This window comes from Streptomyces sp. NPDC097107 (assembly GCF_044762405.1).
Lineage (GTDB): Bacteria > Actinomycetota > Actinomycetes > Streptomycetales > Streptomycetaceae > Streptomyces > Streptomyces thinghirensis.
Genome location: NZ_JBIWEF010000012.1, coordinates 55455 through 170797 on the forward strand (window position 1 = coordinate 55455; position 115343 = coordinate 170797).

Genomic DNA, 115343 nt, shown 5'->3' on the forward strand with positions numbered 1-115343 from the left:
TGATCCCGAAGATCCAGAAGTCGTTCCTGTCCAAGGACAAGGAGGCGATGCAGCCGCACATCCGGGCGTTCGTGGAGCGGGCCGTCACCTTCACCACCTGCCCGGAGTGCGACGGAACCCGGCTCAGCGAGGGCGCCCGGTCGTCGAGGATCGGGAAGATCGGCATCGCCGACGCCTGCGCGATGGAGATCCGCGACCTGGCCGAGTGGGTCCGCACTCTCGACGACCCGTCGGTGGCGCCGCTGCTCACCGCGTTGCGGGACACCCTCGACTCGTTCGTGGAGATCGGCCTCGGCTACCTCTCGCTCGACCGTCCGGCGGGCACCCTGTCGGGCGGCGAGGCGCAGCGCGTGAAGATGATCCGCCACCTCGGCTCGTCCCTCACCGACACCACGTACGTCTTCGACGAGCCCACCATCGGCCTGCACCCGCACGACATCCAGCGCATGAACGACCTGCTGCTGCGGCTGCGGGACAAGGGCAACACGGTGCTCGTCGTCGAGCACAAGCCGGAGACGATCGCGATCGCCGACCACGTCGTCGACCTCGGCCCCGGCGCCGGCACGGCGGGCGGCACCGTCTGCTTCGAGGGCACCGTGGAGGGGCTGCGGGCCGGCGACACCGTCACCGGCCGCCACCTCGACGACCGGGCCGTGCTCAAGGAGACGGTCCGCGAGCCCACCGGGACGCTGGAGATCCGCGACGCCACGACGCACAACCTCCAGGGCGTCGACGTCGACGTCCCGCTCGGCGTGCTCTGCGTGGTCACCGGCGTGGCGGGCTCCGGCAAGAGCTCCCTGATCCACGGCTCGGTCCCGGCCGGCGCGGACGTCGTATCGGTCGACCAGAGCCCCATCAAGGGCTCCCGGCGGAGCAACCCGGCCACGTACACCGGACTGCTCGACCCGATCCGCAAGGCCTTCGCCAAAGCCAACGGCGTCAAGCCCGCCCTGTTCAGCGCCAACTCCGAGGGCGCCTGCCCCACCTGCAACGGCGCCGGTGTCATCTACACCGACCTGGCGATGATGGCCGGCGTCGCCACGCCGTGCGAGGACTGCGAGGGCAAGCGGTTCCAAGCTTCGGTGCTGGAGTACCGCCTCGGTGGCCGCGACATCAGCGAGGTCCTCGCCATGTCGGTGGCCCAGGCGGAGGAGTTCTTCGGCACCGGCGAGGCCCGCACCCCGGCCGCGCACAAGATCCTCGACCGGCTCGCCGACGTCGGGCTCGGCTACCTCACCCTCGGCCAGCCGCTCACCACCCTGTCCGGCGGGGAGCGCCAGCGGCTCAAGCTGGCCACCCACATGGGCGACAAGGGCGGCGTCTACGTACTCGACGAGCCGACCACCGGCCTGCACCTCGCCGACGTCGAGCAACTGCTAGGCCTGCTCGACCGCCTCGTCGGCGCCGGCAAGTCGGTCATCGTCATCGAGCACCACCAGGCGGTCATGGCGCACGCCGACTGGATCATCGACCTCGGCCCGGGCGCCGGCCACGACGGCGGCCGGATCGTCTTCGAGGGCACCCCGGCCGACCTCGTCGCCGACCGCTCCACCCTCACCGGCGAGCACCTCGCGGCGTACGTCGGCGCCTGACCGCGAACGCTCCCACGGCGCCGGTACCGGGAGCCCTCGGCGTCGTGGGATCGTGATGGCGTGACGACCCTGGAGGACCTGGTCCGGCTGCGCCGGGCCCGCGACCTGATGGACCGCGAGTACGCCGAGCCGCTCGACGTGCCGGCGCTGGCGCGCGTCGCCCTCATGTCGGCGGGCCACTTCTCCCGCAGCTTCCGCGCCGCCTACGGGGAGACGCCGTACAACTACCTGATGACACGCCGGATCGAGCGGGCCAAGGCACTGTTGCGGCGCGGCGACCTGTCCGTCACGGAGGTCTGCTTCGAGGTCGGCTGTACCTCGCTGGGGTCGTTCAGCTCGCGGTTCACCGAACTGGTCGGTGAGAGCCCGAGCGCGTACCGGGCCCGCGACCACGCCGCCGGTGCCGACATCCCGGCCTGCGTCGCCAAGATCTACACGCGACCGGTCAGGAACGGAGAAGCGAAGCCCACGCCCCCGCCCGTAGCGTGAGACGCATGGACATCAGCCTCTCGCAGTGCTTCATCGCCGTCGACGACCACGACAAGGCGCTCGCCTTCTACCGCGACGTACTCGGACTGGAGGTCCGCAACGACGTCGGGTTCGAGGGCATGCGCTGGGTGACCGTCGGCTCCCCGGCCCAGCCCGGCGTGGACATCGTCCTCGAACCCCCGCTCGCGGACCCGAACGCCTCGGCCGCCGACAAGGAGGCCATGGCCGAACTGCTGGCGAAGGGACTGCTGCGCGGCGTCATCTTCACCACCGAGGATGTCGACGCCACCTTCGAACGCGTCCGGGCCGCGGGCGCCGAGGTCCTCCAGGAGCCGGTCGACCAGCCCTACGGCGTCCGCGACTGCGCCTTCCGCGACCCCTCCGGCAACATGCTGCGCTTCAACCAGCCGCGCAAGGGGTGACCGCCGCTACCGCGGTCACTCCTTCTCCCGCCCCGGCAGAAACTCCCGCACCTTCGCCTTGAACCCCTGCCTGACCATGGCCCCCCGGTTCGCGTCGCCCTTGAGGATGGAGGCGGCCGTCGCCTCCATCTGCTCCCAGGCGGTGTGCGGCGGGGTCGGGGGCGCGGCGGGGTCGGGGGCGCGGCGGGATCGAGGGCGCGGCGGGGTCGGTACGAACTCCAGCACCGCCGGGCCGTCCGCCGCCAGGTCCTGTCGTCAGGCACACCCTGGTGCTCGTCTGACGGACCTCCCGGACCGGCGGGGGAGGGCGGCGACAAGCAGTACGGGTGACCCCGCCTCCGCGCGGCGAACAACCGCGTGTTTGCCCTGGGAGTCAGGGGGCAGGCAAAAATCAGTGCTTCGGACAGGAGGCACGTCCGTGGGAGCGGCGCGACGCCGTTCCGGACGCGTCCGTCCGGGCCGGACGCCTCCCACGGTGACCGCCCGACCCCAAGGGCCGTGTTGTCGTACCGGTGCCCGTCGGCCGCTCCGCGCGCCGGTTCTGTGAACCCCGGCCGCCGTCCGCGCCGACCGGGCCATCGCCCGGCGCGACGACAGGACCCCGCGCTCCGAGGGAGTTGCGACGCACCATGCCGATCCACGCCAGTGTGAAGCACCCGCACGACGACGCCCCCGACACCGCCGACGCCTTCCGCCGACTCAGCACCCTTCCCGACGGCCCGGAGCGCGACGCGGTCCGCGACCGGATCGTCGAGGCCTGGCTCCCCATGGCCGAACGGCTCGCGGGACGGTTCCGCAGCCGCGGCGAGAGCTACGAGGACCTGCGCCAGGTCGCGGCCCTCGGCCTGCTCAAGGCCGTCGACCGGTACGACCCCGAGCGCGGCAACGCCTTCGAGAGCTACGCCGTGCCGACGATCACCGGCGAGATCAAGCGCCACTTCCGCGACCACATGTGGACCCTGCACGTGCCGCGCCGGGTCCAGGACCTGCGCAACCGCGTGCGCTTCGCCGGCCAGGACCTGTCCCAGACCATCTCGGGGCGCAGGCCCACCGTCACCGAGATCGCCGAGCACGCCGATCTGAGCGAGGAGGACGTCCGGATCGGACTGGAAGCCCTGGAGAGCTTCACGGCTTTGTCCCTGGACGCCGGACTCCCCGGCAGCGAGGACGGCTACTCACTCGGCGACGCCCTCGGGGCCTGCGACCCGGCCCTCGACACCGTCGTCGACCGCGAGGCCGTCAAGGAGCGCCTCGCCGCCCTGCCGGAGCGGGAACGCGCCATCCTTTACATGCGCTTCTTCGACGACATGACCCAGAGCCGCATCGCCGAACAGCTCGGCATCTCCCAGATGCACGTCTCCCGCCTGATCAGCCGGTGCTGCGACCGAGTGCGGGAACAGGTGCTCCGGGACCCGGTGGCCTGAGCGCGGGGGCCGGCCCCCGCGCTCAGGCCACCGGCGCCGCTGCCGCATCCCGAGGCGGGGGGCCGTGACGGCGGCGGGTGGGCCGAAACCTCGGTCTCACCCGCTCGGGGGTCCCGTTCCCGCGAACGGCGCACGGTGGCGCGCGGACCCGTCAAGGGCGGGCTGTGATGGCCGAGGGGGCGCGAGTGCCGTGCCCCCGCAGCCGTCGCTCGAAGGAGCCCACGCCATGCGCCGCACCGCCTGTGCCCTGTCCGCCGCCGTCCTGGCCAGTGCCGCCCTCGGCGTCCCGGCGTGGCCCGTCTCGGCCGATCCCGGCGTTCCCCAGCCCCCCGCCGGCACCGGTGCGCCCGCCGCGCAGGTCAGCCCGGCCGGAGTCGCCCCGGGCGGCACCGTCACCGTCTCGGTCTCCTGCGCCCCGACCGGCGCATCCGCGCCGGCCACCCTCGACGCCACCTCACCGGCCTTCGACGAGGGCACCGTCGCGCTGCGCAAGGTGGAGGGCGCCGGCGGAGCGACGTCCGGAACCGCCTACCGGGGCACCGCGCGCATAGCCGCCGCCGAGATTCTCGAGACCGACCCGGAGGCGGAAGGCTCCGAGGACGCGTGGACCGTCGACGGCGCCTGCCCCAAGGAGTCCGGGGGCGAGGGCGATCCCTGGAGCGCGACGATGACCGTGCCGGAGGAGGAGGGCGGGGCCGTCGAACCGCCGTGCACCGAGCCCACACATTCCGGCCGGCACGGCGAGCAGTGCGGAACCAGGCCGGTGTGCCCGGAAACGACCGCCCCGCACGGCGGAACCGCCGAGCGGGGCACGTCCTGCACGACGAAGCCGCCCTGCCCCGAGCCCGCCGTACAGGGCAAATCCTGCGGCGGCGCGACCGCGGAGCACGGGGTGCGGGCCGGCGCGGGCGGGTCCTTCACCGACTCGATGCCCGCCCTGATCGCCGGCGGCGTCCTGATCGCGGGCGCGTTCGGCGCGGCGGCGCATCGGCTGCGGCTTCGTCTGCGCGGGGACGCCGAGCACCGCTGACCCGCACCGCCGCCGGTCCGCGTGTGATCCGCGACCGGGGTCACAGCCATGGCAGGGCGGCACGATGGGTACTTGGTGCAACGACCGGGGAAAGAGCACCCGGCCGGACGGCGACGGGACACGGCACCACGGACTGCGCGGAGGCACGCATGCGGCGGACGGACCCCGAAGGCCATGACTCCGCGAGGCATGGCTCCGAAGGGCGTGGCGCCGTAGGGTACGGCTCGGAAAGGCATGAGTCCGCAGGGCAGGAGTCCGTAGGGCACGGCCCCGTCCGGTACGGCCCGCACCTCCCCGGCGACGGCGGTCTGCCCGTGCTGCCCGAACTGTCCGCCGTACTCGCCGCCGCCGCGGGCCGCGGCCACGACGAACCGGCGGGCGGCGCCCCGCCCCTCCTGGACGCCGCCTGCGGCTACTGGGACCGGCGCGGCCTGCCCACCGAGCCCGGCCACGTGGCCGCCGCCCCCGGCGCCAACGCCCTGCTGCTCGCGCTGACCGCCGCGCTCGGCGGCGACGTCCTGGTGCCCCGCCCCTGCGCAGCCTGGTGGGCGCCGTACGCGCGGCTGCTGGGCAGACCCGTCTTCCACGTGCCGACCCCGGCCGAGTCCGGCGGCGTCCCCGACCCGTACGCCCTCCTGGAAACCGTCCGCCGGGTCCGCGCCGAGGGCGGCGACCCCCGCCTGCTCGTGCTGTCCGTCGCCGACGACCCCACCGGAACCGTCGCGCCGCCCGAACTGCTGCACGAGACCGTCGAGGCCGCCGCCGACGAGGGACTGCACCTGGTCAGCGACGAAACCTGGCGGGACACCCTGCACGACCCGCACGCCACCGTGCTGCTCAGCCCCGCCGAGATGCTGCCCGAACGGGTCACCGTCGTCACCGACCTGGCCGGCGCGCTGCTGCCGCCGGGCTGGCCGGCCGCCGTCGCCCGCTTCCCCGCGTCCGCCGCCGGGGACGGCCTGCACGCGCGTGTGCTCGACGTGCTCACCGCGCTCGGCGCCAACGTCGCCGCGCCCGTCGCCGCCGCGGCCGGGTACGCGCTCGCCGAACCCGAGCCGGTCACCGCCCGCCGCTCCGCCGCCGTACGCCTGCACGCGCGCGTGGCCGCCGCCGTGCACGCCGCCGTCGTGGCCGCGGGCGCCACCGCCCGGCCCCCGCAGGCCGGCCGCCACCTCTACGCCGACCTCGGTCCGCTGCGCGACGCGCTCGGCGCCCAGGGCGTCGGCGACACCCAGGAACTGGAGGACTTCCTCACCGCCCGGCTCGGCATGCCCGCCCCCGGCGGCCACCGCTTCGGCGACGACCTCGCCGCTCTGCGCGTGCGGCTCGCCACCGGCCCGCTGCTCGACGGCGGCACCGCTGAGCAGCGCGCGGAATGTCTCACGTCCCCCGACCCGTTGGAACTGCCACACGTGCAACGTGCGTTGATCGGTCTGAAGTCGGTCTTCGGCGATCTCCGCGACGCTCAGCGATGGGAGCCTCCTCGATGACGCAGCAGCCCCGGTCGACCACGCGCCCGTCCTCGGCTACGCCCACGGCTAGGCCCACTGAGGACACCGGGAACAGCAGGAACACCAGACATACCGGGGACACCGGGGACCTCGACGCGCCGCCCTCCGCGTCTTCCTCGGCCCCCTCGTACCCGCCGCTCGCCGAACCCCGGCCGATGGCCGAACACCGGGTGTGGCCGCGGACCTTCCACGACCGGCTGACCGCGCCGCTCCCCGGCCTGAAGGCCTTCGCCAGATTCGCCCGCGAGGGCGCGGTGAGACCCGGCCCCGAGGGGCTCGCCGACATCCCCCGGCTGCCCTACGCACCCGGCCCGCTGCCCCGCGTCGACGCGCGCACCGTCGCCGTCACCTGGGCCGGACACGCCAGTTGGGTGGTGCGCATCGGCGGGCTCACCGTCCTCACCGACCCGGTCTGGTCGCGCCGCATCCTCGGTACCCCGGCCCGCGTCACCCCCGTCGGCGTCCCCTGGAGTGCCCTGCCCAGGGTGGACGCGGTCGTCATCAGCCACAACCACTACGACCACCTGGACGCCCCCACCCTGCGCAGGCTGCCGCGCGACACCCCCGTCTTCGCCCCGGCCGGGCTCGGCCGCTGGTTCCACCGCCGCCGCTTCACCCGCGTCACCGAGCTGGACTGGTGGGAGGCCGCGGAACTGGGCGGCGTCCGCTTCGACTTCGTACCGGCCCACCACTGGTCCAAGCGCAGCCTCACCGACACCTGTCGCACCCTGTGGGGCGGCTGGGTCCTCACCGACCCCGACGGCCGGCGCGTGTACTTCGCCGGTGACACCGGGTACGGCCACTGGTTCACGCGCATCGGCCGTCGCTACCCCGGCATCGACCTCGCCCTGCTTCCCATCGGCGCCTACGACCCCCGCTGGTGGCTGAGCGACGTGCACTGCGACCCGGAGGAGGCGGTGCGGGCCGCCCAGGACGTGGGCGCCCGCCGGATGGCGCCGATGCACTGGGGCACGTTCGTCCTGTCCGCGGAACCGGTGCTGGAACCGCTCACCCGCGTACGCGCCGCCTGGCAGCGGGCGGGTCTGCCCCGGGAGCACCTGTGGGACCTCCCGGTCGGCGGCTCCCGCGTGCTGGAGTGACCGGGGCCGGCCGCCCGGCGCCCGGATGCCTCGCGGGCAGGGCCTATGCCTTCGCCGGCCCCCGCAACCGCCGCCACACGCTCGGCGCCCCGCTGACCAGTACCGTCAGCGCGATCGCCGCGGCCACTCCCTCCCACGGCTTGCTGAACAGGGCACCGCTCAGGACGCCGATCAGCTGGTACGTCACCGCCCAGGCCAGGCAGGCCGGAAGGTTGCCCCGGGCGAACCGGCGCAGTGGCCACTCGGCCAGCAGGCAGGCCAGCATCACCGGTATCCGCCCCGCCGGCACCATCCGGGACAGCACGAGCACCGCGACATCGTGCTCGGCGAGCTTCTCCTGGGCCTGCTCCAGCCGGTCCTCGGGCGCCCGGGACCGGATCGCCTCCAGCCAGCGCGAGCCGTTCTTCGAGCCGACGCCCCTTCGCCCCAGCCAGTACAGCGCCATGTCCCCGCAGAACGCGGCCAGCGACGCCGTCGCGAACACCATCAGCATCGGAAACGGCAGGGCCTGGTGCATCGCGACCACGGCCGCCGAACTCACCAGCGCGCCCGTCGGCACCACCGGTACCAGCGCCCCGATCAGTACCAGCAGGAACAGCGAGGGATAACCGAACGCCTGCTGGGTCGGCTCGGTCGGGATGCTCGTCACGGCGGCGCCCAGCCAGTTCACCGCGCGACCTCCACCCGTACGCTCCCGCCGTGTTCCAGCCGGTGCACCGACACACCCGGCGCGCGCAGCGCCGACAGGCGCACGAACTCGTCTCCCGGCGTGTGGAACTCGTGGGGGCGCACGGCGTCCAACCCGATCGGCCAGTACGTGCCGTAGTGCACCGGCACCGCCGTGCGCGGCGCCAGCCGGGCCAGCGCCTCGGCGGCCCGCCCCGCGTCCAGGTGCTCAGCGCCCAGGTACGGCCCCCAGCCGCCCACCGGCAGCAGTGCCGCGTCGACCGGCCCGACCTCCTTCTCCATGCCGTCGAACAGGCCGGTGTCACCGGCGAAGTACGTTCGTGCCTCACCCTCGACGACATAGCCGAGCGCGGGGGAGCGGTGCCGTCCGACCGGCAGCCGCCGCCCGTCGTGCCGTGCCGGTACCGCCCGTATCCGCAGGTCCCCGACGGTCGCCTCGTCACCGGGCGCCACCTCGGTCAGCTCCAGGTGCCCGAGCCGGCGCAGTCCGGGCACCGCCCGTCGTGCGTCCCGGGGCACGAGCAGGCGCGTGCCCGGCGCGAGCCGCGCGAGCGACGGCACGTGCAGGTGGTCGGCGTGCAGGTGGGAGACGAGCGCCACGTCCGCGCGCCAGGCGTCCGACGGTGGCAGCGCGCCTCGTCTGCGGCGCAGATGGGCGAGTCTGCGGACGAACAGAGGATCGGTGAGTACACGGATGTCCGAGTCCTCGACCGTGCAGGTGGCGTGACCCCACCACGTGAGCTCCACCGGCACCTCTTTGCCTCCTTCGCGCGACTGCCCGAAGCCTACGTCCAGGAGTAGGGTCGGCGGCGAAAACGGGAGGTGAGGGGGACCCCATGGGGCTGGTGCGGGTGACGGCGATCGCGAGTCTGACGCCGCTGGAGCAGTTGGACGACGATCCCTTCCTGGTCGACTCCCGCAGCCAGCACGCCATGTGCGCCCGCTGGGCCGCGGAGAACGGATACGTCGTCGCCAGAGAACTGCTGGTACGCGGCCTGCGACCCGACCACGGCGCCCTGTGGGACGGCGTCCGCCCCGGGCACGACCTGTTCGTGGCGCCCAGCCGCCGGGTGCTGGAGAGCGCGCTGTCGTCGGTGGAGGAGTTCACCGCGGAGTGCGCGCGGCGCGGCGTCCGGATCGAGACGGCCGGCCACGCCGAACCGTCCTACGACGCCGGGATGAAGGCGTGCGTCCACCGCAGACTGTCGATGCCGACGGCGGGGTACGACGGCCGCTGACCCGGCCGCGGGGTGTGAACCGGACCCGGGGGGACAAACGGGTGCTCCGGACCGTTGTGACAGGGTGGGGCAGGCCCGTGCCGACGACGGGCCGGGACGTGAGGTGTGCGGAGCGTGGGTGGAGGGCGTTGGCGCCGGGTCGCCAGTCAGATGGGGCGGAGTGTCGCGGTGTGGGCCGTGTCCACCCTCACTATGCTCGTGCTCGCCGGGATCCTGCCGGACTTCCGGCTCCAGTCGCCCGACGGCGACAGCGCGACCGACATCGCCATGACCGCCGCGGTCGGCGCCGGCGCCTTCGGTCTGCTGTCCGCCCTGGTGTGGCCGCTGATGGTCCGGCTGCTGCTCCTGGTGCCGGCGCTGGTTCTGGGGCTGCTGGTCTTCTTCCTCAACGGCGGGCTGCTGCTCCTCGCCATCGACGTGAACCCGGCGGGGCGCGGCGGCGTCGCCCCGGAGACGGCGGTCGTGGTGGCCGCCGTCATGTCCGCCGTCGCCTCGGCCACCGGCGGTGCCCTGGCCGTGCGCGACGACGACGCCTACCGGCGCCGGCTCTACCGGCTCGCCGACCGCCGCCGCAGATCCGGCCCGCCCTGTCCGTCCGGCCCCGGCACCCTCTTCCTGCAACTGGACGGCGTCGGCCACGACGTCCTGCTGGCCGCCGCCGACAGCGGCGCCATGCCCACCGTCGCCCGCTGGCTCGGCCGCGACGGCGCTTCCGCGACCCACCGGCTCGCCCTGTGGCGCACCGACTGGTCCAGCCAGACCGGCGCCAGCCAGCTCGGCATCCTGCATGGCTCCAACCACGACGTCCCGGCCTTCCGCTGGTTCGAGAAGGACAGCGGCGAGGTCGTGGTCTGCAACCGCCCGACCAGCGCCGCCCAACTCCAGCACCGTGCCGTCAAGCACACCGGCGACGGCGGACTGCTCACCTTCGACGGCGCCAGCCGCGGCAACCTCTTCGGCGGCGGCGCCGACGAGCAGGCCCTCGTGCTCTCCATAGCCACCCGCCGCCGCAGCCCGGAGACACGGTCCAGGTCCGGCTACTTCGCCTACTTCTCCGACCCGGCCAACGCCGTCCGCACCGCGATGTCCTTCGTCGCCGAGGTGGGCCGCGAGATCGGCCAGTCCACCCGCGCGCGCGTGCACAAGGTCCGCCCGCACGTCTCCCGCGGCGGCCTCTACCCCTTCGTCCGCGCCTTCGCGACCGTCGTCGAACGGGACGTCGTGGTCGCCGCCGTGATGGGCGACATGCTCGCCGGACGCACCGCCGTCTACGCCGATCTGGTGGCGTACGACGAGGTGGCGCACCACTCCGGGCCGGGCAGCCGGGACGCCGCGAAGGTCCTCCAGCGGCTCGACCGGTCCCTCGCGCTGATCGAGAAGGTCGCCGAGCACGCGCCCCGCAAGTACCGGATCGTCGTCCTGTCCGACCACGGCCAGAGCCCCGGCGAGACCTTCCGCGCCCGCTACGGCCTCACCCTCGGCGACCTGGTGCGGGCCGGCTGCGGACTGCCCGTGCCGCGCCGGGCCCAGCGCACCCGCAGCGGCGCCGAGGCGCGCAACACCGTACGGGCCGCCCTGCACCGGCCGGTCGAGGAGGGCGCCGAGCAGCAGCGCCCCGCCGACACCCCCACCGGCCGCCGCTCGGAGCCGATCGTGCTGGCCTCCGGGAACCTGGGCCTGGTCTCCTTCCCGGACGTGCGTCACCGGATGACGCGGGAGGAGATCGACGCGCGCCACCCCGCCCTGCTGCCGACCCTCGCCAACCATCCCGGCGTCGGCTTCCTGCTGGTCGACAGCGAGCACGGCGGCCTCGTGCTCGGCGCGCGCGGCGCGGAGATCCCCCTGGACCGGCTCGACGAGGAGCCCGGCCCGCTCGCGCCCTTCGGACCCGGCGCGGCCGACGCCGTCCGCCGCACGCATTCGTTCCCGCACACCGCCGACATCATGGTCAACTCCTTCTACGACCCGGTCGACGGCGAGGTCCTCGCCTTCGAGGAGCAGATCGGCTCCCACGGCGGACTCGGCGGTGCCCAGTCGCGGGCCTTCCTGCTGTCGCCGGTCGTCCTGTCCGCGCCGGTCGCCGAGGGGGCGGAGATAGTCGGCGCGGAGCACGTGCACCGGGTCCTGCGGCGCTGGCTGCGCGAATCGAACGGCCCGCAGGTGCCCGTGGAGGATTCCCGGTCCAGGGTCGTCGACAGCGCACCTTTTCCGGCCCCGGACGGGGTCGTGCAGGACAAAAGCGCCTGATTTGGAGCTGCGCCGGACCGTGCCCGACCATGGGCGCCGCCCTGGCGATCCCGGGCACCAGTTCCAAGGAAGGCGCACCACCCCATGCACGTCACCGGGACCGTCCCCCCACCGGCTCCGGCGTCGCAGGAGACCCCCGCGGCCCCCGCACCGGACGGCGGCAGGCACGCCCGCCGCTTCGGGCTCCCCGTCGCCACCGCCCTCGTCATGGGCAACATCATCGGCGGCGGCATCTTCCTGCTCCCGGCCTCCGTCGCCCCCTTCGGCACCGTCAGCCTGCTGGCCTTCGGCGTCCTGACCGGCGGCGCCATCGCGCTCGCCCTGGTCTTCGGCCGCCTCGCCGCCCGCGACCCGCGCACCGGCGGCCCCTACGTCTACGCCCGCGAGGCCTTCGGCGACTTCGCCGGCTTCCTCGCCGCCTGGGCCTACTGGATCACCACCTGGGTGTCCAACGCCGCGCTCGCCGTCGCCGCCGTCGGCTACCTCGACGTCCTGATCCCGGTGAACGACCACCGCTGGACCGCGTGCCTGGCCGCGCTCGTCATCCAGTGGCTGCCGGCGCTCGCCAACCTCGCCGGCACCCGCTACGTGGGCGCCGTCCAGCTGGTGTCCACGGTGCTGAAGTTCGCGCCGCTGCTGCTCGTCGCGGTCGGCGGGCTGTTCTTCTTCGACCCGGACAACCTCGGCCCGTTCAACGCGAGCGGCGGCAGCGGCATCGGCGCGGTCTCCGCCGCCGCCGCGATCCTGCTCTTCTCCTACCTCGGCGTGGAGTCCGCCGCGGTCAGCGCGGGCGAGGTGAAGGACCCGCGGCGCACGGTCGGCCGGGCCACGGTCATCGGCACCGCGGGCGCCGCCCTCGTCTACCTGCTGGGCACGCTCTCCGTCTTCGGCACCGTCTCCCACGACCGCCTGGTGACCTCCACGGCGCCCTTCTCCGACGCCGTGAACGCCATGTTCGGCGGCGCCTGGGGCGGCTGGGCCGTCGCGCTGGCCGCGCTGGTGTCGATGACCGGCTGCCTCAACGGCTGGACCCTGCTCAGCGCCCAGACCCCGTACGCCGCCGCGAAGGACGGCCTCTTCCCTGCCGTGTTCGCGCGCAGGCGGCGCGGCGTGCCCACGGTCGGCGTCGGCGTCACCGTCGTCCTCGCCTCCCTCCTCACCGTCTACAACTACACATCCGGCTCGGCGAAGGTCTTCGAGGTGCTCGTGCTCGTCACCACCTTCACCGCGACCGTGCCGTACCTGCTGGCGACCGCGGCGCAGATCTTCCACCTGGTCTCCGGACAGGGCGAGAAGGTCGACCGGGCACGGCTGGTGCGGGACGGGGCGATCGCGGCGGTCGCGGCCGCCTTCTCCCTCTGGCTGGTCGCCGGTGCCGGCTACGCGGCGGTGTACCAGGGCGTGCTGTTCCTGTTCGCGGGCGTGCTGGTCTACGCCGTGATGGCGGCCCGCAGGCGGCGCGCTGAGGAGTCCGCCGCCCCTCGCACGGAGGGGCCCACAGCCCCTTGAACCGGCTGCGCACGGGCCCGTCCCGCCCACACCGGCGACATGCTCGGCGGCCCGCCCGGCCCACCCAGCGACTACGTCGACCTCGACGGCTTCTGCCGCCGGGGCCCCGCCCAGGGCACGCCTACCTGATTCCGCAGGGGTCGCGGCTGCCGTTCACCGCCCGGTGACCGGTGTTCCGCGTGAGCTGAGCCGGAGTGTGATCGGATGGGGGTGGGAACCCGGCCGCCGGGCTCCCACCGCCCAGGTACAGCAAGAGAATTCGAGAGGACCCGCCGTGGCAACCACGCGCTCCGCACACACCGTCTGGGAAGGCAACCTGCTCGAGGGCAGCGGTGTCGTCACCTTCGACTCGTCCGGCATCGGCGAGCAGCCGGTGTCGTGGCCGTCGCGCGCCGAGCAGGCGAACGGCAAGACCAGCCCGGAAGAGCTGATCGCCGCCGCCCACTCCAGCTGCTTCTCCATGGCGCTGTCGCACGGCCTGGCCGGCGCCGGCACCCCGCCCACCAAGCTCACCACCTCCGCCGACGTCACCTTCCAGCCCGGTGAGGGCATCAAGGGCATCCACCTCACCGTGGAGGGCACCGTCCCCGGCCTCGACGAGGAGGCGTTCACCGCCGCCGCCGAGGACGCCAAGAAGAACTGCCCGGTCAGCCAGGCCCTGACCGGTACGACCATCACCCTCACGGCGAAGCTGGCCTAGGAGCCCGCGCGCTCCCAGCCCCGCCGGTCCGGGCGCGGCCCCAGCTGCCTGGGGTCGCGCGACCGGTAGACCACGTAGGGCCGGACCAGGTACTGCACCGGCGCGCTGAACATGCGCACCAGCCGGGTGTAGGGCACCAGCGCGATCAGCACCATCCCGATCACCGCGTGCACCTGGTACAGCACCGGCACGCCCGCCATCAGCTCCGTCTTCGGCTGGAGGGTGAACAGGCTGCGCGACCACGGCGCGATGGTGTGCCGGTAGTCGTAGCCGGTGCCGGAGGAGTGCGCGAGCTTGGCCACCATGCCGAGGACGATCGCGCCGAGCAGGAAGACGTACATGACCTTGTCGTCGGCGGTCGTCACCCGGAACACGGGCGCGTTGGTGCGCCGCCGGTGGATCAGGATCAGGATGCCGGCGACCGCCAGCACCCCGGCCGCCGTGCCGCCGCCAGATCAGACCGGCGACCAGCAGGGCGAACGCGGCGTAGGGCAGCGCGCCCCAGAGGAGGACGGTCACGGGCGGGCTCGGGTGGGTGCGGGCGGCAGGGTGGCGCACACGGCGTCCAGGACGCGCGCGTAGGGCGTGCCGAAGGCGGTGAGCCGGGAGCGGAGCTGGTGCAGGGCTTCGCGGTGCTCGGTGAGCATGCCGATGTCCCCGGTACGGGAGGCGAACTCCAGCACGGCCGGCAGGAAGTCGGGCAGCTCCTCGCCGGTGAACTCCAGGCCGTGAGCGCGGTACAGCTCCTTGAAGCGGACCAGCGACATCCCCCGGTTGCGGGTGTCGCCGTCGGTCCACCTGCTCAGGTACAGGCTGTGCCGGTTCTTGAAGTCGAAGACCTCCACGTAGTGGGCCTGGAGTTCGCCCTGCTCGGTCACCGCCGCGTGGTCGGTGAAGCCGCGCAGTTGCGGTGCCGCCTCGCGCAGCAGGGGCAGCCGGTCGCGGAAGTCGTCGTCGGGATACGTCAGACAGAGCGCCGCCGCCTGGTAGAGCACCTCGAAGCCGGGCATCGGATCAGACCTCCCTCTCGTCGTCCGCGGTCTGCCGCCTGCGCAGGATGTGGAAGTTCTCCACCGGCACCAGCGGCAGCCTCTTGCGTCCCGAGTCCTGGCCGAACGGTCCGTCGCAGCCCATGCCGGGGCCGCCGTTCGTGTCCAGGCTGCACGTGTCCGGGAGGGCCGACGCCTCCAGCCGGTGCGCGTCCCCGACGGCCGCCGTCGGGATCACGTACCGCTCCTCGTACTTGGCGATCGCCAGCAGCCGGTACATGTCCTCGATCTCCTGGGCACGCATCCCGACGCCCGCGCGGACGGCCGGGTCGGGCTCCTCGCCGAGGTTGACCGCCCGCATGCGGGAGCGCATCGCCGCCAGCTTCTCCAACGACGCCCGCACGGGGCCGACGTCGCCGGCCGTGAACAGTTCCGCCAGGTACTCCAGCGGGATGCGCAGCGTGTCGATCGCGCCGAAGAGGTTGCCCGCGTCCTCGCCGTCGTGCCCGGTCTCCGTCAGCGCGTCCACCACCGGCGACAGCGGCGGGATGTACCAGACCATCGGCATGGTGCGGTACTCCGGATGCAGCGGCAGCGCCACCCGGTACCTGCTGACGAGCGCGTGCACGGGGGAGCGCCGGGCCGCCTCGATCCAGTCGAGGGGGATCCCCGCCTCCTCCGCGGCCCGCCGCACCGCGGGGTCCTCCGGGTCCAGGAAGACACCCAGCTGTGCCTCGTACAGCTCCTGCTCGTCCGGCGTGGAGGCCGCTTCGGTCACCTTGTCGGCGTCGTACAGCACGACCCCCAGATACCCGAGCCGTCCCACGGAGGTCTCCGCGCAGACCGTCGGCCGGCCCACCTCGATGCGCGGGGTTCCACTTGCCCCGGTCCGCCTCGTTCCAGCGGAAGCCCAGCGAGCCGTTGGGGACGACCGCGCGGCCCGACGCCTCGTCCAGCACGACCGTCTTCCAACGGGCGTCCTCGCCCTCCTGCCCCAGGTCGGCCGCGCGCAGGAACTTCGCCGGGACGTACGCCCCGTCCCGCTCGGTCAGCGTCACCAGGAACGGCAGGTCGGCGTAGCGCCGCACGTAGTCGTCCGGGCCGACCGACGGGTAGTCCGTCGCCTGGGTCTCCCAGGTGATGACGCCGTCCTTGACGAACACGTTCCAGCGGCACGAGCCGGTGCAGTTCACGCCGTGCGTGGAGGTCACGACCTTGTCGTGGCTCCAGCGGTCCCGGTAGAAGGCGTCCGCCTCCCGGCCGCCGACCAGCCCGATGCTGTGCAGGTCGGGCGCCGCGGTGCCGGGCCGGAAGAACCGTCCCGCACGCAGCAGCGCCGCGCCCGGCTCGGTGGGCGGTGTCCGCGTGTCGGTCACGTGCGCTCCCTTGATCGACCGGGCCCTGGTTCCCGAACCTAGGGGCGGGCGCGGGAGCGCACCCGTTCGCGGCGCCCGTACGGGTCAGCAGGCGACGGCTCCAAGGCCCGTCAGACCTTGCGCGCCACCCCCGCGTACACCGGCACGATGCCCTCGGCCTGGGCCGCCACGTCCTCCGGGTCCGGCCGCCACCCGGTGACCGGGATGACGCCCGGGCCCAGCAGCTCCAGGCCGTCGAAGAAGCGCGCGAACTCGGTCAGCGACCGCGGGTGGAACGGCGTGCCGCCGCGCGTGAACAGACCGGCGGCCTTGCCCACCGCCTCGGGGTTCAGATCGGGCGTGACCTGCGACAGGACCAGGTAGCTGCCCGGCGCGAGGGCATCGACGTACCGCCCCAGCAGGCCGTGCACGTCGTCGCCGTCGCCCGCGTCGCCGAGGTAGTGCGTCAGCGCCACCAGGGACAGGGAGACCGGCCGGCCGAAGTCCAGGGACTCGCCCGCCAGCCGCAGGGTCCGGTCCGGATCGCGGACGTCGGCGTGGACGTACTCGGTGGATCCCTCCGCCGAGCCGTGCAGCAGCGCCTCGGCGTGCCTGAGCACGATCGGGTCGTTGTCGGCGTAGACGACCCGGGCCTCGGGGGCCACCGCCTGTGCCACCTGGTGCAGGTTCGGCTCGGTGGGGATGCCGGTGCCGATGTCCAGGAACTGGCGGATCCCGGCCTCGGCGAGCGTGCGGACGGCCCGGTGCATGAACCGGCGGTTGGCGCGCGCCCCGCGCACCGCCGTGCCGTCCGCCGCGAGGATCCTGCGGGCCAGCTCCTCGTCCACCGGGTAGTTGTCCTTGCCGCCCAGCCACCAGTCGTAGACGCGGGCCGGATGCGGCCGGCCGGTGTCGACGGGAGCGGGGGTGGCGCCGGATCCGGTCATACGGTGTCGTCTCCTCTGGGCCTGGTGGGCTGGTGCCTGCCGTGCTCGGGCCCGGTGTGCTTGGGCCCGGTGTGCTCGGGCCCGGTGTGCTTGGGCCTGATGTGCTCGGGCCCGGTGTGCTTGGGCCTGATGTGCTCGGACCTGATGTGTCCGGGGCGCCGGGTCAGAAGTTCTCGCGGTACTCGCGCAGTATCTTCTCGGTGCGCTGGGTCGAGGCGGCACGTGCCGTCATGTGGTCCAGGACCTCCAGGTGCGCAGAGACCTCCGCCCGGGAGTCCAGGTACAGGGCGCCGGTCAGGTACTCGGTGAAGACCATGTCGGGCAGTTCCGGCTCCGCGAACCGGAAGAGCGTGAACGGCGCGTACGTCCCGGGGTGCGGCCCGTCCTCGAACTCGGCGACCTGCAACGTCACCCGGTCTCGCGTCGAGAGCTCCAGCAGCTTGTCCAACTGGTCGCGCATCACCCGGCCGTCGATGCTCACCGGGCGCCGCAGCACCGTCTCGTCCATGACCACCCACAGGTGGGGCGGGTCCGCGCCCTCCAGCAGCCGCTGCCGCTCCATGCGCAGCGACACGTGCCGCTCGACGGCGTCCCGGCCCGCGTTGCCGATCGTCCCGGCCTCCAGGACCGAGCGGGCGTAGTCCTCGGTCTGCAGCAGCCCCGGTATGAAGTGCGGCTCGTAGGAGCGGACGATCCGTGCCGCGCCCTCCAGGCTCACGTACATGCTGAACCAGTCGGGCAGCACGTCGTGGTACCGCTGCCACCAGCCCGGCCGGTTCGCCTCCTCGGCCAGCGCCACGAACGCCGAGACCTCGTCCGTGGGCACCCCGTACGCCGTCAGCAGGATCTGGACATACGGAATTTTCAGGGCGACCTCGGCCGTTTCCATGCGCCGCACGGTCGCCGGGGCCACCCGGAGCACCTTGGCGGCCTCCTCGCGTTTGAGGCCCGCCGTCTCCCGGAGTTCCTGCAGCCGTCTGCCCAGGACCACCTGGCCCACGGTGGCTGCGGCCCGCCGCTCACTCACGCCACGCCTCCCCAACGCGCCCAAGTCCCACCGCAGTCTGCCATGTCCCGCCGCCGGTCTCACAGGGGTGGTCGTGGATCAACGTCATTACCTGCCGGGTAATCGACCGGCCCCGGCAGGGACGGCATCGTGAAGTCACCGGGTACCGGTCCGGCGCACTCCGGTCCGGCACCCGGCTCCACGCAGCGCTGTCCCGACCCGACGGAGGGTGACTCGTCATGACCACGAACCAGCCGGCCGCACGCGCCCGCACCGCCGAACCGCAGCTGACGCTACGCCGCTTCCTCGCCCTCGACGCGGTGGTGACCGGCGCCAACGCGCTCGCCTACCTCGCCTTCTCCGGGCCGCTGGGCCGCTTCCTCGGCGCCGGTTCGGGGCTGCTGCTCGGCCTCGGCGCGTTCCTCGCGGTGTACGCCGGGTGCGTGGCCCTGCTGGCGGCGCGTCCCCGGCCGCCGGCCCTCGGGGTGCGGGCCGTCGTGGACGCCAACCTCGCCTGGGCGGCGGTCAGCTTCGCCGCCCTCGCCGTGTGGCTGACGCCCAGCCCGGCGGGCGCGGTGTGGACGGTGCTCCAGGCCCTCACCGTCGCCGGGTTCGCGCTGCTGCAGTACGCGGCGCTCAACGGGCGTTCGCGCGGGGTCATCGCGGAGAATCGATGAGGCGGCGGAACCCGTCAAGGGCGGCGTCACGGCCGATGAAGGGGTCGACGCGGCCGTAGGACATCACCGTGTTCTCCCCGCGTGGCGGGCCCGCACGGTGGAGGCGATCGCCGGCACCCTGATGGACGGCGCCGCTGTCCACCTCTCCGCACGCCGGCGCGGCTTCGGCTGCGCAAGGCGCGGCGAACCGGGTCCGGCACGGGTGACCGTCGGCGCCTGGAACCCGGGGCGGCGTCAGGACAGCAGCGTGTGGAGGTACTTGACCGTCGCCGGGTCGGCCGGGAGCAGCGTCTCGATGGCCAGTTCGGCGACGGTCACGTCCATCGGCGTGTTGAAGGTGGAGACGGACGAGATGAAGGACAGCGTCCGGCCCTCGTGCACGATCTGCATCGGCAGCGCGAAGTACGGCACCGGTTCCGTCGGCTCCTCACCCGGCGCGACGTCCGGCACCGGATACGCCGCCACCTCCTCGTGCAGCGCCCGCAGCGGCTCCGAGCGGTGCAGGGCGATCTGCCGCTCCATCTGCTCCAGCAGGTGCCCGCGCCACTCGCGCAGATTGCGGATGCGCGGCGCCAGGCCCTCCGGGTGCAGGGTCAGCCGCATCGCGTTCAGCGGCGGCTCGAGCAGATGCTCCGGCACGCCGTCCAGCAGCATCAGGATGCCCCGGTTGGCGGCAAGGACCTGGTACGTCGCGTCCACGACCAGCGCCGGATACGGCTCGTAACCCCGGATCAGCCGCTCCATGCCCTCGCGCAGGGCGTCCAGCGCCGGGTCGTCCAACGGCGTCTCCGGATAGTGCGGGGCGTAACCGGCCGCGAGCAGCAGCGCGTTGCGTTCCCGCACGGGGACGTCCAGGTGCTCGGCGAGCCGCAGCACCATCTCCTCGCTCGGCCGGGAACGGCCCGTCTCGATGAAGCTGACGTGCCGGGCGGAGGAGTCGGCGCGCAGCGCCAGCTCCAGCTGGCTGACCCGCCGCCGCTCCCGCCAGGCCCGCAGCAGCGGACCCACGCCCTGGGCGGTGGGGGCGGTGCCGGACACGAGTGCGGTCATACGCCGAACGGTAACCGACGGCCTCCCGCGCCGGGACCGGACGGCGCTCCTGACCAGGGCCCCGACGGCCGCGTTGTGGCAGGCTGAAGAGGCAACCGCCGCCGAGGACTGGAGCGCAGCCCATGCCCGTCGAACCGCTGTCGCAGGAGGAGATCGAGGAGCGGCTGGCCCAGCTGCCGGGCTGGTCCCTCGACGACGGCCGCCTCACCCGTTCCTACCGGCTCGCCTCGCACTTCGCGGCGACCGCCATGGTCGTCCACATCGCCCAGGTGCAGGAGGACCTCGACCACCACTCCGACCTGGCCCTCGGCTACAACTCGGTCTCCCTGGCCGTGCACACACACAGCGCGGGCGGCGCCGTCACCGAGAAGGACGTCGAGCTCGCCCGCAGGGTGGAGGACCTGGCCGCCGGCCATGGGGCACACTGACGGACGTGCTCGACTACGACAAGGAAGCGGAACGGTACGACGCCTCCCGCGGTGGCGAGCCCCGCGCCGCGGCCGCCGCACAGGCCGTACTGAGCCTCGTACCGCGGCAGGCACGCAGCCTGCTCGACGTCGCCTGCGGCACCGGCATCGTCACCCGGCGCCTCGCCGTCGGCCGGGAGGGCATGCGGGTGACCGGCGCCGACCTCGCCCCCGCCATGGCCCGCTACGCCGCCGCCCGGCTGCCCGGCGCGATCGTGCTGGCCGACAGTCGCCGACTGCCCTTCCGGGACGGGGAGTTCGACGCGGTCTGCAGCGTGTGGCTGCTGCACCTCGCCGGCGGTGACGAGAACGTGCGGTCGATCGTCGGCGAGTGCGCACGCGTCCTGCGACCCGGCGGGGTGTACGTGACCACGGTCGACAAGGGCGCCTCGCACAACGTGGGCAGCGACATCGACGCCGTGCTCGCCTCCCGTCCGCCGAGTACCGCCCACGACGCCGCCGGCCTCGTCGAGTCGTACGCCGGCGCGCACGGCCTGACCCCGGCGGGGCAGGCCCGCTTCACCGGCCACGGCCAGGGCCGCAGCCCCCGCCGCACGGTCGCCGACCTGCGGCGCGGCTGGTTCGTCACGCTGCCGCCGGGCGATCCGCGCGCCGAGCCCTTCGCCACCCGCCTGGCGTGTCTCCCCGACCAGGACCGGCCGCGCCCCGACCCGGTGTTCACGCTGAGGGCGTTCAGCAAGCCGTGAACAGGCGGCCACGGGGCGGCAACCTCCGCGCCACCGGGGGCGACTGAGAGACGGAGATTCCCCCCGCCCTCTCAGGAGGCACCCCACATGAAGCGCCCGCACACCCACCGCAGACACCGCGTCGTCCTGCCCGTCCTCGCCGCCGCGGCGGTTCTGACCGGCACCGGCCTGACGGCCCTCACCCCCGACACCGCCGAAGCCGCCATCGTCCGGCAGGTGGAGGCCCTCGACCGGGGCGTCGTCAGCGTCCACACCGGCGACGGCAACCTGGTCAGCTGGCGCTGGCTGGGCACCGACCCGGACAACGTCTCGTTCAACGTGTACCGGGCCGGTACGAAGGTCAACTCCGCGCCGGTCACCGGCTCCACCACCTTCTTCCACTCCGGCGCCCCCTCCCACGCCGACTACACCGTCCGCGCGGTCGTGGGCGGCACCGAGCAGGGCGACTCGGTCCACGCCATCCAGTTCCGGGCCGGTTACAAGGACGTGCCGATCACCCCGCCCGCCGGCGGCACCACCCCCGACGGCGTCTCCTACACCTACGAGGCCAACGACGCCTCGGTCGGCGACCTCGACGGCGACGGCGCGCTGGACATCGTCCTCAAGTGGCAGCCGACCAACGCCAAGGACAACTCCCAGTCCGGCTACACGGGCAACACGATCGTCGACGGCGTCAAGCTCGACGGCACCCGGCTGTGGCGCGTCGACCTGGGCCGCAACATCCGCTCCGGCGCCCACTACACGCAGTTCCAGGTGTACGACTACGACGGCGACGGCAGGGCCGAGGTCGCGGTGAAGACCGCCGACGGCACGCGGGACGGCACCGGCGCGGTCATCGGCAGCTCCTCGGCGGACCACCGCAACTCGTCCGGCTACATCCTGTCCGGCCCCGAGTACCTCACCATGTTCGACGGGCGGACCGGCAGGGCCATGGGCACCGTCGACTACGTCCCCGCCCGGGGCAACGTATCCTCCTGGGGCGACTCCTACGGCAACCGCGTCGACCGCTTCCTGGCGGGCACGGCGTACCTGGACGGCTCCCGCCCCTCCCTGATCATGGCGCGCGGCTACTACACGCGCTCGGTGATCGCCGCCTGGGACTGGCGGGACGGACGGTTCACCCGCCGCTGGACCTTCGACACCAACTCCTCCACCAACGCCGGCAAGGGCTACGACGGCCAGGGCAATCACCACCTGTCCGTCGCCGACGTCGACGGCGACGGCAGGGACGAGATCGTCTACGGCGCGATGGCCGTCGACGACAACGGCCACGGCCTGTGGACCACTGGGAACGGCCACGGAGACGCCATGCACGTCGGCGATCTCGACCCGTCCCGCGCGGGCCTGGAGGAGTTCAAGGTCGACGAGGACAGCTCCAAGCCGTCGTCGTGGATGGCGGACGCGCGCACGGGCCAGATCATCTGGTCCACCGGCGCGAGCGGCGACAACGGACGTGGCGTCTCCGCCGACATCTGGTCCGGCAGCGCGGGCGCCGAGTCCTGGTCGTCCGCCGAGAGCGGCATCCGCAACCCGAAGGGCACGGTCGTGAACGGCCGCAAGCCCTCCAGCGCCAACTTCCTGTCCTGGTGGGACGGCGACCCCGTCCGCGAACTCCTCGACGGCACCCGCGTCGACAAGTACGGCACCTCCGGCGACACCCGCCTCCTCACCGGCTCGGGCGTCGCCTCCAACAACGGCACCAAGGCCACCCCGGTCCTCGCCGGCGACATCCTCGGCGACTGGCGCGAGGAGGTCGTCTGGCGCACGAGCGACAACAGAGCCCTGCGCGTCTACTCCACCCCGCACGGCACGGACCGCCGGATCACGACCCTTCTCCATGACACCCAGTACCGCACGGCCCTGGCCTGGCAGAACACCGCCTACAACCAGCCCCCGCACCCGAGCTTCTTCATCGGCGCCGGGATGCCGACGGCGCCCCGGCCGACCGTGTACACGCCGTGAGGCTCTGACCTGCTGAAACGCCGCTGCCTGCGGCAGGGTGCGGCGACTGCGAGCAGTACGTTTGCGGTCGCCGCATCATCGCGCCGCCTTCATCGCGTGCTGTCGCGGCACAGCGGCAGGGCCGGCCGGTCAGACTTCGTGGACGTGGCCGCCGCTGTCGGTGAGGGTGCCGTCCTGCTGCTCGTAGTGGGAGAGGGCGAGGCCGAGCCCGAAGAAGGTCGGTGCCCATTCGCCGACGAAGAGCCCCCATCGGTCGGCGCGGTCGACGTTGACGCCGGGCTCGACTTTCAGGCTGGTGGCCCAGGCGGCGACAGTGAGGCCGATGGAGGCGAAGGCGGCCAGGTAGGCGTGCTCGCTCTTGACGCCCATGTCGTGCATCTTCTTGACGATCATTGGGTGGCTCCGTTCCTGTGGGGATCGGGGACGGAGTGCCACGTCTGATTCACATCATTCACACCCTTTGCGGAAACTTGCTCTGAATATCCCTGTTTCGGAATTGACACGGCGACCGGGACGCATCCGGCGCGCGCATCCTGCTGAACCGGCGTACACCTGGAAAGCGGCCCTGTCTCGTCCGATCCAGCCGATGCCCACCGAGGCACGCTCCGAGCTGCGGCACGCGACGGCCCTGCGGCACGCGACGACCCTGCGGCACGCGACGGCGCTGCCGGGCGGGACGGCCTTCGAGCGGAAGCCGGACGGCTACCGGGCGATCCTCCTCGCCGCCCGGGGCTCTCGGCGTCCTGCGTCTCGTGCAGCACTTTCCGCCCGGATCGAAGCGTCGGGTCGATCAGCGACTCGTGGAGCCCCGGAGTGATGTCCCGGCGGTCGTCCTGACCGGCCGGCGCGTACAACCGGCCCTCGCACCCGGGCCTCCTCATCGGCGCGGCGGTATGCCGACGACGTCCCGGCCGACGGTGTACACGCCCTGAACCCCTGCGGCCCTTCAGGCGGCCTCGTCCACCGGCGGGGGCTTCCCGCCGGCGACCACCGTCCTGACCCGTCTCCGCGTCAGCCGCGTCCGGGAGGCGATCACCTCCACCGGAACGCCGCGCCGGTACGCGGCGCGCAGAGCGGCGTCCCGCCAGTGCTGGAGCCTCCGCTTCGCGGCCTGGCCCGTGACCGTCCGGTGCAGCAGCACCGCCAGTACGAGCGACAGCCGCCCTGTCACGCCCTCCCACGTTCGCGCCACGCGCCGCCCCCTGTCCTCGCGACCACTCCCACTGACACAACGGTCGAAGAAGTGCAGCGGGGCCACAAGGGCGTGAAACGGGCGCACTGTTCACTGAGACGGGAGGACGCGCCGCCGGCCCGCGCCCTCCCGGAGGGTCATGCCTCGCAGACCTCGTCGCCCAGCTCGAAGGTCGTCGGTGCCGCGTTCGTCCCCGACCAGCTGCCCGTGAAGCCGAAGCTCACCGACGCGCCCGGCGCCACGTCGGCGTTCCAGCCGATGTTCCTCGCCGTCACCGTCGTGCCCGACTGGGTGTGCTCGGCGTTCCAGAGCTGGTTCACGCGCTGGCCGTTGGTGAAGGGCCACGTGAGGGCCCAGCCGTTCCAGGGCGAGGCGCCGGTGTTGGTGAGCCGGACGTCCGCCTGGAAGCCCCCCGACCACTGGTTCGTGATCGTGTACGTCACCGCGCAGGCGCCCGTGGGCGTCGGGTCGGGCCCCGGCCCCGGGTCGGTGCCGCCGTCGCCGCCGGCCGTGTCGCCGTAGACGACCCCGCGACCGTTCGTCGCCACGTACACCCGCCCGTACACCCGCGGGTCGCCGGTGATGGCCGCACCCGTCCAGCCCCACTGGTGGGCGTCGTCGTTGACGCGGGTCCAGGTGGCGCCCTGGTCGGTGGAGCGGAAGATGCCGCGCACGCCGCCGATCTCGGCGCTGGTGTAAAGGGTCTGGTAGGAGGCGTCCGGTGCCGCTTTGCCGAAGCCGATCGTGTCGGCCTCGTCGACGTTGGGGAGCTTGGTGAAGCTCGCGCCGCCGTCCGTCGAGTGCCACAGGCCGTACGGGCCGCCCGCCGCCCCGCCGGCCAGCCAGATGTCGCCCTCCCCGCCCGGCAGTGCCTTGAAGCGGACGCTGTCACCGGCGGGCAGGCCGGTCGCCGCCGACGCGGTGAAGGAGGTGCCGCCGTCCGTGCTGACGTAGAAGGTGCCGGACTTGAAGCCGTAGAAGGTCTCCGGGTCGACCCGGTCGGACTCGACGACCGCCCCGGCCGGGATGCCGGTCGACGCCTGCCAGGACGTGCCGAAGCCCGTCGCGTGGTGCACGCCGGTGCCCTCGGGGCTCCATACGAAGCCGCTGCCGTCCGCGCCCGCCGCGACCGTGCCGCCGCCGCTCACCCCGGCCGGGTCCGTGCCGCCGAACCAGTTGGCACCGTTGTCCGTGGAGAACGCGATGTGCGGGCCCGAGTCGAGGTTGCCGGCCCGCACGGCCGTGTCCGGGTTCGCCTCCGCGAAGTCCAGGCTCGTGGTGGAGGTGAAGTTCGGGGAGGTGTACATCATCGACGGCACCTCGGCCAGGCTCGTGTGCCGGAAGCCGCCGATGTCGCCCAGCGCGCTGAGCAGCGGGGCGCCGGCAGGGGGAGAGACCAGGTCGTTCACCGCGGTCTCCTCCAGGCCGCGCACCATGGGTTCGACGGCGAACTTCGCACCCTCGTCCCAGGCCGTGAGGTTCTCCGTGCCGTAGATCGTCGCGCCCGTCCCGTACATCATCCGGTCCGAGTCGAACGGGTCGATCTCCAGCGCCTCCGTCATCCAGCCCAGCTTCGGCGTCTGCTCGGGCGGGGACGGGTTCGCGCCCCAGGTCAGCCACGGGGACGAGGAGACGTCCATCGTGTAGCGGTTCTCGCGGGTGGGGTACGACGTGTAGCTCCACGCCTGGGTCCAGGTGCCGCCGCTGTCCGTCGAGCGGAAGATCTGCGTGTCCGGCCACCAGGAGCTGTACGCGGTCGCCATCACCGTGCCGGGGTTCTGCCGGTCGACGGACAGGCCGCTGAAACCGAAGTGGGTGTCCGCCTCCGCGACCGGGCTGATGTCCGTCCAGGTGCCGGTCGCCGTCGCGTACCGGTACAACCGGCCCTTGCCGCCGTCGTACGGGCCGCCCGTGTCGCTGTACGCGAGATAGAGGTAGCCGTTCTCCGCGTCCAGCACGCCCTTGTGCGCCAGGTGGCCGGTGGGCTGTCCGGCGATCCGCTGCCAGGTCGCACCCGCGTCGGTCGAGCGGTAGACGGCGTTCTCCTTGTCGGCGACCCCGACGTAGACTGTCTTCGTGGCCGCACCCGCGGTGCCCGTCGACTCGTCGAAGGTCACCCAGACGATGCCCTGGTTGTCGGAGGCGTAGCCGCTGGAGTCGCTCGGATCCTGGGCGTAGTTCCCGGGGTTCGGGAAGGCCGTCGCCTCGGACCAGGTCGCGCCCGCGTCGGCCGACCGCCACAGGCCGTTGCCGCTGGGCGCGCCCAGGTACAGCACGTCGTTGTCGTGCGGGTCGACCGCCAGACGCTCACCCATGCCGCGGCCCGGCATGTTGCCGCCCAGCTTGAACGGCAGGTCGGCCCTCTCCCAGCTGGCGCCCCGGTCGGCGGAGCGCAGCACCGCGCCGTTGCCCGGGTCCCAGTCGTTGGTGTACGTGCCGACCGCCGCGTACACCCGGTCGGGGTCGACGGAGTCGGACGCCACGCTGACCACGCCCGTGTGGCCCCAGTCGTCCCAGCCGACGTGGTCGAGCAGGGGCGTCCAGGACTTCGTCCCCTCCTCCCAGCGGTAGGTGCCGCCGATGTCCGTGCGGGCGTAGGCCAGGTCCTTCTCGGTGCGGTTGAAGACGATGCCGGGGACGAAGCCGCCGCCGTCGATGCGCGCGTTCTTCCAGGCGTAGGTGTCGGTGGTCACGGCCGACGCATCAGGTGGCCCGGCGGCCAGGGCGGCGGGCGGGCCGCCCGTCAGGAGGCCGGCCGCCAGGACCAGCAGGGTGGTCAGGATCCTGGTTCTTCGCACGGTGGGGAACCGTCCTTCCGTCAGGAACAGAACACATGCGAGCACCGGGCGGCCCTCGGCGTGGACGAGGGCCGCCCGGCAGGTTTGGTCCCGTCGTCCGGTGACAGGACCGGGTACACGGAGCCGTCAAGCGCTCCGCAGGGGCGCGGGGAACTGCGCGACCGGCCACGCATGGCCCGCAGCCGAAAGACCCGCCCACCCCGCGGAGCGCTTCGCGGGGGCTATTCGAGAAGCTCCGCGTACGAGCCCATGGCGAGGGCGATGTCCGCCTGCGCCCAGAACCGGTGATAGGTGAACGTGGGCGCGGCACCGCCCGCGAGATAGCTCTCGATCTTCGACCAGGCCGGGTCGTCCTGGTAGAAGGAGCGGATCGAGGAGAAGGTCGACGACGCGTCGATCGTGTCGCCGTTCGGCATGGTGCCGCTCCAGCCGCTCGGGACGTGGACCGGGTCGTCGAAGCGGTTGTAGTCGGCGCGGGTCTCCGGGACGGCGATGCCGAGCGCGTCCTGGTTGTTCTCCCACATGCCGTCGAGCAGCGCCTTGGCGGTCGCGGCCGCCTCCGAGTCGCCCGAGCGGTCGGCGTAGTACGTCAGGGTCTTGGCGTACGCCGCCGCCACGCCGACGTCGTTGGTGTAGTCCGAGACGGTGACGTGCAGTTCGCTGTTGTCACCCGGCGAGGAGGCGTTCCAGGTGTCGGGCTTTCCCGACCACTGCATCGTCGAGGGGATGCGGAAGGTGCCGTCCGGGTTGACCGTCGTCTCCGACAGCGCCCAGTCGACCCACTTGTCCAGGACCTCCTTCGCGTCGGCGTCACCACTCTGCTGGTAGTACTCGGCGACCCGCTCCATGGACCACGCCTGGAAGCCGAACCACTGGTTGGACGGCGGGTCGTGGTACACCGGCTTCTCGTCGTAGTACATGCCGTAGAAGGTCGGCGTACCGGCGGGCGGTGTCGCGTACCGGCCCGCCCAGCTGTTGGTCGCGCCGCCCGCGATGGCGCCCTCGTCGGACTGCAGCCAGCGGTAGAACTCCACCTGGCGGTCGAGGGACTTGGCCCAGTCCGAGACGCCGGTGGCCGACTTGGGCTTCAGGTCGTCGTAGGTGCTCAGCGCGTACGCCGCCAGTGGGTTCTGGTAGCCGCCGTGGGTGTGGCTGGAGCCGATGCGCCAGGCCCAGCCCGCCGAGGTGTCGACGGCGCCGCCCCAGGCGTAGTACCAGGACAGGAGGTAGTGCGAGGAGTCCTTGCCGGTGCCGGCCGGGCAGCTCGCCGGACCCACGCAGCCGCCGACCTTCTTGAAGTACTTGTCGAACATGGCGTAGCGCAGGTAGTCGCCCATCTTGGCGGCCTTGTCCAGGGTCCCGGCGATCTCGTCGCCCTTGCCCTGCTCCTCGGCCCAGATGTCCGCCCAGTACGCGGCCTGCACGGCCCGTGCGTCGGCGTCCGGGGCGTTGGTGAACTTCCACTGCTTGGCGTAGGACGCGTCACCGGTGAACAGGTCCAGGTAGCCGTTGGGGCCGCCGTACTTGAAAGCGTCGCAGGTCGGCTGCGGCACCGTCTCCCACACCGACTCCTGCGCGCCGCGCTGGAAGGTGTTGATGTAGGAGGGGCCGGTGTCCGTGGGGCCGGCCTCGCACTTGCCGGGCGAGTTGCCGTATCCGTAGGTGTTGTCGACGTCCTGGAGCCAGTGCATGCCGTAGACGTCGTCCGTGCCGTACGCCGACTTCAGCTCGGCGGCGATCGGGTCGGGGCCGACGGAGACCGCGCCGTCCAGGGGTGCCGGGTACTCTTCCGGCGTGTCCAGCTCGGGCGCGTACGTCGCCGGCTTCGAGGCGTTGTAGGCCGAGTTGGTCGGCTGGTCGGCGTGCGTGGGGATCATGTACGTCTCCATGATCTCCCAGGCGTTGTTGAACCGGGTCCAGTCGCCGGTCACCTTGCCGTACATGGCCTGGAGCCACAGCAGGTAGCTGTACGCCTCGGAGGTGGTCTCGTGCCCGTGGTCCGGCGCCTCGACGATCAGTGTCTCGACCGAGTGGTACGGGATGCCCTCGGGCGAGAAGTAGCCGTTCGCCGGGTCGGTGATCTTCCCGTACAGCTCCAGGAAGCGGGCGTCGTAGTCCTTCGCCGCGGCCAGCTGGGTCACGTTGACCGTGGCCTTGCCGTGGCCGGGGGCCGTCGACTCGAAGACCGCCGAGCCGGTGCCGGAGGCGTCGGCCGCGATGGTCACCTGCTGGGCGGTGTTCCAGTTCGACGGAGTGAAGGTGAGGTTCGCACCGCCGGAGACGGTGAGGCCGGTGTTGCCGCTCGCCCGGGCCGTCGTCACCGCGACGTTCGCGGTCGGCTGCTTGGAGAGCTTGACCTCGTACGTCCCCGACTCACCCTGCTGGACGCCCAGTTGCGCGGGTGTGGCCACCACGGTCGGTCCCGAGGCGACCGTGATGCCGACCGGCGTGGAGTCCGCGGAGGCGCCCATGCTGTCGTACGCCTTGGCCACCAGTGAATGACTGCCCACGGTCAAGCCGGCGGCGGAGTACGCGTAGGGCGAGCTGGTGTCGGTGGCCAGCAGCCTGGTGTCGTCGTAGAACTCCACCTTGCTGATGGTGGCGCCGTCGGCCGCGGCCGCCGTGGCCGCCAGCGGGACCGCCTCGCCCTGCGAGTACACCGCGCCGGCTTCCGGGCTGGTCAGCACGGTGATCGGCGGCTGGTGCGCGCCGGCGCAGGCGGTGCCGTTGACCGCGAAGCGCGTCGGCGCGGTGTTGGTGCCGCTGTAGGTGAACTGTCCGCCGGTGGAGACGGCGGCCCCGGCGGCGATCCGTGCGTTGTACGAGGCGTTCTTCACGGTGACGGTACGGCCCGACTGGGACCAGGTGCCGTTCCAGCCGTTGGCCAGCTTCTGGTTGCCCGCGTAGTCGTACGTCAGCGTCCAGCCGTCGATGGCGTCGCTGCCGCGGTTGGTGAGCGCCAGCTCCGCGGTGAAGCCGGAGCCCCAGTCGTTGGTCCGGTAGTCCACACTGCACTGAAGTGCCGCTGCCTGAGCGGGTGCCGAGCCCGTACTCAGCATCGTGAGGGGTAGCGCGAGGGCCGCCAGTGCGGCCGTCCACAGCCGCCGCGCGGTGCGGGGTCTGCGTCTGTGTCCGGGGAGCATGGTGCTGGTTCCTCCTTGCGGCTCGGGGAGGGTGGGGGAGGAGCAACAAGCCTTGAACCAGTGGGAGCGCTCCCATAGTGATGAGAGGGCCGGGGGCGGTCAAGATGTGTGGCGAGTCGAAAAGATTCGACAGGTGCTGTTGAGAGAAAGTCAGTTACTCCTCTGTTCTTTGCCGTCACTTGGCGCTACCTTCGCTGGCACCAGTGGGAGCGGTTCCATCAGTCGACGCGTCCGTCACGGCGCGCCCGAACTGCAAGGAGTCGCTCATGCGACACCCCCCGCTCCACCTTCCGCGTTCAGGACTTTTAGCCGCAGTCGCGGCCTGTTCCACGCGTCATCGGCCGGCGTGCCGGCTCGCACATCCCCCGGGCGGTTCCACCGTGCCCGCGGGCCGATCCTGACCTGCGAACGCGACGGCACCCCCATGCCGTCCGGCAGCGGGCCGCGCCCGGCACGCGCGCGGCCCCGGACGACAGCACCCGCACCCCACGAAAGAAGGAATGCGCACTCATGACCCGTAGCAGAACCGCGATGCTCGCCGCCCTGGCGCTGGTCGCCGGGGCCTCCGGCACGGCCTTCGCCGCCCAGTCCGCGAACGCCGGCGCGGCGGCCGTCCCCTGCACCGTCGACTACGAGGTGCAGAACGACTGGGGCAGCGGCTTCACCGCCGCCGTGACCGTCACCAACAACGGCGCCGCCACCTCCGGCTGGTCGCTGGGGTGGACGTACGCCGGCAGCCAGAAGGTCACCAACAGCTGGAACGCGAAGGTCAGTCAGAGCGGTGCCGCCGTCACCGCGGCCAACGAGTCCTACAACGGGACCCTGTCCACGGGCGGTTCGGCGAGCTTCGGCTTCCAGGGCACCTACAGCGGCAGCAACGCGATCCCGGCCACCTTCACCCTCAACGGCGTGACCTGCAACGTCGACGACGGCGGTTCGACCGACCCGGACCCGGACCCGACCGACCCGGACCCGACCGACCCCGGTGACCCCTCCGACCGGGTGGACAACCCTTACGAGGGTGCCAAGGTCTACGTGAACCCCGAGTGGTCCGACAAGGCCGCCGCCGAGCCGGGCGGCGACCGTATCGCCGACCAGCCCACCGGCGTCTGGCTCGACCGGACCGCCGCCATCGAGGGCGTGAACGGCGGCATGGGGCTGCGCGACCACCTCGACGAGGCCCTGACGCAGAAGGGCTCCGGCGAACTCGCCGTCCAGCTCGTCATCTACAACCTGCCCGGCCGTGACTGCGCGGCCCTCGCCTCCAACGGCGAGCTGGGCCCGACGGAGATCGGCAGGTACAAGACCGAGTACATCGACCCGATCGCCGCGATCCTCGCCGACCCGAAGTACGCGGATCTCCGGATCGTCACCACGGTGGAGATCGACTCCCTGCCCAACCTGGTCACCAACGTCAGCGGGCGGCCGACCGCCACGCCGAACTGCGACGTGATGAAGGCCAACGGCAACTACCAGAAGGGCGTCGGCTACGCCCTGAACAAGCTCGGCGACATCGGCAACGTCTACAACTACGTCGACGCCGGCCACCACGGCTGGCTCGGCTGGGACAGCAACTTCGGTCCCTCCGCCGACATGTTCAAGACCGCCGCCACCACCGAGGGCGCGACCGTCGGCGACGTGCACGGCTTCATCGTCAACACCGCCAACTACAGCGCCCTGAAGGAGGAGAACTTCAAGATCACGGATTCGGTGAACGGAACCCCCGTGCGCCAGTCCGACTGGGTGGACTGGAACCAGTACACCGACGAGCTCTCCTACGCCCAGGCCATGCGCGACAAGCTGGTCTCGCTCGGGTTCGACCAGGACCTCGGCATGCTGATCGACACCTCCCGCAACGGCTGGGGCGGCGCCGACCGGCCCACCGGACCGGGCGCGAGGACCGACGTGAACACCTACGTGGACGGTGGGCGCTACGACCGCCGCATCCACCTCGGCAACTGGTGCAACCAGTCCGGCGCCGGCCTCGGCGAGCGCCCGCAGGTCTCTCCCGCCGCCGGGATCGACGCGTACGTCTGGATAAAGCCCCCGGGCGAGTCCGACGGCGCGAGCGAGGAGATCCCGAACGACGAGGGCAAGGGCTTCGACCGGATGTGCGACCCCACGTACGAGGGCAACGCGCGCAACGGCAACAGCCCGTCGGGCGCCCTGGGCGACGCCCCGGTGTCCGGGCACTGGTTCTCCGCGCAGTTCCAGGAGCTGATGAAGAACGCCTACCCGCCGCTGTCCTGAGCGGTCTCCGGCTTAGGTGACGCCGTCGGGGCCCGGCCTTCGGGCCGGGCCCCGGTGGTGCTCCGGGCTTTTGCGGTTATGGCAACAGAACTTGCCCCGACGCGGTGAGTCGTCGCACGCTGGCGGCATCGCGAACGGGAGGCTGACCATCATGGCGCACGACCACCACCACCAGCACAAGCACCAGCACGACCACCCCGGACCCGGACCCGGGCACGACCACGCCGACGTCGACTGGGCCGGCATGGCCCCGCTGCTGGAGGCGCAGGCGGAGCTGTACACGCCGCTGTACCGGCAGGCCATGACCTGGCTGGCGGGTGAGGTGCCCGAGCCCGGCCTGGTCGTCGACGTCGGCAGCGGCCCCGGCGTCGTCTCCTGCCTGTTCGCCGACGTCTTCCCCGACGCACGCGTCGTCGCCGCCGACGGCGCCGGACCGCTGCTGGACCGGGCCCGCGACCGTGCCGGCCGGCTCGGTGCCGGCGACCGCTTCGGCACCCTCACCGGCGACCTGCCCGGCGTACTGGGCGAGCTGGACTACCCGGCCGACCTGATGTGGGCCAGCCAGAGCCTGCACCACCTCGGCGACCAGCGCGCGGCCCTCGCCGCGCTCGCCGGGCACCTCGCGCCCGGCGGCACGCTGGCGATCCTGGAGGGCGGACTGCCCGCCCGGTTCCTGCCCCGCGACATCGGCATCGGGCGCCCCGGGCTGCAGGCCAGGATGCACGCCGCGGAGGAGGACTCGTTCGCCGAGATGCGCGCGAGCCTGTCCGGCACCGTGGCCGAGACCGAGGACTGGCCCGCGATGCTGACCTCGGCGGGCCTCAAGCACACCGGCACCCGCAGCTTCCTGCTGGACCTGCCCGCGCCGCTCACGGACGAGGCCCGCGCGTACGTCACCACCTCCCTGTCCCGGTTGCGCGACCGGTTCGGGGACGGCCTCGACGCCGGCGACCGGGCCACGCTCGACCGGCTGCTCGACCCCGGGGACGAGGCGAGCGTGCACCGGCGCCAGGACGTGTTCGTGCTGGTGGCGCACACGGTCTACATGGCCCAGCGGCCTTCCTGAGCCGTCCTGTCCCGGGTACTTGACCTCGAGAGCGCTCCATGTGATGGGCTCCCCGCCGTTCGGAAGCCGCGAAGGGGCCCGGTCGCGGCGACCGGGCCCCTTCGCGCGGGACGGTGTCTCATTCCCCGTTGAACTCCGCGGGGTCTGGGCCGAGGCGCCGGTCCTCGTTCAGCGCGCTGATCGCCGCGAGGTCCTCGGTGTCCAGGGTGAACCCGAACACGTCGACGTTCTCCTTGATCCGGGACGGCGTCACGGACTTCGGGATCACCACGTTGCCGGTCTGGAGGTGCCAGCGCAGCACGACCTGGGCCGGGGTGCGGCCGTGCTTCCGGGCGATCGCCACGATCGCCGGGACCTCCAGCAGTCCCTTGCCCTGGCCGAGCGGGGACCAGGCCTCGGTGGCGATGCCCTGCTCCGCGTGGTACTCGCGGACGGCGTGCTGCTGGAGGTGCGGGTGCAGCTCGATCTGGTTGACGGCCGGGACGACCGACGTCTCGCCGATCAGCCGCTCCAGGTGCTCCGGGTGGAAGTTGGAGACGCCGATGGCGCGGATCCGGCCGTCGGCGTGCAGCTTCTCGAACGCCTTGTACGTGTCTACGTACCGCTCCTTGGCCGGCATGGGCCAGTGGATCAGGTACAGGTCGACGTACTCCAGGCCCAGCTTCGCCAGCGACGTGTCGAAGGCGCGCAGGGTGGAGTCGTACCCCTGGTCCTTGTTCCAGAGCTTGGTGGTGACGAAGAGGTCCTCGCGGGCGATGCCGGAGGCGGCGATCGCCTTGCCGGTGCCCTCTTCATTGCCGTAGATCGCCGCTGTGTCGATGCTGCGGTACCCGGCCTCCAGCGCCTGGGCGACGGCCGTCTCGGCCTCGTCGTCCGGCACCTGCCAGACGCCGAACCCCAGCTGGGGCATCTCGACGCCGTTGTTCAGGATGATCGGGGGGACCTTGCTGCTCACGAGCTCTTGATCCTTCGGTTGTGGTCAGGTGGTACTCATATCGTCAACGATCACGGCCGCCGACGCATTCCTGACCGGCGAAGTCACGCCGTGTACAGCGCCTCGACCTCGCTGACGTAGGCCTTCTCGATGGCCTTGCGCTTCAGTTTCAGCGAGGGTGTCAGCAGCCCGTGCTCCTCGGTGAACGGCTGGGCGAGGATGCGGAACGTGCGGATCGACTCGGCCTGCGACACCAGCGTGTTGGCGGCGACGACCGCGCGCCGCACCTCCGTCTCCAGGTCCGCGTCGTGCACCAGCTCGGCCGGGGGCATCTGCGGCTTGTTGCGCATCGCCAGCCAGTGCTCGACCGCCTCCTGGTCGAGGGTGATGAGCGCGGCGATATAGGGCCGGTCGTTGCCGACGACGATGCACTGGTTGACCAGCGGATGGTCGCGCACCCGCTCCTCCAGCAGACCGGGGGAGACGCTCTTGCCGCCGGAGGTCACCAGGATCTCCTTCTTGCGGCCGGTGATGGTGAGGTAGCCGTCCTCGTCCAGGGCGCCCAGGTCACCGGTGGCCAGCCAGCCGTCCTGGAGGGTCTCGTCGGTGGCCTTGGGGTTGTTCAGGTAGCCCTGGAAGACGTTGTCGCCGTTCAGCCAGATCTCGCCGTCGTCCGCGATGTGCACGGTGACGCCCGGGACGGGCACCCCGACGGTGCCGAAGCGGGTGCGTTCGGGCGGGTTGGCGGTGGCGGCGGCCGTGGACTCGGTCAGGCCGTAGCCCTCGTAGATCTGCACGCCCGCGCCCGCGAAGAACAGTCCCAGTCGCCGGTCCATCGCCGAGCCGCCCGACATGGCGTTGCGGATGCGTCCGCCCATCGCGGCCCGCACCTTGGCGTAGACGAGCTTGTCGAAGAGCTGGTGCTGCATGCGCAGCCCCGCCGGGGGGCCGGGGCCGATGCCCCAGGCCTTCGCCTCCACCGCCTCCGCGTACTTCACGGCCACGTCGACGGCCTTCTCGAACGGGCCGGCCTTCCCCTCCTTCTCCGCCTTGCGCCGGGCCGCGTTGAACACCTTCTCGAAGATGTATGGCACGGCCAGGATGAAGGTCGGTCTGAAGGCCGCCAGGTCGGGCAGCAGGACGGCGGCGTTCAGCTGCGGCTGGTGGCCGAAGCGGACCTTGCCCCGGATCGCCGCGACCTCCACCATCCGGCCGAAGACGTGGGCGAGCGGCAGGAAGAGCAGGGTGGCCGCCTCGTCGCCCTTCTTGGAGTGGAACACCGGCTCCCAGCGCTCGATGACGGTGTCCGCCTCGTACATGAAGTTGCCGTGCGAGATGACGCAGCCCTTGGGGCGGCCGGTGGTGCCCGAGGTGTAGATGACGGTGGCGGGCGTGTCGGGCGTGACCGCCTGCCGGTGCCGGTGCACCACCTCGTCGTCCAGGTGGGCGCCCGCGTCGTACAGCTCCTGGACGGCGCCGGAGTCGAGCTGCCACAGGCCGCGCAGGTGCGGCAGCCGGTCGATGACGGTGGCGATCGTCATCGCGTGGTCCTCGTGCTCGACGACCGCGGCTGTCACCTCGGCGTCGTACAGCATCCACATGCACTGCTCGGCCGACGAGGTCGGGTAGACGGGCACGACCTGGGCACCGATCGCCCACAGGGCGAAGTCGAAGAGGGTCCACTCGTAGCGGGTGCGGGACATGATGGCGACCCGGTCGCCGAAGCGGATGCCCTGGGCGAGCAGCCCCTTGGCGAGGGCCAGCACCTCGTCGCGGAACGCGCCGGCGGTCACATCCCGCCACTGCCCGGCGTCGTCCTTGCGGCCGAGCGCGATGTGCCGCGGATCCTCCTGGGCATGCCGGAAGACGACATCGGCCAGACCGCCCACCGGTGGTGCCGATGTCGACGGAGGACTGGTGAACTCGCGCAAACCCCGCTCCCCGCTTCCGGTGACGCCCCCGCACAGCGCGGTGAAAGCTACCCCACCCGGTGCGGGGGCGGGAGGGGTGCCGAAATCGAACAGGGCTCATGTTCGCACTGGTCAGCTCGGGAAAATACGCTCACATGGGGAAGGGTCGGACACATTCCTGACCGTTGAGTAAGTTTCGGTGCCGTAATCTCCACGGAATCTGTACGACCCGCCTGCCGTCGGTACGGTGGATGGCTCCGACGGCCGTCCGCCTTATCCGAGGCCCGCGCTCCGAGGCCGGTGCAGCCGGTCGCCACCCGCCAGGATCGCCGACGCGAGGGCGTCGGCCGCGCCTCGCGCCGCGGGGTGCCGCCGACCGTGCACCAGCACGAAGTCGACACGGCCCAGTTCGGGCAGTCCGGCCCGCTCCGGCACCCGTACCAGGCCGGGCGGGACGAGCCCGCGCGAGTGCGCCATCACACCGAGGCCCGCGCGGGCCGCCGCGATCAGGCCGTTGAGGCTGCCGCTGGTGCACGCGATGCGCCACTCGCGGCCCTGCCGCTGCAGGGCCTCCAGCGCGAGCGCGCGGGTGATGCCCGGCGGCGGATAGACGATGAGCGGCACCGGACGGTCCGGGTCGACGCGCAGCCGCTCCGCGCCGATCCACACCAGCCGGTCGCGCCAGACCGGCTCGCCCCGCGGGTCCTGCGGCAGCCGCTTGGCCAGCACCAGGTCGAGTTTCCCGGCGGCCAGCTGCTCGTGCAGCGTGCCCGACAGCTCCACCGTCAGCTCCAGGTCGACCTCGGGGTGGTCGTGCCGGAAGCCCTCCAGGATCTCCGGCAGCCGGGTCAGCACGAAGTCCTCGGACGCCCCGAAGCGCAGCCGCCCGCGCAGCCGGGTGCCGGTGAAGAAGGCCGTCGCCTGCTCGTGCACCTCCAAAATCCGGCGTGCGAACCCGAGCATCGCCTCCCCGTCCTCCGTCAGCTCCACGGAGTGCGTGTCACGGTCGAACAGCTGCCGGCCGGCGGCGTCCTCCAGCCGCCGCACGTGCTGGCTCACGGTCGACTGGCGCAGCCCGAGCCGCCGGGCGGCCTGCGTGAAGCTCAGTGTCTGGGCCACCGACAGGAAGGTGCGCAGGTGGGAAGGGTCGTACACCCCTCCAGCCTATCGCGGGGCGTGATGACAGTCAGAGCGGTATACCGGATTCCCGATCGCGCGGTGAGAGAGCACGATGGGACGGGGACCCGTGACCGCGTCCCCGCCCTCGGACGCCAGTGAACGAGCAAGTGGAGCACCGTGAAACGCCTGCGATGGCCGCGTTGGATGCCGATCGACCCGTACATCCTGCTGCTGCTCGGGACGGTGGGTCTCGCGGCGCTGCTGCCGGCCCGCGGCACGGGCGCGGATGTCGCCTCCGGTGCCTCCACCGCCGCGATCGCCTTCCTCTTCTTCCTCTACGGCGCCCGGCTCTCCACCCGTGAGGCGCTGGACGGTCTGCGGCACTGGCGGCTCCACGTCACCGTGCTCGCCAGCACCTTCGTCGTCTTCCCGCTGCTCGGCCTCGCCTCCCGCGGACTCGTCCCGGTCTTCCTGACCGACCCCCTGTACCAGGGCCTGCTCTTCCTCACACTGGTCCCGTCGACCATCCAGTCGTCGATCGCCTTCACGTCCATCGCCCGCGGCAACGTGCCCGCCGCGATCTGCGCGGGTTCCTTCTCCTCGCTGGTGGGCATCGTCGTCACGCCGCTGCTGGCCGCCGCCCTGCTGGGCAGCGGCGGGGGCGGGTTCTCCGCCGACTCGGTCCTCAAGATCGTGCTGCAACTGCTGGTGCCGTTCGTCGCCGGGCAGGTGCTGCGCCGGTGGATCGGGGGCTTCGTGGCCCGGCACAAGAGGGTCCTCGGGCTCGTCGACCGCGGCTCGATCCTCCTCGTCGTCTACACGGCGTTCAGCGAGGGCGTGGTCCAGGGCGTCTGGCATCAGGTCAGCCCGGTCCGGCTGGCCGGGCTGCTGGCCGTGGAGGCCGTGCTGCTCGCCGTGATGCTCCTGCTGACCTGGTACGGGGCGAAGGCGCTGCGCTTCGGCCGGGAGGACCGGATCGCCATCCAGTTCGCCGGGTCGAAGAAGTCCCTGGCCGCCGGGCTGCCGATGGCGAGCGTCCTGTTCGGCGCGCAGGCCTCCCTGGCCGTGCTGCCGCTGATGCTCTTCCACCAGATGCAGTTGATGGTGTGTGCGGTCATCGCCAAGCGCCGGTCGCACGACCCGGAGGCGGTCGCCTCCGGGGAGCCCGGGGAGCCCGGGGAGTCCGGGGAGTCCGGGGAGCCCGGGCGGTCCGAGAAACCCGCGGCCGCGGCGCGCACCGGCATCGGCACCGGGAACCGCTGAGCCGTCCGAGGGCCCCCTCAGCCGCCCGCCGTCACGCTGTCCATGGGCAGGTGCAGCACGGTGTTCCCGATGGCCGACGGCGGGTTTCCGGCGGCGATCTCCTCGTCGGTCAGCGCCCGGTTCCAGACGTGCACCTCGTCGATCGCGCCGGTGAAGCGGGCCCGGCCGTCCACGCGCTCCCCGATGTGCACGCCGAACGGCGAGTTCCGGCTGACCGAGCCCGGCACGTCCGCCGCGCCGGCCGTCGTACCGTCGACGAACAGCGTGAGCCGCCCCCCGCCGCGCCGCAGCGCGAGGTGGTGCCAGCGGCCGTCGTTGTGGGCGCGGTCGGTGCGCACCCACGCCGAGCGCGGGGCCGCCCCGCCCTCGCGCGCGGTGATCAGTCCCTGGACGCGGCCGTTGCCGGGCTCGGCGCGCAGCCACACCTGGGGCTGCGTGGTGCCGACCCCGCCCATCCACAGGAGCGGTTGCTCCCCCTCGTCCGCCGAGTACCGGAACCACAGCGACGCCGTGAAGTCCCCGGCCCCGAGCGGAAGCCGCTCGTCGTACGGCAGCCGTACGGCGTCGTCGGCACCGTCGAAGGCGAGCGCACCCCCCGCCGCACCGCCTGCCCTGCCGCCCGCCGCGCCGTCCGTCGTACCGGCGCCGCCGAGCACGGCCGCGGGCGCGGCACCCGCGGCGAGGTCGGGGGTGGTGGGATCGGCGGCCCGGCGCGGCTGGAGCCAGTCCTCGGTGAAGCGCGCGAAGCGGATCTCGTCGCGGGCGTCCGCCGCCCCGGCCTCGTACAGCAGGCCCACCGTTGCGTCGTCGACGGCCACCATGTCGGAGTAGCCGGACCAGTCCCGGGTGACGACCGTGCCGCGGTCCACGCTGTCCCAGGTCACGCCGCCGTCGTAGGAGGAGCGGACCGTCATCGTCCGCCGGCGGTCGGGGTCGGCGGGGGCGGACAGCAGCATCCGGTCGCCGAGGCGGAGTACGGCACCCTGCACCTGCGGGGTGTACAGGTCGGGGAGGGCCCGGAAGGGCGCGGCGAAACTGTCGCCGCCGTCTCGGCTGACGGCCAGGGTGCGGTGGCCGAGGTCGGTGCCGTTCTCCTCCCGGCCGCTGACCAGGAGCGACCCGTCGGCGCGTTCGGTGAGGGTGACCTCGGACGGCTTCTGCCGGAACGTGCCGTCGGCGGCGACGGGCCAGGTGTCGGTGGCGCCGACCTTCCAGTGCTCGCCACCGTCGTCGCTGACCGCGAGCGCCGCGTGGTTGGCGGTGACCCGCTCGCCGTCCCAGGTCTCGGCGTTGACGCCGACCACGAGCCGCCCGGGGTGGCTGCCGCCGGTGAGCTGGATGCCGTGCACGGGACCGGTCGCGTACCAGGAGTTCCAGCCGGGCGGCAGGATGTCGGCGCTCAGGTCGCGGGGCGCGGACCAGGTGCGGCCGTCGTCGTCGCTGTACTGGAGGTGGGGAGCGCGGGCACAGGGCACCGCGCAGCCGGCGGCGTCCGTACGGCCTGCGTTGTACGTTTCGACCAGCAGGATCCGGCCGGTGGCGCGGTCCACGACCGGGGCGGGGTTGCCGTGGGTGTCGCCGCCGCCGTCGTTGACGACCTGGAGCGGTCCCCAGGTCCGTCCGCCGTCGTTGGAGCGCTTGACGACGATGTCGATGTCACCGGCGTCCCCGCAGTCGAGGACGCGGCCCTCGGCGAAGGCCAGCAGGGTGCCGTCCGCCGTCCGCACGATCGCCGGGATGCGGAAGCAGGCGTAGCCGCCCGGGTCCCGGTCCGCCCGGAAGAGGACCTGTTGCTCGAACTCCGGCGTTCGGCTCCCGGCTTCGGCGTGGGCTGGGAGCGTGGCGGCGGCCAGGGCGAAGAGGGAGGCGAGGGCGAGCAGGGGGGAGCGCGGAAGCGTGCGGGGAGGTGACGGCATGGGACGGTCTGCCCTTCAGGCGGCTGGTCGGAGCCGGTCGTCAGGACATCAGTACATCAGTACGTTCACGCCTGATACGCCCCGTGTGATCCGCGCGCGTGTCGCCCGACGGCGCCTCAGAAGCGGCCGGGGGGAAGGAGGATCGAGACGGGGCCCCTGCGGCGCAGGGGGCGCTCCCCGCCGGTCGGGGCCCCGCCGCCGTGTCGCGGGAACCGGGTCAGCCCTGGGCGGCCGCGGCCCGCAGGGCGACGCGGTCCTCACCCGCGTACACGTTCATGGAGCTGCCGCGCAGGAAGCCCACCAGGGTCAGCCCCGTCTCGGCGGCCAGGTCCACCGCGAGCGAGGAGGGCGCCGACACCGCGGCGAGCACCGGGATGCCCGCCATCACGGCCTTCTGCGCCAGCTCGAAGGAGGCACGGCCCGACACCAGCAGGACCGACCGGGACAGCGGCAGGTCTCCGTTCCGGAGGGCGCGGCCGACCAGTTTGTCGACGGCGTTGTGCCGGCCCACGTCCTCCCGTACGTCCACCAGCTCGCCGTCCTCGGTGAACAGCGCCGCCGCGTGCAGGCCGCCGGTCCGGTCGAAGACCCGCTGGGCGGCGCGCAGCCGGTCGGGCAGGTCCGACAGCAGTTCCGGGGTGACGCGGACCGGGGGCGTGTCGGCGATGGGCCAGCGGGCCGTCGTACGCACCGCGTCCAGGCTGGCCTTGCCGCACAGGCCGCAGGACGAGGTCGTGTAGACGTTCCGCTCCAGCGTGATGTCCGGGATCGGCACCTCCGGGGTCGTCCGCACGTCCACGACGTTGTACGTGTTGGAGCCGTCGGCCGTCGCGCCCGCGCAGTACACGATGTTCTGGAGGTCGCCCTGCTCGGCGAGCACCCCCTCGCTCACCAGGAACCCGGCCGCGAGCGCGAAGTCGTCGCCCGGAGTGCGCATCGTGATCGCGAGGGGCTTGCCGTTCAGCCGGATCTCCAGCGGTTCCTCGGCGACGAGCGTGTCCGGGCGGGTGGAGACCGCGCCGTCCCGTATGCGGATGACCTTGCGTCGTTCCGTGACTCGTCCCATGTCCGTGCCCCTTGTGCCGGTCAGTCCCGGTTCTGTACGTGCTGGTAGCCGAAGCGGCCCTTGATGCAGAGGTTGCCGTGGGTCACCGTTTTGTCGTGCGGCGAGGTGACCTTCACGATCTCATTGTCCTGCACGTGAAGGGTGAGGTCGCAGCCCACTCCGCAGCAGGCGCACACCGTGGTCGTCTCCGTCTGCCGCGCCCGGTCCCAGGTGCCCGCCGCGCGCATGTCGAACTCCGACCCGAACGACAGGGCCCCGGTGGGGCAGACCTCGATGCAGTTGCCGCAGTAGACGCACGCCGAGTCGGTCGGCGGGGCGTCCTGCTCGACCGAGATCCGGGCGTCGAAGCCGCGGCCGGAGACGGAGATCGCGAACGTGTTCTGCCACTGCTCGCCGCAGGCGTCCACGCACTTGCAGCAGAGGATGCACTTGCCGTAGTCGCGTACGTACAGGTCGTTGTCGATCCTGGGTTCCTCGTCGACGCGGAGCGAGGCTTTGTGCAAGGACGGTGGTTGTCTGCTCAACTGTCTTCTCAACCGCTCAGCCTCTGCCTACGGTTGGGGACTCATGAGTCCCCCCGTCGCGCCCCCGGGCTGGAGCCGCTGGCTCGTTCCCCCCGCAGCCCTCTCGGTCCACCTCTCCATCGGCCAGGCGTACGCCTGGTCCGTGTTCAAACCGCCCCTGGAGTCCGCGCTCGGCCTCAGCGGCACGCAGAGCGCGCTCCCCTTCCAACTCGGCATCGTCATGCTCGGGCTCTCCGCCGCGTTCGGCGGCACGCTCGTCGAGCGCCACGGACCGCGCTGGGCGATGACCGTCGCCCTGGTCTGCTTCTCGTCCGGCTTCCTGCTCTCCGCGCTCGGCGCGGCCGTGGAGCAGTACTGGCTGATCGTCCTCGGCTACGGCTTCGTCGGCGGGATCGGCCTCGGCATCGGCTACATCTCGCCGGTCTCCACGCTGATCAAGTGGTTCCCGGACCGGCCCGGCATGGCTACCGGCGTCGCCATCATGGGCTTCGGCGGCGGCGCCCTCATCGCCTCGCCCTGGTCGGCGCAGATGCTGGAATCCTTCGGTACCGACAGCTCGGGCATCGCCCTGGCCTTCCTCGTGCACGGGGTGACGTACGCCGTCTTCATGCTGTTGGGCGTCCTGCTGGTCCGGGTGCCGCGCCCGAAGGAACGGGCGGACGGCGGGGCGGTCGCGCTCGACGGTGTCCAGGTCTCGGCGCGCGGTGCCATGCGCACCCCCCAGTTCTGGCTGCTCTGGGTCGTGCTCTGCATGAACGTCACGGCCGGCATCGGCATCCTGGAGAAGGCCGCGCCGATGATCACGGACTTCTTCGCCGACACCTCCACGCCGGTCTCGGTGACCGCCGCCGCGGGCTTCGTCGCCCTGCTCTCGGCGGCCAACATGGCGGGCCGGATCGGCTGGTCCTCGACCTCCGACCTGATCGGGCGCAAGAACATCTACCGCGTCTACCTCGGCGTCGGTGCGCTGATGTACGCGCTGATCGCCCTGTTCGGCGACTCCTCCAAGCCGCTGTTCGTCCTGTGCGCCCTGGTGGTCCTGTCCTTCTACGGCGGTGGCTTCGCCACGATCCCCGCCTATCTCAAGGACCTCTTCGGCACCTACCAGGTCGGTGCGATCCACGGGCGGCTGCTCACCGCCTGGTCGACGGCCGGCGTCCTCGGGCCGCTGATCGTGAACTGGATCGCCGACCGGCAGGAGGAGGCCGGACGGCACGGCTCCGCCCTGTACGGGACGTCCTTCGTCATCATGATCGGGCTGCTGGTCGTCGGCTTCGTCGCCAACGAACTCGTCCGTCCGGTCCACGCCCGCCACCACGTCTCCACCGCCCCGGCACCGAAGGAGGGCACCGATGTCCGACGACAGCAGCCAGAGTCCGCCTGACCTGCCCGACCGGCGCCCGCTGATCGCCTTCACCTGGCTCTGGGTGGGCGCTCCGCTCGCCTACGGGCTGTACGAACTCGTCCGGAAGGCGACCCAGCTGTTCACCGGGTGAGGGCGGGACGCGGGCGGGGGCGCCCGGGATGCTGACCGAAGCCGACAAGCCGGGCGCCCGTTTCCTGTCGTATCACCTGCCGTCGTACCCGTCGGTCACTGATCACACTGGTGGATCCCGTACCCGAGGCATCGAGGACACCACCCATGCACGGCTCCCGCATCAGCGCCCTCGGCCATTACCAGCCCGCCCGGGTTCTCACCAACGAGGACCTGGCGGGCATGGTCGACACCAGCGACGAGTGGATCAGGAGCCGGGTCGGTATTCACTCCCGACGTATCGCCGGGCCCGACGAGCCGGTCGACGAGCTGGCCGGGCACGCCGCCGCCAAGGCGCTCGCGTCGGCCGGGCTGACGCCCGCGGACGTGGACATGGTCGTGGTCGCCACCTCCACCGCGATCGACCGCTCCCCGAACACCGCCGCGCGCGTCGCGGCCCGCCTCGGCATCCCCGGGCCCGCCGCGCTGGACCTCAACGTCGTGTGCGCCGGCTTCACCCACGCCCTGGCCACCGCCGACCACGCCGTGCGGGCCGGCTCGTCGAGCAGGGCCCTGGTCATCGGCGCGGACAAGATGTCCGAGGTGGCCGACTGGACCGACCGCACCACCTGTGTGCTCGTCGGTGACGGGGCGGGGGCCGCCGTCGTGGAGGCCTGCGCGCCCGGCGAGGAGGCGGGGATCGGCCCGGTGCTGTGGGGGTCGGTGCCCGAGATGGGGGACGCGGTCCGCATCGAGGGCACGCCGCCCCGCTTCGCGCAGGAGGGGCAGAGCGTCTACCGCTGGGCGACCACCCGGCTGCCTGCCATCGCGCGCCAGGCCTGCGAGCGGTCCGGGCTGGAACCGGCCGACCTCGCCGCGGTGGTCCTGCACCAGGCGAACCTGCGCATCATCGAACCCCTCGCCGCGAAGATCGGCGCCGTCAACGCCGTCGTCGCCCGCGATGTCGTCGAGTCCGGCAACACTTCGGCGGCGAGCATCCCGCTCGCGTTCTCCAAGCTGGTGGAGCGCGGCGAGATCACCACCGGGGACCCGGTGCTGCTCTTCGGCTTCGGCGGGAACCTCTCCTACGCCGGACAGGTCGTCCGCTGTCCCTGAACGCCCTGGCGGGCGGGCGCCGTAGACTGTAGACGAAAGACAATCGATACTCGGCGTACCGGTCGTATCGCTGTCTTCTTGTCGCTGTCTTCGTGCCGCTTTCGCGGGGGGCCGATGTTGTCCGCAGGACTGCCGCAGGGCGCGGTGCCCAAGCTCGAACGGCCCGGCCCGCTGCGTGACCGCGTCTACCAGGCGCTGCTCGAACTGATCACCACCCGGGCCCTCCAGCCCGGTCAGCACCTCGTCGAGAGCGAACTCGCCGGTCACCTCGGGGTGTCGAGGCAGCCCGTGCGGGAGGCCCTGCAGCGGCTCAACACCGAGGGCTGGGTCGATCTGCGTCCCGCGCAGGGCGCGTTCGTGCACGAGCCGACCGAGGAGGAGGCCGACCAGCTCCTGACGGTCCGTACGCTGCTGGAGGCCGAGGCGGCCCGGCTCGCCGCGGCCAACGCGGAAAGCGCGGGCGTGGCCGCCCTGGAGGAGCTGTGCGAGGAGGGGGAGCGGGCGGTCGCCGCCGACGACGTGGACGCCGCCGTCGCCTTCAACGCCCGTTTCCACGCGAAGATCATGGAGCTGGCCGGCAACGCCGTCCTCGCCGAACTCGCCGCACAGGTCGACCGCCGGGTCCGCTGGTACTACACGCCGATCGCCCGGCAGCGCGGCCGGCAGTCCTGGATCGAGCACCGCGGCCTGATCACCGCCATCACCGGCCGGGACGAGCAGGCGGCGACCCGGCTGATGCGCGAGCACACCGAACATACGCGGCGCTCGTACCACGCGCGCGAGGAAGCGTGAGGTCAGAGGCTGTGCGCAGGCCGCCCGGCGGGATGTCCGGGCGGCCTTGTCGCAAGTCGCGGAGCCGAGCACTCCGCACTTCTTTGTCCACTCAGTGGAGAAAGTTCGCAGTAATTCGTGCGTGACTTCTTCCCACGCCCGGCGCCCACTGCTACGTTCCCTCCGAAAGCAAGCCACGGACGTGGCCGGGAACCGGCACACTCAAGGCCGATTGAGGCGGGGAGGGGCTCGTGAGACGCATGACGGCACGACCCGCGAACGCCCACCAAGCGCGACTGCTCCAGCTGTTGCGTGACGGAGGGCCCAACTCCCGTGCTCAGCTCGGCGACCAGGTCGACCTCTCGCGGTCGAAGCTGGCCGTCGAGGTGGACCGGCTGCTGGAGACGGAACTGGTCGTGGCCGACGGGCTCGCCGCCTCGCGTGGCGGGCGCCGCAGCCACAACATCCGTCTCAACCCCGAGCTGCGCTTCCTCGGCGTCGACATCGGCGCGACCTCGGTCGACGTCGCCGTCACCAACGCCGAACTGGAGATCCTCGGGCACATCAACCAGCCCATGGACGTACGCGAGGGACCGGTCGCGGTCTTCGAGCAAGTACTGGCCATGGCCGCCAAGTTGCGGGCCTCGGGGCTCGCGGAGGGCTTCGACGGCGCCGGCATCGGCGTCCCGGGCCCGGTCCGCTTCCCGGAGGGCGTGCCGGTGGCTCCGCCGATCATGCCGGGCTGGGACGGCTTCCCCGTGCGGGAGGCGCTCAGCCAGGAACTCGGCTGCCCGGTCATGGTCGACAACGACGTGAACCTGATGGCGCTGGGGGAACAGCACGCGGGCGTCGCCCGCACCGTGCACGACTTCCTCGTCGTCAAGATCGGTACCGGCATCGGCTGCGGCATCGTCGTCGGCGGTGAGGTCTACCGCGGGACGACGGGCAGCGCGGGCGACATCGGGCACATCCAGGCCGTGCCCGAAGGGCGCCCGTGCGCCTGCGGCAACCGGGGCTGTCTGGAGGCCCACTTCAGCGGCGCGGCACTGGCCCGCGACGCCACGGAGGCCGCCCAGCAGGGCCTGTCGGCCGAACTCGCGAGCCGTCTGGAGGCGAACGGGGGCCTCAGCGCCGCCGACGTCGCCGCCGCGGCCGCCGCGGGCGACGCCACCGCGCTCGACCTGATCCGGGAGGGCGGCCGCAGCACCGGCCAGGTCATCGCCGGCCTGGTCAGCTTCTTCAACCCGGGTCTGGTGGTGATCGGCGGCGGGGTGACCGGCCTCGGCCACAACCTGCTCGCCGCGATCCGCACCCAGGTCTACCGCCAGTCACTGCCGCTGGCGACCGGCAACCTGCCCATCGTACTGGGGGAGTTGGGCCCCACCGCCGGAGTCATCGGCGCGGCCCGGCTGATCAGCGACCACCTGTTCTCACCCGCGTAGGCACCACCCGTCACCCCACCCGTCACCCGCGTAGGCACCACCCGTCACCGCGTAAGCACCACCCGTCACCGTGCAGGCACCGCCTGTCACCCGCGTAGGCGCCACCCGTCACCCGCGTAGCACCGCCTGTCGACCGCGTAGGCACCGTTCGGTTCCTGAGCTCCATCAGCACAGCGCCCTGTCCTGCCTTGCCCTGCCCTGCTCCGCCTTGCCCTGTCCTGCCCTGCTCCGCTCTGCCCTGACACCGGCCCGCATGCCCGCCGAGGGGACCTCACATGGCACCAGAACCACCGCTGCTCAGCATGTCCGGCATCACCAAGTCGTTCCCCGGAGTCCGGGCCCTGGACGGCGTCGACCTCGACGTCCAGGCCGGCGAGGTGCACTGCCTGCTCGGCCAGAACGGCGCCGGGAAGTCCACCCTCATCAAGGTGCTGGCCGGCGCCCACCAGCCCGACACCGGCACCATCCGCTGGCGGGGCGAGGACGTCACCCTGCGCTCGCCCATCGCGGCCATGCGGCTCGGCATCGCCACCATCTACCAGGAACTCGACCTGGTGGAGGACCTGTCGGTCGCCGAGAACGTCCACCTCGGCCACGAGCCGACCGCCGCCGGGTTCGTCGTGCGAGGCAGAGCGGCCAAGGCGTCAACGGCTCAGCTCCTGAAGCGACTCGGCCACCCGGAGGTCGATCCCGGCCGGCTGGTCGGCGAACTCTCGGCGGCGCAGCAGCAGATCGTGTCCATGGCGCGGGCGCTCTCGCACGACGTACGGCTGATCGTGATGGACGAACCGTCCGCCGCGCTCGACCCGGACGAGGTCGACAACCTCTTCCGCATCGTCGCCGACCTCACCGCCGAGGGCGTCGCCGTCGTCTACATCTCGCACCGCCTGGAGGAGATCCGCCGCATCGGCGACCGGGTCACCGTCCTCAAGGACGGCCGGGCCGTCGCCGGCGGGCTGCCCGCCGAGTCGACGCCGACCCGCGAGGTGGTGGCGCTGATGACCGGGCGCAACGTCGAGTACGTCTTCCCGGAGCGGCCGGCCGGAGGCCCCGGGGGCGACCCCGTGCTGAGCGTGCGGGGCCTGGCCCGGGAGGGCGAGTTCGCCCCCCTCGACCTGGAGATCCGACCCGGAGAGATCGTCGGCCTCGCCGGACTCGTCGGCTCCGGCCGCTCCGAGATCCTGGAGACGGTCTACGGGGCCCGCAAGGCGAGTGCCGGCCAGGTCCTCGTCGACGGGGTCCCGCTGCGCCCGGGCAGCGTGCGCGCCGCGGTGCGCGCCGGGCTCGGGCTGGCCCCCGAGGAACGCAAGGCGCAGGCCCTGCTGATGCTCGAGTCCGTCACCCGCAACGTGTCGGTCTCCGCCATGTCGCGCTTCTCACGGGGCGGCTGGATCGACCGCGGCGCCGAACTGGGGGCGGCCCGCGCGGCGACCCGCGAGCTGTCCCTGCGGCCGGACAACCCCTCCGCGCCCGTGCGCACCCTGTCCGGCGGCAACCAGCAGAAGGCGGTCCTCGCCCGCTGGCTGCTGCGCGGCTGCAAGGTCCTGCTGCTCGACGAGCCCACCCGCGGCGTCGACGTCGGCGCCCGCGCCGAGCTCTACGCGGTCGTCCGCCGCCTCGCCGACGAGGGCCTCGCCGTCCTGCTGGTCTCCAGCGAGGTGCCCGAGGTGCTGGGTCTCGCCGACCGCGTGCTGGTGCTGCGCGAGGGCCGTGTCGTGCACGAGGCCCCCGCCCGTGAACTCGACGAACACCGCGTACTCGACCTCGTGATGGAAGGAAGCCCGGCGTCATGACGCAGCACGTGTCCCCGCCCCGGGACGGCACCGGCAAGACGGCACCGGTGGACGGTCCGCCCGCCTGGCGGGTCCAGTTGGGCCGCGCCGACGTCCGCACCCTCACCCTGCTCGGGGTGCTCGCCGCCCTGGTCCTGATCGGCGGCATCACCCAGCCCGACGCGTTCCTCGACACCCGCAACCTCCAGCTGGTGCTCACCCAGGCGTCCGTGATCGGCGTCGTCACCGTCGGCATGACCTTCGTCATCGTCTCCGGCGGCATCGACCTGTCGGTCGGCGCCATCGTCGCGCTGGCCTCGGTGTGGGCGACCACGGTCGCCACCCAGGAGTACGGCTTCGTCGGCATCCTCTTCACGGCGGTCGTGGTCGGCGTGGGCTGCGGACTGGTCAACGGGGTGCTCATCGCGTTCGGCCAGATGGTGCCGTTCATCGCCACCCTCGCCATGCTGGCCTCGGCGCGCGGCCTCGCTCTCCAGATCACCGACGGCCGCACCCAGGTCGTCACGGTCCCCAGCGTCCTGGACCTCGGTGAGCGCGACGCCTACATCCTCGGCATCCCGCCCCTGGTCCTGGTGTTCGCGGCGGTCACCGTCATCGGCTGGCTGGTGCTCAACCGGACCACCTTCGGCCGCCGCACGGTCGCCGTCGGCGGCAACGCGGAGGCCGCCCGCCTCGCCGGCATCGACGTCCGTCGCCAGCGGCTCTACCTCTACCTGCTGTCCGGGCTGTGCTGCGGCATCGCCGCCTTCCTGCTGATCGTCCTGGCCGGCTCCGGCCAGAACACCAACGGCAACCTCTACGAACTCGACGCCATCGCCGCCGCGATCATCGGCGGAACGCTCCTGACCGGCGGCCGGGGCCACATCCTGGGCTCGGTGCTCGGCGTCCTGATCTTCACCACCATCACCAACATCTTCGCCCTGAACAACCTGCAGACCGACGTGCAGCAGATCGCCAAGGGCGCGATCATCGTCGCCGCCGTGCTGGTCCAGCGCCGTACCGCAAGCACGCATTGAGGAAAGGGTCCACCGTCATGACGAACCTCACGAGCCGCAGAGGGCTGCTCTTCACAGCCGCCGCCGTGTCCGCCGGTGCCGTCCTCACCGGGTGCACCAGCAACGACCCCGACGACGGCGAGGACAAGGCCGCGGACACACAGCCGGCCGCCGACGACAAGCCGGGCAAGCCGGTCACCATCGGCTACGCCGGCCCGCAGGCCGACCACGGCTGGCTCAACGCCGTCAACGACCAGGCGCAAAAGCGCGCGGAGAAGTACTCGGAAGTCACCCTGGAGGTCACCGAGGGCTCCAACGACACCGCGCAGCAGATCGGCCAGATAGAGACCCTCATCAACAAGAAGGTCGACGTCCTGGTGGTGCTGCCCGCCGACGGCAAGGCGCTCACCCAGGTCGGCCTGAAAGCGATGCGGGCCGGTATCCCGGTCGTCAACCTCGACCGGATCTTCAACAGCCCCCAGGCCTACCGCTGCTGGGTCGGCGGCGACAACTACGGCATGGGTCTCAACGCCGCCCACTACATCGGCGAGAAGCTCAAGGACAAGCCGGACGCACGGGTCATCGAGCTGGCCGGCATCGACAACCTGGAACTGACCCAGCAGCGCACCCAGGGCTTCGACGACGGTCTGAAGAACTACCCGAACATCAAGAAGGTGGCCCGGCAGGCCGCCGAGTTCACCGTCGAGTCCGGCCAGGCCAAGATGGCCCAGCTGCTCCAGGCCCAGTCGGACTTCGACGCCCTGTGGAACCACGACGACGACCAGGGCGTGGGTGCGCTGCGCGCCGTCGAGCAGGCCGGGCGCGACGACTTCCTGATGGTCGGCGGCGCGGGGGCGCTCTCCGCCTTCCAGGCCATCAAGGCGGACAGCGGCGTACTGAAGGCGACCGTGCTCTACCCGCCGACCATGGCCGCCTCCGCGATCGACCTCGCCCGCGCCCTCGGCCAGGGCAAGGGCGTCAGCGGCCTCGCCGAGTTCGAGATCCCCTCGACCGTCACCTGCTACTCGGCCGTGGTCGACAAGGAGAACGTCGACCAGTACATGTCCACGGGCTTCAAGTGAGGGCCGCCGCCCCACGGCCGGCCTGACCAGCCGGCCGTCGGGCGGGGCCCACCCCCACCGCGCCATCACGACGAGGAGGACATCCGCATGGGACAGCCGCAGCAGCCCGAGGGGGCCGGGGCGGAGTCATCAGCCGCCGGAACCGGGACCGACACCGGGACCAGGGCGACGGGGGCATCCGCGACCAGACCGGCGCTGCGCGTCGGCATGGTCGGCTACGCCTTCATGGGTGCCGCACACTCCCAGGGCTGGCGCACCGCCGGCCGGGTCTTCGACCTGCCGCTGGACCCGGTACTGGCCGCGATCTGCGGCCGGGACGCCGACGCCGTCCGCACCGCGGCCGACCGGCACGGCTGGGCGAGCACCGAGACGGACTGGCGAACCCTGCTGGAACGGGACGACATCGACCTCGTCGACATCTGCACCCCCGGAGACAGCCACGCCGAGATCGCCCTGGCCGCGCTCGCCGCCGGAAAGCACGTCCTGTGCGAGAAGCCGCTCGCCAACACCGTCGCCGAGGCGGAGGCGATGACCCGGGCCGCCGACGAGGCCCACGCCCGGGGCCAGTTGGCGATGGTCGGATTCAACTACCGCCGGGTGCCGGCCACCGCGCTGGCCCGGCGGATGGTGGCAGAGGGCCGCGTCGGCCGGCTGCGGCACGTGCGGGTGACGTACCTCCAGGACTGGCTGGTGGACCCGAAGGCGCCGCTGACCTGGCGGCTGCGCAAGGAGCTGGCCGGTTCGGGGGCCCTCGGCGACCTCGGCGCGCACATCGTCGACCTCGCGCAGTACCTGACGGGGGAGCGGATCGCGGGCGTCTCCGCCCTCACCGAGACCTTCGTACGGGAACGCCCGCTGCCCGAGGGCGCCGCCCGGGGTCTGTCGGCGGGCTCGGCGGACGGCGTCACCGGCGAGGTCACGGTCGACGACGCCGCCGTCTTCACCGGCCGCCTCACCTCCGGCGCCCTCGTCTCCTTCGAGGCCACCCGGTACGCCACCGGCCGCAAGAACGCCCTGCGCATCGAACTCAACGGCGAGCGCGGCTCGCTCGCCTTCGACCTGGAGCGGCTCAACGAGCTGTCGTACCACGACGGTACGGAGCCGGGGGAGCACGCCGGATTCCGCCGCATCCTCGTCACCGAACCCGAGCATCCCTACCTGGACGCCTGGTGGCCGCCGGGCCACGGGCTCGGCTACGAGCACACCTTCGTCCACCAGGCGCGCGATCTCGTCCACGCCGTCGCGCAGGGCCGCCGGCCCGAGCCGTCCTTCGCCGATGGGCTGCAGGTGCAGCGCGTGCTCGCGGCGGTGGAGGAGAGCGCCGAGAAGAACTCCGTCTACACCCCGATCGCCCTCTGAGGAGGCTGGCAGCGACATGCCGCGCAACTTCACTCTCTTCACCGGCCAGTGGGCGGACCTGCCTCTGGAGGAGGTCTGCCGCCTCGCCCGCGACTTCGGCTACGAAGGACTGGAACTCGCCTGCTGGGGCGACCACTTCGAAGTCCGCAAGGCCCTCGCGGACCCCTCCTACGTGGACTCCCGCCACCAGCTGCTCGACAAGTACGGGCTGAAGTGCTGGGCGATCTCCAACCACCTCGTCGGCCAGGCGGTCTGCGACGCCATCATCGACGAACGCCACCGGGCCATCCTGCCCGACCGCATCTGGGGCGACGGCGACGCGGAAGGTGTGCGGCAGCGCGCCGCCGCCGAGATCAAGGACACCGCGCGGGCCGCGGCACGCCTCGGCGTCGACACCGTCATCGGCTTCACCGGGTCGGCCATCTGGCACCTGGTCGCCATGTTCCCGCCCGCTCCCGAGTCGATGATCGAGCGCGGCTACCAGGACTTCGCCGACCGCTGGAACCCCATCCTCGACGTCTTCGACGCCGAGGGTGTGCGGTTCGCGCACGAGGTCCACCCCAGCGAGATCGCCTACGACTACTGGACCACCCAGCGGGCTCTGGAGGCGGTCGGTCACCGGCCCGCCTTCGGCCTCAACTTCGACCCGTCCCACTTCGTGTGGCAGGACCTCGACCCCGTCGGCTTCCTGTGGGACTTCCGCGACCGGATCTACCACGTCGACTGCAAGGAGGCCCGCAAGCGTCTCGACGGCCGCAACGGGCGGCTCGGCTCCCACCTGCCGTGGGGCGACCCGCGCCGCGGCTGGGACTTCGTGTCGGCCGGCCACGGTGACGTGCCCTGGGAGGACGTCTTCCGGATGCTGCGCTCCATCGACTACCGGGGCCCCGTGTCCGTCGAGTGGGAGGATGCCGGCATGGACCGGCTCCAGGGGGCCCCCGAGGCTCTCACCCGCCTCAAGGCCTTCGACTTCGAGCCGCCCAGCGTGTCCTTCGACGCCGCGTTCAACAGCTGAGCCGCGGCGCGTCAGGAGCTGCTCCACGCGCCCGACGGCAGGTCGGGGACGGGGGTCGGATCATCCGCCGGCCCCCGGGTCCGACCTGCCCGAATCCCACTTTGTCCTGCATTGGGCAAAAGTTGAACCTGTCTGGGTCCAAGGGGTGTTGGCCCAGAAAGAACGCGGTTACCGTCCCTGAAGTGTTCAGGACACCCACACCTCCGGGGTGACGGCGCACCCCGGCGCTCGCACGGCACGTCTTCGCACCCACCCGTACGGCCCATCCCGTTCCCGGAGGGACTTCGTGCACAGAAGCAGAAAGTCCAAACCCACGAGGCTTCGCACCACCCTCGCCCTGTTCACCGGCCTGATGCTGGCCGTGGGCGCCCCGGCGACCGTCGCCGGCGCCCACCCCGGCCACCCGGAACACGACGAACCGGCAGCCGCCGAGGGACAGTTCCAGCAGGTACCGCTCGCCAAGGGCGAACCCGAGATGGGCGAGCCGATGTCGCTCGCCGTGCTCCCGGACCGCAGCGTCCTGCACACCTCGCGCGACGGCACGCTGCGCCTGACCGACCAGGGCGGTGTCACCAAGGTCGCCGGCAAGCTCGACGTCTACAGCCACGACGAGGAGGGGCTGCAGGGCGTCGGCATCGACCCCGACTTCGAGAACAACCGGGCGATCTACCTCTACTACGCCCCGCCGCTCGACACCCCCGCGGGCGACGCCCCCGAGACCGGCACCGCCGAGGACTTCAAGAAGTTCGACGGCGTCAACCGCCTCTCCCGCTTCGTCCTCAACGCCAACGGCACGCTGGACACGGCCAGCGAGAAGAAGGTCCTGGACGTCGCGGCCTCCCGCGGCACCTGCTGCCACGTCGGCGGCGACATCGACTTCGACGCCGAGGGCAACCTCTACCTGTCCACCGGCGACGACACCAACCCCTTCGCCTCCGACGGCTACACGCCGATCGACGAGCGGGGGGACCGCAACCCGGCCTTCGACGCCCGGCGCAGCTCCGGCAACACCAACGACCTGCGCGGCAAGATCCTGCGCATCAAGGTCGCCGAGGACGGCTCGTACACCGTCCCGGAGGGCAACCTCTTCGCCCCGGGCACCGAGAAGACCCGCCCCGAGATCTACGCGATGGGCTTCCGCAACCCCTTCCGGATGAACATCGACAAGAAGACCGGCACCATCTACGTCGGCGACTACGGTCCCGACGCCGGCGCCGCCGACCCGAACCGGGGCCCGGCGGGACAGGTCGAGTACGCCAAGGTGACCAAGCCCGCCAACTTCGGCTGGCCCTTCTGCACCGGCGACAACGACGCCTACGTCGACTACGACTTCGCCACCAAGGCCTCCGGCGAGAAGTTCGACTGCGCCGCCCCGAAGAACACCTCGCCGCACAACACGGGCCTCGTCGACCTGCCGCCCGCGCAGGCCGCCTGGATCCCCTACGACGGTGATTCCGTGCCCGAGTTCGGCAGCGGCTCCGAGTCCCCCATGGGCGGCCCGGTCTACCGCTACGACCCGGACCTCGACTCCTCCGTGAAGTTCCCCGAGGAGTACGACGGCGACTTCTTCGCCGGCGAGTTCGGCCGCCGCTGGATCAAGCGGATCGAGCAGACCGAGGACGGTGCGGTCGCGAAGATCAACGACTTCCCGTGGACCGGCACCCAGGTCATGGACATGGCGTTCGGTCCGGACGGCGCGCTCTACGTCCTGGACTACGGCCTGTCCTGGTTCCAGGGTGACAAGGACTCCGCGCTCTACCGGATCGAGAACGCCGACGACGGCTTCTCCCCGATCGCCGAGGTGAGCGCCAACAAGACGTCGGGTGCGGCCGGCCTGAAGGTCGAGTTCACCGCCTCCGTCAAGGACGCCGACTCCCCGGACCTCACCTACAGCTGGGACTTCGGCGACGGCACCAAGGGCGAGGGCCTCACGCCCACCCACAAGTACAAGAAGACCGGCACCTACACCGCGACCTTCACCGCGAAGGACCCCGAGGGGAACACCGGCAACGCCAGTGTCCGGATCGTGGTCGGCAACACCGAGCCGAAGGTGACCATCGAGACGCCGGGCAACGGCACCCTGCTGCCGATGGGGGAGCCCATCCCCTTCAAGGTGAAGGTCACCGACCCCGAGGAGACGGTCGACTGCTCCAAGGTCAAGGTCGCCTACAGCCTCGGCCATGACTCCCACGCCCACGAGCTGACCAGCGAGACGGGCTGCGAGGGCACCCTGAACCCGCCGCCCGGCGACGGTGGGCACGACCCCAACGCAAACATCTACGGCGTCGTCGGCGCCAGCTACACCGACGGTGGGGCCAACGGCCAGGAGGCCCTGACCGGCACCGCGCGCACCGTGATCCAGCCGCCGCACCGCCAGGCCGAGCACTTCACCACCCAGCAGGGTGTCGCGGTCATCGACAAGACCGGCGCCAACGGCGGCAAGACCGTCGGTGACATCAACGACGGCGACTGGATCTCCTTCAGCCCCTACAAGTTCGACGGGCAGAAGAAGCTGACCGTCCGGGCCTCCTCCGGCGGCGCCGGCGGCTTCGTCGAACTGCGCACCGGCTCACCCACCGGCAAGCTGCACGGCTCGGCGTACATCCCGCCGACCGGCAGCTGGGAGACGTTCCAGAACGTCGACGTGCCGCTGCGGTCGCTGCCGAAGCGCACCACGGAGATCTACCTGGTCTTCCGGGGCGGCGACGGCGCGCTGTACGACGTGGACGACTTCGAGTTCTCCAAGGAGCCGTTCAAGAAGGGCAAGAAGGTCCTGGTCTTCTCCAAGACGGCGGGCTTCCGGCACGACTCCATCCCGGAGGGTGTCGCCGCGCTGAAGGAGCTGGGCGGCCCGGCCGGCATCTCCGTCACCGCCACCGAGGAGGCCGGACAGTTCACCACGGCCAACCTCGCCAAGTACGACGCGGTGGCCTTCATGTCCACCACCGGTGACGTACTCAACGCCGATCAGCAGAAGGCGTTCGAGAACTACGTCAAGAACGGCGGCGGCTACATGGGCATCCACGCCGCAGCCGACACCGAGTACGACTGGGAGTTCTACGGCGGCCTCGTCGGCGCCCACTTCGACTCGCACCCGGCCATCCAGAAGGCCACCGTACGCGTCGAGGACCACGACCACCCGTCCACCGCGCACCTCGGCGAGACCTGGGAGCGCACCGACGAGTGGTACAACTACCGCACCAACCCGCGTGAGCAGGCCAAGGTCCTCGCCACCCTCGACGAGACCACCTACGACGGCGGGAACATGAAGGGCGACCACCCGATCGCCTGGTGCCAGAGCTACGGCGGCGGCCGCTCCTTCTACACCGGCGGCGGCCACACCAAGGAGTCGTACGCGGACGAGGCCTTCCGCACCCACCTGCTCGGCGGCATGCAGTACGCCACCGGCCAGGTCAAGGCGGACTGCAAGCCGGACAAGGGCTACCGGGACATCTTCAACGGCCAGACCCGGGACGGCTGGAAGCAGGCCGGCCCCGGCTCCTTCGACCTCAAGGACGGCACGCTGGAGTCCAACGGCGGCATGGGCCTGCTCTGGTACCAGGCCAAGGAGCTCAAGTCGTACTCCCTCAAGCTCGACTGGAAGATGCGGGGCGACGACAACTCCGGGATCTTCGTGGGCTTCCCGGCCTCCGACGACCCCTGGTCCGCGGTGAACAAGGGTTACGAGATCCAGATCGACGCCACGGACGCGCCCGACCGCACCACGGGCTCCGTCTACTCCTTCAAGTCGGCGAACATCAAGGCCCGTGACCAGGTCCTGCGGCCGCCCGGCCAGTGGAACTCCTACGAGATCAAGGTCCAGGGCGAACGCCTCCAGGTGTTCCTCAACGGAGTCAAGATCAACGACTTCACCAACAAGGACCCCGAGCGGAGCCTGACCGACGGCTACATCGGACTCCAGAACCACGGAGCCGCCGACCAGGTCTCCTTCCGCGACATCCAGCTGAGGGAACTGCCCGCCAAGGGCGACTAGAACGGCGGCGGGCGGAGGACGCCGGATCTCCGCCCGCCGTCTCCCCGGGCACCGCCCGGGCCCCGCTTCCGGCATCGCACCCGGTTCGCACACGACAAGGAGGCTGCCCATGTCCGCCGAACCGTCCCTGCCCATCCCCTCCTCGGCCCCCCGCCTCGGTGTCTGGCTCATCGGTGCGCGCGGTTCCGTGGCCACCACCGCCGTCGCGGGCTGCGCGGCCGTCGCCGCCGGGCTCCATCCGCCGACCGGGATGGTCACCGAGACCACCCCCTTCGCCTCGTGCGGTCTGCCATCGTTGTCGTCCCTCGTCTTCGGCGGTCACGACACCGTCGACTGCCCGCTGCCCAAGCGTGCCGAGCACCTCGCCGCCGGTGGCGTCCTGCCGCACGGCCTGCCGTCCGCCGTACACGCCGAACTCGTCGCCGCGGATCAGGAGATCAGGCCCGGCGGCCCCCACCCCGGGGCCACGGACGGCGGCCCGGACCGCACCGAGGACGAGTGGATCGACGTGTTCGCGGCCGACATCCGCGACTTCGTGCGGCGCCAGGGACTCGCGGGCGCCGTCGTGGTCAACGTCGCCTCCACCGAACCCGCCCCCACCGACGGCATGCTGCCGCCCAGTTCCCTCTACGCGGCCGCCGCCCTGCGCGCCGACTGCCCCTACGTCAACTTCACCCCCTCCACGGGCCTGCACCACCCGGCGCTGGCCCCGCTCGCCGACTCCTCGGGTCTGCCCTACGCGGGCCGCGACGGCAAGACCGGGCAGACTCTGCTGCGCTCAGTACTCGGCCCGATGTTCCTGCAACGCGCCCTCGCGGTGCGCGCCTGGTCCGGCACCAACCTTTTGGGCGGTGGCGACGGCGCGGCCCTCGCCGACCCCGCGGCGGCCGCCGCCAAGAACGCGGGCAAGGAACGCGTCCTCGCCGACACCCTCGGCGCCGCGCCCGAGGGCGAGGTCCACATCGACGACGTGCCCGCGCTCGGCGACTGGAAGACCGCCTGGGACCACATCGCCTTCGACGGCTTCCTCGGCGCCCGCATGGTCCTCCAGACCACCTGGCAGGGCTGCGACTCGGCGCTCGCCGCGCCGCTCGTCCTCGACTTGGCACGGCTGGTCGCCCGCGCCCGGGAAAGGGGCCTGGCCGGCCCGCTGGGCGAACTGGGCTTCTACTTCAAGGACCCGGTGGGCAACGGTCCGTCGTCACTGGCCGAGCAGTACGCGGAACTGGTGGGCTTCGCGGAGCGGCTGCGGGACGGCGCCGACGCCCCCGGGGCGCAGCGGTGAGCCGCGCGGCCGTGGCGCGCAACGCGTCCGCGCCGGCCGGAGCCGGGGGCGGCCCGGACGGCACGGACGACGCCTCGGCCCCCGGCGGCGGCACGCCCGGCGAGCCCCGCCCGGACGGCTCCGGCAGCGCCGGCGCCTGGGCCGAACTGCTGCGCCTGCCCGCGCTGTTCACCGTCCCCGGTGACGCCCTGGCCGGCGCCGCGGCGGCCGGCGCGAGCCCGGGGCCCCGCACCCTGCTCGCCATCGGATCCTCCCTGTGCCTGTACGAGGCCGGCATGGCCCTCAACGACTGGGCCGACCGGGCCGAGGACGCCGTGGAACGCCCGCACCGCCCGCTTCCGTCCGGCCGCGTCCGCCCGGCCGCCGCCCTCACCGCGGCCTGCGGCCTCACCGGCGCCGGCCTGCTGCTCGCCGCCCGTGCCGGGCGGCCCGCCCTCGCGGTGGCCGCGCCGCTGGCGGCGACCGTCTGGGCCTACGACCTGGCGTTGAAGCACACCCCGGCCGGCCCCGCGGCCATGGCCGCCGCCCGCGGACTGGACCTGCTCCTGGGCGCGGCCGCCACCGGCGGCAGCGCCCGAGCCGCACTGCCATCCGCCGCACTGCTCGGCAGCCACACCCTCGCGGTCACGGCCGTCTCCCGCCGGGAGACCACCGGAGGCTCGGCCCTGGCCCCGCTGGCGGCCCTCGCGACGACGGGGGCGCTGACCTGGTTGGTAGCCCACCGCCGCACCCGACTCCCGGCAGGCCGGCGGGCAGCAGCCGCCCCCGGCCTGCCGGGCTGCAGCCCGGCCGGGGACCCGGCCCGAGGCACCGGCGGCGCTCTTGTCACCGCCCTGGGCGCCGCCTACGCCGCCACGGCCGCCCGTCCCTACTTCCACGCCACGCTCAACCCCTCGCCCCCGCTCACCCAACGCGCCGTCGGCGGCGGCATCCGGGCCACGATCCCGCTCCAGGCCGCGCTCGCCGCCCGTGCCGGTGCGACCACCACGTCCCTCCTGGTCGCGGCCCTGGCTCCGGCCGGCCGGATGTTCGCGAGAAGGGCGGCCATGAGGAAGGTGAGCATCACGTGAGCCGGAACCCGCACCAGGAGCCGGACGCGGGCGCGGACGGCCACGCTGGCGGCCACGCTGGCGGCCACACGGACGGCGACACGCACGGCCGCTCGGACGCGACCGGGCGCCCGCGGCCGAACCGCGACGGTGCCGCCCCACGCCCTCTCCGCTTCGGCTACGGCACCAACGGCCTCGCCGACCTCCGTCTCGACGACGCCCTCGCCCTCCTCGCCGACCTCGGCTACGACGGCGTCGGCCTGACCCTCGACCACATGCACCTCGACCCGCTCGCCGACGACCTGGCCGCCCGCACCCGCCGGGTCGCGCACCGGCTGGACGCGCTCGGGCTGGGCGTCACCGTGGAGACGGGCGCCCGCTATGTGCTGGACCCGCGTCGCAAGCACGGCCCCTCCCTCCTCGACCCGGACCCGGACGACCGGGCCCGCCGCGCCGACCTCCTCGTCCGCGCCGTCCGGGTCGCCGCCGACCTGGGTGCCCACGCCGTGCACTGCTTCAGCGGCATCACCCCGGCCGGGACGGACGAGGACACGGCGTGGGAGCGGCTGGCCGAGTCCCTCTCCCCGGTCCTGGACGCCGCCGCCACCGAGGGCGTCCCCCTGGCCGTCGAACCCGAACCGGGCCACCTCCTCGCCACCCTCGCCGACTTCCACCGACTGCGCCGCACCCTCGGCGACCGGGAGCACCTCGGCCTCACCCTGGACATCGGCCACTGCCAGTGCCTCGAACCCCTCCCTCCCGCCGACTGCGTGCGCGCCGCCGCCCCCTGGCTGCGCCACGTACAGATCGAGGACATGCGCCGCGGCGTGCACGAACACCTCCCCTTCGGTGACGGCGAGATCGACTTCCCGCCCGTCCTCGACGCCCTCGCCGGCACCGGCTACCAGGGCCTGACCGTCGTCGAACTGCCGCGCCACTCCCATGCGGGCCCCCACTTCGCCGAACGCTCCCTCCCCTTCCTCCGCGAGGCCGCGGCAGCGACCCCGCCCCGTCCCGCGAACCGCTCCGGCGAGCCCTCCGCCACCCACTGAAGGGAGAGCCACACCCATGACGCAGCACCACGCCACCCACGCCATCCCGAGCACCCAGGGCGCGGATGGCACCCCCGGCGGACGGGCTCCTGAGGGCACCACCCCCGCCCACATCCCACCCGCCGACCTGCGCGCCGCCCTCACCGCAGAACTCGGCGGAGCCGCCAGGGCTTGGCTGGACCAGGCCCTGGACGAGGCCGCCGCCCACCCCGGCAGCCACGGCCCCATCTCCGTCTGGGAGCTGCGCCTGGCCGAGGCGGGCCGCCGCTGCGGCCCCGCCCACGCCGACGCCGCCCGTGTCCTCGTCCTGCACGCGGCCCACGCCGGCCCGGAGGCGCTGACCCGGGTCTACACCCAGGGCACCGCCGACGAACGCCGCGCCGTCCTGCACGCGCTGCCCCACCTCGTGCCCGGCCCCGACGCCCTCCCGCTCGTCGAGGACGCCCTGCGCACCAACGACACCCGGCTGGTCGCCGCCGCCCTCGGCCCGTACGCCGCCCGCCACCTGGACCCGCACCAGTGGCGGCACGCCGTACTGAAGTGCCTGTTCACCGGCGTCCCCGTCGACCACGTGGCGGGCCTCGCCCGGCGGGCCCACGCAGACGCCGAACTCGCCCGCATGCTCGCCGACTACGCCGCCGAACGCACCGCCGCGAGCCGCCCGGTCCCCGAAGACCTGCACCGCGTCCTGGCCCTGACCGAGCCGGCGCGCTCCTCGCACGGCACGGCCGACCCCCACGGCAAGGAGTCCTGATGCGCATCTTCGACCCCCACATCCACATGACGTCCCGGACCACCGACGACTACGAGGCCATGTACGCCGCCGGTGTCCGCGCCGTCGTCGAGCCCTCCTTCTGGCTCGGCCAGCCCCGCACCTCTCCCGCCTCCTTCCGTGACTACTTCGACGCCCTGCTCGGCTGGGAGCCCTTCCGCGCCGCCCAGTACGGCATCGCCCACCACTGCACCATCGCCCTCAACCCCAAGGAGGCGAACGACCCCCGGTGCCTGCCCGTCCTCGACGAACTGCCCCGCTATCTCGTCAAGGACCGCGTCGTGGCGGTCGGTGAGATCGGCTACGACTCGATGACCCCGGCCGAGGACACCGCACTGGCCACCCAGCTCGGGCTCGCCGCCGAACACGGCCTGCCCGCCCTCGTGCACACCCCGCACCGCGACAAGCTGGCCGGCCTGCGGCGCACCCTGGACGTGGTGCGCGAGTCCGCGCTGCCCACGGACCGGGTGCTGGTCGACCACCTCAACGAGACCACCGTCAAGGAGGCCAAGGACAGCGGCGCCTGGCTCGGCTTCTCCGTCTATCCGGACACCAAGATGGACGAGGCGCGGATGGTCGCCCTCCTGCGCGAGTACGGCCCGGAACAGGTGCTGGTGAACTCCGCCGCCGACTGGGGGAGGAGCGACCCGCTCAAGACCCGCAAGGTGGGCGAGCTGATGCTCGACGAGGGCTTCACCGAGGACGACGTGGACCGGGTGCTGTGGCGCAACCCCGTCGCCTTCTACGGACTCAGCGGGCGGCTGGTCCTCGACGTGACAACGGCCGACGCCACACACGAGGGCAACTCCATCCTGCGCGGCGGGGAGTGAGCCATGCGCTTCCGGCACCCCGACGGCTCCACCGTCCACCTCGCCTACTGCACCAACGTCCACCCCGCCGAGACACTCGACGGCGTCCTCGCCCAGCTCCGCGACCACTGCGAGCCGGTCCGCCGCCGCTTGGGCCGCGACCGCCTCGGTATCGGGCTGTGGCTCGCCCGCGACGCCGCCCACGCCCTGGTCACCGACCCCGCCGCACTGCGCGGGCTGCGCACCGAACTCGACCGGCGCGGTCTGGAGGTCGTCACCCTCAACGGCTTCCCCTATGAGGGCTTCGGCGCCGAAGAGGTCAAGTACCGCGTCTACACACCGGACTGGGCCGACCCCGAACGCCTCGACCACACCACGTCCCTGGCCCGCGTTCTCGCCGGCCTCCTGCCCGACGACGTCACGGACGGCACCATCTCCACCCTGCCGCTCGCCTGGCGCACCGCGTACGACGACACCCGCGCCGACAAGGCCCGCACCGCCCTGGTGACCCTCGCCGAACGCCTCGACGCCCTCCGGGAACTGACCGGCCGCTCCATCCGCGTCGGCCTCGAACCCGAACCCGGTTGTGTCGTGGAGACCACCCACGACGCCATCGCACCGCTGACCGAGATCGCCCACGACCGCATCGGCATCTGCGTGGACACCTGCCACCTCGCCACCTCCTTCGAAGACCCGCACACCGCCCTGGACGCCCTCACCGACGCCCGCGTCCCCATCGTCAAGTCCCAGCTCTCCGCCGCCCTGCACGCCGAACAGCCCTCTCACCCCGAGGTCCGCGAGGCTCTCGCCGCCTTCGCCGAGCCCCGCTTCCTGCACCAGACCCGCGCCGCCGCCTCCGCCGGCCTGCACGGCACCGACGACCTCGACGAGGCCCTGGCGGGCGGCACCCTGCCCGGCACCACACCCTGGCGCGCCCACTTCCACGTCCCTCTCCACGCGGCCCCCGCCGCGCCCCTCACCTCCACCCTCCCGGTGCTCGAGGCAGCGCTGACCCGGCTGGTCGGCGGCCCGCACCCGCTCACCCGCCATCTGGAGGTCGAGACCTACACCTGGCAGGCCCTCCCGCCCGAGCTGCGGCCCCGCGCCCGCGCCCAGCTCACCGACGGCATCGCCGCCGAGCTCACCCTCGCCCGCGACCTGTTGACGGACCTCGGGCTGAAGGAGCTGCCATGACCACACCGACAACCCACTCCGACGGTCCGACCCCCCTCCTCGTCCTGGACGTCGTCGGCCTCACCCCCCGTCTCCTCGACCACATGCCCCACCTCAAGAAGCTCGGCCAGTCCGGCTCCCGCGCGCCGCTGGGCACCGTCCTGCCCGCCGTGACCTGCGCGGCCCAGTCCACCTTCCTCACCGGCACCCACCCGTCCGAGCACGGCATCGTCGGCAACGGCTGGTACTTCCGTGAACTCGGCGACGTCCTGCTCTGGCGCCAGCACAACGGCCTCGTCGCCGGCGACAAGCTCTGGGACGCCGCCCGCCGCGCCCACCCCGGCTACACCGTCGCCAACATCTGCTGGTGGTACGCCATGGGCGCCGACACCGACTTCACCGTCACCCCCCGTCCCGTCTACTACGCGGACGGCCGCAAGGAACCCGACTGCTACACCCGGCCCCCGGCCCTGCACGACGAACTCACCGGCAAACTCGGCACCTTCCCGCTCTTCCACTTCTGGGGGCCCGGCGCGGACCTGGTGTCCAGCCAGTGGATCATCGACGCGACCCGGCACATCATGGCCACCCGGCACCCCGACCTGACACTCTGCTACCTCCCTCACCTCGACTACGACCTGCAGCGCTTCGGCCCCGACGACCCGCGGTCGCTGAAGGCCGCCGCCGACCTGGACGCGGCGCTGGCACCGCTCCTCGACGACGCCCGCGCCGAGGGCCGCACCGTCGTCGCGCTGTCCGAGTACGGCATCACCCGCGTGCACCGGCCCGTCGACATCAACCGTGCCCTGCGCCGCGCCGGCCTGCTCGAGGTGCACACGCAGGACGGCATGGAGTACCTCGACCCGATGGCCTCCCGCGCCTTCGCGGTCGCGGACCACCAGGTCGCCCATGTCTATGTGCGCCGCCCCGAGGACCTCGACGCCACCCGCGCCGCCCTCGACGGACTGCCCGGGATCGAGCAACTCCTCGACGACGAGGGCAAGAAGGCCCACCACCTCGACCACCCGCGCGCCGGCGAGCTCGTCGCCGTGGCGGAGCCGGACGCCTGGTTCACGTACTACTACTGGCTCGACGACGACCGCGCGCCCGACTTCGCGCAGCTCGTCGAGATCCACCGCAAACCCGGCTACGACCCGGTCGAGCTGTTCATGGATCCCCTCGACCCCTACGTCAAGGTCAAGGCGGGCACCGCCCTGGCCCGCAAGAAGCTTGGCATGCGCTACCGCATGGCGGTCGTGCCCCTGGACCCCTCACCTATTCGAGGCAGCCACGGCCGCCTCCCGGCGAGCGACGACGACGGTCCGCTCCTCATCTGCTCCACCCCCCGCGCTGTCGGAGACCGCGTCGCGGCCACCGATGTGAAACAACTCCTGCTCCAGCTCGCCGGACTCGGCTGACGCGGCACCACGTACGGCCCCCCGAGATCCAGCTACTGAGAGTGAAGCACACGGCACTGACAACGGTCCGCCCAGCCGCATCAGGGCAGGCCACAACCCAGAAGGCAGGCACCCGTGACCCTGTTCTCCGACCCATCGCGTACCGACGCCACCACGGACCCGGCCGTCGACGGCCCGGGTGAAGGGCTGCGCCGCACCCTCGGCGTGGACCGGCGCCGCTTCCTCAGCACGTGTACCGCCGTGGCGGCCGGAGCCGTCGCGGCCCCCGTCTTCGGCGCCGCCCCCGCCCTCGCCCAGGACCGGGACAGAGACCACGGACACGGACACGGACACGGCGGGCACGTCCTCGTCCCGGCGGACAAGCGCGGCATCATCCTGTACACCGTCCGTGACGCCACCGGCCGTGACCCCCTCGCCACCGACCTGCCCTCCGGCTTCCGAGAGGTGTTCAAGCAGCTGGCGCGGCACGGCTACCGGCAGGTGGAGTTCGCGGGGTACCGCCAGCACGCCAACGCGCCCGGTGGCGCCAACCTGGAAACCGTCGAGGGCGCCAGGCTGCTGCGCTGCTGGCTCGACGACTACGGCCTGCGCGCCCAGGGCAACCACGGTTTCATCCCGTCGTCCTGGCCGCTGACCACGGCGGACAAGGACACCTTCAAGAAGCATTTGGAGATCGCCAACATCCTCGGCCTCGACCACATGGGCACCGGCGGCGACCCCACCGGCAGCTCCTACCGCGCCGACTGGGACGTGGCCGCCGACAAGTGGAACGCCCTCGGAGCGATCGCCCGCCGCGAGGGCGTCAAGCTCTACACCCACAACCACGACAGCGCCTACGGCTTCCTGCTCGACGGCGGCCCGCTGGACGACCAGGGCCGGCCGACCCGCAGCTCGGGCATCCGGAAGCTGGAGTACTTCCTGAAGGTCACCGACCCCAGGGCCGTCTGGCTGGAGATGGACATCTTCTGGGCGCACGTCGCCCAGTACAAGTTCCACACGTACACCGCTCACGACGGCTCGACCCGTAAGCAGGTCTTCGACCCGGCCGGACTCGTCGCCCGCAACAACAAGCGCTACCCGCTGTTCCACGCCAAGGACGGCGTCGTCAGCACGACCAACGGCATGGGTTACGACATGGTGCCCTTCGGAACCGGCGTCATCGACTACACGACGTTCTTCTCGCGGGTCGGGCAGCGGAACTACCACAACCCGATGATCGAGGACGACAACTCCCCGAGCGCCACCGACCCCGGTCAGTCGCTGCGCGAGGCCAAGATCAGCTATGACAACCTGTCGGCCCTGCGCAAGCGGCGCCGCTAGCCGTCCCGCGCGGCAGTACGGCGGCGGCCCTTCCCGGGAGAGACCACGCGGGGAGGGCCGCCGCCGTAGCCGGAGATGGACGAGAAGATCAGGAACAGCGGCAGGTTGCCCATATTGCCGGAAAGCAGGATCCCGTACTGCGACAACCCGAGGAGCATGCAGACGAAGATCAGGCACTGCTTGCGGCCGTAGCGGTCGGACAGCCAGCCGATGACACCGAGGCCGGTGCCGTTGACGATGGCCTTCAGGGACATCGCGGTCGCCGCGATGCCGCCCGCTTCCCGGACCACCACCTCATGCCGTGACGGCCGTGCGCCGGGCGCACGGGGCGTCCGACGGTCAGCCGATGCCCTGCCGGTCCGGCTGAAGGCCGAAGGTCCGGTCCGCCGAGGCCGGCACAGACCGCTCGACGGCCTGCCGCAGCAGCTCGCGGTGGCGCAGCAGCGGCTCGCGCCGGTCCGGCGGAGCGAGCAGCAACAGGTCGTCGAGACCTGCCAGCATGCGTCGTGTGACCTGCGGCGCTCCCCCGGCGAAGGCTCGGATTTCGGCGAACCCCAGATCCACCAGTTCGGTCCAGCCCGGCACGGGCTGCACCAGCCGGACCGCCCCGCGCCGGTCCCGGTGCGCGACGGCGTCCAGCGACCGCCGGGACAGGGTGGCCAGGATCTGCACGACACGGTCCAGGGCCTGCACGGCGGTCGTCGGGTCGTTGACCGCGCTGGACAGCGCCCGCAGCGCGATGTCGGAGAGCTGGCGGAGTCCGAACGCAAGATCCTGGTGGAAGGTGCGCTCCACCCCGACGGACAGGGCGTACCGCAGCGCCCGGCGCGGCGGGGCCGGCCCGCCGTGCACCGCCAGAACGGGGGTGCCGGGCACCAGGAAGTCACCGATCCGCGGGATCATCCGCAGCACGACGCCGTGCTTGCGCGCCACCCGTACCAGCCGCGCGATGTGCACGTCCCGCAGCACACCGGCCTGCCCGTCGTGAGCGATCCACGCGGTCGCGGACCCGAGGGCGGGCGCCCCCCCCGCCGTCCGCCGGTACGGGCATCAGCACGGCCACCCGGAAGGACTCCGCGGCGATCCGGGCGATCACATGACTGACCCGCATCAACCGCAGCGTCGCGTTCACATACATCACGAAGAGCAGCAGGCTCAGGGCGACCATGACGAGCGTGAGCACCGACTGCACCAGGGGGACCGATGCGACGACGTCGGGGTCGGCGCCGCTGTCGTAGGAGGTCAGGACGAGCAGCGTCAGGACGAAGGTGGCGAGGAAGACCGCGAAGGTCGCCTTCGTGATCCGGCTGCGGACGAAGAACCGCACCACCCGCGGGGTGAACTGCCCGCTCGCCATCTGCACGGCGACCAGCGAGATGCTGAACACCACACCGATGAACGTCATCATCGCCGAGCCGACCGCGGACACCACCGTCTTCGCGTCGTTGGCGAACCTCAGCAGCTCGGCCAGTGTGGCGTAGTCACCGTCGTCCCGCAGCGACCGGACGAGGGCGGCATCGAGTTCCTGGGCCACCAGCCACACCAGGAAGACGCCCACCATGGCCGCGGTGGGCGCGAACCAGAACGTGTCCCGCAGGTGCTCCCTCAGCGGCGACAACGCCCGCGGCCGGCGACGCGGAAGCGGGCTCTGGGTAACCAGCCAGTCACTCATGGTGCGACCCTAGGCGCAGTGGGGCCGCCGGTCCCGGACCGCCGCTCAGGGGAAGGAAACGCAGGTGAAAGGCACTGCGAAACCTTGGTATGGTTGTCCATGTCGCCGCGGGGACGCCTCGCGCAGCGACAGACACCTGGTCCGGGTGGCGGAATGGCAGACGCGCTAGCTTGAGGTGCTAGTGCCCTTTATCGGGCGTGGGGGTTCAAGTCCCCCCTCGGACACAAGAGACAAGATGCAAGATCAGGCAGAGACGAGATGCCGGCCGGGAGAGATTGCGGCCGGCATCTCGCGTTGTGCGGGCACCTGACGAAAAGGCGATGCGGCACCCGGCCCGGCTTCCCTACACTCACATCGACATCGACATCGACATCGACATCGACATCGACATCGACGTCAAGTTCGAGTCCACGTCGACACACCGAGTGAGGGGAGCCGGGCCGTGCGTATCCGCACCGCTGCCGTCGTTCCCCCGTCCCGGTACGAGGTGATCCTGGTGTCTTCGGCCGTCCGGTGTCCGCTGCGCGGCCGGCACCGGAAGCCCGCGACGAGCATCTGACGCGGCGTGAGCCCTGGAGGTCGTTCCTCCCGGCATCAGTCCTCACGCCCGCCGTGACACGGCGGGCCGTCGCCCCGTTCAGCACCTCCTCCCGGGAATCGCGCCCCCCTGTGCACAGATCGGTTCCACAGATCAGCGAAAGGCCACGGGCCGTGCGCAACCACACCAAACCCCTTACCACCGTCCGCAACCTGGGCATCCTCGCCCATGTCGACGCCGGAAAGACCACCGTCACCGAGCGGATCCTCTACACCACCGGCACCACCCACAAGCGCGGCGAGGTCCACGACGGCACGACCGTCACCGACTTCGATCCGCAGGAGCGCGATCGCGGCATCACCATCTTCGCCGCGGCCGTCAGCTGTTCCTGGGGCGGTCACCGGATCAACCTGATCGACACCCCGGGGCACGTCGACTTCGCCGACGAGGTCGAGCGCTCCCTGCGCGTGCTGGACGGTGCGGTCGCCGTCTTCGACGCGGTCGCCGGTGTGGAGCCGCAGAGCGAGTCGGTGTGGCGGCAGGCCGACCGGCACGGCGTGCCGAGGATCGCGTTCGTCAACAAAATGGACCGCGCGGGCGCCGACCTCGACAGTGCCGTCGCCTCGATCCGCGAGCGGCTGCACCCGGCCCCCCTGGTCGTGCAACTGCCCATCGGCGCCGAGGACGGCTTCACCGGCGTCGTCGACCTGGTCCGCATGCGCGCCCTGGTGTGGGCCGACGGAGCGGAGACGGCCGAGGAGGGGCCGGTGCCCGACGCCCTGCGCGAGGAGGCGGCACACCGGAGGCGACTGCTGGAGGAGGCCGTGGCGGAACGCCACCCGGCCGCGCTGGAGGAGTTCTGCGACCGGGAGGCGCTCACCGCGGTCACCCTCACCGACGCGCTGCGCGACCTGACCCGCGGCGGCGACGGCGTGGTGGTGCTGTGCGGTTCGGCCTACCGCAACCGCGGCGTCGAACCGCTGCTGGACGCCGTCGTCTCCTACCTGCCGTCCCCGCTGGACGTACCTCCGGTACAAGGCACCCACGACGGCACGGAGCAGGAGCGGCCCGCCGACCCGGCGGCGCCGATGGTGGCACTGGCGTTCAAGGTGAACGCCACCCCGACGGGACGGCTCACGTACCTGCGGGTGTACTCGGGCACCATCGAGAAAGGAGACACCGTGTGGGACGCGGGCACCCGCCGCACCGAGCGCGTCGGCCGCCTCCTGCGGGTGCGCGCCGACCGCCACGACCCGCTGGAGCGGGCGGTCGCCGGGGACATCGTCGCCGTGGTCGGGCTGAAGTCCGCGCGCGCCGGCTCGACCCTGTGCGCGCCGGGCGCCCCGCTCGTCCTGGAGCCTCCGGGCGTGGCCGAACCGGTCGTGCACGTGGCCGTGGAGGCCCGGCGCTCCACCGACACCGACCGGCTGGCCTCGGCGCTGGCCCGGCTGACCGAGGAAGACCCCTCGCTGGCCGTGCGGACCGACCCGGAGACCGGCCAGACCGTCCTGTCGGGCATGGGCGAACTCCATCTGGAGGTCGCGATGGAGCGCGTCCGGCGCGAGCACGGCCTGGAGGTCACCGTGGGCCGTCCGGGAGTGGCGTACCGCGAGACGGTCGGTGAAGGTGTGACCGGCTTCGTCCACCGGCACGTCAAGCAGGACGGCGGGGCGGGACAGTTCGCGCATGTCGTGCTCGACGTGGAGCCGTGGGAGGAGGACGCGGAAGTGGGCTCGAAGGAAGGAGGTTTCGTGTTCCGCTCGGCGGTCGTCGGCGGGCGCGTGCCGCAGGAGTTCGTGCGGGCCGTCGAAGCCGGCTGCCGCGACGCCCTGGCCGAGGGCCCGCTGGGCGGTCACCCGGTGACCGGCCTGCGGGTCACGCTCACCGACGGCCGGACCCACGTGAAGGACTCCTCGGACACGGCCTTCCGCACCGCCGGCCGGCTGGGTCTCCGCGACGCCCTGCGCGCCTCAAAGATGGTCCTGCTGGAACCGGTCGTGGAGGTGACGGTCACCGTCCCCGAGGACGCGGTCGGCGGCGTGCTCGGCGACCTCGCCGCCCGGCGCGGCCGGGTCACCGGCTCCGACACGCGGGCCGGTGCCGCGGTCGTCTCGGCCACCGTGCCGCTGGCCGAACTGTTCGGCTACGCGACGCGGCTGCGCAGCCGTACCCAGGGCCGCGGAACGTTCACCGCCCGCCCCACCGGCTACGCGCCGGCGCCCACCGCCGCCGCCGTCACCGCGACGCCGGCGCAGTAGCGCGTGGGGCTGCCCGCTCCCGACGGGAGGGGGCAGCCCGTCCCGGCGCCGGCGACGCGGCCTGGGCTGCTCGGACGTCGTCCCGGCATGTCCGTCCTGGGCCGGCGCAGGGGAGCCCAGGCTTGTGCGGGTGCGTCCGCGCATGCCCGCTCGTTGGGGTGTGTCCCGGCGGGCTCGCTTGTTGGGGTGTGTCCCGGCGGGCTCGCTTGTTGGGGTGTGTCCCGGCGGGCTCGCCTGTCGGGTGCCACGCGGCACGCTCGCGGAGGCGTGGCCGGGCCCCGGCCGGTCCGGGGCCCGGTCTTCGCCGTCAGGCTCTCGCGAGCAGCGACTCCCAGGCGGTCGCCGCGTCCGGATGGCGAGCCGTCAGCGCGGCACCGGCGGTGGTGGGAGTGTCCTTCGTGGCCCACTCTCCGTCGCAGCCGATCAGGCCGGCCACCGCGTCGCAGGTAGCCGGATGGGCGGCCGGCAGCCTGGCACCCGACGGCCCCGGTCCGGCCGTGCCCTCGGGGCGCGCCCACTCCCCGGCGCAGCCCAACAGCTCCGCCACCGCGTCGCAGGTCGCCGGATGCGCCGTCAGCAGAGCGGCACCCCGGCGGCCGGGCTCCTCGGCCTCCGTCCGGCGGACCGTGGGCAGGGCCGGAGCCGCCCGCCACGGCGGCACCCACGCGTCCAGCTCCGCGAGCCGGCCCGGGAAGATCCGCCCCGCCTCGCGGATCAGCAGCGGGGCCAGCTCCCCGGCACCGGACCGCAAGGTCGTGATCAGCAGCGGCAGCCACGGCAGCAGCACCGCGTCCGGCAACCGCCCGAACGCGTTCGACACCGCCTCCACGACCACGTCCGCCAGCCCCGGCACGGGCTCCAGCGCGTGCACGAAGCCGCTGAGATAGCGCGGGTAGGCGGGCACCACCAGCGGGTTGTCCAGCAGCGCGTCGCACCGGGCCCGCAGCTCGGCCCGCGACAGGGTGCCGAGCTGCACCCGCGCCGCCCACAGCAGGGCCGTCTTCGACGGATCGTCGGGGTGCGACTGGGCGACCGCCAGCTCCAGCTGCGCACGGTCGCAGCCCAGCGACAGCGCGAGGCTCTCCATGCTGAACAGGAAGCCGAGCATCGCCGCGACCTGCCCGACCGTCGCCTCCTCGTCCCGGAACGCCGTCGGCAGCAGCGTGCAGTAGTGCGCGTATCCGGTCCTGACGAACGCCTCGACCCACGGAGGCAGCACCGGCTCGCTGGTCCGGTAGTACGCCAGCAGCGCCCGCACCCGGCGCAGCACCTCCGGCGCGCCGTCGACGCTGCGTTCGGTGGCGAGTACCTTCAGCGCGTGGGTGCCGAGTTCGTCGGCGAGGCGCGGGCTGCGCAGGTACAGCGTCGCGTCCTCGACCGCGGCCAGCACGGTCGCCGTCGTCGCCTGCGGCCCGTACGCGTCGCGCCGCAACCGCTGCTCCAGGACCTGCTCGATGCTGACGCCCTCGTAGCCGAGCTCGATCAGAGCCCGCTGGTGGGTGCCGATCGCCAGGTCCCACGACTCCTGGATCGAACGCTCACCGAGCCGCCGCTCACCCATGATCGGCCGTGCCGCCCCGTGCGGCAGCAGCCGTCGCAGCATCCACAGCACGTCGGAGCACGCCTGGAGTTCCGGCCGGGAGACCATGTCGAGCAGCGCCCGCTGAACGCCGCGCTGCTGGAGCTTCAGCCCGAGCGGCTCCAGCCGGTCGTGCACGTCCCGGGCGAGTGGCGGCAGCGCCTCGTAGCCGACCTGCCCGATACGGTCGCCGCCCATCATGATCTCGACGAGGCGCCGCACGTCCCGCCGCCCGGGAACGGCGTCCTTCTCGATGCAGGTGACCGCCGCGTCCTGGAAGTCGTACGGCGTCGGCCTGGCCCGGTCCCGCATGCCGGCGAGCAGGATCGACGTCTCGAAGACCGCGATGGCGTCGGCGGTGGAGGCGAGGTAGCCGTTGCGCCGGGCCGCGCGCACGATGTCCACGGACCAGCCGAGGAGTTCGGCCTCGTCCAGCCCGTCGAGCACGGGCGGTCGGCGCAGGAAGCCGGAGAGCCGGTCCGCGGCGTCGTCGGGCTCCGGCGGCGGGACGGTGGCGCTCTTCCGGGGAGGCTGCTTCGCCGAGGCCTTCTTCGCGGCGGCCTTCCTCGACGAGGACTTCCCACCGGCCTGACCCGCCAGCCGGTAGGGCTGCACCCGCGTGCGCTTGAGGCTCTTCGCCCACTCCGTCGAGGCGATCGACACAAACCCCGCGGCGAGGCCGAACTGCGCCTCGATCGCGGCGTGGCTGGAGGGGATCAGCCCGTACTGCCAGGCGGTCGCGGAACGCGGGGTGATCGTGAACGTGTCGGTGCCGTCCACCCCGAACTCCGCGACCCGGCTGGCCGCGTGGAAGGCCCCGCAGACGTACAGGCAGTCCGCCGGATCGGCCCCGGTCGCACTCAGGTGCTCGCGCATCCGGGTCCACATGTACCGTTCGCGGTCCTCGTCCACCCGGACCCGGGCGCCGTCGCCGGGGGCGAGCCGCCGGAACAGGCTGCCGATGAGGAACATGACCTGGCGGTAGGTGTCGTGGTCGGCGGTATGGCCGCCGGAGCTGTCGCCGAGCGGCACCTCGACGTACTGGTGCCACCACTCGGACCAGTGCCGCACCTTGCCGTGCCGCAGCAGGTGCTCCTCCAACTCGGCGAAGCGCGGCCGCAGGTCGCCGATCTCGACACCGACGGCCTCTCCGTGCAGCCCGGCCTCGGGCTCGGTCCCGGTACCGGCCGCGGGGACGGCGCCCTCCGTCGCGGCTTCCCGGGCCGGCTCGCCTCTGCTGTCCCACTGGAAGACGTGGTCCGAGGAGCGGTCGACCAGGACCAGCTCCACACCCGGCGTGTCCAGCGCGTACGCGATGGCCTGGTACTCGGCGGACGCCTCGGTGATCGGCGCGACGACCGACAGCGGTGCCCACTCGGCGGGAAAGCCGTCGACGTCACCGGCGAAGGCCTGTACCGCCACCGGCAGCCGGCAGTTGCGCAGCTCGGTCAGGAGCGGTGCCATGTCCTCGCACAGCTCCAGGTACACGACCTTTGGCTGCTTCTCGCGCAGCCGCCGGGCCATCGCGGTCGCCGAGGCGGGGGAGTGGTGACAGACGGGGAAGATCTCCAGCGGCTCGCGCACCGCGCGGTCCACGTCGTCGACCAGGCCTAGGAGGATGCCCTCCAAGGCGTCGGGTCCGCCGGCGAACGTGGCGGCCGCCTCCTGGAGTTGCCCACGGAGCGCGGCGAACGGCGTGCTCTCCTGCGGCGTACTCACGACAGCGTGGCGATCGCGTCGCGGCCGCCCTCCAGGAACTCGGGCCATGAGCCGCCCTCCTCCCTGCTGCGCGGCTCGACGACACCGTGCAGGTACTTGTTGAGGATGGCCAGGTCCTCCGGCTCGCGGCGGGTGAGGGAGCCGACGAGCGAGGAGGCGAGGGCGCGCGCGGTCAGGGCGCGCTCACCGAAGAAGTTGCTGTGCAGGACGGCGTCCTCCAGCACGCCGATCTGCTCGGCCGTCGACAGCGCGGACTCCAGCTTCTCGTCGTCGCTGCCGGCCGCCGCGGCGGACGCACGCAGGTCGGCGAAGCTCTGCAGGAGCACGTCGAGCAGGTTCGGCGGCACGTCGAGGTCGATCGCGTGCCGGCGCAGCAGTTCCTCGGTGCGGAAGCGGACGATCTCCGTCTCGCTCTTCCTGTTCGTCACGACCGGGATGCGGACGAAGTTGAAACGGCGCTTGAGCGCGGAGGACAGGTCGTTGACACCCCGGTCGCGGCTGTTGGCCGTGGCGATGATCGAGAAGCCGGGCTTGGCGAAGACGATGTTGTCGTCCCCGGCACCGCTCTCCAGTTCGGGCACGGAGATGTACTTCTCGGAGAGGATGGAGATCAGCGCGTCCTGCACGTCACTCGTGGAGCGGGTCAGCTCCTCGAAACGGCCGATGGATCCGGCCTCCATCGCCGTCATGATCGGCGAGGGGATCATCGACTCCCGCGACTGCCCCTTGGCGATGACCATGGAGACGTTCCACGAGTACTTGATGTGGTCCTCGGTGGTGCCGGCCGTGCCCTGCACCACCAGCGTGGAGTTGCGGCTGATCGCGGCGGACAGCAGCTCGGCCAGCCAGCTCTTGCCGGTCCCCGGGTCCCCGATGAGCAGCAGACCGCGGTCGGAGGCGAGGGTGACGATGGACCGCTCGACGAGGCTGCGGTCGCCGAACCACTTCTGCGAGACCTCGCGGTCCAGGCCGTCGGAGCGCTCGGAGCCGAGAACGAACAGACGGACCATCTTCGGCGACAGCCGCCAGGAGAACGGCTTGGGGCTGTCGTCGATCGACTCCAGCCAGTCGAGCTCCTCGGCATACTTGATCTCGGCGGGCGCGCGCAGCAGGTCGGACATGAGGGGAAGGCCTTTCCGTACGGTGATCACGACGACACGAACGGCATGAAGGGCGTGTTCGCGATCAGGTGAGAAACGTCTTGAGTTCGTGCACGAGCTTCTTGATGTGACCGGAGATCACCGGTGTGCCGAGGTCCTTGAACCGCTCCCGGAACCACGGGTTGACGCTGCCGCGCCCGGAGCTGGTCACCGAGCCGACCGGGATGAACCTCGCGCCCGACCGGTGAACGGCGGCCATGCTGTCGAACAGCTCCTGGTGACGCCACTCGTAGAAGTCGGAGATCCACACCACGACGGTGTTGCGCGGCTCGGAGATCTTCGGCTGGGCGAGCGTCATGGCGACCGTGCCGTCGGTGCCGCCCCCGAGCTTGGTGCGCAGCAGCGTCTCGAACGGGTCGTGCGCCCAGGGAGTGAGGTCCAACGCCTGTGTGTCGTAGGCGATCAGGTGGACGTCCACCTTCGGCAGTCCGGCGAATATGGAGGCCAGGATGGTGCAGTTGACCATCGAGTCGACCATGGAACCCGACTGGTCCACGACCACGACGAGCCGCTGAGGTGTCGTCTTGCGGCTGGTGTGCCGGTAGTAGAGGCGGTCGACGTAGAGCCGTTCCTCCTCCGGACTCCAGTTGGTGAGGTTCTTCCAGATGGTCCGGTCGATGTCGAGGTTGCGGAAGACGCGCTTGGGCGGCACGGACCGGTCCAGCTCGCCGACCGTGGACTTCTCCACCTGAGTGCGCAGCACCTCGGTGACCTCGTCGACGTAACGGCGGATGAGCGCCTTGGCGTTGGCCAGGGCCACACCGGACAGGTTGTTCTTGTCCCGCAGCAACTGCTCGATCAGGGACATGCTCGGCGTCAGCCGGGAGGCCAGGGCGGGGTCGGCGAGTACCTCGCGCAGCTGCATGCGCTTGACGAGACCGGCCTCGATGGAGCCCAGCTCCGGCCCGATCGCGGGGATGAGGCGGCTGAGGTCGGGCGTGTGCCCGCCGCCCCCGGTGCCGGTCGGGCTGACGCCGCCACCGGTCCCCGCCGGTTTGGTGCCGCCGCCCTGCCCGCCCCGCCCGCCGCGCAGCTCGCCGGGCCGGCAGCCGAGGGCACGCTCGAACCACTCGGCGTCGGACTGCCAGCGCGCCAGCTGCTCGGCGGTGACGTTGCCTGGGCGGGAGGCGAAGACGTTCAGCAGCACCTTCGACGCGAGCGCCGCGCGCCGCACCTCGGCGGCCCGGTCCCGTGCCCCGTCCTCCTCCGGCTCGGGTGCCATCAGCCCGTCGAACTCGGCGGCCAGTTCCGGGTGCCGCTGCACGACGGAGCCGACGGACGCGCCGGGGTCGAGGAGCGCGGGAGGCAGACCGATGTCCTCGACGACGGCGAGGCTCGCCGACTCCAGGGTCGCCTGCTCCTCGGGGTCGAAGAGCCGGGCCAGCAGCCGCCAGTAGAGGACCTGGCGCCGGTTGTCGTGCGGGTCGGGAGCGGGGACGTCCCCGCTGGTGGGCCGGGTCATTTCCGCAGCAGCTTCCCGGCGCGCTCGCGCAGCACCGTGACCGCGTCGGTGGCGGCCTTCTCGGCCCGGGCCCCGGCCTTGTCGGTCGTCCCCCCGGCCCAGGCCCCGGCGTGCACGGCGACGGTCTTCTTCCGCACGGTCCGCTCGACGGCGAGCGGCTGGAGCAGGAACCGCCCGCCGTCCCAGCGCAGCAGACCGAGGCAAGCGGTGGACGAGCCGACGACCTCCGGGGTGAGCGGCCCGGCGGCCGGCACGTGGCCGGCGTCGATGCCCAGGCGGCCCCCGGCGACCTCCAGCACGACTCCGTCGGCCCCGTCCGCCACGCCGTATCCCTCCACCAGGACGGGCACCGCGATCCGGGCAGGATGCCGGTCCAGCGGCGACACGTCGAACGGAGCGGCCGTGGGCAGGGCCACCCGGGCGGTGACGAAGGCGTCGGCGGGCTCACCCGTCCGAGCACGCGCGTCGTCCCACACCAGATCGCCCTCGGCGGTGACCGGCATCGCGTCGAGGTCCATGGAGCGCCCCTCGCTCACGGCGGCGAGCAGGGACATGTGTGGTCGCAGGAGCTGCCACAGACCGGCCCCGACGACCGTGTCGGGCTTCGGCGCGGACGCCGAGGCCCGCACCAGCCGTGGCGTACCGCCGTCCGCGGGCTCGAACACCGCGTGCACCTGCGCCTGCACGGCGGTGGCGTGCTCCTGGACGTCGACACCGAGCGGCAGCAGCCGCCCGGTCACCTCGCCCACGGCGGGCGCGGAGGCGGCCCCGGGCAACGTCAACAGCATGGCCCGTGACCACAGATCGGCCCACCGCCGTACCGGCACCCGCTCCAGGGTCGCGCCGGGGCACGACGCGGCCAGCTCCGCCGCGAACCCGTCGAGGAGCGTGACGAGCCGGCGCAGCGCCGGGTCGGGCAGCATCGCGGAGACAACCGGGGCGGCCCCGCCGACGAGTTCGTGGTCGATGCCCCGCCAGCCGGCCCGCGCCAGATCGCACAGCCAACTGCGCGCGGCGACCAGCAGGCTCACCGCATGCTCCTCGCCGGCCACCGAACCGGCGGAGGCATCGACCACTCCCGGCCGATCGAGGGCCTCGGCCACCCTGGCGATCAGCGCGTCGTGCACCGACCCGAGCAGGGCGGTGCGGGCGGCGGCGAGCGCGACGAAGTGCCCCTCGTCGCCGGCCCCGGCGGCCGTCTTGGCGGCGGCCTCGGCGACCCGCGAGGCCAGCGGCGTCCCGGCGACGGCGTCGGCGATCCCGGCCAGACCCCCGGCCTGCGCGGGCCGCGGACGGAGCAGCCCGCCCACGAGAGCCTCGTCGACACCGTCCACGGCCGCGAGGGCCTCGTCGAGCCCGTCGACGTCATCGGAGAGCAGATCGACACGCATCAGGCGGCCACCGCCCCGGTCGTCGGGAAGCCGGCCGTCGGGAACCACTGCATCTCGGGCAACGGGCCAGTGGTGGCCGGAAGTTCGAGATAGGCGAGATGCCGCAGGAACCGGCTGAACACCTGGGCCGCCGCGGAAGTGCCGTCCGACCCGGGCCGGGTGGACGTCATGGCGGAGGTGAGCGAGTGCGCGTCGGGTTCCCCGTCGCCGGCCTCGACCTTCAGACAGCGGGCCACGCGCTCGGCCCCGTACTGCAGCACGGCCTCGCCGACGAGCGCGCGTATGTGGTTGCAGAACGAGCCGCGCGCCCCGCCGCAGGGACGGTTGTTGTTGGTGCTGCACGCATACGCGTACGACCCCGCCGCGACCGAGGACACGTACACCCGCCCGATGTCCGACCCACTGGACACCACACCCTGCAACCGCCCGTCGGCCAGCTCGACGAACGGCACCTTGGCGAGCTTCCGCGGCCGCGCGGCCGGCACCACCCGCGCCGTGCTCGACTTCTCCCAGACGGACAACGCACCATCTCCCATGCATGCGAAAGGGGATGTCCACGCCACCTCGGCGGAACGAGACCGAATCTATCGGCGACCACTGACAACGCTCCGGACGCCGGCCGCGACCTTGACGCCGGTCCGGAACCGGTCGCTACTTGTGCAGTGGACGTCGCTACTTGTGCAGTGGACGTTGGGCGGCTGTCCACGTCCGGGTCAGCGGTGAGCGGAGAGGATGGCGCGTGTTCGTCCCCGGTCCTCGATCCAGGCGGTGCAGATGAAGAAGAGACTGTGCGGTGCGGGTGCCGTCCTCGGCGTTCTGGTCACGGTGGGCGCACTGCCGGCACAGGCATCGTCCCCGGCGCCACAACCGAAACCGCACACCCTGCCGCTGGGTCCCTCGAACCTGCCCGAGACCCGCACCACCACGACCCTCCAGCCGGGCGTCACCCTCACCCGTATCGTGCGCGGGAGCGCCGACGACCCGGCCCTCCACTGGACGGTCGAGGTCTCCGTCCCAGGCGGCGACACCTCGCCGGACCCCGACGCGCCGCCCACCGCCCTGAAGGACAGGGCAAGCGCCGACGAACTGGCCGCCGAGCTGGAACGGGACGGCTTCCGGGCCCGCGTGGAACAGGTGACGACACCGAAGACGGCCGACTACGCGGGCGGCACCCTCGGCTGGCGAGTCCGCGTCGGGACGTACGACTCACAGGCCGCCGCGACGTCCGAACGCGCACGCCTGAGAGCGGCCGGGCACACCGGATCCGCCGTGTACACCGGCTGGGACGGCGAGGCCGCGGACCGCGGCCCATGGCACGTCGACGTGCTCACCATCGACCCGCGCGGTTTCCGCGGCAGCCTCGACGCGTCGTACGGCCCGGACCTGGAGAACCGCGAGATGACCAGCGCGCTGGCGGCGTCGGCCGACGCGACCGCCGCGGTCAACGCCGGCTTCTTCGTCCTCGACCCCGAGGCGGGCGCACCGGGCGACCCGGCAGGAGTGGGCGTGCACGACGGACGCCTGCTCAGCGAACCGGTGGCCGGACGTCCCGGCCTGGTGATCCACGACAACGGCCGGCGAACGCAGGTCACGCGTCTCACCTGGCGAGGCCGGGTCACCGGCCGCGATGCCACCCTCCACCTGAACGGCGTCAACCGCGTCCCGGGCCTGATCCGGAACTGCGGCGGCACCGAGGGCGACGCGCCCACCTCGCTGCCCCTGCACGACGTGACCTGCACCAACCCCGACGAGCTGGTCACCTTCACACCGGACTACGGCCGGCACACGCCCCGGGGCGAAGGCCTGGAGGCCGTACTGGACGCTCACGACCGGGTCGTGGAGCTGCGCTCACCACGAGGCGGAACGCTCCCGCCGGGCGGCAGCTCCGTCCAGGCCACCGGCGACCGCGTCGCCGACCTGACCGCCCTGGCACACGTCGGCCACCGACTCCGCGTCAGCACCACCCTGCTCGACGAACGCGGCCACCGCGTCTCACCCTCCCCCCGGACCGACATCCTCAATGCCGGCCCCGAACTCGTCCGCGACGGCCGGCTCCACATCACCCCCGCCACCGACGGCATGGTCCACCCGGGAGGCCCGAGCTGGTACTACGGCTGGGTTCACAAGCGCAACCCGCGCACGCTGGCCGGAGTGGACGCCGCCGGCCGCACCGTCCTCGTCACCGCCGACGGCCGCAGCACGAACTCCCTCGGGCTCACCATCGAAGAGAGCGCCGAGGTCGCCAAGTCCCTGGGCCTGCGGGACGCGGTCAACCTCGACGGCGGCGGCTCGACGACGATGGTCGCGAACGGCGCCGTGATCAACGACCCCTCGGACGCGGCAGGCGAACGCACCGTCGGCGAAGCCCTCTTGGTCCTGCCCCGCAGCCACAGGACCGACTCCTAGCTTCCGCACGAAGACCCCCTACGCACCACAGCGCGACCAACAGCAACCCACTCCAGGGAGCCGCCGTGTTCGCGAACGTGCCCATCGCCCTGTCCTACCTCAGAGCCAGGTTCCTCCTGGTCCTGGCCGTTCTCCTGGCCACCCTCGCGCCAACCGCCCCTGCACTGGCCGCGGGGCAACCGGACATCACCCGCACCGGCGCCGAAGTCGTCGCCGTCACCCAGGTCGCGGACCGGCAGATCGACCTGTCGGTCCGGTCGCAGGCCCTGGGCGGCCGCACGGTCGAGGTCCGCCTCCTCACCCCCGACGGCTGGAACCCGCACGACCGACGCCACCGACAGCACTGGCCCACCCTCTGGCTGCTGCACGGCTGCTGCGGCGACTACAGCTCCTGGACCGCGATGACCGACGTGGCGGAGACCGACAGCCTGCGCGACGTCCTGGTCGTCATGCCGGAGGCCGGCTGGAACGGCTGGTACAGCGACTGGTGGAACCACGGCGAGGGCGGCGACCCGGCGTGGGAGACCTTCCACACGGTGGAGCTGCGCCGCCTCCTGGAACGTGACTGGGGCGCAGGCCGCGACCGCGTGGTGGCCGGCCTGTCGATGGGCGGCCAGGGTGCCCTCCTCTATGCCGCCCGCCACCCCGGCATGTTCAAGGCCACGGCCTCCTACTCCGGTTCGGCCCACCCCCTCCTCGACGGCGAGTCGGTGGCCCGCCTCATGGGCTTCTTCGCAGGCCGGAACAACGACCCCCTCCGCGTCTGGGGCGACCCGGTCGCACAACGCCGGATCTGGCAGGCCCACGACCCCCTCCACCTCGCGAAGCGGCTCAGGTCGATACCGGTGTACCTGTCCTGCGGTGACGGGACGACGGGGCCGCTGGACGCGCCGGGGAGCACCAGCGCCCTGGAAGCCGACTTCAACCGGCAGAACCATGCCTTGGCCGCCGAGCTCAGGCGCGTCGGCGCGAAGCAGGTGACCACCCGCTTCTACGGCCCCGGCACTCACGCCTGGCCGTACTGGGAACGCGAACTGCGCGCGTCCCTGCCGATGCTGCTCGGTGCCCTCCGCGCGCACGACTGAGGCGCGGGGCGCGGGCGGCGGACATGCCGGTGCGACGGGGCCCGACCGGATGCCGGTCCCCGTCGCACGGCGCTCGCCGCCTCAGCTGTAGGGGATGACCAGCACGGACTTGTCCGTGCCCGTCTGGAGCCTTGAGGTGCCGTTGCCGATGGCGCTCCACACCTCGAGTCGTACGGTGCCGTCCTTGAGATCGGCCGGTGTGCCCGTGGACGCCTTCAGCCCGCGCGCCTGGGTGTACTCCTCCCACCCGGTGACCGGGTCGGTCGCGAAGTAGTGGTACGTCTCGGTCCGGTCGATGCTGCCGTCACCGGTGAAGTCGTAGCTGACCCGGGCCTGCTGGCCGAGCCCGACCGTGCTGCCCGCGTCCACCTGGAGCCGGAAGGCGGTTCGCGCCCCGGGGGTGAGCGTGCCGTCGACGCCGCGTACCTCGTAGACGAGGGGCTGGTACGGGGTGCCGTCGTGGTTGGCGCCGCCGCCGGAGGGGATCGTGTCGCTGCCCGCCGCGCCGCCGGTCGCCGTGGTCAGGGTGCCACCGTTGCGCAGCTGGAAGGTGTTGCCGGTCGGCGGATCCGGGTCGGGATCCGGGTCCGTCGAACCCGTCCCGGTGCCGGTCGCCGTGGAACGGGCCGGTACGGAGAGGGACTTGCCGTCGGAGAAGGTGACCGTGCGGGCCGTCGCTCCGTGGTTGTGGGCCGCGTAGGTCCGGGTCGTTCCCTTAGTGAAGACGGCGGAGGTGGGGATGTCACCGGTCACGGTGGCGTCCGGGGCGCCGAGGGCGTCGAAGGTGTTGATCCAGTGGTAGGTGTGCGCCTTGGACTCCCCCTGCTCAGGGGTGTAGCCCGCGTGGCCCGCATCCCATTCGGCCTTGGCCGCACCCGGGTCGGCGAAGGACTGGAACTCCCAGAGGATGTCGCGCCATTCGACGGCCGGGCCGCCGTTCTCCCGTTCCATCTCGGCGATGTTGCGCCGGATCGCGGCCTTCTCGCCGCCGAGGTGGAGTGATCCGCCGGTCACGGGCAGGACGTTGATGCCGTGGATCTCCTCGGGGTTGGCGGTCCACCACGTGGAGTAGGCGGCGCCGCTGCCCCACACCATGCCGGCCGTGTCGTGTCCGAAGGAGGACGGGAAGACCTGCTCGTCGGCGTCGAACCAGTACTGGGCGATCGACTCCGACTCGGTGGTCAGCAGGAAGGTGCCGAGGTCGCGCAGCGAGGTGTCGCCGGTGGCGGATCCCCACAGGATCAGGGCCGCGCTGAGGTTGGTGGACTCGGAGGACGACTCCTGGTTGTTGCCGGCGGCGAAGCCCTGGTGGCCGGAGGCCCAGCTGTGGCCCGCGTAGACGTCGAAGCCGCGCAGGAAGGGGAAGGCGGCGTCCGTGCGGCTGGGGTTGGCGGTGTCCCGCACGAGCGTCTTGACCATGCCGCCCCACGCGGAGTCGGCGGCCCACGCCTGGTCGTACTGGGCGACGATCGCCGCCGCGTAGACGTAGTAGCCGTAGTGGAAGTGGTGGTCGTTGAGTTCGGTGTCGCTGCCGTAGGACGCGGGGTAGCCGGTGAGGGTCTTCCAGTCCTTGTCGTAGCTGAACTCGTTCGCTCCTCCGGCTGTGAACCAGTCCTGGAGCCTGCCCTTCATCAGGCTGAGGAGCCGGTCGCGGACGGCGGTCTCACCGATCTGGTCGGCCACCGGGACGAGCTGGGCGAGCCGGCCGAGCGCCTTGCCGGTCCAGTAGGTGTCGGTCGCTCCGGAGAAGGGGTCGGCGGCGTTCACGACCTCGTTCAGGTATCCGCGCAGTCGGGCGCTGTCCACGCCGTTCGACTTGGGCAGCGCGGGCAGCACCGCCGAGGCCTTCTGGCTCGTCGTGAACGAGGCCGACTCGCGGACCTTCATCGTGCCGCGCGGCGAGACGTAGGTGTAGGGGGTGAGGGGGTCCGTGGTGTGCAGCCACTGGTGTCGGTAGAGGGCCTGGAGCGTGCCGCGCTCGGTGCCCTCCTTCGCCTCGGTGGTGAGTGTGTAGGTGGCCTTGACGGTGCCCCCGGAGTAGTCCCAGGCCACCTTGGAGCCGGTGACGAAGCTGTAGGCGTACTTCTTGAACGTCGCCAGTGCGCCGGTGGAGGGCAGCACGGCGACGGAGAAGTAGTCCTTGGAACCGAGCCCCGCCGTGACGGTGGACCCGGCGACGTTCCAGTCACTGCCGGCCGGCGCGAAGAGGGCGTAGTGATGCCCGGCGACGGTGATGCCGAGGACGTTGCCCTGGTCGGCGAAGACGGTGGGCGAACCGGCGGTGGTGATCTGGGCGTTGCCGCCGGAGCCCTTGGCGTACACGAACGGGGAGCCGTGTCCGATGGTGGTGCGCAGGGTGCGGGCGCCGTCGGACCAGTACGGGGTGACCGTCCAGTCGGACCAGTCGTCGGCCTTGGTGTCGCGGGAGTTGAGGCCGGTCAGCCCGATGGTGAGGTCGCGTTTGTGCGCGTACTCGTACTGGCGGCCGTCGCCGACGATCGCGGGGGTCGTCGGGTAGCCGACGTCGAGTCCGCCGGCCGTGGCCTGGTAGGTGAGGGGGTGTCCGTACATGGGGGTCGAGTACGGGTTGTCGCCGTAGCGCTGGAAGGCGAGGGAGGACCACCAGTCGTTGGTGGGCAAGGGCCGGTTCCGGGCGGCCGCGGTCACCTTGGGCGTGACCGGAGTTCCCGTGTTGGTGGTGGGGCCCGACGTGCCGGCAGGTCGGGTGTCGGAGTAACTGCCGGAGCCTACGGGGACGGTGGCGGCGGCCGCCGGCGCGGCGGCCGGGCCGAGACCGACGACGGCCAGGGCCGAGGCCAGCAGCAGAACGGTTGCCGGTCTGGTGCGTGGGGCTGGCATGCGTCACCTCAAGTCGTGACAGGGGGAGTCTCTGAGAGCGCTCTCAGATGGCCGGAACGTAAAGCCCGTGTAATGCACGTGTCAATAGGTTGAACGCAGCAAGCACATGCTGTGCTGTTCACCCGTCAGGTATTCGCAGATGACTCGGAGCTGACGAAGGGTCCGGCTCCCCTGAGCACCGACCGGTAGCCGGCCGGCGTCTCGGAGCTGCCGTCGAGGTCGTCGTACGTCTCGTCGCGCAGCAGCGCCCGCAGCATCTTCCAGTGCGCCGGCCGTCGGGTCCTGCGCCTCGTCGATGGCGGTGTGACGGTGCGGTAGCGCAGCCCCCGGAGCCGTCGGCGACGTCGACTTTGTCGAGGCCCCCCACCTCCTCGCGCTCCTAGCCCACCCGGGTGGCCTCGTCACCCGCTTGCAACGGTCCCCGCGCCCCTCGCCGCCCCCGCCCCCACCATGGCCATGCTGCCGCCCGGCAGCCCGATCCCGTACCGGTCGGACGCGAAGGAGGCCCGGGATGGGCGAGCTGTACATCCGCGGCGAGTGGACGAACGCGGCGGCCGGCGGGCGGCGGGACGTGATCAACCCGTACGACGCGTCCGTCGTCACCACCGTCGACGAGGCGGACGCCACCGACGTGGACCGCGCGGTGCGGGCCGCCCGGTGTGCCTCCGCCGGGGAGGAGTGGGTGAGCGCGCCCACCCGCCGGCGGTCCGACGAGCTCACGCGGGTGCACGGTCTGCCGCTGCGGGACACCGGCGAGATCGCCCGTACCGAGACCCTCGACCCCGGAAAGACGCTGACCGAGGCCCGGACCGACGTGGAGGGCATGGCGACGCCGGGCGGGGACCCGGCCCCCGGTGAAGGAGGTGCCCGGCCGTGACGGACGCCGGCGGTACTGGTCCCGCGACGGCGCCGGACGGGACGACGGCACAGGAGGCGCCGACGAACCAGGCGCGGCTCAAACCCGTGGTCTTCTTCGGAGCGGCCCTCCTGGTCCTCGCCATCTCCGTGTGGGCGATCATCACCCCCACCGGGGCCGAAACGGCCATCGGAGTGGTGGTCGGCAAAATCTCCCACTGGTTCGGCTGGTACTACTTCCTCGCCGCGACCCTCTACCTGTTGTTCGTCATCTTCATCGGCGTCTCCAAGTACGGCACGGTCAAGCTCGGCCCCAAGCACTCCAAGCCCGACTACGGCCTCTTCACCTGGGGGGCGATGCTCTTCGCGGCGGGCATCGGCATCGACCTCATGTTCTTCTCGGTCTCCGGGCCGGTGAGCCACTACCTGGCCCCGCCGCAGGGCGACCCGCAGACGCTGGAGGCCGCCCGGCAGGCCGTGGTGTGGACGCTGTTCCACTACGGCATCACCGGCTGGGGCATGTACGCCCTGATGGGGATGGCGCTCGGCTACTTCTCCTTCCGCTACCGGCTGCCCCTGGCCATCCGTTCCGCGCTGTACCCGATCATCGGCCGCAGGATCCACGGGAGGATCGGCGACACCGTCGACCTGGCGGCCATCATCGGCACGGTGTTCGGCATCGGTGTGACGCTCGGCATCGGCGTGGTGCAGCTGAACTACGGGCTGAAGGTCCTCTTCGGCGTACCGGAGGGGCTCACCGCGCAGATCGCCCTGATCGTCGTCGCGGTCGCGATGGCCACGGTGTCCGCGGCCTCCGGCGTCGACAAGGGCATCCGCCGCCTGTCCCAGCTCAACATTTTGCTCGCCACCCTGCTGATGCTGTACATCCTGGTGGTGGGCGAGCCGTTCCGGCTGCTCAACGCCGTGGTCCAGAACGTCGGGGACTACGTCAGCGGCTTCCCGTCGATGACCCTGAACACGTTCGCCTACGACCAGCCCACCGAGTGGCTGGACGCGTGGACGCTCTTCTTCTGGGCCTGGTGGATCGCCTGGGCGCCCTTCGTCGGACTCTTCCTGGCCCGCATCTCCCGCGGCCGCACCCTGCGCGAGTTCGTCGCGGCGACGCTGGTCATCCCGTTCCTGTTCACCGGCCTCTTCCTGGCGATCTTCGGCAACAGCGCTCTGTTCGTCGTGCGCGACGGCAACACCGGGTTCGGCGAGAAGGCGATGAACGTCCCCGAGCAGGGCTTCTACAGCCTGCTGGCGGAGTACCCGGGCTTCCTGTTCAGCGCCGGACTCGCGACGTTCGTCGGGCTGCTGCTGTACGTCACCTCCGCGGACTCCGGGGCCCTGGTCATGGGCAACCTCAGCGCCGAGCTGCCCACCCCCGTGACCGACGCGCCCGCGTGGCTGCGCATCTTCTGGGCGGTCGCGACGGGATTGCTGACCCTCGCCATGCTCATCGTGGGCGGTGTGCAGGCCCTCACCAACGCCACCATCATCATGGGGCTCCCCTTCTCCTTCGTCATGTTCCTGATCATGGCCGGGCTCTACCTGGCCCTGCGCACCGAGCGGATGAAGACCGAGGCGAGCGTCACCACGCTGCCCGGGTCGCTCTCCGGGCGCATGGCGCAGCAGGGGCTGCCCGGAGCACCGAACTGGCGGCACCGGCTGGCCCGGGCGATGGCCTTCCCCGGCAGGCGGGCCGCCGCCCGCTTCATCGACCAGGTGTGCCGTCCCGCCTTCAGCGACGTCGCCCGGGAGCTGCGGGAGCAGGGCGCGCAGGCGGAGGTCCTGGAAGGCACCGCCACGGAGAACGGCCTCACCCATGTCGGCCTGCGGGTGCCGATCGGCGCCGGCGACGAGTTCGTCTACGAGGTCTGGCCCGTCGAGCTGCCGACCCCCGTGTTCGCGGCCCGTTCGGTCAGCGGGCGCGACACCTACGTCCGGTTCGAGGTCCGGCTCGCCGAGGGCAACCAGGACTACGACGTGATGGGTTACACCCGGGAACAGCTCATCGCCGACAGCCTCGACCAGTACGAGCGTCACCTGGAGTTCCTGCGGGTGCGCCACGAGGCGGCCGACCGCTCGGGCCTGCCCGACCACCGTCCGGACGCCCCGGACGCGCACCTGCCGGAGCAGTAGCCCGGCGGCGCCGGCGTCGGCCGTGCTCGCGGTGAGGGCACCGGTCAGCCAGGCAGGCCAAATGCGTACGATGTGCAAGTGCGCATCAGTGACTACACCCTCAGGACAGCGACACCGGACGACCTCGCCCCCGCCCGAGCCGTCATGCTCGACACCGTCTACCGCGACTTCGGCACCGGGTACGTCCCCCGCTGGCACGGCGACATCATCGACCTGGCCGGGGCGTACCTGACCCGCGAGCGGCACACCCTCCTCGTCGCCGTCGACGCGGCCGGCGAGGTCGTCGCCACCGGTGCTCTCGACTCCCGTGGTCCCGCGCACCCCCCGAATCCCCGCCACGTCGCCGAGCGTTACCCCTCCGGCGTGACCGCGCAGCTACGGCGCGTGTACGTCCGGCCCGAACATCGTCGCCGTGGGCTGGCGCGGCGGCTCGTCGACGAGCTGCTCGCCTTCGCCGCCGCCGACGGTGGTTACCGGGCCGTGTATCTGCACACCGACCCGGCCGTCACCGGTGCCGAGCCGTTCTGGCGGTCGCTGGCGAAGGTCGTGCACGACGAGCGGGAGGATGCGGGAGGCGGGCAGGGGATCGTGCACTTCGACGTGCCGATGGTGTGAGACCGCGGGCATTCGATGGAAATGATTGTCATGTAGCCTCCGGTCCGTTGCGCCTTCGCCCGCCCCGCTCGCCCGCCCCGCCCCGCCCCGCTCGCCCGCCCCGCCCCGCTCGCCCGCCCCGATCGATCCGAGGACCATGCGCTCCCACCGCCGCCCCCGGCTGCTCGCTCCCTTCCTGCTCATCCCGCTGACAGCCGGCTGTTTCGCCTCCGGAGGCGGTGACGGCTCCGGCTCCGGCGGGGAAGGCGGCGGTGACGGCTCCCGTCTCCGCGTAGCCCTCGCCTTCCCGCCCGCCGAGGGACTCTCGCCGTACGGCGCCGACGCCACCCTCCTCAGCCGCCTCGCCGTCACCGAGGGCCTCACCGCGCTCGACGCCAACGGCAGTGCCGCCCCCGCGCTCGCCGAGTCCTGGCGGCGGGACGGGGAGAAGACCTGGGAGTTCACCCTCCGCGACGCCGTTTTCCAGGACGGCGGCGAGGTCACGCCGGCCGCCGTCGCCGACTCGCTCACCCACGCCACCGACGCCAAGCCCGCGCCCGCCGCCCTGGCAGGGGTCACCCTCACCGCGAAGGCCCAGGGCGAGCGGGTCGTCCGGATCACCACCGCCGAGCCCGACCCCGTACTGCCGCTGCGGCTGTCCAGTCCCAGCCTCGCCGTTCTGTCCGCCGAGGCCTACGACGAGAGCGGCCGCGTCGACCCCGTCGGCACCGCCACCGGGCCCTTCGAGCTGACCAAGGTCAACGGCGCCACCTCCGCCTCCCTCGACCGGTTCGACGACTACTGGGGCGGCCGCGCCCAGGCATCCGGAATCGACGCCCGCTTCATCGCCGACGGCACCGCGCGCGCCAACGCGCTGCGGACCGGCGAGCTCGACATCGCCGAGGCGATCCCGGTGGCCCAGGCGGCGACCCTCGACGAGGAGACGCGGCGCGACACCGCCACCACCCGGACCACCAGCCTGCTCTTCAACGCCTCTTCCGGTGCCTTCAAGGACGCCGGGCTGCGGGCCGCCGCCCGTGCCGCCGTCGACACCTCCGTGTTCGCCAAGGACGTGTACGAGGGGTACGCCGACCCCGGTGCGGGGGTCTACGGGCCCGCCGTGACCTGGGCCGAGGGGAAGCGGACCGAGCCCGTGGGACGCGCGGCGGCCAAGAAGGCCGGCGGTGACACCATCACCCTCGCCACCTACGACAACCGGCCCGAGCTGCCCGAGGTCGCCCAGGTGGTCAAGCAGCAGCTGGAGAGGGCCGGGTTCAAGGTGAAGCTCACCGTCCGCGAGTACTCGCGGCTGGAGGGGGACGCCCTGGCGGGGAAGTTCGACGCGTTCGTGCTGGCCCGCAACACCTCTGTCGACACCGGTGACCCCGTCGCCGTCCTCGCCAGCGACTACACCTGCGACGGCGGTTACAACATCGCCCGGCTCTGCGACAAGGACGTCGACGCGGCCGTGGCCAAGGCCGAGCGGACCGCCGACACCGCGAAGCGGCAGGACGCCGCCATGGCCGCCGAGGCCCGCATCCTCGGCAGCGACGCCGTCGTGCCGCTCGTGCACCAGCGGATCATCACCGGAGTCGGCAGCTCCGTACAGGGCGTGGTCCTCGACCCGTACGAGCGCACCCTCGTCGGCACCGGCACGCGGCGCTGACCCGTGCGGCAGCAGGTGGCCACCGTCGTGTGGCGGGTCGTGCTCGCGGCGGGGCTGGTGTGCGGCATCGGGCTGCTGCCTTGGCTGACGCGGACCGATCCGGCCCACACGGTTCTCAAGGCACGGTCGGTCGAGCGTGCACCCACGCCCGAGGTGCTCGCCGACATCCGCGCGCAGCTCGGGCTCGACGCCGGGCCACTGCACCTGCTCGGGCGGTGGCTCGGCGGGCTCGTGCGCGGTGACGCCGGGCGGTCCTGGATCTCGGGGGGCGAGGTCCTGCCCGACGTGCTCCAGGCGCTCGGGGCCTCCCTGCTGCTCATGGCGGTCGCGCTCCTCGTCGCCGCCCTCACCGCCGGGCTCATCTGCGCCCGCACGCTCAGGCTCGGCGCCCGGCGGCGGCTCGGAGGGCGGCGGCGTGGCGGCACCGCCTCCGCCGTCGTCGCCGCCCTGCCCGAGTTCCTCGTCGCCTCCGTGCTCGCCACCGTCGTCGGGGTGCAGCTGGGGTGGCTGCCCGCGCTGGGGTGGTACGGGCCCCGGTGGACCGTGCTGCCCGCGCTCGCCCTCGGGCTGCCCGCCGGGGCGGTGCTCGGGCGGCTGCTCGACGATCTGCTGCCCGGCGCGTTCGGTGAACCGTGGGCGCTGGCCGCCGCCGCCCGGGGCCTGACCGGCCGGCGCATCGCTCGGCAGGCCTTGCGGCGGTGCGTGCCCGCGCTCCTGCCCAATCTCGGGTTGTTCGTCGTGGGCCTCACCGGCGGGGCCGTCGCCGTCGAGCAGGTCTTCGACATCCCCGGGCTCGGCCGCACCACCCTCCAGGCCGCCCTCGCCCAGGACCTGCCCGTCCTCCAGGCCGGCACCCTCGCCCTCGTCCTCCTCGCCGCGCTCGCGACCGGTGCCACCCGTGTCGCCGCCCGGCTGCTCACCGGACCCGCACTGCGCGACGGAGCCCTCTCCTCCCTGCACCGGCCCGCCCCGCCCGCCGGCGGGCTGCTGCCCCTGCTCTACGGCGTCGTCCTGCTCGCCGTCATCGGCTTCGGCCTGGCGCGCGACCCGCTCGCCCTCAACACGGGGGAGCGGCTGCGGGCGCCCTCCCTCGGCCATCCCTTCGGTACCGACGCCCTCGGCCGGGACCTGCTCGCCCGTGTCGGTCACGGGGCTCTGGACACGCTGCTCCTCGCCTGTGCCATCACCGCCGCCGCGCTGCTCGCGGGCGTACTCCTCGGGCTCGTACCCCGGGTGTCGGCACCGCTCGTGGACACCGTCAACGCGGTACCGCCGGTGCTGGCCGCCCTGCTCGTCACGGCCGTCGCGGGAAGCGGAACGGCCACGCCCGCCCTCGCCGTGGCCGCCGTCGCGTGGGCGCCGCTCGCCGCGCACACCTCCTCGCTGCTGCGGCAGGAACGCGCCACCCTGCACATCACCGCCACCCGGGGGCTGGGCGCCGGGCGGTGGTACCTGCTGCGCCGAGAGCTGCTGCCCGCCGTCCTGCCCCCCGTTCTCCGGCACGCCCTGCTGCGGCTGCCCGGCGTCGCCCTCGCGCTCGCCTCCCTCGGCTTCCTCGGCCTGGGCGCTCAGCCGCCGTCCCCCGAGTGGGGCCTGCTCCTCGCCGAGAACCAGCCCTACGCCGAGCGCGCCCCCTGGGCCGTCCTCGCCCCCGCCGCCGTTCTCGCCCTGCTCGGCGCGCTGGCCGTCACCGCCGCGGGCGGACTGCGCCGGCCCCGGCGGCGGCCTCGGCCCACGTCCCCGGTGGTTTGCCCAGCGGCCGTCGAGGAGAAGGAACTGGCCGGCGCCCGATGACCGCAGCGTCCATCGGCCGACTCGTGAGGAAGCCCCGCCGCGGGGTCCCCCCGCCCACCCCGCTCTCCCCACTGCTCCGGCTGCTCATCGTCACCCAACTCGCCTTCAACATCGGCTTCTTCGCCGTCCTGCCCTTCCTCTCCGAGCATCTGGGACAGGGCATCGGCATGGCGGGGTGGCTGGTCGGGTTCGTGCTGGGGCTGCGGACGTTCAGCCAGCAGGGGCTGTTCGTGGTCGGCGGGGCGCTGGCCGACCGCTACGGCATCCGGCCCGTCGTGCTCGCCGGGTGCCTGTTGCGGATCGCCGGGTTCGTGTGGCTCGGGTTCGCCGAGCGGACCTGGGCGGTCGTCGGGGCGGTGCTGCTGATCGGTTTCGCCGCCGCCCTCTTCTCACCGGCCGTCGAGTCCGAGGTCGCCCGGCAGGCCGTCCTGTGGGAGGAGGCGAGCGGCGGGGACCGGACCCGGGTGCTCGCGCTGTTCACCGTCGCAGGGCAGGCCGGGGCGTTCGTCGGGCCGCTGCTCGGCGCCTTGCTGCTGGCCGCCGACTTCCGTACCGCGTGCCTGGCCGGGGCCGGTGTCTTCGTGCTCGTGCTCGCCGGGCACGCGTGGCTGCTGCCGCAGCGAGTTCCCGGAAGAGTGCAGGTACAGGTCAAGGGCGGGGCGCGGCTGCTGCTGCGCAACCGGCGCTTCCTCGCACTGTGCTGCGCGTACGGCGCCTACCTCCTCGCCTACAACCAGCTCTACCTCGCCCTGCCCGCCGAGGTGGAGCGGGCTGCCGGTTCGCAGGCACCGCTGGCCTGGCTGTTCGCGCTGTCCTCGCTGCTGGTGGTGACCGCGCAGTTGCCGGTGACCCGGTGGGCGGGGGAGCGGCTGGCGCCGCGCCGGTCGATGGTGGCGGGACTGGCGCTGATCGCGGTCGGCTTCTCCGCCGTCGCCCTCGCGCGTCCCGCCGGGTGGACGGGGACGGGTGGGCTGGTGCCCGCCGCCGGGTTCGTCGTGCTGCTCACCCTCGGGCAGATGCTCGTCGCGCCCGTCGCCCGCGCCTGGGTGCCGGACCTCGCCGAGGAAGGGCGGCTCGGGCTGTACACGGGTGCGCTGTCCTCGGTCTCCGGGCTCATCGTGCTGGCCGGCAGTTCCGCGACCGGACTGCTGCTGGACAGCGGGCTGCCGCCGGCCGTGCCGTGGCTGGTCCTGGCCGCCGTACCGCTGGCGGCGCTGGGACTGCTGCCCCGGCGTCGCTGAGTCCCTCGGGCGCACCGGCGCCGCCGGTCCGCTGGACGCGGCCGACTCCGGCACCCACGGCGCCTGCCCGGCCTCGATTCCGTTCGGGCGGCCGAGTCGACGAGACCCATGCCGACCGCCCTCGGGCGCCGGGGATCCCCGCGCCCGGGAGCTTTCTGCGAAACTGGCCGCATGGACGCGCGGAGCAGGAACCATGTGACGGTGACCGGGCGGCCCGGAGGGCCGGTGGTGATGCTGGCGCACGGATTCGGCTGCGATCAGAACATGTGGCGGCTGGTGGTGCCGGCGCTGGAGCGCGACTTCACCGTGGTGCTCTTCGACCACGTCGGCGCGGGAGGATCCGACCTCACCGCGTGGAGCCGTCGCCGCTACTCGACACTCGACGGATACGCCGACGACGTGCTCGAGCTGTGCCGGGAGCTGGCGCTGGGCCCCGTCACGTTCGTGGGGCATTCGGTCAGCGCCATGATGGGCGTACTGGCCGCCGCACGGGAGCCCGAGGCGTTCGCCGGGCTGGTGCTGCTCGCCCCTTCGCCGTGCTTCATCGACGATCCCGAAGCCGGTTACCGGGGCGGCTTCAGCGCCGAGGACATCGACGAGCTGCTGGAGTCGCTGGAGGCGAACTACCTGGGCTGGTCGGGCGCGATGGCACCGGTCATCATGGGAAATCCGGACCGGCCGGAGCTGGGCGAGGAGCTGACCAACAGCTTCTGCCGCACCGATCCCGAGATCGCGCGGCTCTTCGCCCGGGTGACCTTCCTGTCCGACAACCGCACCGACCTCGCCAAGGTCGGGGTGCCCACGCTGGTCGCCCAGTGCTCCAGCGACGCGATCGCTCCGCCGGAGGTGGGCGCCTTCGTCCACGCGCAGATCCCGGGAAGCCGGCTGGTCACGCTGAACGCCACGGGGCACTGCCCCCAGCTCGCCGCCCCGGAGGAGACCGCGGCAGCCATCGCCGCCTTCGCGGGAGCCTCCCAGTGATGCGCAGGACCGACGACGAAGAGGGCGGACCGAAGAGGGACGAGGACCCGGGAGACGAGCAGGTGCAGTTCTCCGCCCTGCTGGAGGACAGCGCCGAGGACCTGTACGAGAATGCGCCCTGCGGCTACCTGTCGACGCAGATGGACGGCCGGATCGCGAAGGTCAACACCACCCTGCTGAACTGGCTCGGCCACCGACGCGACGACCTGGTGGGCCGCAAACACTTCTCCGACCTGCTCACGGTCGGCGGCCGGCTCTACCACGAGACCCACTTCGCCCCGTTGCTCAGGATGCAGGGCGAGGTCAGCGGCATCGCCCTGGAACTGAAGGCCGCCGACGGCTCACGCCTGCCCGTCCTGGTCACCTCGGTGGTGAAAACGGGCAGCGACGGACAACCCCTGCTGATCCGCACCACCGTCCTCGACGCCCGGGACCGCCGCGCCTACGAGACCGAGCTGCTGCGCGCCCGCATGGAAGCCGACCAGGAGCGAGACCGACTCCAGACCCTGGCCACCACCCTGCAGAAGACGCTGCTGCCCCCGGCGCTGGTGGACGTTCCCGGCCTCGAGGTGGCCGCGTACTACCACGTCGCCTCCGTGGATGAGGTGGGCGGTGACTTCTACGATCTCTTCCCCCTGGGGGGCGGGACCTGGGGGCTCTTCCTGGGCGATGTGTGCGGCAAGGGTGCCGCCGCCGCGGCCATCACCTCGCTGGCCCGCTACACCCTGCGCGCCGCCGCCGTCTACGACCCCGATCCGGTCGCGGTGCTCGGCAACCTCAACACGGTCCTGAACCACGAGTACACCGGCACCGACCCCCGCTTCTGCACCGTCGTCTTCGGCCTGCTCACTCCCGACCCCGACCGGAAGGGCTTCCGCATCACCCTGGCCAGCGGCGGGCACCCGCCCGCCCTGCTGATGCGCGCCGACGGCACCGCCGACTTCCTGCCCACCCCCGGAGGGCAGCTCATAGGGGTCCTTCCCGACGCCGAGATCGCCACCACCACCGTCCCCCTCGGCCCCGGCGACACCGTGCTCCTGCACACGGACGGACTGACCGAAGCCCACACAGACGCCACCGCGGGCGGCGGGGAGCGCTACGGCGACGAGGCCCTTCTCGACTTCGGCCGAGCCCTGGCCCCCGCCACCGCCTCCGGCACCATCAGCGCGGTCCGCGAGCTGCTCGACGCCTTCGGCAGCGGCGTGGACGACGACACCGCCGTCCTCGCCATCCACGCGCCACGGCCCTCCGGCGAAGAGCAGCAGTGACCAAGCCCTGGCCGTCGGACGGACGCGGACGCGGCCGGGCCTGAGCCGACCGCCGCCCCCACAAGCCTCACTGAGCGACGAGTTCCGGCAGCGCCTCGGCCGCCGGGGCGGCGCTCCGCGTCCGCGACGTCCGCCACAGCCACAGCACATCCCGGCCGAACGACCACACCAGCAGCCCCAGCGCCAGCAGGACCACCCCGGTGTTGACCGCGGGCGGCAGCAGCTCCGCGCCCGCCAGCAGCAGCAACACGCCCTGCAGCGCGGCCACCGTCTTGCGGGCCGTGCTCGGCGGCAGCGGGGCGGTCAGCCACGGCCACACCCGGGCCGCGGCGACGAACACGTAGCGCATGCCGCCGATCAGCAGGACCCACGGACCCTGGTCCATCGCGACGTACACGCTGAGCACCAGGATCAGGAACGCGTCGACCTCCATGTCGAACCGGGCGCCCAGCTGCGACGACGTGCCGGTGCGGCGGGCGACCCTGCCGTCCACGCCGTCCAGGATCAGGGCCACGGCGGTCAGGCCGACGAGCAGGGAGACCGGCGGCGTACTGCGGAAGGAGTCCGCGACCAGGGCCGTGACCCCGCCGACCAGGGTGGCCCGGCCGAGGGTGACCCGGTTGGCCGGGCCGAACGACGGCAGCCGGGAGCGGTGCAGGGCCCAGGAGAGCACCGCCCAGGTCGCGAACGCGAACGCGAGGCCGGTCAGCCAGCCCGCCGTACCCATCCCGATCGCCGTGCCGAGCAGCGACAGGAGCAGGATCTGCGCGCCCGCCCCCACCGCGGTCTCCTGCTGAACGGGCCTCGCGTCGTACGCGTCGTACGTGTTGTTCAGGGCCACCGAACACCCTCCGGCCGTGTGACAGAGTCGATCAACGCCGCTACCTTGTGCGCGGCTCGTGCATCCCTCGGTACGTGGGCGGCTTCCCGATCGTTCAGGAGGACATCCGATGACAGGCATGGCACGTGCGTTCTGGCTCGAATCGCCAGGCCGGGGCGCGATCCGCGACGTCGAGCTGTCCTCGCCCGCGGCGGACGAGGTGCTGGTGCGTACGCTCTTCAGCGGTGTGAGCCGGGGCACGGAGACGCTCGTCTTCGGCGGCCGGGTGCCCGAGAACCAGTACGCGGCCATGCGCGCGCCGTTCCAGGAGGGCGACTTCCCGGGGCCGGTGAAGTACGGCTACCTCAACGTCGGTGTGGTGGAGGAGGGTCCGGACGCCCTCCTCGGGCGCACCGTCTTCTGCCTGTACCCGCACCAGACCCGGTACGTCGTCCCGGCCGCCGCCGTCACCCCGGTGCCCCCGGAGGTTCCCGCCGGGCGGGCCGTGCTCGCCGGCACCGTCGAGACCGCCGTCAACGCCCTCTGGGACGCGGCGCCCCTGGTCGGCGACCGGATCGCCGTGGTCGGCGGCGGCATGGTCGGCTGCTCGGTGGCCGCCCTGCTGGCCCGCTTCCCCGGCGTCCGCGTCCAGTTGGTCGACGCCGACCCGGCCCGGGCCGAGGTCGCCGAGGCACTCGGGATCGGCTTCGCGTCCCCCGCCGACGCCCTCGGTGGCCTCGACCTCGTCGTCCACGCCAGCGCGACGGAGGCGGGCCTCGCCCGGTCACTGGAGCTGCTGCGGCCCGAGGGGACGGTCCTCGAACTGAGCTGGTACGGCGACCGGCGCGTCGTCCTCCCGCTCGGCGAGGCCTTCCACTCGCGGCGCCTGACCCTGCGCAGCAGCCAGGTCGGCACCGTCTCCCCGGCGCGCGGCGCCACCCGCACGTACGCCGACCGGCTCGCCCTCGCCCTCGATCTGCTCGCCGACCCGGCGCTCGACGCGCTCGTCACGGGCGAGTCCGCGTTCGCCGAACTGCCGGACGTGCTGGCGCAGCTGGCCTCCGGCGAGATACCCGCGCTGTGCCACCGGATCCGGTACCCCGGCGGCCGACCCTCCACCCGCCGGGACGGCATCGGCGCCTGACCTTGAGAAAAGACGTACGGGCCGCTGAACAAGGGAAGGCACCGAGCCGTAATAGACGGCACCCCGCGCACCGATCGGCGGGGGATCAGACGTGCCACACCTGGAGGGTCGTCCGTTGTTCAGCATCACCGTCCGCGATCACATCATGATCGCCCACAGCTTCCGCGGCGACGTCTTCGGGCCCGCGCAGCGCCTGCACGGAGCGACGTTCCTGGTGGACGCCACCTTCCGGCGCGAGCAGCTGGACGAGGACAACATCGTCGTCGACATCGGACTGGCCACCCGTGAACTGGGCGCCGTCGTGAGCGAGCTGAACTACCGCAACCTCGACAACGAACCCGACTTCGCCGGCGTCAACACCTCCACGGAGTTCCTGGCCGAGGTCATCGCCGACCGGCTCGCCGAGCGCGTCCACAAGGGCGGGCTCGGCGAGGGGGCCAAGGGCCTGGCCGGCCTCACCGTGACCCTGCACGAGTCGCACGTCGCCTGGGCGAGTTACGAGCGTGCCCTGTGACCGACACGTCCATCGAAACGGCGACCGGTGCGACCGCCGCCGGACGCACTCGGCTCACCTACGTCCCCGCACAGACGTCCGCGCCGGCTTCGGCCCCGAGGAACGGGGGGATCATCCCCATGTCCCTGCGCTCCGTGCACTTCGTCATGCCCGGCGGAGTCGACGACCCGGCCGCGCCGAGCGGCGGCAACGCCTACGACCGGCGGGTGCGGCTGGACCTGCCGGGCTTCGGCTGGCGGGTACGGGGTCTGCCCGTGGCCGGGGACTGGCCACGGCCGGACGACGCCGCCCGCGCGGAACTCGCCCGCGTCCTGCGCCGGTTGCCGGACGGCGCCGTCGTCCTCCTCGACGGCCTGGTGGCCTGCGGGGTGCCGGAGGTCGTGGTCCCGGAGGCCGAGCGGCTGCGGATGGCCGTGCTCGTCCACCTCCCGCTCGGCGACGAGACCGGCCTCGACCCCGCCGTGGCCGCCGAACTGGACGCGCGTGAACGCGCGGTGCTGCGGGCCGTCCCGGCCGTCGTCGCCACCAGCGACTGGGCGGTCCGGCGCCTCGTCTCCCACCACGGCCTCGACCCGGTCCGCGTCCACGTCGCCGCCCCCGGCGCCGACATCGCGCCCATCGCGCCCGGCACCGACGGTGTCTCCCGGCTGTTGTGCGTCGCCGCCGTCACACCCCGAAAGGGCCAGCACCGGCTGGTGGAGGCCCTTGCGGCGGTCGCCGACCTGCCGTGGAGCTGCCTGTGCGTCGGCGGACTCGGGCAGGACCCGGAGTACGTCGGCCGGCTGCGGACGCTGATCGCGCGGCACGGGCTGGAGGACCGGCTGGTTCTCGCGGGACCGCGGGCCGGCGCGGAACTGGACGCCACCTACTCCACCGCCGACCTGATGGTCCTCACCTCGTACGCCGAGACGTACGGCATGGCGGTCACGGAGGCCCTCGCGCGCGGCATTCCCGTGCTGGCCACGGACGTCGGCGGCCTCCCGGAGGCGGTCGGGCGCGCTCCCGACGGCGGGGTGCCCGGCATCCTCGTCCCCCCGGAGGACCCGGTCGCGCTCGCCGCCGAACTGCGCGGCTGGTTCGGGGAAGCGGACGTACGACGCCGGCTGAAGGCCGCGGCACGCGGCCGCCGCGCCGCCCTCGACGGCTGGGCGACCACGGCCCGGAGCCTGGCCGGAGTACTGCACCGGCTGCCGAGCGAACCCCGGAGGGCGGCATGAGGAAGACGACGGCACCGGCCACGCGGGCAATCCCGTCCCGGCCCGGCCCGCAGCACGCCCCCGAGCCGGCGAACGGCGTGATCCCGGACGCGGGCCCGACCGATCCGCTCACCGACCGTCCCGCGCGGTCGTCGGCCGAGTCGCTGGCTGACGGCCCTGGGCGGCTGTCCGCTGAGCCGTTTGCTGACAGTCTCGGGCGGTCGTCCGCCGATCCGTCCGCCGATCCGTCCGCCGACCGTTCCGGGCGGTCCTCCGCCGAGTCGCTCGCCGTTGGCCCCGGGCGGTGGTCGGCCGAGTCGCTCGCTGACGGTCCCGGGCGGTCGTCGGCCGAGTCGCCGGCGGTCGGGCCGGGGCGGCTGTCCGCTGAGCCGTTTGCTGACGGTCTCGGGCGGTCGTCCGCCGATCCGTCCGCCGACCGTTCCGGGCGGTCCTCCGCCGAGTCGCTCCCCGTTGGCCCCGGGCGGTGGTCGGCCGAGTCGCTCGCTGACGGTCTCGGGCGGTCCTCCGCCGAGTCGCTCGCCGTTGGCCCCGGGCAGCCCGCCGCCGGTCCCCTCACCGACCGGCCCACGCAGCCCTCCGTCGAGCGGGCCACCCCTCGCCTGCGCGAGGACCCGGGGCGCCCCGGTGAACCTCCGCGGTATGCCCCCGAGTGGCTGCGGCTGCGCGAGCCCGCCGATGGCGCCGCGCGGGCGCACGAGTTGCTCGACCCGCTGCGGATCCGTCTCGCCGACCTGCCGAGGCGGGCGGGTGGGCTGGTCGTGCACGACGTGGGCTGCGGTACCGGCTCGATGGGACGCTGGCTCGCCCCGCTGCTCGACGGCGCCCAGCACTGGGTGCTGCACGACCACGATCCCTACCTCCTGCACTTCGCCGCCGTCGCCGCCCCGAGTTCGGCCGCCGACGGCAGTCGCGTCACGGTCGAGACCCGGCGCGGCGACCTCGGCCGCCTCACCCCGGACGCGCTGGCCGGCGCCGCGCTGGTGACGGCGTCCGCGCTGCTCGACGTCCTCACCGCCGAGGAGGTCGGCACGCTCGCCGCCGCCTGCGCCTCGGCCGGCTGCCCGGCCCTGCTGACCCTGTCCGTCGCCGGGCGCGTGGACCTCACCCCCGCCCACCCCCTGGACGCCGAGATCGCCGACGCGTTCAACGACCACCAGCGGCGTACCGGCATGCTCGGCCCGGACGCCGTGACGGTCGCGGCGGAGGCCTTCGCCGCGCACGGCGCCACGGTACGGGCGAACCCCAGCCCCTGGCGGCTGGGTCCCGGCGAGGCCGCGCTCACCGCCCAGTGGCTACGGGGCTGGGTCCGCGCGGCCGTCGAACAGCGCCCGGAACTGCGCGAACCGGCCGACCGGTACCTGGACGAGCGCCTCGCGGCCTGCACCGCGGGGGAGTTGCGCGTCGTCGTCCACCACACCGACCTGCTGGCCCTGTGCCGGCCGATGGGCGGGGCCTCGTGAGCGCACCGACGGTACGGGCGGGGACGGGAGCCCTGCCGGCGGCGGTACGCCGGGACGCGGCTCCCGTCGGCGACCACCCCCGCCGCCGCGCCCTGCGCACCCACCTCGGCACCCTCGCCGGCGCCGCCATCCTCGCCGTACTCCTGTGGCGGATGGGGGCCGGTGTGTTCCTGGAAGGGCTGCGCCGGATCGACGTACCCACGCTGCTGACGGCACTCGGGATCGGACTGGTCACCACGGTGTTCAGCGCCTGGCGCTGGGCCCTGGTGGCCCGCGGCCTGCGCATCCGGCTGCCCCTCGGACCGGCCGTCGCCGACTACTACCGCGCGCTGTTCCTCAACGCCGCCCTCCCCGGCGGCGTACTCGGCGACGTGCACCGCGCGGTACGGCACGGACGGAGCGCGGGCGACCTGGGGCGGGGCGTGCGGGCCGTGGTCCTCGAACGGGTTGCCGGGCAGGTCGTGTTGATCGGTGTCGCGGTGGCGGTGCTGCTCACGATGGAGTCACCCGTGCTGGCCGGGGCCCGGCACCTCGCACCGCTCGTGGGAATGGGCGTGCTCGGCGCGCTCGCCGTCGTCCTCGCCCTGCGCATGAACCGGGCCCCCTCCCGCAGGGGGCGGGCAGCGGCCGGGGCCCTGCGGGAGACGCTCCGCGAAGCCCGCGAAGGGCTGCTGTCCCGGCGGAACCTGCCGGGCGTCGCCGTGTCGTCCGCCGTCGTCCTGGCCGGGCACCTCGCGATGTTCGCCCTCGCCGCCCGGGTGGCCGGCAGCGGCGCCTCCGTCGCCGTACTGACGCCGCTGGCCGTGCTGGCGCTGCTCGCCATGGGACTGCCGCTGAACGTCGGCGGCTGGGGCCCCCGGGAGGGCGTCACCGCCTGGGCGTTCGGGGCGGCCGGGCTGGGCGCGGGCACCGGGCTGGGCGTGGCCGTGGTCTACGGGGTGCTCAGCCTGGTGGCGAGCCTGCCCGGGGTGGCCGTTCTCGTGGTCCGCTGGTGCGAGGGGCTGCGCGGCCGTGCCGCCCCGCACCGCGCGTCCGACGGGCACTACCCGCGCTCACCGCCCGGCGCGGTGACCGTCTCCGACGTCAGCAGCGAGAAACACGCTCCGAAGGAATCCGCGAGGCTCGCCAGCAGTTCCTTCCCCTTTTCCGCCGAACCCAGTGAGGGACGCCCGATGACACCGGAATCGGTATAGGCGGACATACCGAGGGAGAGCAGATGACGCCGGTCGTCCGCGACGAAATCGGCGGCCTCGTAACCGGGCCGGACGTATTCGGGGTGAGTGTGCAGAAGAATGGACGTCTCGATTTCCCCCGCGTGCATGTCGGTGAGCAGCGAAGTGGCCACCCCCGCCCGCTCCCGAGCCGCCTCCCAGTCCTCCGCGGCCGGGAACAGCGCCATCCGTTCGCCGCGTGCGGAGGACTCCTGGACGACGTTGCCCAGTACGTAGTTGCCGCCGTGCCCGTTGACCACCACCAGGGCGTCGACGCCCGAGCGGCGCAGCGAGTCGGCTATGTCCCGTACCACCGCGTGAAGGGTCACCGAGGAGATGCTGACGGTCCCAGGCCAGTCCGCGTGCTCGTGGGAGCAGCCGATCGTCACCGGTGGGAGCAGGTGCACCGGGTACACGGCGGCGATCTCCCGGGCGACGGCGCACGCGACGAGCGTGTCGGTCGCCAGCGGCAGGTGCGGGCCGTGCTGTTCGTAACTTCCGACCGGCAGCACCGCCACCTGCCGCGGAACCCCGCAGCCCCGCCTGCGCACGTCCTCGGTCGTGTCCGCCGGCACCAGTGAAACGTCCATTCCCGCACGGCCTTTCGTCTCGGTCGAGAAAACTGTTGAGCAGTCTGTTGAGGAACGCGAGAATCATGACAGAAAAAATTGGTGTACTCGGCAAGAAAGCAGCGCAGCGCACGGACGTGGAGCGGGTCGTGGTGACGCCTCTGCCCACCGTGTACGGCGAATTCCGCGCATTCGGCTATTTCGACCACGAGCGCGGTGACGAGCAAGTGGCACTGGTCCACGGCGATCCGGGCGCCGACGGCGTGCTGACCCGGCTGCACTCGGAGTGCCTCACGGGTGACGCGTTCGGCTCCCAGCACTGCGAGTGCGGTGCCCAACTCGCCTGCGCACTGCGGGAGGTGGCCGCCGCGGGCAGCGGCGTCGTGGTCTACCTGCGCGGGCACGAGGGGCGCGGCATCGGACTGCTCGCCAAACTGCGCGCGATGGCGCTGCAGGCGGAGGGCCTTGACACGGTGGAGGCGAACCTCGCCCTCGGCCTGCCGGTGGACGCCCGCGACTACGGCGTCGCCGCCCGCATCCTCGACGACCTCGGGGTGCGGTCCGTGCGCCTGATGTCCAACAACCCGCGCAAGCGGGAGGCGTTGGTGCGCCACGGCATCGAGGTCACCGAGCAGGTGCCGCTGCTGATACCGCCGTGCGAGAGCAACATCACCTATCTGCGCACCAAGCGGGAACGGCTCGACCACCATCTGCCCCACCTGGACGCGGTGGCGCATGTGTCGTCCTGACTCCAGGGGGCCGGATCAGCCGGTGACGGCCTCGTGCACGAGCCGCTTGAGGTCCGGGTAGACCGTGTGCGAGGACTTCGGCCGTACCTGGGTCATGAACTGCACCGTCACATCACGGCCCGGGTCGACCCAGAAGGTGGTCGTCGCCACCCCGCTCCAGCCGTACGTGCCGAGCCCCGAGGGGGCCTGGGTGCGGGCCGGGTCGATCACCACGGAGACACCGAGGCCGAAGCCGACACCGTCGTTGCCGGGTTCGTCGTGCGCCGGGCGGCTGCCGTAGGCGCGCAGGTCGGCGTTGCCGGGCAGGTGGTTGCGGGTCATGAGGTCCACCGTCCCGGGGGCGAGCAGGCGGACGCCGTCGAGTTCGCCCCGGCGCCGCAGGAGTTCCGCGAAGCGGTGCACGTCGTACGCGGACGAGACCAGGCCGCCGCTGCCCGACAGGAACCGCGGCCGGCCCCGCAGCGGCAGCCCGGGGACCGGCTCGATGCCACCGCCGTCCGTCTCGCCGTACAGCTCGGCCAGTCGGCCGGCCTGCTCGTCGGTGACGTGGAAGCCGGTGTCCGTCATACCGAGCGGCCCGAAGACACGCTCGGCGCAGTACGTGTCGAGCGGCTGCCCGGACACCACCTCCACGAGCCGCCCCAGCACGTTGCTGGCCACCGAGTAGTTCCACCGCGTGCCCGGCTCGAACTGCAACGGCAGGCTCGCGTACAGGTCGACCGTCTCGGCCAGGGCCGCACCCGGCCGCACCGACGACTCCAGGCCGGCCGCGCGGTACAGCTCGTCGACGGGGTGGGCGTGGTAGAAGCCGAAGGTCAGCCCGGCGGTGTGGGTCATCAGATGCCGGACGAGAACCGGTCCCGCGGCAGGCCGGGTGATGACGTCGTCCGCGGACCCGGCCACGTACACCCGCGGCTCGGCGAAGGCCGGCAGGTACCGCGCCACCGGGTCGTCGAGCGACAGCCGGCCCTCCTCCACCAGCATCAGCGCGGCCACGGACGTGACCGGCTTGGTCATGGAGTAGATCCGCCACAGCGTGTCGGCCGCCACGGGCAGCCCGGCCGCGACGTCCCGCCGGCCGTGCACGGTCAGGTGGGCGACCCGCCCGCCACGGGCGACGGCCACCAGGAACCCGGGCAGCCGGCCCTCCTCGACCTGTCGGGCGAAATGCCGGTCGAGCCGGACCAGTGCCTGCGGATCCAGCCCGGCCGCACCCGGGTCGGCCTCCTGCCGCAGTGGTGCCGTCACCATCGCCCTCCTTGGTCGTTCGTCGAGGTGGGTCCGGCATACCCCGCGCACGCGACTTCAGGCCCGATGACCCGCCGTACGCGCCGGTGTGCACCGGCGCGCCCCGCCGCGTGACGTTCCGGCGCCACGATCTCGCCCGGGAGGGCGGAGGGCAGCCGCCCAAAGGCGTCAGGCCGTCACCGTCTCCGGCTGCGCCGCCTCCGGGCGGGCACGCTCGCCGAGGGCCTCCGTCGGGACCTTGTGGGTCTCGCGGGCGGAGAACGCGGCGATCACCGGCGGGACGCACAGCGCCGCCGTGAACAGCGCCACCGCAAACCAGTCGTCGCCGTCCGGACCGGCGATCTGCGCGGCGAACGTCACCGCGAACCCGGCCACCGCGAAACCGATCTGGGTGCCGATCGCCACGCCGGACAGTCGGACCCGGGTGGAGAACATCTCGCCGTAGAAGGCGGGCCACACGCCGTTCGCGGCGCTGTAGACGACGCCGAAGGCGACGATGCCCGTGAGGAACGTCAGCGGGTAGGAGCCGGTGGAGATCGCCCACAGGTACAGGAACATCGTCACCGCGCTGCCCACCGCGCCGATCAGGAACACCGGGCGCCGGCCGATGCGGTCGGACAGCGTCGCCCACAGCGGGATCGCGGCGAGCGCGACGACGTTGGCGAGTGCGCCCACCCACAGCATCGCGGTACGGGACATGCCGACCGAGTCGCTGGTGGCGTACGCCAGCGCCCAGACCGTGAAGATCGTGCTGACCGAGGCGATGAGCGCGCCCGCGACCACCCGCAGTACGTCCGCCCAGTGGTCGCGCGCCAGCACCGCCAGCGGCATCTTGGCGACACCCTCCGTGGCGGCCTGCTGGGCGAAGGCCGGCGTCTCGTCCAGCTTGCGGCGGATGACGTAGCCGACGATCGCGACCACGACGCTCAGCCAGAACGGCACGCGCCAGCCCCAGGCCAGCAGCTGGTCCTCGGGGAGCGCGGCGATGGGGAGGAAGACCAGGGTGGCGAGCAGCTGCCCGCCCTGGGTGCCGCTGAGGGTGAAGCTGGTGAAGAAGCCGCGTTTGTGCGGTGGCGCGTGTTCCAGGGTCATGGAGTTGGCGCTGGCCTGCTCGCCCGCCGCCGATATGCCCTGCAGGATGCGGCAGAGCACCAGCAGGACCGGGGCGAGGGTGCCGACCTGGTCGCGCGTGGGCAGACAGCCGATGAGGAACGTCGACACGCCCATCAGGATCAGCGTGAAGACCATGATCTTCTTGCGGCCCATGCGGTCACCGATGTGGCCGAGGAAGAACGCGCCGACCGGACGGGCGGCGTAGGCGACGCCGAACGTGGCCAGCGACAGCAGGGTCGCGGTGGCCGGGTCGGACTCGTCGAAGAAGACTTCCGGGAAGATCAGCGCGGCGGCGCTGCCGTAGATGAAGAAGTCGTAGTACTCGAGCGCACTGCCGATCCAGGCGGCGGTCGCCGCCTTCTTCGGCTGGCCGGGCGGGGCGGCGCCCTGGGACGCGGGGGCGGGGACGGACACGCGTTGCTCCTTCGGGGGACTCCACGGTAGGCGGAGTGAGCGGAGGGGAGAAGTGCCGATCGGCTAATTAACCCACTGGGTAGTTAGTCTCGGTTGGGAAGGGATGTTGCGCGCACGTTTCCCGTGTGTCAAGAGGTTCGTCGCCCCGGAACCGGTCGGATCAGTCCGCCGCGCGCTCCGCCGTGAGGTAGGCGATCACCATGTCGCCGAGCATGGCCCGGTAGTGCTCGCGCTGGTCCGGGGCGACCAGGTCGCGGCCGAACAGGGCCCCGAAGGTGTGCCGGTTGGCGACTCGGAAGAAGCAGAAGGAGCTGATCATCGCGTGCAGGTCGACGGCGTCGACGTCGGCCGTGAACAGGCCGGACCGCTGCCCGTCCTCCAGGATCCGGCGGATCACGTCGAGCGCCGGCGAGCCGATGCTGGCCAGCATCTCCGAGGACGCGATGTGCTCGGCGTCGTGGATGTTCTCGATGCTCACCAGGCGGATGAAGTCGGGGTGCCGCTCGTGGTGGTCGAAGGTCACCTCCGCGAGGCGCCGGATGGCCGCCACCGGGTCCAGGTGCTCGACGTCGAGCTGCTGCTCGGCCTCCCGGATCACGCCGTACGCCCGCTCCAGCACGGCCGTGAACAGCCGCTCCTTGCCGCCGAAGTAGTAATAGATCATCCGCTTCGTGGTGCGGGTGCGGGCGGCGATCTCGTCGACGCGGGCACCGTCGTAGCCGGCCCGGGCGAACTCGCGCGTCGCCACGTCGAGGATCTCGGCCCGGGTGCGGGCGGCGTCACGGGTGCGCGTGGCGGCTCGTGCCGGTTCGTCGACGCTGTTCATCGGGTTCCTCCGGCTGCGGGGCAGGGGCTGCGGGCTGGGGCGTGCCGGTGATTCTAGAAGCCTCCGCCTTCCCATACGCCCCACCCTCCTGCTATGACTAACGTACTGGTTCGTACATTGGTCGCTCGGGCAGCAGCCCGAGCCGCTCAGGAGGTCCCCGGTGGCCAAGGACTCGTATCTCGTCGGGCTGATCGGCTCCGGCATCGGCCCGTCGCTCAGTCCGGCACTGCACGAGCGGGAGGCCGGCCGGCAGGGCCTGCGCTACCTGTACCGGCTGATCGACATCGACACCCTCGGTGTCCGGCCCGAGGCGGTGGGCGACCTGCTGCGCGCGGCCCGGGACCTGGGCTTCGACGGGCTGAACATCACCCACCCCTGCAAGCAGCTCGTCATCGAGCACCTGGACGCCATCGCCCCGCAGGCCGAGGCGCTCGGCGCGGTCAACACCGTCGTCTTCGACGACGCCGGCCGCGCCACCGGACACAACACCGACGTCACCGGCTTCGCCGCCTCCTTCGCCCGCGGGCTGCCCGACGCGCCGCTGGAGCGGATCGTCCAGTTCGGCGCCGGTGGCGCGGGCGCGGCCGTCGCCCACGCCACGCTCACCCTGGGCGCCGGGCGGGTCACCGTCGTCGACGCGATGCCCGAGCGTGCCGCCGCCCTCGCCGCCCAGCTCAACCGCCACTTCGGGGACGGCCGCGCCGACCACGCCGGCCCTGACCGGCTGGCCGGGCCGCTGGCCCGGGCCGACGGCGTCGTGCACGCCACCCCCACCGGCATGGCCGCCCACCCCGGCCTGCCGCTGCCCGCCGAACTGCTCCACCCCGGGCTGTGGATCGCCGAGGTCGTCTACCGCCCGCTGGAGACCGAGCTGCTGCGCACCGCCCGCGCGCTGGGCTGCGCCACGCTCGACGGCGGCGGCATGGCGGTCTTCCAGGCCGCGGACGCGTTCCGGCTGTTCACCGGGCGCGAACCCGACGCCGTGCGGATGCTCGCCGACATCACCGACCTGGCGGGCGCCCTCGGCGCCCCGCAGTAGGGAAGAGGTAGCCGCGTGCGGACGTCCATCGCCACCGTCTCCCTCAGCGGATCCCTCACCGAGAAGCTCACGGCCGCCTCCCTGGCCGGCTTCGACGGCGTGGAGATCTTCGAGAACGACCTGCTGGCCAGCCCCCTGACCCCCGAGGAGATCCGCGCCCGCTGCGCCGACCTCGGCCTCACCATCGACCTCTACCAGCCCATGCGGGACACCGAGGCACTGCCCGAGGGCGAGTTCGCCCGCGCCCTGCGCCGCGCCCGGCACAAGTTCGAGCTGATGCGCAGGCTCGGCGCGGACACCGTCCTGGTCTGCTCCAGCGTCTCCCCGCACGCCGTGGACGACGACGCCCTCGCCGCCGAGCAGCTGAGCCGGCTCGCCGATCTGGCCGAGGACCACGGCGTCCGAGTCGCCTACGAGGCGCTCGCCTGGGGCCGGCACATCAGCACCTACGACCACGCCTGGCGCGTCGTCGAGAGCGCCGGCCACCCCGCGCTCGGCACCTGCCTGGACAGCTTCCACATCCTCTCCCGGGACAGTGACCCCAAGGGCATCGAGGACATTCCCGGTGAGAAGATCTTCTTCCTCCAGCTCGCCGACGCCCCGCTGCTCGCGATGGACGTCCTCCAGTGGAGCCGTCACTACCGCTGCTTCCCCGGCCAGGGCGGCTTCGACGTCGCCGGACTGCTGCGGCACGTACTGCGCGCCGGTTACGACGGTCCACTGTCCCTGGAGGTCTTCAACGACGTCTTCCGGCAGTCCGAGGCCGGCCCCACGGCCGTGGACGCCCAGCGCTCCCTGCTGACGCTCCAGGAGACGGCCGGCCTCGCCGCGCCGCCCGCACCCGCTCCGCCCACCGGGGTCGCCTTCGCCGAACTGGTCACGCCCGACGCCGCACCCGTCTCGGCGGTGCTCGGCGCGCTGGGCTTCGCCCGGACCGCGCGGCACCGCGGCAAACCCGTCGACCTGTGGCAGCGGGGCGACGCCCGCGTCCTGGTCAACACCGGACCGGCCGAACGCCGCGACGGCACCCGGCTGGCCGCCGTCGGCCTGGAGTCGCCGGACCCCGCCGGGGCGGCCCGCCGCGCCGAGGCCCTGCTCGCTCCGGTGCTGCCACGCCGCCGCGCCCCCGGCGACGCCCCGCTGGAGGCGGTCGCCGCGCCCGACGGCACGGAGCTGTTCCTCTGCGCCACCGAGCGCCCCGGACTGCCCGACTGGCGGGCCGACTTCGAGGACACCGGCGTGCACGCCGAGGCAGGGGCGGCCTGGCGCGTCGACCACCTCTCCCTCACCCAGCCCTGGCACCAGTTCGACGAGGCGGCGCTCTTCCACCGCGGCGTCCTCGGACTGCGCCCGCAGGAGAGCGTGGACGTCGCCGACCCCTACGGCCTGCTGCGCAGCCGCGCCGTGTCCACCGACGACGGCGGGGTCCGCATCGTCCTGACCGTCGGCGCGGCACCCACCGACGACACCGCGCACGCCCAGCACATCGCCCTGGCCACCGACGACGTGGTCACCGCCGCCCGCCGCTTCCGCGCCGCGGGCGGCCCGCTGCTCCCGATCCCCGGCAACTACTACGACGATCTCGCCGCCCGCTTCGAGTTCGCCGACGGCGAGCTGGAGACGTACCGGGAGCTGGGCATCCTCTACGACCGCGACGCGCACGGCACCTTCCGGCACTGCTACACGCACACCGTCGGCCGGGTCTTCTTCGAACTCGTCCAGCGGGACGGCGGCTACCGGGGCTACGGCGCGGCCAACGCCCCGGTCCGGCTGGCCGCGCAGCACGCGGTGCGGGGGTTCACTGGCGGCTGACGGTGCGGGTGACCCCGGCGACGACGGTGGTGGCCAGGATCCAGCCCATGACGATCAGGACGTAACCGAGGTACTGGTACCAGCCCTCGGGCGCGAACGCGCTCTCCTGACCGAAGGAGATCACCGGCAGCAGCAGGTCCAGCGTGTAGAACACCGGGTTGAAGTCGGGGGACTCCGCGGGTCTGAGGGGCGGCGGGTGCCGCAGGCCGTACGCGGCCGAGCCGACCGCGAGCAGCGACAGCAGCCAGCCGCCGGCCCGCAGCGGACGGAAGCCAGCCGCCGGCCCGCAGCGGACGGAAGCCGTAGCCGACGGCGGCGTCCTGGAGCAGTCCCCGGACCCGGCCGTACCAGGGCAGGGTGCGGCGGTGCCGGCGCTGTTCGGCGAGCTGGACCAGCCTGGCCGCGTCGTCGTCGCCGATCCGGCGGTAGGAGGCGGTCAACTGCTCGTAGACGAAGGGCAGACAGCTGTCGCCGCGCTCCAGCATCGGCAGCCGCCGCTCGGCGGGTTCGTGCGGGATGAGCGACGTGTAGGTGACGTCGTTCAGCTGGACCCAGTGCGGTACCGCCTCCGGTTCGACGAACAGCACCTCCACCTGGGAGCGGCGCAGGTTGAGGGTGCCCTCCACCGTCGGGCACTGGCGCAGCCACAGTTCACCGATCACGCAACTGCTCGCGCGCAGCGCGGTTCCCCCGGGATTGACCAGGCGCGCCTGCGACAGGTCCAGCCGTCCGGGTATGCGCGCACCGCGGAACTCCAGCCGGCCCCGCACCGCGGAACTCCAGCCGGCCCCGCACCGCGGAACTCCAGCCGGCCCCGCACCGCGGAACTCCAGCCGGCCCCGCACCGCGGCGTGCCGCATCAGCACGTCGGCCTCGGTCGCGAGCGTCTCGGCCTGCAGGGCGGTGCCGTCCGGCCGGTCGAGTACCGCGTCGGTGAGGTTGACCGTCCCGGCGACCCTGGCGCCGTCGAGCCGCACCGTGCCCCGGGCCCGGAGCCCCGGCGCCCACAGGTCGGCCCCCAGCACCGCCTGGTTCAGCTGGAGCACCGGCCCCTCGGTGTCCGGCGCGTGGATCTCCGTGCTCTCCAGGTAGAGGCTGCCGGTGATCTCCGCACCGCCGAGCCCCACCATCCCGCCGAACCGGGCGCGGGTCAGCCGCAGTACGCCGTCCACCCGGACGGCGTGCGAGATCAGGCCGGGCAGGACCGACTCGCTCAGGTTCACTTCGCGCAGCCGGGCCGCGTAGAGCCTGGGCACGTCGTCGAAGTGGCAGTGCCGCAGCCGCACGGGGTGGTCGACCGTCGCGTACGCCAGTTCCAGCGGCCCGGTGACGCGCGCGCCCGCCAGGCTCAGTGCGGCCACCTCGCCGTCCGCCCGGGGGCCGTCGAGCAGCAGTGCGCGCAACACGCTCGCGCGAACGGTCTGTTCGGTGCCCCAGGCACCGCCCTCGGCCGGGTCCTCGTCGTCGGCGGTGCGGAAGTCCACGGCGGTGCCCGTGGCGAACGCCCGCCAGACGCGCGCCTCGGCCGGTGTCAGGTCATTGATCTCCCTCAGGGATGGACTCTGACCCGAACCGGCCGATCATGTCAACGCGCTTCAGGTGCCGCCTACTTCTTGGCGGCCTCCACCGCGTGCCCGCCGAACTGGTTGCGCAGCGCGGCGATCATCTTCATCTGCGGCGAGTCGTCCTGCCGGGACGCGAACCGCGCGAAGAGGGAGGCCGTGATCGCGGGCAGCGGCACGGCGTTGTCGATGGCCGCCTCGACGGTCCAGCGGCCCTCGCCGGAGTCCTCCGCGTAGCCGCGCAGCTGGTCGAGGTGGTGGTCCTCGTCGAGGGCGTTGACGGCCAGGTCGAGGAGCCAGGAGCGGATGACGGTGCCCTCCTGCCAGGAGCGGAAGACCTCGCGGACGTTGTCCACGGAGTCGACCTTCTCCAGCAGCTCCCAGCCCTCGGCGTACGCCTGCATCATGGCGTACTCGATGCCGTTGTGGACCATCTTGGAGAAGTGACCGGCGCCGACCTTGCCCGCGTGGACGTAGCCGTAGGGGCCCTCGGGCTTGAGGGCGTCGAAGATGGGCTTGAGGTCGTCGACGACCTCCTTCTCGCCGCCGACCATCAGGGCGTAACCGTTCTTCAGGCCCCACACGCCGCCCGAGACACCGGCGTCGACGAAGTTGATGCCGCGCTTGGCCAGCTCCTCGGCGTGCTTCTCGTCGTCCGTCCAGCGGGAGTTGCCGCCGTCGATGACGGTGTCGCCGTGCCTGAGCAGGTTCGCCAGCTGGTCGACGACGTGCTGGGTGGCGGCGCCGGCCGGGACCATCACCCAGACCGCGCGCGGCCGCTCCAGCTGCTCGACGAGGTCGACCAGACTGCCGACGTCGGCCCGCTCGGGGTTGGTGTCGTATCCGACGACGGTGTGGCCGGCGTTGCGCAGACGCTCGCGCATGTTGCCGCCCATCTTGCCGAGACCAACAAGACCGATCTGCATGTCAGTGCACTTCCTTCAGTTCACGGTAGACGGCCACCAGCGCGGCCGTGGACGGATCGAGACCGGGCACGTCAGCGCCTTCGGTGAGGGCGGGCTCGACGCGCTTGGCCAGTACCTTGCCGAGCTCCACGCCCCACTGGTCGAAGGAGTCGATGTCCCAGATCGCGCCCTGTACGAACACCTTGTGCTCGTACAGCGCGATCAGCTGGCCGAGGACGGACGGGGTCAGCTCGGCGGCCAGGACGGTCGTGGTGGGGTGGTTGCCCCTGAAGGTGCGGTGCGGCACCTGCTCCTCGGGCACGCCCTCCGCCCGGACCTCCTCGGCGCTCTTGCCGAAGGCCAGCGCCTGCCCCTGGGCGAACAGGTTGGCCATCAGCAGGTCGTGCTGGGCCTTCAGCTCGTCGCTCAGTTCGTCGACGGGCCGGGCGAAGCCGATCAGGTCGGCCGGGATGAGCTTGGTGCCCTGGTGGATCAACTGGTAGTACGCGTGCTGTCCGTTGGTGCCGGGCGTGCCCCAGACCACCGGACCGGTCTCCCACTCCACGGGACGCCCGTCGCGGTCGACCGACTTGCCGTTGGACTCCATGTCGAGCTGCTGGAGATACGCCGTGAACTTCGACAGGTAGTGGCTGTACGGCAGTACCGCGTGCGACTGGGCGCCCATGAAGTTGCCGTACCAGACGCCCAGCAGGCCCAGGACCAGCGGGGCGTTGTCCGGGGCCTCGGTGTTGCGGAAGTGCTCGTCGACGATGCGGAAGCCGTCGAGCATCTCCCGGAAGCGGTCCGGACCGATGGCGATCATCAGGGACAGGCCGATCGCCGAGTCGTACGAGTACCGGCCGCCGACCCAGTCCCAGAACTCGAACATGTTGGCCGTGTCGATGCCGAACGCGGCGACCTTCTCGGCGTTCGTCGACAGCGCGACGAAGTGCCTGGCGACCGCCTTCTCGTCGCCCTTCCCGGCGCCGTCCAGCCCGGCCAGCAGCCAGGAGCGCGCCGAGGTCGCGTTCGTGATCGTCTCGATCGTGGTGAACGTCTTGGACGCCACGATGAACAGCGTCTCCGCGGGGTCGAGGTCCCGGACCGCCTCGTGCAGGTCGGCACCGTCCACGTTCGACACGAACCGGAACGTCAGCGAGCGGTCGGTGAAGGCCCGCAGTGCCTCGTACGCCATCGCCGGACCGAGGTCGGAGCCGCCGATGCCGATGTTGACGACGTTGCGGATGCGCTTGCCGGTGTGCCCGGTCCACTCACCGGAACGGACCCGGTCGGCGAAGTCGGTCATGCGGTCCAGCACGGCGTGCACCTTGGGTACGACGTTCTCGCCGTCGACCTCGATCACCGCGTCCCGAGGTGCGCGCAGGGCGGTGTGCAGGACCGCCCGGTCCTCGGTGAGGTTGATCCGCTCGCCGCGGAACATGGCGTCGCGCAGGTCGAACACGCCGGTGGCGGCGGCAAGTTCCCGCAGCAGGGCCAGCGTGTCGTCGGTGACCAGGTTCTTGGAGTAGTCGATGCGCAGGTCACCGACGCGCACGACGTACCGCTCCGCCCGCCCGGGGTCCGAGGCGAACAGCTCGCGCAGGTCCGGGCGCGTCAGCGCGTCCTTGCGGTGGTCCGCCAGCGCGGTCCACTCGGGCCGCCGGTCGAGCTTCGGGGTGTCAGACATGGACGGGGGTCTCCTTGCCGGCCTCGCCGCGCAGGGCGATGGCGTACATGTCGTCGGCGTCGAGGCGCCTGAGCTCCTCGGCGATGAGTTCGGAGGTCGAGCGGACCTTGAGCGCGAGCGAGCGCGGGGGCTGGTCGGGCAGGGTCATCGTGGCGATCGGTCCCTCGGGCCGGTCGATGACGATCTCGCCGTTCGCGGTGCCGAGGCGGACGGCCGTGACGACCGGACCGTCGGTGATCACGCGGTCGACCCGGACGTGCAGCCGCGCCTCCAGCCAGCGGGCCAGCAGCTCGGCGGCCGGGTTCTCGGCCTCGGCCTCCACGGTCGCCGAGGTCACCGGCACCCGGGCCTGGTCGAGTGCCGCGGCCAGCATGGAGCGCCACAGCGTCAGCCGGGTCCAGGCGAGGTCGGTGTCGCCGGGCGTGTAGGCGCGGACCCGGCGCTCCAGGACCTCCATCGGCCGCTCGACCGCGTACAGGTCGGTGATCCTGCGCTGCGCCAGCGCGCCCAGCGGGTCCCCCGCGGGGTCGTCCGGTGCCTCCACCGGCCACCACACGACGACCGGGGCGTCCGGCAGCAGCAGCGGCAGCACCACCGAGTCGGCGTGCTCGGACACCTCCCCGTACATGCGCAGCACGACCGTCTCGCCGGTGCCGGCCTCGGAGCCCACCCGGACCTCGGCGTCGAGGTGGGAGCGGGTGCGGTCGCGCAGGTTGCGGGGGTGCCGCTTGATGACGACCAGGGTGCGCGAGGGATGCTCGTGCGAGGCCTCCTCGCCCGCCTTGACCGCGTCGTAGGCGTTCTCCTCGTCGGTGACGATCACCAGCGTGAGCACCATGCCCACGGCCGGGGTGCCGATGGCCCGGCGGCCCTGCACCAGCGCCTTGTTGATCTTGCTTGCCGTGGTGTCGGTCAGGTCGATCCTCATGGCCTGCGCCAGCTCCGTCCGTCTCGTGCGAGCATCTCGTCGGCTTCCCGCGGTCCCCAGCCGCCCGAGGAGTACTGCGCGGGCTTCTCGTGCGCGGCCCAGTACCCCTCGATCGGGTCGAGGATCCGCCAGGACTCTTCCACTTCCTGGTGACGGGGGAACAGGTTGGCGTCGCCCAGCAGGACGTCCAGGATCAGCCGTTCGTACGCCTCCGGGCTGGACTCCGTGAACGACTCGCCGTACGCGAAGTCCATGGACACGTCCCGGATCTCCATCGACGTGCCCGGCACCTTGGAGCCGAACCGCACCGTCATGCCCTCGTCGGGCTGGACGCGGATGACGATCGCGTTCTCGCCCAGCTCCTCCGTCGCGGTGGAGTCGAAGGGGGAGTGCGGGGCCCGCTGGAAGACGACCGCGATCTCCGTCACCCGGCGGCCCAGCCGCTTGCCGGTGCGCAGGTAGAACGGGACGCCCGCCCAGCGGCGGTTGTCGATGCCCAGCTTGATGGCCGCGTAGGTGTCGGTGGTGGAGGCCGGGTCGATGCCCTCCTCCTCCAGGTAACCGGGCACCTGCGCGCCGCCCTGCCAGCCGCCCGCGTACTGCCCGCGCACGGTGTGCTCGCCGAGGTCGTCCGGCAGCCGTACCGCCTTCAGCACCTTCAGCTTCTCGGTGAGCAGCGACGCCGCGTCGAAGGAGGCCGGCTCCTCCATCGCGGTCAGGGCCATCAGCTGGAGCAGGTGGTTCTGGATGACGTCGCGGGCGGCGCCGATGCCGTCGTAGTAGCCGGCCCGTCCGCCGATGCCGATGTCCTCGGCCATCGTGATCTGCACGTGGTCGACGTAGGACCGGTTCCAGATCGGCTCGTACATCTGGTTGGCGAAGCGCAGCGCCAGGATGTTCTGGACGGTCTCCTTGCCCAGGTAGTGGTCGATGCGGAAGACCTGCTCGGGGTCGAAGACCTCGTGCACCAGCGCGTTCAGGTCGCGTGCGCTGTCCAGGTCGTGCCCGAACGGCTTCTCGATCACCGCGCGGCGCCAGGAGCCGTCCGGGGCGTCGGTCAGCCCGTGCTTCTTGAGCTGCTGGACGACCTTCGGGAAGAACTTCGGCGGCACCGAGAGGTAGAAGGCGTAGTTGCCGCTGGTGCCGCGGGAGGCGTCCAGCTCCTCGACGGCCTTGCGCAGCTGTTCGAACGCGTTGTCGTCGTCGAAGTCGCCGGGGATGAAGCGCGTGCCCTCGGCGAGCT

The 115343-nt window shown here is 72.4% G+C and carries 84 protein-coding genes, 1 tRNA gene and 10 pseudogenes (2 of these 95 cut by a window edge); 57 read left to right on the plus strand and 38 right to left on the minus strand.

Annotated features, from left to right (window positions below; genetic code table 11):
* The 3 genes in view from ACIQ1J_RS26960 to ACIQ1J_RS26970 are tightly spaced (at most 60 nt apart) and all read left to right on the plus strand, a layout consistent with a single transcriptional unit that may run on beyond the window.
* Nucleotides 1-1592 carry the 3' portion of an ATP-binding cassette domain-containing protein gene (locus ACIQ1J_RS26960; protein ID WP_403560757.1) on the plus strand. Its footprint begins 799 nt before the window's first position, so 1592 of the gene's 2391 nt are visible here — the last part of the coding sequence; the start codon falls outside the window, past its left edge; it ends in the stop codon at nucleotides 1590-1592.
* Between the two features lie 60 nt (nucleotides 1593-1652).
* On the plus strand, nucleotides 1653-2081 hold the full coding sequence (locus ACIQ1J_RS26965) for a helix-turn-helix domain-containing protein (protein WP_210962426.1): 429 nt from the start codon (nucleotides 1653-1655) through the stop codon (nucleotides 2079-2081).
* 5 nt (nucleotides 2082-2086) lie between these two features.
* Entirely contained in the window at nucleotides 2087-2503 is a 417-nt protein-coding gene (locus ACIQ1J_RS26970; RefSeq protein ID WP_210962427.1) for a VOC family protein, read from the plus strand.
* A gap of 15 nt (nucleotides 2504-2518) precedes the next feature.
* Here the strand turns inward: ACIQ1J_RS26970 and ACIQ1J_RS26975 are convergent.
* Nucleotides 2519-2758 (minus strand): annotated as a pseudogene (locus tag ACIQ1J_RS26975) (hypothetical protein); the annotation flags it as partial.
* 374 nt (nucleotides 2759-3132) lie between these two features.
* Between ACIQ1J_RS26975 and ACIQ1J_RS26980 the strand changes: the two are divergent.
* The 4 genes from ACIQ1J_RS26980 (at nucleotide 3133) to ACIQ1J_RS26995 (ending at nucleotide 7568) form a co-directional block, all read left to right on the plus strand.
* Complete coding sequence (locus ACIQ1J_RS26980) at nucleotides 3133-3927, plus strand: RNA polymerase sigma factor SigF (RefSeq protein ID WP_403560760.1); 795 nt, start codon at nucleotides 3133-3135, stop codon at nucleotides 3925-3927.
* 226 nt (nucleotides 3928-4153) lie between these two features.
* On the plus strand, nucleotides 4154-4957 hold the full coding sequence (locus ACIQ1J_RS26985) for a hypothetical protein (RefSeq protein WP_403560762.1): 804 nt from the start codon (nucleotides 4154-4156) through the stop codon (nucleotides 4955-4957).
* Nucleotides 4958-5106: 149 nt separating this feature from the next.
* On the plus strand, nucleotides 5107-6447 hold the full coding sequence (locus ACIQ1J_RS26990; RefSeq protein ID WP_403560764.1) for an aminotransferase class I/II-fold pyridoxal phosphate-dependent enzyme: 1341 nt from the start codon (nucleotides 5107-5109) through the stop codon (nucleotides 6445-6447).
* A complete protein-coding gene (locus ACIQ1J_RS26995; protein ID WP_403560766.1) occupies nucleotides 6444-7568 on the plus strand; it encodes an MBL fold metallo-hydrolase in 1125 nt (374 codons plus the stop codon). The genes ACIQ1J_RS26990 and ACIQ1J_RS26995 overlap by 4 nt, the downstream gene beginning before the upstream one ends.
* Before the next feature lie 43 nt (nucleotides 7569-7611).
* Here the strand turns inward: ACIQ1J_RS26995 and ACIQ1J_RS27000 are convergent, their stop codons facing one another.
* On the minus strand, nucleotides 7612-8238 hold the full coding sequence (locus tag ACIQ1J_RS27000; protein ID WP_403560768.1) for a DedA family protein: 627 nt from the start codon (nucleotides 8236-8238) through the stop codon (nucleotides 7612-7614).
* Complete coding sequence (locus ACIQ1J_RS27005) at nucleotides 8235-9008, minus strand: MBL fold metallo-hydrolase (protein ID WP_403560770.1); 774 nt, start codon at nucleotides 9006-9008, stop codon at nucleotides 8235-8237. The genes ACIQ1J_RS27000 and ACIQ1J_RS27005 overlap by 4 nt, the downstream gene beginning before the upstream one ends.
* An 83-nt stretch (nucleotides 9009-9091) precedes the next feature.
* Here ACIQ1J_RS27005 and ACIQ1J_RS27010 point away from each other — a divergent pair, with 83 nt between their 5' ends.
* From ACIQ1J_RS27010 to ACIQ1J_RS27025, 4 genes are all read left to right on the plus strand, one after another.
* Nucleotides 9092-9493 (plus strand): hypothetical protein, encoded by a 402-nt coding sequence (locus ACIQ1J_RS27010; protein WP_403560772.1) that lies wholly within the window; start codon nucleotides 9092-9094, stop codon nucleotides 9491-9493.
* 150 nt (nucleotides 9494-9643) lie between these two features.
* Nucleotides 9644-11740 (plus strand): phage holin family protein, encoded by a 2097-nt coding sequence (locus ACIQ1J_RS27015; protein WP_403561047.1) that lies wholly within the window; start codon nucleotides 9644-9646, stop codon nucleotides 11738-11740.
* Nucleotides 11741-11824: 84 nt separating this feature from the next.
* Complete coding sequence (locus ACIQ1J_RS27020; protein WP_403560774.1) at nucleotides 11825-13249, plus strand: amino acid permease; 1425 nt, start codon at nucleotides 11825-11827, stop codon at nucleotides 13247-13249.
* A 274-nt stretch (nucleotides 13250-13523) separates the two neighbouring features.
* Nucleotides 13524-13949 (plus strand): OsmC family protein, encoded by a 426-nt coding sequence (locus tag ACIQ1J_RS27025; protein ID WP_114530804.1) that lies wholly within the window; start codon nucleotides 13524-13526, stop codon nucleotides 13947-13949.
* Here the strand turns inward: ACIQ1J_RS27025 and ACIQ1J_RS27030 are convergent.
* The 5 genes and pseudogenes from ACIQ1J_RS27030 to ACIQ1J_RS27050 form a co-directional block, all read right to left on the minus strand.
* A pseudogene (locus tag ACIQ1J_RS27030) lies at nucleotides 13946-14468 on the minus strand (respiratory nitrate reductase subunit gamma). The gene ACIQ1J_RS27025 and the pseudogene ACIQ1J_RS27030 overlap by 4 nt on opposite strands.
* Nucleotides 14465-14959 (minus strand): nitrate reductase molybdenum cofactor assembly chaperone, encoded by a 495-nt coding sequence (gene narJ, locus ACIQ1J_RS27035; protein WP_403560776.1) that lies wholly within the window; start codon nucleotides 14957-14959, stop codon nucleotides 14465-14467. Before narJ ends, ACIQ1J_RS27030 begins: the two are co-directional and overlap by 4 nt.
* Before the next feature lie 4 nt (nucleotides 14960-14963).
* Nucleotides 14964-15809 (minus strand): annotated as a pseudogene (gene narY, locus ACIQ1J_RS27040) (nitrate reductase subunit beta); the annotation flags it as partial.
* 615 nt (nucleotides 15810-16424) lie between these two features.
* A complete protein-coding gene (locus ACIQ1J_RS27045) occupies nucleotides 16425-17240 on the minus strand; it encodes an SAM-dependent methyltransferase (RefSeq protein ID WP_403560778.1) in 816 nt (271 codons plus the stop codon).
* Nucleotides 17241-17403: 163 nt separating this feature from the next.
* The gene (locus ACIQ1J_RS27050; RefSeq protein ID WP_210962437.1) at nucleotides 17404-18267 is read right to left on the minus strand and encodes a helix-turn-helix transcriptional regulator; all 864 of its coding nucleotides are present in this window, start codon (nucleotides 18265-18267) and stop codon (nucleotides 17404-17406) included.
* A gap of 218 nt (nucleotides 18268-18485) precedes the next feature.
* On the opposite strand from ACIQ1J_RS27050, the gene ACIQ1J_RS27055 reads away from it, so the two are divergent.
* A complete protein-coding gene (locus ACIQ1J_RS27055) occupies nucleotides 18486-18923 on the plus strand; it encodes a hypothetical protein (protein WP_403560780.1) in 438 nt (145 codons plus the stop codon).
* 234 nt (nucleotides 18924-19157) lie between these two features.
* On the opposite strand, the gene ACIQ1J_RS27060 is transcribed toward ACIQ1J_RS27055, so the two are convergent.
* The gene (locus tag ACIQ1J_RS27060; protein ID WP_403560782.1) at nucleotides 19158-19973 is read right to left on the minus strand and encodes a helix-turn-helix domain-containing protein; all 816 of its coding nucleotides are present in this window, start codon (nucleotides 19971-19973) and stop codon (nucleotides 19158-19160) included.
* Nucleotides 19974-20095: 122 nt separating this feature from the next.
* Here ACIQ1J_RS27060 and ACIQ1J_RS27065 point away from each other — a divergent pair, with 122 nt between their 5' ends.
* From ACIQ1J_RS27065 to ACIQ1J_RS27075, 3 genes are all read left to right on the plus strand, one after another.
* Nucleotides 20096-20401: a 4a-hydroxytetrahydrobiopterin dehydratase gene (locus tag ACIQ1J_RS27065; protein WP_403560784.1), complete on the plus strand. Its 306-nt coding sequence runs from the start codon at nucleotides 20096-20098 to the stop codon at nucleotides 20399-20401.
* 5 nt (nucleotides 20402-20406) lie between these two features.
* The gene (locus tag ACIQ1J_RS27070; RefSeq protein ID WP_403560786.1) at nucleotides 20407-21147 is read left to right on the plus strand and encodes a class I SAM-dependent methyltransferase; all 741 of its coding nucleotides are present in this window, start codon (nucleotides 20407-20409) and stop codon (nucleotides 21145-21147) included.
* 87 nt (nucleotides 21148-21234) lie between these two features.
* Complete coding sequence (locus tag ACIQ1J_RS27075; protein ID WP_403560788.1) at nucleotides 21235-23109, plus strand: rhamnogalacturonan lyase; 1875 nt, start codon at nucleotides 21235-21237, stop codon at nucleotides 23107-23109.
* A gap of 129 nt (nucleotides 23110-23238) precedes the next feature.
* On the opposite strand, the gene ACIQ1J_RS27080 is transcribed toward ACIQ1J_RS27075, so the two are convergent.
* From ACIQ1J_RS27080 to ACIQ1J_RS27095, 4 genes are all read right to left on the minus strand, one after another.
* Nucleotides 23239-23502 carry a hypothetical protein gene (locus ACIQ1J_RS27080; protein ID WP_403560790.1) on the minus strand — a complete coding sequence of 88 codons (264 nt, stop codon included), beginning with the start codon at nucleotides 23500-23502 and terminating at the stop codon, nucleotides 23239-23241.
* 553 nt (nucleotides 23503-24055) lie between these two features.
* On the minus strand, nucleotides 24056-24301 hold the full coding sequence (locus ACIQ1J_RS27085) for a hypothetical protein (RefSeq protein ID WP_210961143.1): 246 nt from the start codon (nucleotides 24299-24301) through the stop codon (nucleotides 24056-24058).
* Nucleotides 24302-24438: 137 nt separating this feature from the next.
* On the minus strand, nucleotides 24439-27099 hold the full coding sequence (locus tag ACIQ1J_RS27090; RefSeq protein WP_403560793.1) for a cellulose binding domain-containing protein: 2661 nt from the start codon (nucleotides 27097-27099) through the stop codon (nucleotides 24439-24441).
* Between the two features lie 221 nt (nucleotides 27100-27320).
* Entirely contained in the window at nucleotides 27321-30242 is a 2922-nt protein-coding gene (locus ACIQ1J_RS27095; RefSeq protein WP_403560795.1) for a glycoside hydrolase family 48 protein, read from the minus strand.
* Between the two features lie 510 nt (nucleotides 30243-30752).
* Between ACIQ1J_RS27095 and ACIQ1J_RS27100 the strand changes: the two genes are divergently transcribed.
* Nucleotides 30753-32492, plus strand: coding sequence for a glycoside hydrolase family 6 protein (locus ACIQ1J_RS27100; protein WP_403560796.1), 1740 nt, complete (start codon nucleotides 30753-30755; stop codon nucleotides 32490-32492).
* A gap of 151 nt (nucleotides 32493-32643) precedes the next feature.
* A complete protein-coding gene (locus ACIQ1J_RS27105) occupies nucleotides 32644-33558 on the plus strand; it encodes a class I SAM-dependent methyltransferase (protein ID WP_403560798.1) in 915 nt (304 codons plus the stop codon).
* A 118-nt stretch (nucleotides 33559-33676) separates the two neighbouring features.
* Here ACIQ1J_RS27105 and ACIQ1J_RS27110 read toward each other — a convergent pair whose 3' ends face one another.
* The 3 genes from ACIQ1J_RS27110 to ACIQ1J_RS27120 all read right to left on the minus strand — a co-directional run bounded on the left by ACIQ1J_RS27110 (nucleotide 33677) and on the right by ACIQ1J_RS27120 (nucleotide 37557).
* The gene (locus ACIQ1J_RS27110; protein WP_403560800.1) at nucleotides 33677-34513 is read right to left on the minus strand and encodes an aldo/keto reductase; all 837 of its coding nucleotides are present in this window, start codon (nucleotides 34511-34513) and stop codon (nucleotides 33677-33679) included.
* 83 nt (nucleotides 34514-34596) lie between these two features.
* Nucleotides 34597-36423, minus strand: coding sequence for an AMP-dependent synthetase/ligase (locus tag ACIQ1J_RS27115; protein ID WP_403560802.1), 1827 nt, complete (start codon nucleotides 36421-36423; stop codon nucleotides 34597-34599).
* Between the two features lie 252 nt (nucleotides 36424-36675).
* Nucleotides 36676-37557, minus strand: a complete 882-nt coding sequence (locus tag ACIQ1J_RS27120; RefSeq protein ID WP_403560804.1) for a LysR substrate-binding domain-containing protein — start codon at nucleotides 37555-37557, stop codon at nucleotides 36676-36678.
* Between the two features lie 168 nt (nucleotides 37558-37725).
* Between ACIQ1J_RS27120 and ACIQ1J_RS27125 the strand changes: the two genes are divergently transcribed.
* Nucleotides 37726-38784 carry a bile acid:sodium symporter family protein gene (locus tag ACIQ1J_RS27125; RefSeq protein WP_403561049.1) on the plus strand — a complete coding sequence of 353 codons (1059 nt, stop codon included), beginning with the start codon at nucleotides 37726-37728 and terminating at the stop codon, nucleotides 38782-38784.
* Nucleotides 38785-38801: 17 nt separating this feature from the next.
* Here the strand turns inward: ACIQ1J_RS27125 and ACIQ1J_RS27130 are convergent, their stop codons facing one another.
* From ACIQ1J_RS27130 to ACIQ1J_RS27140, 3 genes and pseudogenes are all read right to left on the minus strand, one after another.
* Nucleotides 38802-40700, minus strand: a complete 1899-nt coding sequence (locus ACIQ1J_RS27130; protein ID WP_403560806.1) for an exo-alpha-sialidase — start codon at nucleotides 40698-40700, stop codon at nucleotides 38802-38804.
* A 217-nt stretch (nucleotides 40701-40917) separates the two neighbouring features.
* A complete protein-coding gene (gene fdhD / locus ACIQ1J_RS27135; protein ID WP_210961135.1) occupies nucleotides 40918-41766 on the minus strand; it encodes a formate dehydrogenase accessory sulfurtransferase FdhD in 849 nt (282 codons plus the stop codon).
* Between the two features lie 20 nt (nucleotides 41767-41786).
* A pseudogene (locus ACIQ1J_RS27140) lies at nucleotides 41787-42251 on the minus strand (4Fe-4S binding protein); the annotation flags it as partial.
* An 82-nt stretch (nucleotides 42252-42333) separates the two neighbouring features.
* On the opposite strand from ACIQ1J_RS27140, the gene ACIQ1J_RS27145 reads away from it, so the two are divergent.
* The 19 genes from ACIQ1J_RS27145 (at nucleotide 42334) to ACIQ1J_RS27235 (ending at nucleotide 66209) form a co-directional block, all read left to right on the plus strand.
* The gene (locus tag ACIQ1J_RS27145; RefSeq protein WP_403560808.1) at nucleotides 42334-43674 is read left to right on the plus strand and encodes an OFA family MFS transporter; all 1341 of its coding nucleotides are present in this window, start codon (nucleotides 42334-42336) and stop codon (nucleotides 43672-43674) included.
* Nucleotides 43643-43786 carry a hypothetical protein gene (locus ACIQ1J_RS27150; protein ID WP_167355245.1) on the plus strand — a complete coding sequence of 48 codons (144 nt, stop codon included), beginning with the start codon at nucleotides 43643-43645 and terminating at the stop codon, nucleotides 43784-43786. The genes ACIQ1J_RS27145 and ACIQ1J_RS27150 overlap by 32 nt, the downstream gene beginning before the upstream one ends.
* Before the next feature lie 146 nt (nucleotides 43787-43932).
* The gene (locus ACIQ1J_RS27155) at nucleotides 43933-44880 is read left to right on the plus strand and encodes a beta-ketoacyl-ACP synthase III (protein WP_210961133.1); all 948 of its coding nucleotides are present in this window, start codon (nucleotides 43933-43935) and stop codon (nucleotides 44878-44880) included.
* A gap of 114 nt (nucleotides 44881-44994) precedes the next feature.
* Complete coding sequence (locus ACIQ1J_RS27160) at nucleotides 44995-45672, plus strand: GntR family transcriptional regulator (RefSeq protein WP_403560811.1); 678 nt, start codon at nucleotides 44995-44997, stop codon at nucleotides 45670-45672.
* A 239-nt stretch (nucleotides 45673-45911) separates the two neighbouring features.
* On the plus strand, nucleotides 45912-47093 hold the full coding sequence (locus tag ACIQ1J_RS27165) for an ROK family protein (protein WP_121750103.1): 1182 nt from the start codon (nucleotides 45912-45914) through the stop codon (nucleotides 47091-47093).
* A 275-nt stretch (nucleotides 47094-47368) separates the two neighbouring features.
* The gene (locus tag ACIQ1J_RS27170) at nucleotides 47369-48886 is read left to right on the plus strand and encodes a sugar ABC transporter ATP-binding protein (RefSeq protein WP_403560813.1); all 1518 of its coding nucleotides are present in this window, start codon (nucleotides 47369-47371) and stop codon (nucleotides 48884-48886) included.
* Nucleotides 48883-49902 (plus strand): ABC transporter permease, encoded by a 1020-nt coding sequence (locus ACIQ1J_RS27175; RefSeq protein ID WP_121750105.1) that lies wholly within the window; start codon nucleotides 48883-48885, stop codon nucleotides 49900-49902. The genes ACIQ1J_RS27170 and ACIQ1J_RS27175 overlap by 4 nt, the downstream gene beginning before the upstream one ends.
* Nucleotides 49903-49919: 17 nt before the next feature.
* Nucleotides 49920-50963 carry a substrate-binding domain-containing protein gene (locus ACIQ1J_RS27180; RefSeq protein WP_403560815.1) on the plus strand — a complete coding sequence of 348 codons (1044 nt, stop codon included), beginning with the start codon at nucleotides 49920-49922 and terminating at the stop codon, nucleotides 50961-50963.
* A gap of 87 nt (nucleotides 50964-51050) precedes the next feature.
* Entirely contained in the window at nucleotides 51051-52322 is a 1272-nt protein-coding gene (locus ACIQ1J_RS27185; protein ID WP_403560817.1) for a Gfo/Idh/MocA family protein, read from the plus strand.
* Between the two features lie 16 nt (nucleotides 52323-52338).
* Nucleotides 52339-53337, plus strand: a complete 999-nt coding sequence (locus ACIQ1J_RS27190) for a sugar phosphate isomerase/epimerase family protein (protein ID WP_403560819.1) — start codon at nucleotides 52339-52341, stop codon at nucleotides 53335-53337.
* 286 nt (nucleotides 53338-53623) lie between these two features.
* Complete coding sequence (locus tag ACIQ1J_RS27195) at nucleotides 53624-57331, plus strand: ThuA domain-containing protein (RefSeq protein ID WP_403560821.1); 3708 nt, start codon at nucleotides 53624-53626, stop codon at nucleotides 57329-57331.
* A gap of 109 nt (nucleotides 57332-57440) precedes the next feature.
* Nucleotides 57441-58616: an inositol-3-phosphate synthase gene (locus tag ACIQ1J_RS27200; RefSeq protein WP_403560823.1), complete on the plus strand. Its 1176-nt coding sequence runs from the start codon at nucleotides 57441-57443 to the stop codon at nucleotides 58614-58616.
* Nucleotides 58617-58762: 146 nt separating this feature from the next.
* Nucleotides 58763-59686: an SCO3242 family prenyltransferase gene (locus ACIQ1J_RS27205; protein WP_403561051.1), complete on the plus strand. Its 924-nt coding sequence runs from the start codon at nucleotides 58763-58765 to the stop codon at nucleotides 59684-59686.
* Nucleotides 59683-60717, plus strand: coding sequence for a sugar phosphate isomerase/epimerase family protein (locus ACIQ1J_RS27210; protein WP_403560825.1), 1035 nt, complete (start codon nucleotides 59683-59685; stop codon nucleotides 60715-60717). Before ACIQ1J_RS27205 ends, ACIQ1J_RS27210 begins: the two co-directional genes overlap by 4 nt.
* 16 nt (nucleotides 60718-60733) lie before the next feature.
* Nucleotides 60734-61471, plus strand: a complete 738-nt coding sequence (locus ACIQ1J_RS27215) for an EboA domain-containing protein (RefSeq protein ID WP_403560827.1) — start codon at nucleotides 60734-60736, stop codon at nucleotides 61469-61471.
* Nucleotides 61471-62319 (plus strand): TatD family hydrolase, encoded by an 849-nt coding sequence (locus ACIQ1J_RS27220; RefSeq protein WP_403560829.1) that lies wholly within the window; start codon nucleotides 61471-61473, stop codon nucleotides 62317-62319. The genes ACIQ1J_RS27215 and ACIQ1J_RS27220 overlap by 1 nt, the downstream gene beginning before the upstream one ends.
* A 3-nt stretch (nucleotides 62320-62322) precedes the next feature.
* A complete protein-coding gene (gene eboE, locus ACIQ1J_RS27225; protein WP_403560831.1) occupies nucleotides 62323-63492 on the plus strand; it encodes a metabolite traffic protein EboE in 1170 nt (389 codons plus the stop codon).
* A complete protein-coding gene (locus tag ACIQ1J_RS27230) occupies nucleotides 63489-64889 on the plus strand; it encodes a nucleotide pyrophosphatase/phosphodiesterase family protein (protein WP_403560833.1) in 1401 nt (466 codons plus the stop codon). The genes eboE and ACIQ1J_RS27230 overlap by 4 nt, the downstream gene beginning before the upstream one ends.
* Nucleotides 64890-65003: 114 nt before the next feature.
* The gene (locus tag ACIQ1J_RS27235; protein WP_403560835.1) at nucleotides 65004-66209 is read left to right on the plus strand and encodes a sugar phosphate isomerase/epimerase family protein; all 1206 of its coding nucleotides are present in this window, start codon (nucleotides 65004-65006) and stop codon (nucleotides 66207-66209) included.
* 56 nt (nucleotides 66210-66265) lie between these two features.
* On the opposite strand, the pseudogene ACIQ1J_RS27240 reads toward ACIQ1J_RS27235, so the two are convergent.
* Together ACIQ1J_RS27240 and ACIQ1J_RS27245 are read right to left on the minus strand one after the other, a co-directional pair.
* Nucleotides 66266-66487 (minus strand): annotated as a pseudogene (locus tag ACIQ1J_RS27240) (MFS transporter); the annotation flags it as partial.
* 61 nt (nucleotides 66488-66548) lie between these two features.
* Nucleotides 66549-67881: pseudogene (locus ACIQ1J_RS27245) on the minus strand (DUF2254 domain-containing protein).
* A gap of 139 nt (nucleotides 67882-68020) precedes the next feature.
* Between ACIQ1J_RS27245 and ACIQ1J_RS27250 the strand changes: the two are divergent.
* Both ACIQ1J_RS27250 and fusA read left to right on the plus strand, forming a co-directional pair.
* Nucleotides 68021-68105 (plus strand) — tRNA-Leu (locus ACIQ1J_RS27250).
* 487 nt (nucleotides 68106-68592) lie between these two features.
* Nucleotides 68593-70677: an elongation factor G gene (gene fusA / locus ACIQ1J_RS27255; protein WP_403560837.1), complete on the plus strand. Its 2085-nt coding sequence runs from the start codon at nucleotides 68593-68595 to the stop codon at nucleotides 70675-70677.
* A 307-nt stretch (nucleotides 70678-70984) separates the two neighbouring features.
* On the opposite strand, the gene ACIQ1J_RS27260 is transcribed toward fusA, so the two are convergent.
* From ACIQ1J_RS27260 to ACIQ1J_RS27280, 5 genes are all read right to left on the minus strand, one after another.
* Nucleotides 70985-74023 carry a hypothetical protein gene (locus ACIQ1J_RS27260; protein WP_403560839.1) on the minus strand — a complete coding sequence of 1013 codons (3039 nt, stop codon included), beginning with the start codon at nucleotides 74021-74023 and terminating at the stop codon, nucleotides 70985-70987.
* Nucleotides 73972-75096: an AAA family ATPase gene (locus ACIQ1J_RS27265; RefSeq protein WP_403560841.1), complete on the minus strand. Its 1125-nt coding sequence runs from the start codon at nucleotides 75094-75096 to the stop codon at nucleotides 73972-73974. Before ACIQ1J_RS27265 ends, ACIQ1J_RS27260 begins: the two co-directional genes overlap by 52 nt.
* Before the next feature lie 64 nt (nucleotides 75097-75160).
* Nucleotides 75161-76597 (minus strand): VWA domain-containing protein, encoded by a 1437-nt coding sequence (locus tag ACIQ1J_RS27270; protein ID WP_403560843.1) that lies wholly within the window; start codon nucleotides 76595-76597, stop codon nucleotides 75161-75163.
* Complete coding sequence (locus ACIQ1J_RS27275; protein ID WP_403560845.1) at nucleotides 76594-77988, minus strand: hypothetical protein; 1395 nt, start codon at nucleotides 77986-77988, stop codon at nucleotides 76594-76596. The genes ACIQ1J_RS27270 and ACIQ1J_RS27275 overlap by 4 nt, the downstream gene beginning before the upstream one ends.
* Nucleotides 77988-78509 (minus strand): hypothetical protein, encoded by a 522-nt coding sequence (locus ACIQ1J_RS27280; protein ID WP_403560847.1) that lies wholly within the window; start codon nucleotides 78507-78509, stop codon nucleotides 77988-77990. Before ACIQ1J_RS27280 ends, ACIQ1J_RS27275 begins: the two co-directional genes overlap by 1 nt.
* Nucleotides 78510-78762: 253 nt before the next feature.
* On the opposite strand from ACIQ1J_RS27280, the gene ACIQ1J_RS27285 reads away from it, so the two are divergent.
* A complete protein-coding gene (locus ACIQ1J_RS27285) occupies nucleotides 78763-80394 on the plus strand; it encodes a phosphodiester glycosidase family protein (protein ID WP_403560849.1) in 1632 nt (543 codons plus the stop codon).
* 65 nt (nucleotides 80395-80459) lie between these two features.
* Entirely contained in the window at nucleotides 80460-81479 is a 1020-nt protein-coding gene (locus tag ACIQ1J_RS27290) for an alpha/beta hydrolase (RefSeq protein ID WP_403560851.1), read from the plus strand.
* Nucleotides 81480-81560: 81 nt separating this feature from the next.
* Here ACIQ1J_RS27290 and ACIQ1J_RS27295 read toward each other — a convergent pair whose 3' ends face one another.
* Entirely contained in the window at nucleotides 81561-84338 is a 2778-nt protein-coding gene (locus tag ACIQ1J_RS27295; RefSeq protein ID WP_403560853.1) for a glycosyl hydrolase, read from the minus strand.
* Nucleotides 84339-84496: 158 nt separating this feature from the next.
* Nucleotides 84497-84717, minus strand: a pseudogene (locus ACIQ1J_RS27300) (hypothetical protein); the annotation flags it as partial.
* 132 nt (nucleotides 84718-84849) lie between these two features.
* On the opposite strand from ACIQ1J_RS27300, the gene ACIQ1J_RS27305 reads away from it, so the two are divergent.
* From ACIQ1J_RS27305 to ACIQ1J_RS27340, 8 genes are all read left to right on the plus strand, one after another.
* Entirely contained in the window at nucleotides 84850-85215 is a 366-nt protein-coding gene (locus ACIQ1J_RS27305; protein WP_403560855.1) for an aldehyde dehydrogenase family protein, read from the plus strand.
* Nucleotides 85212-87338, plus strand: coding sequence for a choline BCCT transporter BetT (betT, locus tag ACIQ1J_RS27310; protein WP_403560857.1), 2127 nt, complete (start codon nucleotides 85212-85214; stop codon nucleotides 87336-87338). The genes ACIQ1J_RS27305 and betT overlap by 4 nt, the downstream gene beginning before the upstream one ends.
* 78 nt (nucleotides 87339-87416) lie before the next feature.
* A complete protein-coding gene (locus tag ACIQ1J_RS27315; RefSeq protein WP_403560859.1) occupies nucleotides 87417-87953 on the plus strand; it encodes a GNAT family N-acetyltransferase in 537 nt (178 codons plus the stop codon).
* 136 nt (nucleotides 87954-88089) lie between these two features.
* Nucleotides 88090-89598 carry an ABC transporter substrate-binding protein gene (locus ACIQ1J_RS27320; RefSeq protein WP_403560861.1) on the plus strand — a complete coding sequence of 503 codons (1509 nt, stop codon included), beginning with the start codon at nucleotides 88090-88092 and terminating at the stop codon, nucleotides 89596-89598.
* 3 nt (nucleotides 89599-89601) lie between these two features.
* Nucleotides 89602-91392 (plus strand): ABC transporter permease subunit, encoded by a 1791-nt coding sequence (locus ACIQ1J_RS27325; protein WP_403560863.1) that lies wholly within the window; start codon nucleotides 89602-89604, stop codon nucleotides 91390-91392.
* The gene (locus ACIQ1J_RS27330) at nucleotides 91389-92633 is read left to right on the plus strand and encodes an MDR family MFS transporter (RefSeq protein WP_403560865.1); all 1245 of its coding nucleotides are present in this window, start codon (nucleotides 91389-91391) and stop codon (nucleotides 92631-92633) included. The genes ACIQ1J_RS27325 and ACIQ1J_RS27330 overlap by 4 nt, the downstream gene beginning before the upstream one ends.
* 171 nt (nucleotides 92634-92804) lie before the next feature.
* On the plus strand, nucleotides 92805-93614 hold the full coding sequence (locus ACIQ1J_RS27335) for an alpha/beta fold hydrolase (protein ID WP_403560867.1): 810 nt from the start codon (nucleotides 92805-92807) through the stop codon (nucleotides 93612-93614).
* Nucleotides 93614-94882 carry a PP2C family protein-serine/threonine phosphatase gene (locus ACIQ1J_RS27340; protein ID WP_403560869.1) on the plus strand — a complete coding sequence of 423 codons (1269 nt, stop codon included), beginning with the start codon at nucleotides 93614-93616 and terminating at the stop codon, nucleotides 94880-94882. Before ACIQ1J_RS27335 ends, ACIQ1J_RS27340 begins: the two co-directional genes overlap by 1 nt.
* Nucleotides 94883-94949: 67 nt before the next feature.
* Here the strand turns inward: ACIQ1J_RS27340 and ACIQ1J_RS27345 are convergent, their stop codons facing one another.
* The gene (locus ACIQ1J_RS27345) at nucleotides 94950-95723 is read right to left on the minus strand and encodes a CDP-alcohol phosphatidyltransferase family protein (RefSeq protein ID WP_403560871.1); all 774 of its coding nucleotides are present in this window, start codon (nucleotides 95721-95723) and stop codon (nucleotides 94950-94952) included.
* 109 nt (nucleotides 95724-95832) lie between these two features.
* Here ACIQ1J_RS27345 and ACIQ1J_RS27350 point away from each other — a divergent pair, with 109 nt between their 5' ends.
* The 5 genes and pseudogenes from ACIQ1J_RS27350 to ACIQ1J_RS27370 all read left to right on the plus strand — a co-directional run.
* On the plus strand, nucleotides 95833-96846 hold the full coding sequence (locus ACIQ1J_RS27350; RefSeq protein ID WP_403560873.1) for a zinc-binding alcohol dehydrogenase: 1014 nt from the start codon (nucleotides 95833-95835) through the stop codon (nucleotides 96844-96846).
* Between the two features lie 115 nt (nucleotides 96847-96961).
* Entirely contained in the window at nucleotides 96962-97360 is a 399-nt protein-coding gene (locus tag ACIQ1J_RS27355; protein ID WP_403560875.1) for a 6-pyruvoyl trahydropterin synthase family protein, read from the plus strand.
* Nucleotides 97357-98577, plus strand: a complete 1221-nt coding sequence (locus ACIQ1J_RS27360; RefSeq protein WP_403560877.1) for a glycosyltransferase family 4 protein — start codon at nucleotides 97357-97359, stop codon at nucleotides 98575-98577. The genes ACIQ1J_RS27355 and ACIQ1J_RS27360 overlap by 4 nt, the downstream gene beginning before the upstream one ends.
* Nucleotides 98578-99113: 536 nt before the next feature.
* Nucleotides 99114-100037 (plus strand): annotated as a pseudogene (locus ACIQ1J_RS27365) (hypothetical protein); the annotation flags it as partial.
* 152 nt (nucleotides 100038-100189) lie between these two features.
* Nucleotides 100190-100945, plus strand: a pseudogene (locus ACIQ1J_RS27370) (YbhN family protein); the annotation flags it as partial.
* Nucleotides 100946-101079: 134 nt separating this feature from the next.
* On the opposite strand, the gene ACIQ1J_RS27375 reads toward ACIQ1J_RS27370, so the two are convergent.
* Entirely contained in the window at nucleotides 101080-101838 is a 759-nt protein-coding gene (locus tag ACIQ1J_RS27375; RefSeq protein ID WP_403560879.1) for a creatininase family protein, read from the minus strand.
* Between the two features lie 65 nt (nucleotides 101839-101903).
* Between ACIQ1J_RS27375 and ribA the strand changes: the two genes are divergently transcribed.
* Nucleotides 101904-102566, plus strand: coding sequence for a GTP cyclohydrolase II (gene ribA / locus ACIQ1J_RS27380; RefSeq protein WP_121750139.1), 663 nt, complete (start codon nucleotides 101904-101906; stop codon nucleotides 102564-102566).
* Nucleotides 102567-102581: 15 nt separating this feature from the next.
* Here the strand turns inward: ribA and ACIQ1J_RS27385 are convergent, their stop codons facing one another.
* The 3 genes from ACIQ1J_RS27385 to ACIQ1J_RS27395 form a co-directional block, all read right to left on the minus strand.
* The gene (locus ACIQ1J_RS27385; RefSeq protein WP_403560881.1) at nucleotides 102582-103817 is read right to left on the minus strand and encodes a serine hydrolase domain-containing protein; all 1236 of its coding nucleotides are present in this window, start codon (nucleotides 103815-103817) and stop codon (nucleotides 102582-102584) included.
* A 165-nt stretch (nucleotides 103818-103982) separates the two neighbouring features.
* Complete coding sequence (locus ACIQ1J_RS27390) at nucleotides 103983-105341, minus strand: MFS transporter (RefSeq protein WP_403560883.1); 1359 nt, start codon at nucleotides 105339-105341, stop codon at nucleotides 103983-103985.
* Between the two features lie 160 nt (nucleotides 105342-105501).
* On the minus strand, nucleotides 105502-106167 hold the full coding sequence (locus ACIQ1J_RS27395) for a TetR family transcriptional regulator (protein WP_403560885.1): 666 nt from the start codon (nucleotides 106165-106167) through the stop codon (nucleotides 105502-105504).
* Between the two features lie 160 nt (nucleotides 106168-106327).
* Here ACIQ1J_RS27395 and ACIQ1J_RS27400 point away from each other — a divergent pair, with 160 nt between their 5' ends.
* Together ACIQ1J_RS27400 and ACIQ1J_RS27405 are read left to right on the plus strand one after the other, a co-directional pair.
* Nucleotides 106328-107206, plus strand: coding sequence for a shikimate dehydrogenase (locus ACIQ1J_RS27400; protein ID WP_403560887.1), 879 nt, complete (start codon nucleotides 106328-106330; stop codon nucleotides 107204-107206).
* A gap of 15 nt (nucleotides 107207-107221) precedes the next feature.
* A complete protein-coding gene (locus tag ACIQ1J_RS27405; protein WP_403560889.1) occupies nucleotides 107222-109018 on the plus strand; it encodes a bifunctional sugar phosphate isomerase/epimerase/4-hydroxyphenylpyruvate dioxygenase family protein in 1797 nt (598 codons plus the stop codon).
* Here ACIQ1J_RS27405 and ACIQ1J_RS27410 read toward each other — a convergent pair.
* From ACIQ1J_RS27410 to zwf, 5 genes and pseudogenes are all read right to left on the minus strand, one after another.
* A pseudogene (locus tag ACIQ1J_RS27410) lies at nucleotides 109005-110571 on the minus strand (membrane-associated oxidoreductase). The gene ACIQ1J_RS27405 and the pseudogene ACIQ1J_RS27410 sit on opposite strands and share 14 nt — an antisense overlap.
* Nucleotides 110572-110624: 53 nt before the next feature.
* Nucleotides 110625-111506: a phosphogluconate dehydrogenase (NAD(+)-dependent, decarboxylating) gene (gene gnd / locus ACIQ1J_RS27415; protein ID WP_210961091.1), complete on the minus strand. Its 882-nt coding sequence runs from the start codon at nucleotides 111504-111506 to the stop codon at nucleotides 110625-110627.
* 1 nt (nucleotide 111507) lies between these two features.
* The gene (gene pgi / locus ACIQ1J_RS27420) at nucleotides 111508-113172 is read right to left on the minus strand and encodes a glucose-6-phosphate isomerase (RefSeq protein ID WP_403560892.1); all 1665 of its coding nucleotides are present in this window, start codon (nucleotides 113170-113172) and stop codon (nucleotides 111508-111510) included.
* Complete coding sequence (gene opcA, locus ACIQ1J_RS27425; RefSeq protein ID WP_403560894.1) at nucleotides 113165-114100, minus strand: glucose-6-phosphate dehydrogenase assembly protein OpcA; 936 nt, start codon at nucleotides 114098-114100, stop codon at nucleotides 113165-113167. Before opcA ends, pgi begins: the two co-directional genes overlap by 8 nt.
* Nucleotides 114097-115343 carry the 3' portion of a glucose-6-phosphate dehydrogenase gene (gene zwf, locus ACIQ1J_RS27430; RefSeq protein WP_403560896.1) on the minus strand. The gene runs 532 nt beyond the window's last position, so only the last 1247 of its 1779 coding nucleotides appear in the window; its start codon lies beyond the right edge, outside the window — the gene reads right to left on this strand; its stop codon occupies nucleotides 114097-114099. Before zwf ends, opcA begins: the two co-directional genes overlap by 4 nt.

What these genes read in the sequence shown, in the direction of transcription:
- ACIQ1J_RS27190 (WP_403560819.1), top strand. Translation starts at nt 52,339, where the DNA reads ATGCCGCGCAACTTCACTCTCTTCACCGGCCAGTGGGCGGACCTGCCT.
- pgi (WP_403560892.1), bottom strand. Translation starts at nt 113,172, where the DNA reads ATGTCTGACACCCCGAAGCTCGACCGGCGGCCCGAGTGGACCGCGCTG.
- ACIQ1J_RS27275 (WP_403560845.1), bottom strand. Translation starts at nt 77,988, where the DNA reads ATGCGTGTCGATCTGCTCTCCGATGACGTCGACGGGCTCGACGAGGCC.
- ACIQ1J_RS27095 (WP_403560795.1), bottom strand. Translation starts at nt 30,242, where the DNA reads ATGCTCCCCGGACACAGACGCAGACCCCGCACCGCGCGGCGGCTGTGG.
- ACIQ1J_RS27015 (WP_403561047.1), top strand. Translation starts at nt 9,644, where the DNA reads ATGGGGCGGAGTGTCGCGGTGTGGGCCGTGTCCACCCTCACTATGCTC.
- ACIQ1J_RS27385 (WP_403560881.1), bottom strand. Translation starts at nt 103,817, where the DNA reads ATGGTGACGGCACCACTGCGGCAGGAGGCCGACCCGGGTGCGGCCGGG.
- ACIQ1J_RS27170 (WP_403560813.1), top strand. Translation starts at nt 47,369, where the DNA reads ATGGCACCAGAACCACCGCTGCTCAGCATGTCCGGCATCACCAAGTCG.
- ACIQ1J_RS27305 (WP_403560855.1), top strand. Translation starts at nt 84,850, where the DNA reads ATGGGCGAGCTGTACATCCGCGGCGAGTGGACGAACGCGGCGGCCGGC.
- ACIQ1J_RS27125 (WP_403561049.1), top strand. Translation starts at nt 37,726, where the DNA reads ATGCCGATCGACCCGTACATCCTGCTGCTGCTCGGGACGGTGGGTCTC.
- gnd (WP_210961091.1), bottom strand. Translation starts at nt 111,506, where the DNA reads ATGCAGATCGGTCTTGTTGGTCTCGGCAAGATGGGCGGCAACATGCGC.
- ribA (WP_121750139.1), top strand. Translation starts at nt 101,904, where the DNA reads ATGACAGAAAAAATTGGTGTACTCGGCAAGAAAGCAGCGCAGCGCACG.
- ACIQ1J_RS27330 (WP_403560865.1), top strand. Translation starts at nt 91,389, where the DNA reads ATGACCGCAGCGTCCATCGGCCGACTCGTGAGGAAGCCCCGCCGCGGG.
- ACIQ1J_RS27145 (WP_403560808.1), top strand. Translation starts at nt 42,334, where the DNA reads ATGAGTCCCCCCGTCGCGCCCCCGGGCTGGAGCCGCTGGCTCGTTCCC.
- ACIQ1J_RS27260 (WP_403560839.1), bottom strand. Translation starts at nt 74,023, where the DNA reads ATGGCCCGAGTTCCTGGAGGGCGGCCGCGACGCGATCGCCACGCTGTC.
- ACIQ1J_RS27230 (WP_403560833.1), top strand. Translation starts at nt 63,489, where the DNA reads ATGACCACACCGACAACCCACTCCGACGGTCCGACCCCCCTCCTCGTC.
- ACIQ1J_RS27295 (WP_403560853.1), bottom strand. Translation starts at nt 84,338, where the DNA reads ATGCCAGCCCCACGCACCAGACCGGCAACCGTTCTGCTGCTGGCCTCG.
- ACIQ1J_RS27065 (WP_403560784.1), top strand. Translation starts at nt 20,096, where the DNA reads ATGCCCGTCGAACCGCTGTCGCAGGAGGAGATCGAGGAGCGGCTGGCC.
- ACIQ1J_RS27105 (WP_403560798.1), top strand. Translation starts at nt 32,644, where the DNA reads ATGGCGCACGACCACCACCACCAGCACAAGCACCAGCACGACCACCCC.
- ACIQ1J_RS27150 (WP_167355245.1), top strand. Translation starts at nt 43,643, where the DNA reads ATGTCCGACGACAGCAGCCAGAGTCCGCCTGACCTGCCCGACCGGCGC.
- ACIQ1J_RS27160 (WP_403560811.1), top strand. Translation starts at nt 44,995, where the DNA reads ATGTTGTCCGCAGGACTGCCGCAGGGCGCGGTGCCCAAGCTCGAACGG.
- ACIQ1J_RS27340 (WP_403560869.1), top strand. Translation starts at nt 93,614, where the DNA reads ATGCGCAGGACCGACGACGAAGAGGGCGGACCGAAGAGGGACGAGGAC.
- opcA (WP_403560894.1), bottom strand. Translation starts at nt 114,100, where the DNA reads ATGAGGATCGACCTGACCGACACCACGGCAAGCAAGATCAACAAGGCG.
- ACIQ1J_RS27395 (WP_403560885.1), bottom strand. Translation starts at nt 106,167, where the DNA reads ATGAACAGCGTCGACGAACCGGCACGAGCCGCCACGCGCACCCGTGAC.
- ACIQ1J_RS27130 (WP_403560806.1), bottom strand. Translation starts at nt 40,700, where the DNA reads ATGCCGTCACCTCCCCGCACGCTTCCGCGCTCCCCCCTGCTCGCCCTC.
- ACIQ1J_RS27010 (WP_403560772.1), top strand. Translation starts at nt 9,092, where the DNA reads ATGGGGCTGGTGCGGGTGACGGCGATCGCGAGTCTGACGCCGCTGGAG.
- ACIQ1J_RS27100 (WP_403560796.1), top strand. Translation starts at nt 30,753, where the DNA reads ATGACCCGTAGCAGAACCGCGATGCTCGCCGCCCTGGCGCTGGTCGCC.
- ACIQ1J_RS27200 (WP_403560823.1), top strand. Translation starts at nt 57,441, where the DNA reads ATGTCCGCCGAACCGTCCCTGCCCATCCCCTCCTCGGCCCCCCGCCTC.
- ACIQ1J_RS27270 (WP_403560843.1), bottom strand. Translation starts at nt 76,597, where the DNA reads ATGACCCGGCCCACCAGCGGGGACGTCCCCGCTCCCGACCCGCACGAC.
- ACIQ1J_RS27165 (WP_121750103.1), top strand. Translation starts at nt 45,912, where the DNA reads ATGACGGCACGACCCGCGAACGCCCACCAAGCGCGACTGCTCCAGCTG.
- ACIQ1J_RS27220 (WP_403560829.1), top strand. Translation starts at nt 61,471, where the DNA reads ATGCGCATCTTCGACCCCCACATCCACATGACGTCCCGGACCACCGAC.
- ACIQ1J_RS27320 (WP_403560861.1), top strand. Translation starts at nt 88,090, where the DNA reads ATGCGCTCCCACCGCCGCCCCCGGCTGCTCGCTCCCTTCCTGCTCATC.
- narJ (WP_403560776.1), bottom strand. Translation starts at nt 14,959, where the DNA reads ATGCCCGGCTTCGAGGTGCTCTACCAGGCGGCGGCGCTCTGTCTGACG.
- ACIQ1J_RS27020 (WP_403560774.1), top strand. Translation starts at nt 11,825, where the DNA reads ATGCACGTCACCGGGACCGTCCCCCCACCGGCTCCGGCGTCGCAGGAG.
- ACIQ1J_RS27185 (WP_403560817.1), top strand. Translation starts at nt 51,051, where the DNA reads ATGGGACAGCCGCAGCAGCCCGAGGGGGCCGGGGCGGAGTCATCAGCC.
- ACIQ1J_RS27060 (WP_403560782.1), bottom strand. Translation starts at nt 19,973, where the DNA reads ATGACCGCACTCGTGTCCGGCACCGCCCCCACCGCCCAGGGCGTGGGT.
- fdhD (WP_210961135.1), bottom strand. Translation starts at nt 41,766, where the DNA reads ATGGGACGAGTCACGGAACGACGCAAGGTCATCCGCATACGGGACGGC.
- ACIQ1J_RS27375 (WP_403560879.1), bottom strand. Translation starts at nt 101,838, where the DNA reads ATGGACGTTTCACTGGTGCCGGCGGACACGACCGAGGACGTGCGCAGG.
- ACIQ1J_RS27350 (WP_403560873.1), top strand. Translation starts at nt 95,833, where the DNA reads ATGACAGGCATGGCACGTGCGTTCTGGCTCGAATCGCCAGGCCGGGGC.
- eboE (WP_403560831.1), top strand. Translation starts at nt 62,323, where the DNA reads ATGCGCTTCCGGCACCCCGACGGCTCCACCGTCCACCTCGCCTACTGC.
- ACIQ1J_RS27175 (WP_121750105.1), top strand. Translation starts at nt 48,883, where the DNA reads ATGACGCAGCACGTGTCCCCGCCCCGGGACGGCACCGGCAAGACGGCA.
- ACIQ1J_RS27075 (WP_403560788.1), top strand. Translation starts at nt 21,235, where the DNA reads ATGAAGCGCCCGCACACCCACCGCAGACACCGCGTCGTCCTGCCCGTC.
- ACIQ1J_RS26990 (WP_403560764.1), top strand. Translation starts at nt 5,107, where the DNA reads ATGCGGCGGACGGACCCCGAAGGCCATGACTCCGCGAGGCATGGCTCC.
- ACIQ1J_RS27055 (WP_403560780.1), top strand. Translation starts at nt 18,486, where the DNA reads ATGACCACGAACCAGCCGGCCGCACGCGCCCGCACCGCCGAACCGCAG.
- ACIQ1J_RS27335 (WP_403560867.1), top strand. Translation starts at nt 92,805, where the DNA reads ATGGACGCGCGGAGCAGGAACCATGTGACGGTGACCGGGCGGCCCGGA.
- ACIQ1J_RS27265 (WP_403560841.1), bottom strand. Translation starts at nt 75,096, where the DNA reads ATGTCCGACCTGCTGCGCGCGCCCGCCGAGATCAAGTATGCCGAGGAG.
- ACIQ1J_RS27215 (WP_403560827.1), top strand. Translation starts at nt 60,734, where the DNA reads ATGACGCAGCACCACGCCACCCACGCCATCCCGAGCACCCAGGGCGCG.
- ACIQ1J_RS26985 (WP_403560762.1), top strand. Translation starts at nt 4,154, where the DNA reads ATGCGCCGCACCGCCTGTGCCCTGTCCGCCGCCGTCCTGGCCAGTGCC.
- ACIQ1J_RS26980 (WP_403560760.1), top strand. Translation starts at nt 3,133, where the DNA reads ATGCCGATCCACGCCAGTGTGAAGCACCCGCACGACGACGCCCCCGAC.
- ACIQ1J_RS27080 (WP_403560790.1), bottom strand. Translation starts at nt 23,502, where the DNA reads ATGATCGTCAAGAAGATGCACGACATGGGCGTCAAGAGCGAGCACGCC.
- ACIQ1J_RS26970 (WP_210962427.1), top strand. Translation starts at nt 2,087, where the DNA reads ATGGACATCAGCCTCTCGCAGTGCTTCATCGCCGTCGACGACCACGAC.
- ACIQ1J_RS27285 (WP_403560849.1), top strand. Translation starts at nt 78,763, where the DNA reads ATGAAGAAGAGACTGTGCGGTGCGGGTGCCGTCCTCGGCGTTCTGGTC.
- ACIQ1J_RS27045 (WP_403560778.1), bottom strand. Translation starts at nt 17,240, where the DNA reads ATGACCGGATCCGGCGCCACCCCCGCTCCCGTCGACACCGGCCGGCCG.
- ACIQ1J_RS26995 (WP_403560766.1), top strand. Translation starts at nt 6,444, where the DNA reads ATGACGCAGCAGCCCCGGTCGACCACGCGCCCGTCCTCGGCTACGCCC.
- ACIQ1J_RS27180 (WP_403560815.1), top strand. Translation starts at nt 49,920, where the DNA reads ATGACGAACCTCACGAGCCGCAGAGGGCTGCTCTTCACAGCCGCCGCC.
- ACIQ1J_RS27155 (WP_210961133.1), top strand. Translation starts at nt 43,933, where the DNA reads ATGCACGGCTCCCGCATCAGCGCCCTCGGCCATTACCAGCCCGCCCGG.